The organism is Rhizobium sp. CAU 1783 (genome assembly GCF_054551725.1).
This window is the reverse complement of record NZ_JBTOLM010000002.1, coordinates 1-115343: the sequence shown is the minus strand read 5'-3', so window position 1 is coordinate 115343 and position 115343 is coordinate 1. Positions and strand designations below refer to the sequence as shown.

The following is a 115343-nucleotide window of genomic DNA, read 5'->3' as shown; positions in this document are numbered from 1 at the left end:
TCGCGGCCAGAATGTCCGCCTCGCCTCGCAGCTGACCGGCTGGGACATCGACATCATGACGGAGCAGGAAGAGTCCGAGCGCCGCCAGAAGGAATTCAACGAGCGCACCAACCTCTTCATGAACGCCCTCGACGTCGATGAGATGGTCGGTCAGGTGCTCGCCTCCGAAGGCTTTGCCCAGGTCGAGGAAGTCGCCTATGTCGACCTCGACGAAATCGCCTCGATCGACGGCTTCGACGAAGACACCGCTCAGGAAATCCAGACCCGCGCCCGCGAGTACCTGGAGAAGATCGAAGCGGAAATGGACGCCAAGCGCCGCGAACTCGGCGTGTCCGACGAGCTGCGGCAGATCGACGGCCTGACCTCGCAGATGATGGTCGCGCTGGGCGAAGACGGCATCAAGACGGTCGAGGACTTCGCCGGCTGCGCCGCCGACGATCTCGTCGGCTGGTCCGAACGCAAGGACGGCGAAACCAAGAAGTTCGAAGGCCTGTTCTCGAAGTTCGACGTGTCGCGCGCTGAAGCCGAGAACATGATCGTCCAGGCTCGCCTTGCTGCTGGCTGGATCACCGAGGAAGATCTCGCCGGCGAGGCTGTCGAAGAGGCCGAAGAAGCCGGAGAAGCCGAAGGCGAGCAGGAAGCGTGATGACCGAGCAGGCTCCGGACACTGCTCACGATGAAGACGACTTCGACGTGAGCGAAGTGAACGGACGCATGTGCATCGTCACCCGCGAAAGCGGCGATCCCGAAACGCTGATCCGCTTCGTCGCGGGCCCGGACGGCTCCATCGTTCCGGACCTGAAGCGAGCGCTTCCGGGCCGCGGCTGCTGGGTCAGCCCGAGCCGGGCGGCGATCGACAGGGCGGTGGCGAAGAAGCTCTTCGCCCGCGCCCTGAAACGGGACGTGAAGGCGAGTGCCGATCTCGGAGAAACCGTCGACCGGCTGCTTTCGCAGCAGCTCGCCGGGATGATGAACCTGGCGCGCAAAGCGGGCCAGTTCGTCACCGGGTCGGCCAAGGTCGAGGCGGCCGTACGCAGCGGTGAGGCCGTTGCCGTCTTCCATGCCACGGACGCGGCGGCGGACGGCGTGCGAAAAATAGACCAGGCCCGCAAGGCCTGGCACCTCGGAATGGAGACGGAGGCGGAAATTCCCTCCTACCGGCTCCTCTCCGGGGCCGAAATGGACGAACTGATGGGCCAGAATGCGTTTATCCATGCCGCAGCGCTTGCAGGGCAGGCCGGTGAGGGTGTAGTGAAGCGCGCAAACCTGCTCGAACAGTACCGCAATGGCGGCCTGTCCCAGAAAAAGGATGTCTCTGACATGCCGAAGCAATGACGCGGCTACCGGTATCAGCCGGACGCTTTATCGGAATGATGAATTGAACGACGAGGTCTGATGCGCCGCATCCGTCCTTGTCCAAGGAACGGAACGGAATGACCGACAACAAAGACGACAAGACACTCAGCGTTACGGGCAAGAAAACCCTCACCCTGAAGCCGTCAGGAGTGACCCAGGGTACCGTGCGCCAGGATATGGGTCGCGGTCGAACCAAGGCCGTTGTGGTGGAGACGCGCAAGCGCCGCCCGACCCGTCCCGAGGACGAAAAGATCGTGACCCCGGTGGCAGCGCCGGTCCGTGCGCCCGAGCCGCCGGCGGCACCCGCCGTCCAGGCCCGTCCGGTCGCGCCGGCGCCGCAGCAGCCACAGCGCGTACACCAGCCCGCCGCTCCGCAGGCACAGCGCCCGGCGCCTCAGCAGCCTGCTCGCCAGGATCGCCCGCGCGGCAATGTGCTCCACGACCTGTCTGCCGGCGAAATGGAAGCTCGCCGCCGTGCCTTGGTCGAAGCCCAGGCCCGCGACGTCGAGGAAGCCAAACAGCGCGCCATCGACGAAGCCCGCCGCCAGGCGGAAGCCGAAGAACGCGCGCGTCTCGCTGCCGAAGAAGCCGCTCGCCGTGCGGCCGAACCGCAGCCGGTCGAAGAAGCGCCCGTCGCCGCCCAGGCGGTCGAGCCGAAGGCCACTGAGACAGCGGCTGCAGAGGCCCGTCCGGCAGTCAAGCCGTCGACGCCCGCCGCTGCCCAACCCGCGGCACCTGCCGGCTTCGTACGCGGTCGCAAGGCCAGTGACGATGAAGAGGAAGAACGCGGAGCTCCGCGTGGCGCGCCGGTTCGCGGCAAGGTCGCTGCTCCGGCACCCGCCAAGGTTCCGGCACGCCCGAAGGCCGAAGAGGATCGCCGTCGCGGCAAGCTGACAGTCACCACCGCGAATGTCGACGAAGAGGGCAATGCCCGCGGCCGTTCGCTCGCCTCCATGCGTCGCCGGCAGGAGAAGTTCCGCCGCAGCCAGATGCAGGAGACGCGCGAAAAGGTCATGCGCGAGGTGATCCTGCCGGAAACCATTACCATTCAGGAACTGTCGCAGCGCATGTCCGAACGCGCCGTCGACGTCATCAAGTACCTGATGAAGGAAGGTCAGATGATGAAGCCGGGCGACGTCATCGACGCCGACCTCGCCGAACTCATTGCGACCGAATTCGGTCATACGGTGAAGCGCGTCTCTGAATCCGACGTCGAAGAAGGCATCTTCAACGTCAAGGACGACGAAGGCGAGCTGGTCTCGCGTCCGCCGGTCGTGACCATCATGGGTCACGTCGACCACGGCAAGACCTCGCTGCTCGACGCCATCCGCAAGACCTCGGTCGTCTCGGGCGAAGCCGGTGGCATCACCCAGCATATCGGCGCCTATCAGGTCGAACAGAACGGCCAGAAGATCACCTTCATCGACACCCCCGGCCACGCCGCCTTTACCGCGATGCGTGCCCGTGGCGCCCAGGCGACGGATATCGCGATCCTCGTGGTTGCCGCCGACGACAGCGTGATGCCGCAGACGATCGAATCGATCAACCACGCCAAGGCGGCCGGCGTGCCGATCATCGTGGCGATCAACAAGATCGACAAGCACGAGGCAAACCCGGAAAGGGTTCGCCAGCAGCTTCTGCAACACGAAGTCTTCGTGGAATCCATGGGCGGTGAAGTGCTCGACGTCGAGGTTTCGGCGAAGAACAAGATCAATCTCGACAAGCTGCTCGAAGCCGTGCTGCTGCAGGCGGAAATCCTGGATCTGAAGGCCGACCCGACGCGGACCGCCGAAGGCACCGTCATCGAAGCCCAGCTCGACCGTGGTCGTGGTGCGGTTGCGACGGTTCTCGTCCAGAAGGGTACGCTGAAGCCCGGCCAGATCATCGTGGCTGGCGACCAGTGGGGCCGCGTTCGCGCACTGGTCAACGATCAGGGTGCTCACGTCAAGGAAGCCGGTCCGGCCATGCCGGTCGAAATCCTCGGCCTGTCCGGGACACCGGCAGCCGGCGACAAGTTTGCCGTCGTCGAGAACGAAGCCCGCGCCCGCGAAATCTCCGAATATCGCCAGCGTCTGGCTCGCGACAAGGCGGCTGCACGCCAGTCGGGCCAGCGTGGTTCGCTCGAGCAGATGATGAGCAAGCTGCAGGACACCGGCTTCAAGGAATTCCCGCTGGTCATCAAGGCCGACGTACAGGGTTCCGTCGAAGCGATCGTGGCCGCCCTCGACAAGCTTGGCACCGACGAAGTTCGGGCCCGCATCGTCCATTCGGGCGCCGGTGCCATCACGGAATCGGATATCTCGCTCGCCGAGGCCTCCAATGCCGCGATCATCGGCTTCAACGTCCGCGCAAATGCCCAGGCCCGCACGGCCTCGGAACGCTCGGGCATCGAGATCCGCTACTACAACATCATCTACGATCTGGTGGATGACGTGAAGGCGGCCATGTCGGGCCTGCTGTCGCCGGAGCGCCGCGAAACCTTCCTCGGCAATGCCGAGATCCTCGAAGTCTTCAACATCACCAAGGTCGGCAAGGTCGCCGGCTGCCGTGTCGTCGAAGGCAAGGTCGAGCGTGGTGCAGGCGTCCGCCTGGTTCGCGACAACGTCGTCATCCACGAAGGCAAGCTCAAGACGCTCAAGCGCTTCAAGGACGAAGTCTCGGAAGTGCCGATGGGTCAGGAATGCGGTATGGCCTTCGAGAACTACGAAGACATCCGCGCCGGCGACACGATCGAGTGCTTCCGCGTGGAGCACGTCACGCGCACGCTCTAAGGCCGATCGACCTTCGATTGTCAGTATGGACGGGCGCCGGACAATCCGGCGCTCGCTTCTTTTGAGGCAGAAACGATGAACAGACCAACATCTTCCGCACCGTCGCAGCGCATGCTGCGCGTCGGCGAACAGGTCCGCGCCGCGATCACACAGGTCCTGCAGCGCGGCGAAGTACGCGACCCGCTCATCGAAAAGACGGTGATTTCGATCTCGGAAGTGCGCATGTCGCCCGATCTCAAGATCGCCACCGCCTATGTGACGCCGCTCGGCGTTGCAGACCACCAGGCCGTCATCGACGCGCTCAACCATCACGCCAAGTATATTCGCGGCCGACTCGGACCCCAGCTCCGGCAGATGAAGTACATGCCCGAGGTGCGGTTCCGCGACGACACAAGCTTCGACAATTACAAGAAGATCGACGAACTGCTGCGCTCCCCGGAAGTCAGCCGCGACCTCGACCACAGCGATGACGAACAAGAATAGAGTTTGATGTCCAAACCACGCAAACCCAAGGGCCGCCCGATTTCCGGATGGCTGATCCTCGACAAGCCGGTCGATTTCGGATCGACGGAGGCCGTTTCCAAGATCAAATGGCTGTTCGACGCCCAGAAGGCCGGCCATGCCGGTACGCTCGACCCGCTCGCCTCCGGCATGCTGCCGATTGCGCTCGGCGATGCGACCAAGACGGTTCCCTACGTGATGGACGGCCGCAAGATCTACGAATTCACGGTCACATGGGGTGAAGAGCGGTCGACCGATGACCTCGAAGGCGACGTCACCCAATCCTCCGATGCGCGTCCGACCGAAGAACAGATCCGTGCCCTTCTGCCGCGCTATACCGGCGTGATCAGCCAGGTGCCACCGCAGTTCTCCGCCATCAAGATCGCCGGCGAGCGCGCCTACGATCTGGCGCGCGACGGCGAGACGGTCGAGATCCCGTCACGCGAGGTCGAGATCTTCCGCCTCACACTGGTCGGCTGCCCGGACGCCAATCGCGCCGAGTTCGAAGTCGAATGCGGCAAGGGCACCTATGTCCGCTCGCTGGCGCGCGACTTCGGGCGCGAGCTCGGTTGTTTCGGCCATATTTCCTCGCTGCGCCGCAGCTTCGTCGCGCCCTTCGCCGAGGAGACGATGGTTCCCCTTGCCGAGCTCAAGGCTCTCGAGGCGATCGAGGACAGGCAGGAACGGCTGGCAGCGCTCGATGCCTTTCTGATCGATACCGGCGAGGCGCTTTCCGGACTGCCGCATGTCGCCGTCACCGACGAACAGGCGCACCGCCTGCGGATGGGCAACCCTATCCTCCTGCGCGGTCGCAATGCGCCCGTCGCCGAAGCGGACGCCTTTGCCACCTGCACCGGCAAACTGGTCGCGATCGGCGAGATCGGCGAAGGCGAATTCCGCCCGCGCCGGGTTTTTGCCTGACCGAGCCTCGAACAAACAACGCTTTCATTTCGCGGCGGGATGAGCTATAGGCACGCCAGCACGGCGGCTTGCCGCCTGCTTTCACGGCCTTTGCTGGACGACATCCCGGCATATGGCGACATGATCCTCCTGACATAAGAAAGGAATTCCCGATGTCGATCACTGCAGAGCGCAAGGCTGCCCTCATCAAGGAATATGCGACCGTCGAAGGCGACACCGGTTCTCCGGAAGTCCAGGTTGCGATCCTGACCGAGCGGATCAACAACCTCACCGAGCACTTCAAGGACCACAAGAAGGATAACCATTCCCGCCGTGGCCTGCTGACGATGGTTTCGAGCCGCCGCTCGCTTCTTGATTACCTCAAGAAGAAGGACGAAGGCCGTTACACGAAGCTCATCACGAGCCTCGGCATCCGCCGCTAACAAGCTCTTCCGGCGGACCATCCTCGCGACGGTCCGCCGGTTTTCATTTCGGGACCGATGTTCCACTCCGTCGCGAAAGGCCGGAACGCCTCGCGACCCGCATGAACGGCAGACCGGATGGGCCGGCGCTGCCAGAACCAACCGATGACCTGTCATGGGGCAGGATTGCCGGATGCTTTCGCCGAAGACCTCGGCCAACCGATAGAGCGACATTCTCCGACCGGGAATGCCCTCGACCCACGAAAGCCTCCCGCTGTCTTGCCCGTGATGCGTCAGCATTCCCGTGGATGCGCACGGCTCGCTCAGAGACCAGGCCCAAGGGTCCGCGACCACGGCAGAAGGACAAGAAACATGTTTGATATCCATAGCGTGGAAATCGAGTGGGCCGGCCGCCCGCTCAAACTTGAAACCGGCAAGGTCGCCCGTCAGGCCGACGGCGCCGTCATCGCCACCTACGGCGAAACCGTCGTTCTCGCGACCGTCGTCTCCGCCAAGGCTCCGAAGCCCGGCCAGGACTTCTTCCCGCTCACCGTCAACTACCAGGAAAAGACCTATGCCGCCGGCAAGATCCCGGGTGGCTATTTCAAGCGCGAAGGTCGTCCGTCGGAAAACGAAACCCTGGTTTCACGCCTGATCGACCGCCCGATCCGCCCGCTCTTCCCGGAAGGCTACAAGAACGACACGCAGGTCGTCGTCACCGTCATCCAGCATGACCTGGAAAACAACCCGGACATCCTGTCGATGGTCGCCACCTCCGCAGCGCTGACCCTTTCCGGCGTTCCCTTCATGGGCCCGATCGGCGGCGCCCGCGTCGGCTACATCAACGGCGAATACGTTCTGAACCCGCATCTCGACGAGATGGACGAGTCGAGCCTCGACCTCGTCGTCGCCGGCACGCAGGACGCCGTCCTGATGGTCGAGTCGGAAGCCAAGGAACTCAACGAAGAGATCATGCTTGGCGCCGTCATGTTCGGCCACAAGGGCTTCCAGCCCGTCATCGACGCGATCATCAAGCTCGCTGAAGTCGCTGCCAAGGAACCGCGCGAATTCGAGCCGGAAGATCATTCGGCCCTCGAAAACGAAATGCTTTCGATTGCCGAAGGTGAACTGCGCGCCGCCTACAAGATCACCCAGAAGGCTGACCGCTACGCAGCCGTCGATGCCGTGAAGGCCAAGGTCAAGGCGCACTTCACGCCGGCAGAGGGCGAAGAAGCCAAATACACGGCCGAGGAAATCGGCGCTGTCTTCAAGCACCTGCAGGCGAAGATCGTCCGCTGGAACATTCTCGACACCAAGAGCCGCATCGACGGCCGCGATCTCGAAACCGTTCGTCCGATCGTTTCGGAAGTCGGCATCCTGCCGCGCACGCATGGTTCGGCGCTGTTCACCCGTGGCGAAACCCAGGCGATCGTCGTCGCCACCCTCGGCACCGGCGAAGACGAGCAGTATGTCGACAGCCTGACCGGCATGTACAAGGAGCGCTTCCTGCTCCATTACAACTTCCCGCCCTACTCCGTCGGTGAAACCGGTCGCATGGGTTCCCCGGGCCGCCGCGAAATCGGCCATGGCAAGCTCGCATGGCGCGCCATCCGTCCGATGCTGCCGTCGGCCGAGCAGTTCCCCTATACGCTGCGCGTGGTCTCCGAGATCACCGAGTCGAATGGCTCGTCCTCGATGGCAACCGTCTGCGGCACCTCGCTCGCGCTGATGGATGCCGGCGTTCCGTTGGCAAAGCCGGTTGCCGGTATCGCCATGGGCCTGATCCTCGAAGGTGAACGCTTCGCCGTTCTCTCCGATATCCTCGGCGACGAAGACCACCTCGGCGACATGGACTTCAAGGTTGCCGGTACTGCCGACGGCATCACCTCGCTGCAGATGGACATCAAGATCGCCGGTATCACCGAGGAGATCATGAAGGTCGCCCTCGGCCAGGCACAGGGTGGCCGCAAGCACATCCTCGGTGAAATGGCCAATGCCATCACCGAAAGCCGTGGCCAGCTCGGCGAATTCGCTCCGCGCATCGAAGTGATGAACATCCCGGTCGACAAGATCCGCGAAGTCATCGGCTCGGGCGGCAAGGTCATCCGCGAAATCGTCGAGAAGACCGGCGCCAAGATCAACATCGAGGACGATGGCACCGTGAAGATCGCCTCTTCTTCGGGCAAGGAAATCGAAGCGGCCCGCAAGTGGATCCACTCGATCGTTGCCGAGCCGGAAGTCGGCGTCGTCTACGAAGGCACCGTTGTGAAGACCGCCGATTTCGGCGCCTTCGTCAACTTCTTCGGTTCGCGTGACGGCCTCGTGCACATCTCGCAGCTCGCTTCCGAGCGTGTCGCCAAGACCTCGGACGTCGTCAAGGAAGGCGACAAGGTCTGGGTCAAGCTGATGGGCTTCGACGAGCGCGGCAAGGTTCGCCTCTCGATGAAGGCCGTCGACCAGGCGACCGGCAAGGAAATCGTCGCCGACAAGAAGAAGGACGAGGGCGAAGCCGCCGAGTAAGCGGCTCCCCACCCTTTTATCAAGGCGCGGATGCCATTCCGCGCCTTTTTTATTCGCCCGGAGAACACTGGCATGAGCCGCGAAACGCTGAAAACACTGTTCCACCCCTTCGCCAGCGGCACCGTCGCCGCGCCTGTCGCCGGCGAGCGATTTCTTTTCCTCGGCGCCGAGGCCGGCTTCGCCACGCCGGAAGAGTTCGGCGCAACCATCGTGCCCGTGCAAGGACACAGGGGCGAGTATCTGCGCCTGCAAGCCGCCAGGCTCGAACCCCTGCCGGAAGTCGAGGGAGAGGGCTATGACGGCGCGCTGGTGCTGCTTGGCAAGCATCGCGGCGAGAACGACAATCGCGTCGCAGAAGCCCTCAAACGGGTCAAGGCGGGCGGCCTCGTCGTCATCGCGGGCGGCAAGGAGGACGGCGTCCAGCCGATGCGCAAGCGCCTCGCCAATCTCGGGATCGCGGTCGACCACATGCCGAAATATCACGGCGTCGCGCTCTGGTTCATGGCGCCGGAAGACAACGCGGCTGCAGTCAACCATCTCGCATCGCCAGAGACGCTGGCCGCCGGTCGCTATCGTACGCGTCCCGGCATGTTCTCGCACGATCGGGTCGACGACGGTTCGGAACTGCTCGCCGGCCGCCTGCCGGACAATTTCGACGGCAACGCTGCCGACTTCGGCGCCGGCTGGGGTTATCTCTCGACCATGCTCGCCGAGCGCTCGCCGCGAACCGCACGCATCGACCTGTTCGAGGCCGACCATGAGGCGCTGGAATGCGCGAAGGCCAATCTGGCCGCCCTCTGCCCCAAGCTGACCGCGCGCTTCTTCTGGCAGGACCTCACGCGTGAACCTGCCAAGGAAAAATACGATCTCGTCATCATGAACCCGCCGTTCCATCAGGGGCATGCCGCGGAGCCGAGCCTGGGTCAGGCCATGATCAAGGCGGCCAGCCAGGCACTGCGCGGCGGGGGTATCCTGATGCTGGTGGCCAACCGAGGCCTGCCCTATGAGGCGAACCTCGCCGAAGATTTCCGTGAATATGGCGAGACCTGCCGGAACGCACGGTTCAAGGTTCTCTGGGCCAAGAAATAGGACGAGGATCGCCTAAGCGGTGGCGAAGGTTCACGTCTCTGCATCCGGCTTTGACGGTTGCAGAGACCCTCGACTTTGCGCGAAAAGCCGCTTACCTTGAGGCGTCATTTGCTTATCATTGGACGCCAGATCTTAAATGCCTAATAGATCTATAGCCGATGAACTGACAGCGGTTGCGGGAATCGCCTCGGCGGTTTCCGACCATGCGCGCACCTATGGCGTCGACATTGCGCCGATTTGCAGCGCTCTGAAGATCGATCCGGAAATCTTCCAGAGCCTCACCGGCCGCATCAGCCTGGACAAGCTCTGCAGACTGCTGGAAGCCTGCGCGCTACTGACGGACGACGAGGCATTCGGGCTGAAATGCGTCGACCGCTTCATTGCCGGCTCCACCGGCCCCTTCGGATATGGCCTGATGACGGCGCCCACGGTGCGTGACTTCGCCCGTTTCTTCGCCGCTCACACGCAATATGCCACCTATGCCAGCAATCTGCGCTTCCGCATCGACGACCAAGGCGCTTCCTTTTCGTGGACCTTCGCGCCGGCGATCGTCAAACGAGACCAGTATGTCGACATGGCTCTGGCAATCGCCATGCAACGGCTGCGCAACATCGTCGGCATCAGCATCGACCTGGTGGAACTCGATCTCGAGCGTCCCAAGCCCAGATCCTCGCAGGTCTTCAGAGACTACCTGACCAGGAAACTGCGTTCTGGTTGCCGCGAGAACGCGATGCGCATCCCCGCAGAGCTTCTCGACATGAAGAATCCGAAGGCAGATGCCAAGCTTTTCATGCTGATGGATATCCAGTGCCGTTCGATGGGGCCTGACGCCGATTACGAGGAAGGCGAGTTCGTCGATCAGGTGCGCAAGTTCCTGCTGCTGCGGATGGCGGAACCGAGTTCCACACTACAGGACATAGCGCCGCATTTCGGCATATCCGAGCGCACGTTCCAGCGACGCCTGGCCGAGGAGAACACAAGTCTCGCCCAGATCCGCGACGACCTCAGGCGGGAGGTGAGCCTCAACCTGCTGACCGAAAGCGACCTTCCCATATCCGAGATCTGTTATCGACTGGGATATTCGGCGCCGAGCGCCTTCACGCGGTCCGTGACCCGCTGGTTCGGCCGCACGCCAAGCGACCTGCGGGACCGCAAGAGCGCCTGATCCGATCATTGCCAAGGCGCGATTAAAGAGTGCCCAACTATTGACATTTGCCTCGTAGAGGGCAGGAATAGACGTCATTCGCGGTTCGGGAACGCGCAGCACAAGTTCTGTTGCGTGTAATGTAAACTGTTTGGCGCCCGGCGAGAATTACTTTTCCGATCTTCAAGATTATATAGCGCTCGATGCAGCCGTTGCGGTCCACGACCAGCGACCGGGCCAAGATTACTCCTGAAGATCCAGAACATCATGATGACCAGCAAGGCCCTCACGGGTGACACAGCTCGTTCCATCGGGTTGAACGAGCAGGAAATGCAGTGCCTGACCATGGTGGCCGAAGGCAAGCGGACACTCGATATCTGTAACCTGATGCTCCTGTCGGAGATAGAGGTCGAGCGTCACCTGTCCGCAGCAGAGGAAAAGCTTGGTGCGCGCAATCGAATGCACGCTGTCAGCATGGCACTGCTGTTGGGCACGATCGGCGAAAATACGACATCATAACCGGAGTAAAGCCGGGGACTCCCACTCGGCTGGCGGACCACTCCGTTTCAAGCCTGGCGCGATATGAGGTCGCGTCAGGCTTTTTCCATTGAGGTAGGCCGCCAAGCCTACTCGTCGTCCGAGCTGCGCAGGAAATCCAGCGTCGGCATCGACGTGATGTTGTAGCCGGAATCGACGTAGTGGATTTCGCCGGTCACGCCGCGCGACAGATCCGACAGCAGATAAAGCGCCGAATTGCCGACATCCTCGATCGTGACCGTGCGACGAAGCGGTGCGTTCTTCTGCTGCCATGACAGCATGGCGCGCGCATCGGAGATCCCTGCCCCGGCCAGCGTGCGGATCGGGCCGGCGGAGATCGCGTTCACACGAATGCCGCGCGGACCGTAGTCGCCTGCCAGATAACGCACCGATGCCTCGAGTGCTGCCTTGGCGACGCCCATGACATTGTAGTTCGGCATCAGACGCACCGAGCCGCCATAGGTCAGGGTCAGCATGGAGCCGCCCTCGGTCATCAGTTCGGCGGCGCGCTTGGCGATCTCGGTGAAGGAGAAGCAGGAGATCACCATGGTCCGCGTGAAGTTGTTACGCGTGGTGTCGGCATAGAGCCCCTTCAACTCGTTCTTGTCGGAAAAGCCGATGGCATGGACGATGAAATCGATCTTGCCCCAACGTTCCTTAAGCGCTGCAATCACGGCATCGACGGACGCGATGTCTTCCACGTCGCACGGCAACAGGAAGTCAGAGCCAAGTTCAGCCGCCAGAGGCTTCACGCGCTTGCCGAGGGCATCCCCCTGATAGGTGAAGGCCAGTTCGGCACCCGCGGCGCCGAGCGCCTTGGCGATGCCCCAGGCAATCGAGTGACTGTTCGCGACACCCATGATGAGGCCGCGCTTTCCCTGCATAGAGGCGATCATGCCGTTATCCATTGTGACGCTGGAAGACGAGGGTGGCGTTGGTGCCACCGAAGCCGAAGGAGTTCGACAGGACCGTGTCGATCTTCGCGTTGTCGATGCGCTTGCGCACGATCGGCACGCCGTCGAATTCCGGATCGAGTTCGGTGATGTGCGCGCTTTCGCCGATGAAGCGTTCCTGCATCATCAGCAGGCCGTAGATCGATTCCTGCACGCCGGCTGCGCCAAGCGAATGGCCGGTCAGCGACTTGGTGGACTGGATGTGCGGAATCTTCGAGCCGAAGACTTCGCGGATCGCACCGATCTCCTTGCTGTCGCCTACGGGTGTCGAGGTGCCATGTGTGTTGATGTAGTCGACTTCGCCGGTCACCGTGGAGAGCGCCTGGCGCATGCACCGAATGGCGCCTTCGCCGGACGGGGCAACCATGTCATAGCCGTCCGAGGTGGCACCGTAGCCGACGATTTCGGCATAGATCTTAGCGCCACGTGCCTTGGCGTGTTCCAGTTCCTCGAGCACCAGCACGCCGGCACCGCCGGCGATGACGAAACCGTCGCGCGTCGCGTCATAGGCACGCGAGGCCGTTGCCGGGTTGTCGTTGTACTTCGAGGACATGGCGCCCATGGCGTCGAACAGGTCGGACATCGTCCAGTCGAGGTCTTCGTGACCACCGGCGAACACCATGTCCTGCTTGCCCCACTGGATCATCTCATAGGCATTGCCGATGCAGTGGGCAGAGGTCGAGCAGGCCGACGAGATCGAGTAGTTGACGCCGTGCAGCTTGAACCATGTGGCAAGGGTCGCCGAGGCCGTGGACGACATCGCCTTCGGGACAGCGAACGGACCGATGCGCTTCGGGCTGTTGTTCTGGCGGACGATGTCAGCCGCTTCGACGATCTGACGGGTCGACGGGCCGCCGGACCCCATGATGATGCCGACGCGCTCGTTCTGGGCGTAATCGGCTTCTTCCAGGCCGGCATCGGCGATCGCCTGTTTCATGGCGACGTGGTTCCAGGCGCCGCCCTGGGACAGGAAACGCATGGCACGACGGTCGACGAGCTCGGTCGGGTCGAGGCTGGGCTTGCCCCACACCTGGCACTTGAAGCCATGCTCGGCAAAATCGGGAGAAAAGGAGATGCCCGACTTTGCCTCACGCAGCGATGCGGTCACTTCAGCCGCATCGGCTCCGATCGACGACACGATGCCAAGTCCCGTAACAACTACCCGTCTCATAATTCAGACCTTCTTCTTGCTGTGATCAGACAGGCCCGTTCAGGCCGTCTTATCCTTGGACAGACCGACGCGCAGGTCGGTTGCCTGATAGATGGTTTCACCATCAGCCTTCAGCCAGCCATCGGCGGTGCCGAGGACCAGGCGACCGCGCATGACGCGCTTGAAATCGATACCGTATTCCAGAAGCTTGGTGTCCGGGCGGACCATGCCCTTGAACTTCACTTCGCCGGTGGACAGAGCCATGCCGCGGCCCGGCTCGCCGAGCCAACCGAGGAAGAAGCCGGTCAGCTGCCACATGCCGTCGAGGCCGAGGCAGCCGGGCATGATGGGGTTGCCCTGGAAATGGCAGGGAAAATACCAGTCGTCCGGGCGAACGTCGTATTCAGCGCGAATGTAACCCTTGTCGAAGGCGCCACCCGTCTCCGAGATATCCGTGATGCGGTGGACCATCAGCATCGGCGGCAGGGGAAGCTGCGCATTGCCGGGGCCGAACAGCTCGCCGCGACCGCAAGCGAGGATCTCTTCATAGTTATAACTGGATTGTCTCGATGCCATTTTCTTCTTCTTCCCCCCTAGGCGTCTCGTTAACGGACCCTTAGAGCAAGATAGGGACAAAATGAAGTCCCACAATAGGCGACCTCAAACCGGCACGAACTTCCGCCGGACCGACGCCATTTGCTGACTTCTGCCCGTCGCATACAGGAAGCCCCCTCGCAGGACCAGTCCCAAAACGGCCAAATTACAGGTTTTACGGCACTTTATGCCTGTCCGCCGAGGGGGAAACTATTGAAAGGCCGGCGCTTAAAAGTTATATCGTCAAGCTAAGTCTGTGAAAGACAGAGAGGCAGAGCGGAGAGCGTCTTGATGGCGGCTGAAGACCGTATGAGCACGGAAATGAAATTGCGCCGCTCGGGCCTGCGTCCGACGCGCCAGCGCATCGCGCTCGCCAGCCTGCTTTTCGCCAAGGGTGACCGCCACCTGACGGTGGAGGAACTGCACGAGGAAGCCCTCGGCGCAAATGTTCCGGTGTCGCTTGCCACGGTGTACAACACGCTCCATCAGTTCACCGAAGCCGGCCTGATCCGCGTGCTCGCAGTCGAAAGCACAAAGACCTATTTCGACACCAATACTTCCGACCACCATCACTTCTTTGTCGAAGGACAGAACGAGGTGCTGGACATTCCGGTCAACAATATCGCCATCGACAACCTTCCGGAACCGCCGGAGGGCATGGAAATCTCCCATGTCGACGTGGTGATCCGCCTGCGCCCCAAGCAGCGCTGAAGCGCAGACATCCCCACAACTGTCACTTCATGACGTCTTCGGGCGCACGGCCTGGGCGTGAATTGTAGGCCGGAAAACTCCAGCCGAAGCGCAGGGCGCCGCCGCGGATGGCAAAGGCCGTCAGCGCGCCGAAGGCTGACGCCACCGGAAGCGCCAGGCCGAACACCGTGGCCGCGGTAAAGACGCAGGCGCCGGCAAGCGCCGCCGTCACGTAGATTTCTGGACGTAGCAGCACGGAGGGTTCTCCGGCGATGATATCGCGCAGGATGCCGCCGCAGGCCGCCGTAAGCGTGCCGGTGACGATCGCGACCGTCGGAGAACCGGTCGCCACGAACCCCTTGGCCGCCCCCATCACGCAATAGGCCGAAAGACCGATCGCATCGAGCCAGAGCAAGAGGCGGTAGCGCGATTCGACAAGGTGGGCCGTGAAGAAAACCAGGATCCCGACCGTTGCGCAGACCAGCACATAACCGGGGTCACGCACCCAGAAGACCGGGAGATTGCCGAGAACTACGTCTCTGAGCGTCCCCCCGCCGATCCCGGTAACGGCCGCGAGAAAGAGGAAGCCGATCACGTCGAGCTGTTTTCGGGAGGCCGAGAGCGCGCCCGTCGCAGCGAAGACGGCCACCCCCGCATAGTCGAGAAATCCGAGCAAAGTCATCCACGCCTCCCAGCGAAATCGTTTGGAAACCGTACGGGCGTCAGGGCCGCACAAGCAGTCAGGTTCATGATAAAGGAGACCGATCACATCTCCTTGGGACGATTGCCTTGAAGTATCTGCTGCTCGCCTTTCTGCAAACCGCATTTCTGCTCGTCGCGGCGCTTCCCTCCTTCAGCCAGCAGGAGCTCCTCGGCGATCCGGAAATATACGAGAAATCGCATTTTCAAAAGCGCTGCAAGATCGTTCAGTTCGGACCGAACTTCATCAGCCGGCTCGACATCAACAATGACGGCATCACGGATGCAGTGGTCAATGAGGGAGAAGTGGTCTGCGACGGCATGCGCGGCCCCGACTGCACCGACGACGGCTGTCCGTACAACTTCTACCTCCAGGTCAAGGAGGGCGGCTACTTCATGATCGCGACCGCCCAGATGTACGGCTACGAGTTCATCAAGCGCTTCGGCAACATGGTGTTCGTCATGCAGATGCATCCGCGCTTCTGCGAACGGACCGACGAGAACCCCTGCGAGATTACGGTGCGCGTGCGCGGCACGAAATTCCTGACGATCTCGAAAAAGTAGGCAGCGTCACGGGGCCGGATAGAGCTCGCCGATGCGACCGGCTAGGTAGTAGCCAACCAGCCCCAACCATTCCCGCATCGCCGTCGAGGACTGCTGGGCGTTGACGGTCGGCTGGGTCAGGTCGATGCCGAGGCTCGCCTGCCCGCTGGTGCGGTAGTCCGTCGGCCAGGGCGTCACGGCAATGCCGGCCTTCCGCATCAGGCCCATGGATCGCGACATGTGGAACGCTGAGGTGACGAGCAGGCAGTTTTCGAGCCCGTTACCGGCAAGGGCGGACTTGCTGTTCTCGACGTTCTCGAACGTAGTGCGGGAGGTCGTCTCGCGAACGAGCCTGTCAGACGGGACACCGAAGGCAGCGAAGAAGCGCTCCGAGGCGGATGCATCGCCTTCGAAGGCCCCACTCAGGGAGCCGTCCCCGCCTGAAACCAGGATGCGCGCTTCCGGATGGCGAAGTGCAAGCCGCAAGGCTTCGACGAAGCGATCGGCACCCTGATTGAACTCGATGCCGCCACGGGTCGTGGTGACCTCGGTCTCGAAGGCGCCTCCCAGCACGATCATGCAGGACAGCGACTGCGGCTCCGCCACAGGCCGCGGAAACCGCGCCTCGAGGGCCTGGAGGACGACCGAACCGGCCGTCGTGTAAAGCGTCACGAAAAGCACCGCCGCGGCAGCCACATTAAGGAAAAGCCCGAGACGACGCCAACCGACGACAATCGCCACCACGCCGAGAAGGATCCCGAGGAAGGCCAGAGACAGCGGCTGGGCGACGATCCAGACCAGTTTCGACAGCACAAACATCTTCGCCTTTCACCGCCAAGTCATCGACCGCTGCGCCGGTCCCGGTAGCCGGTCATGACGCGAACATGAGTGGGGCTCATATGAAGCCAGTTTCGCTCAAGGCAGCGCCCTTAAGCCTTCCACTCACAAAATTTCAATTTCAGATGCAAATACCGGTGAGCCCATGCGCTTCGCAATCGATATTCTGGACGAGGCAGGCAATAGTCGCATCTATATCGGCGTTCCACTCGGCCGATGCGGTGACAAGCTGCGTGTCCAGTTGCGCAACGGCGAGGCCGAACTCGACATCGATCGCATCACCGACTGGTTCCAGATTGACCAGCCGTCCAGCAGCGACCGCGGTCAACTCTTCTACTGAAACAGGCAAAGCCTCGCTCCCGAAAGAGAACGAGGCTTCGGCATTGCGAGCCGTCAGTCAGGCTGCCGAACTGGCAGCCGGGACCGAACGCCGGCGGAGCCAGACGACGGCGACGGCAACGAGGGCGCCCGCCGCAAGAAGGCCCAGAGACAAAAGCGGGCGATAGGCGAACCAGCCAATGGCGATCACCAGCGGACCAATCACCGCGGTCAGCGCGAAGGCCACGAGCCCGGTCCCGAAACGGACCAGAGACCCCGCCAGCGGAACGAAATCGGCAATCACGCCGAGGATCGAGAAGATCAGGCTGAAGCCGATCATGAGCCCGACAAGCCCCCCGAACCTGACAAGCCAGGTGATCAGCGTGTTTTCCGCCTGGGCGGTGTCGAACATCTCCGCCGCGCTCGCCTTGCCGGAAGCATTGAGGAAGATCTCGCGACCGTTGGACGTGGTGAAAGGCTGCAGGCCTTCGGCATGCTGCTCTGCGACGAAGCTCGCTTCCGAGAGGTCGGAACGCGTGTAGCGGATGCGCAGATCGCCCACCTGCGGCGCGGACTTGCTGGAGCCGACATAGAAGCCGCCACGGTCGAGAAGCACCGTGCCGGACAAGTATTCCTGAACGCGGGCGAGATCGGCTGCGGAAACCGCCAGATCGTTCCTGTCGCCGAGACCGGCGACGTCTTCACCCGATACCGTGAAGGCACCGACCGTCGCCGTGCCGATCGTGAAAGACTGGCTCTCGACCTGCATCTCGGGATTTTCATGTCCCTCCGGCTGACGGAAGTCGCTGGAATCCTGCCGGTCCGGGCGCCATTCTTTCGCGTAAGTGTAGGTGGTCACCGTCTCTTCGCCGCCACCGAGCTTAGTCTCGCTCTTCGATTCGCTCTTCTCGACCCATTGATACATCTCGACGTCACGGCGAAGCGCCACGGCGCCATCAGCCGCGATCCCAAACTCGGAATCGGTCGGCACGTCGGAGGTCTCAACCTTCCCGCTGATGTGAATGAGCTTGCCTTCGTTGGCAGGATCGATCGTGTCGGCACTCACGGACTGCACCAGCCCAGCGCCCTCGACGAGCGCCCGGTAGGATTTTATCGAGCGCCCCTCATTCCAGACCAGCGCCCAGATCGCTACCACCACCAGGACAATCCCGATGACCGCACCCACCAGCGCATTCTTCATTCGCGCGAACCACGATGTCCGCGTCGTTTCCGTAAAACTCATGCCCCACCCGCCTCTGCGTCGATTTGACTGTCGACAAGAGGGATAACCGATCTTTCGTCTTGGAACGGTTAAAATGCTCCGGAAATGGCACGGGAACCACCGCCGTTTCCTCAAGAAAAGAACGTCGCGACATAGTCTCCTTGAAGGAAACCCGAGCTTGGATGATAAGCTACAAATAAATCAGGAAAATTTTGGTGGAGCTAAGCGGGATCGAACCGCTGACCTCTTGCATGCCATGCAAGCGCTCTCCCAGCTGAGCTATAGCCCCATCAAGGGTCCGGCGATGCCGGTTCCGGGATCCCGGTGAAGCAGTGCTTCCGTCGGGGTGGCGGCTTATTACTTCCGGGTTACGGAGATGGCAAGCCGAAAATTGCAGGCTCGGAAATTTTTTCGATTTTCCCGAGCCCAAGCCTTTGATTGTCGATCAGACTTCGTCGTCGTCGCCGGTCACGCCGATGATGCCGGTCATGTCGTCGTCGTCGTCCTCGTCGTCAGCCTCGAGGAAGGTGTCGTCGTCATCGTCATCGAGTTCGACGTCGTCGTCGCCGATATCCGGAAGATCATCGTTGCCGCCGTTGTCGTCCGCGTCATCGAGCGATACGAGCTCGATTTCCGTGTTTTCGGTATCGACTTCCGCAACGTCCTCCTCTTCAGCCTTTTCCATGATGGAAGCGACCGAAGTCTCTTCGAAGTAGGAGAGCGGCCAGGATTTGCCGGTGTAAGGCGATACGATCGGATCCTTGTTCAGATCGTAGAATTTTTTCCCCGTGTCCGGGCAAGTGCGTTTGGTGCCAAGTTCTGCTTTCGCCACTGTCAAAGCCTCTTGAAGTCCTGAAGAACAAACCGCCGCGCGCGGTTATCCGGTCCATGCCCGGTCAAACTGTTAGCGGGTCCCCATAATCGTTGCAATCTCTTCTGTCAAAGGCAAACTTCGCAGCCGGCGGCCGGGGTTTTTGGCTGCCGAGGGATGACCGTTCCATTGCTCTGTGTTAACGAGCGCGAAAATGGCGCCCTCGGGATCCGGCCCCTCGCCCCGACCATCGACGACGCCTTGCCCAGAGGAAACCGTGCATGTCGCATGCCAGCCCGCCGAAACCGGCCATCGCTCGCAGATCGCCCGCGCTTTCCGGCAGTATCCGTATCCCCGGCGACACGTCCATTTCGTACCGTTCCCTCATACTCGGCGGCCTTGCAGCCGGCGAGACGCGCATCACCGGCCTGAGCGAGGACGAAGACGTCGTCAATACCGGCAGGGCGATGCAGGCCATGGGCGCTGCGATCCGCAAGGACGGCGACACCTGGATCATCAACGGCGTCGGCAATGGTTGCCTCATTGCGCCGGAAGCGCCGCTCGATTTCGGTAATGTCGGAACCGGAGGCGGGCTGATCATGGGCCTCGTCGGCGTCTACGACTTCGACAGCACCTTCGTCGGCGACGCCTCGCTCGCCAGGCAACCGATGGGCCGCGTGCTTGATCCGCTGCGCGACATGGGCGTGCAGGTCAGATCCGCCGAAGGCGACCGCCTGCCGGTCACGCTACGCGGACCAAGAACGGCGACGCCGATCACCTATCGCGTACCGATGCCGTCCACCCGGGTGAAATCGGCGGTCCTGCTGGCCGGCCTCAATGCGCCGGGCATCACCACAGCCATCGAACCGGTGACGACGCGCGATCACACCGAGAAGATGCTGAAGGGCTTCGGCGCAAATCTGGCGGTCGAGACGGATGCGCGCGGCGGCCGGACCATTCGCCTCGAAGGCCGCGGCAGGCTGACCGGACAGGCGATCGACGTCCCCGGCGATCCGTCTTCCGCGGCATTCCCGTTGATCGCGGCGCTGCTGGTCCCGGACTCCGACGTCACCCTCGTCAACGTGCTGATGAACCCGACCCGCACGGGCCTGATCCTGACGCTGCAGGAGATGGGCGCCAGGATCGAGGTCATCAATCCACGGCTCGCGGGCGGAGAGGACGTCGCGGACCTGCGCGTGCGGTCCTCCAGACTGAAGGGCGTCACCGTGCCGGAAGAACGCGCGCCGTCGATGATCGACGAATATCCGATGCTTGCGGTCGCCGCGGCTTTTGCCGAGGGCACAACGACGATGCCCGGCCTTGACGATCTGCGCGGGAAGGAGTCCGATCGCCTGGCTGCCGTCGCCGCCGGCCTCAGGCTCAACGGCGTCGACTGCGACGAAGGACAGTCGAGCCTCATCGTTCGTGGCCGGCCGGACGGCAAGGGCCTCGGCAATGCCGCCGGCGATGCGGTCGCCACCCATCTCGACCACCGCATCGCCATGAGCTTCCTCGTCATGGGTCTTGTTTCGCAGCATCCGGTGACCATCGACGACACCACGATGATCGCGACCAGCTTCCCCACGTTCATGGACCTGATGACGGGGCTTGGTGCCAGAATAGAACCCATCGAAGGGAAAGCCGCATGACCCCGTCCTTCATCATCGCCATTGACGGTCCCGCTGCAGCGGGCAAGGGCACGCTGTCGCGGCTCATCGCTGCCGAATACGGGTTCCATCACCTCGACACGGGCCTGACCTACCGCGCCGTCGCGAAGGCGCTGCTCGACGCTGGCCTGCCGCTCGATGACGAAGCGGTGGCGGAGAAGACCGCGCTGGAGCTCGACTTGGCCGGCCTCGATCGTTCGGTCCTGGCCCAACATCACATCGGCGAGGCCGCCTCGAAGATCGCCGTTATGCCGGCCGTACGCCGCGCACTGGTCGAGGCGCAGCGCCGGTTCTCCGCAAAGCTGCCCGGGACAGTGCTCGATGGCCGGGACATCGGCACTGTGGTCTGCCCCACCGCGCCGGTGAAGCTCTTCGTCACCGCCTCCCCGGAGGTGCGCGCCCGGCGCCGCTACGACGAGATCGTCGTCGGCGGCGGCAAAGCGGTGTTCGACGAGATTTTCGCCGATGTGAAGAAGCGCGACGAGCGCGACATGGGGCGCGCCGACAGCCCGCTTAAACCCGCGGATGATGCGCACTTGCTTGATACGTCGGAAATGAGTATAGAGGCGGCGTTCCGGGCGGCCCGAGAGTTGATCGACGCTGCCCGGAAGAGAATTTGACTTCCGGAATAAGGCTTGCCGACATCCGGTAGAAGAACCAGCCGATACGACCGTCCCCGCGCCGGACAGCCCTTCAGGGGCGGACGATCGATCAGGCTTTGTGCAACGCGAACCCCCGGCGCATACCGCGTCCCCGACTGGATGCGATTAGGAGATTTCATGTCTGTTTCTACCCCCACGCGCGATGATTTCGCAGCAATGCTCGAAGAGTCCTTTGCCAAGACCGATCTGGCAGAAGGCTATGTAACCAAGGGCATCGTGACCGCGATCGAGAAGGACGTCGCCATCGTCGACGTCGGCCTCAAGGTCGAAGGCCGCATCGCGCTCAAGGAGTTCGGCGCCAAGGCCAAGGACGGTTCGCTGAAGGTCGGCGACGAAGTCGAGGTCTATGTCGAGCGCATCGAAAACGCTCTCGGCGAAGCCGTTCTGTCGCGCGAGAAGGCTCGCCGCGAAGAAAGCTGGATCAAGCTCGAAGCCAAGTTCGAAGCTGGCGAGCGCGTCGAAGGCGTCATCTTCAACCAGGTCAAGGGTGGTTTCACCGTCGATCTGGACGGCGCCGTAGCGTTCCTGCCGCGTTCGCAGGTCGACATCCGTCCAATCCGCGATGTTACCCCGCTGATGCACAACCCGCAGCCCTTCGAAATCCTCAAGATGGACAAGCGTCGCGGCAATATCGTGGTTTCGCGTCGTACGGTTCTGGAAGAGTCGCGCGCCGAGCAGCGTTCTGAAATCGTTCAGAACCTCGAAGAAGGCCAGGTTGTTGACGGCGTCGTCAAGAACATCACCGACTACGGTGCGTTCGTTGACCTCGGCGGCATCGACGGCCTGCTGCACGTGACCGACATGGCATGGCGCCGCGTCAACCATCCGTCGGAAATCCTGTCCATCGGCCAGCAGGTCAAGGTTCAGATCATTCGCATCAACCAGGAAACCCACCGCATCTCGCTCGGCATGAAGCAGCTCGAGTCGGATCCGTGGGATGGCATCGCCGCCAAGTACCCGGTCGGCAAGAAGATCTCCGGTACCGTCACGAACATCACCGACTACGGTGCATTCGTCGAACTGGAACCGGGCATCGAAGGTCTGATCCACATCTCGGAAATGTCCTGGACGAAGAAGAACGTTCATCCCGGCAAGATCCTTTCGACCACGCAGGACGTCGACGTCGTCGTTCTCGAAGTCGATCCGTCCAAGCGCCGTATCTCGCTCGGCCTCAAGCAGACCCTCGAGAACCCGTGGCAGGCATTTGCCTACAGCCATCCGGCCGGCACTGAAGTCGAAGGTGAAGTCAAGAACAAGACCGAATTCGGCCTGTTCATCGGCCTCGAAGGCGACGTCGACGGCATGGTTCACCTCTCCGACCTCGACTGGAACCGTCCGGGCGAACAGGTCATCGAGGAGTTCAACAAGGGTGACGTGGTCAAGGCTGTCGTTCTCGACGTCGACGTCGAGAAGGAACGCATCTCGCTTGGCATCAAGCAGCTCGGCCGCGACTCGGTTGGCGAAGCTGCCGCTTCCGGCGACCTGCGCAAGAACGCCGTCGTTTCCTGCGAAGTCATCGGCATCAACGATGGCGGCATCGAAGTGAAGCTCGTCAACCACGAGGACATCACTTCCTTCATCCGTCGCGCCGATCTGTCCCGCGACCGCGACGAACAGCGTCCGGAGCGTTTCTCGGTTGGTCAGGTTGTCGACGCTCGCGTCACCAACTTCTCCAAGAAGGATCGCAAGGTCATGCTGTCGATCAAGGCCCTGGAAATCGCTGAAGAGAAGGAAGCCGTCGCACAGTTCGGTTCGTCCGACTCGGGCGCTTCGCTCGGCGACATCCTCGGCGCGGCTCTGAAGAACCGCGGCGGCGAATAAGCCTCCTGACGACTGAAATAAAAGAGCCCGCCGATCACCGATCGGCGGGCTCTTCTTTTTGCGGATACGCTCCCCGAGCTGCGGTCGACGATGCTCAGGACCAGCCGGCCATGCGCCAATAAAGATCGTTCGGGCTTTCGCTTTCACCCAGGCTCGCGGACTGCTCCGATGCCATCGCCTCGAGGGCGGCGGTATCCCCCTCGTCAGCAACCACGCCTGTCTCGTCCGCTGCCTGCTCGTCGCCGGCCTCGCCCGAGTCGTCTCCGTCCGCCTCGCCCTCTCCGGCACCCTCACCCTGACCGCCGCCGAAGCGATGGTTCAACAGTTCGGGCCGCTCGGTGAAGTCATCGTCGGCGAAGAGATAGTTGACCACGGGCAGAGGCACTCCTTCACGCAGGATCGCCGACAGGCGCGTCGCCGCCTCTTCGGCACGCGGCAAGTCCAACGGGACGTCACGGGCAGCCGCGGACCTTGCATCCATTGCTCCGTCCGTCGAAGGAGGTTCCGACGACTGTTCGAGGAGAGCTGCATCGTCTTTCGCTGCGCTTGGCGACGCTTCGGAGGTGGCGTCCCTCGGGCGCCCAAAGTCGGCGGGGTTGTCGGATTTCGCTTCGTCGGCCTGGGTTAAATCCAAGAGTTCGGCCGGATCGGGGAAGATCTCCTCCTCCGTCGGCAGAACCGCAGCATTCCCATTTTCGTCCGGTGCCACGACCGTCTTCCATTCCTCGCGATCGAGAAGGGACAGGGCACGTTCGCCCGGCTGGGACACCGGCCGCTCCGTCCCTGCGCGGGCATCAGCAGTTGTACCCGTCCCATGCTCATACTCGATGGCTGGCCGCGGTCGGTTATCATCCGGCCGCATCAGGGGGAGCTCTTCGTCTACGGCTTGGACATCTGGCGGCTGGAAGGCCCCGTCGGTCGATGACGCGGTCCGAATCTCGGACGACACCGGGTCGTCACCGGATTGCCCGGAAGCCTGCGGAAGCCGTGCGTGATGCTCATGAAGACCTGAATCGGCGCGCTCGGAATCTGAAGCCTCAGGGGCTGCGAACAGTCCTCGCAAGAACTCGGCGCCATCCTGAGCGGCCCGTTCCATTGCGCGCAGTGCTGCCGCGGCAAGCGATCCGTTGGCTGTTTCGTTCGTTCCCGAGAAGATCCGGCCCTTGGCGACCGCGTCCAGGGGATCGTTCGACGGATCGGCCCGGCTGCCTTTCGGCGCGGTCACCCCTGGAACAGGATTGCCGGTTGCAACCGCCGCCGCACCATTCCGCCCGGCAGCCGTGACCGTCGACGGCAAGGGGACCGGCCGGACTTCCCCACCATTCTGCCGATAAGAGGTCACCACGGTGCGTGCCGCGAGATCGCCCCGGTCCTTTGCCCGGTAGAACTCGAGATAGATCGCGAGCGTCGCCGCTTCCGGCCCGGCTGGATTGCGAAAGGCTCCCATCAGGGTGCGCAGCTGCAGGCCGTTGAACATCTGGGCAAGCTGGCGCTGTAGCGCCTGTCGGGCCTGCGGCGGCAAATCGGCGAGCGCCTGGACGAGGCGGCCGGCGTAGCTGCTGATGGTTTCGCCAGGAGCACGCTCCAGGCGGAGCTGCTTGCCAAGAAAGGTCACGAGGGTCGCAAAGTTCTCCGACATCCGTTCCTGACCGGACAGGAGAAGAATGTTCAAGCGGCCGGCGATCGCATTGTTCGGCTCCACGCCGATGGCGGCCTGCAAAGGCATGCCCTGCGTCTTCGCAGCCGCGCGACCCGCATCCTCCTGCGAGGCACGGTGATCCTGATAGGAGATAGACGCGTTTACGACGGCGTTGACTGGTGGCAGCATGGCCGCTCCCCATCGGGCAACAAGGCTGAAAGATCATTGGCAACAGCGCGCCGCTCATGCGGCTCATAACCTCCGTCGACATGGCGACGGCGCCTGCAGAAGACATTGCCTCACTAATGATTCCGTATGCTGCGTCACAATGGTTAACAAATCACTAAGCCATATTAGGAAATCCTGCGCATTGCCGCCCCGCCCGGATTACCCTACAGCTTGGAGCAAGCGTTTTTGCGTAGAGGCAAGTTCCCATTCCTTCGCGCCGGAAGCTGCACGATGAACCAACAGAATCTCATTCTGAACACCGACAGCTACAAGCTCGGCCACTTTCTGCAGTATCCGGGAGGCGTGCGGGCAGTCTCCGGATATGTCACGACGCGGGGGCACTCCTACAAGCCCGAGGTCATGTTCTTCGGTCTGCAGATGTTCCTGAAGGAATACCTGGGCAAACCGATCACCACCGCTGACATCGACGAGGCGGAAGAGGTGGCCACGCTGAACGGCCAGCCTTTTGATCGCGCCGGATGGGTCCATATCCTGAAAGTGCACGGCGGATACCTGCCGATTCGCATCGAAGCCCTGCCGGAGGGCCTCGCCGTGCGCCGCGATGTTCCTCTGGTGCAGATCTCGAACACCGATCCCCATCTGCCGTGGCTCACCTCCTACATGGAAACGGCGCTTCTTCGGGCGGTCTGGTATCCCTCAACGGTGACGACCATGGCTTGGCGGCTGCGCCAGATGATTGCGCCGTTCCTGGAGCGGACCAGCGACCGGGCCGAAGAACTCATCCCGCGCATGATCAGCGATTTCGGCGGGCGCAGCACGACGAGCCTCGAACAGACAGGACTTGGCGGTGCGGCCCACCTCGTCCATTTCCACATTTCGGACTCGCTTGCGGGTGTCCGGCACGCACGGCGCTACTACGGCGCGCTGATGGCCGGGCGCTCCATTCCCGCCTCCGAACACACGACGATGACGGCTTGGGGCCAGAGCCGGGAGACCGATGCCTTCTCCAACATGATCGACCGTTTCGCACGCTTCGGCGCCTATTCGGTGGTGTCGGACAGCTACGACCTCAACAACGCCGTCGCCGAAGTCTGGGGCAAGACGCTACAGACCAAGGTCCGCGCGGCCGGGGCGACACTGGTCGTGCGCCCGGACAGCGGCGATCCGATCGACACGCCGGTGCAGGTGGTCGCGCAGCTCGCCTATGCCTACGGTACTCATCTCAACGGCAAGGGCTTCAAGGTGCTGGATGACAATGTCCGGGTGATCCAGTCCGACGGGGTGACGCATCAGGATATCCAGATGATCCTCGGTCGGCTCGAGGCAATGGGCTTTTCGGCGGAGAACATCTCGTTCGGCATAGGCTCGACGCTGCTACAGAAGGTGAGCCGCGATACGCTCTCCTTCACTTTTCGCACCAGCGCCATGCTAGCGTCCGACGGAAACTGGCAGACGATCGGCCGGCGTCCGGCCAATCCGCGCGAAAAGGTGCCGAGCGGAGGCCGGCAGGCTGTCTATCGCGACGAGGGGGAAATTGCCGGCGTTCCGCTGGAAGAGCTCGGACTCCGGGAAAACCTTCTGGTGCCGGTTTGGGAAAACGGCCGTCTTCTCAAGGAATGGAGTTTCGAGGACGTGCGCAGGCATGCCTTCGACGCCATGCCGCACTGAGTTTCAGGGCGAGATGTTCCTGAACATCCGGTAGAGGCCGTTATCGTCGGAATTGACGGCCGAAATCATGTCGACGGGCGGGACATAGCTTTCGGTGTGTTCCAGCGCCACCGCATCGAGCCAGGTCGCCGGCACATAGGCGGCTTTTGGCTCCTCGGGTGCGGCATACTCTTCCTCGTCACTCCATTGCTCCGCCGCCCCCGCAAATGCCGGGGTGTCGGCCTGGTCGAGCCATTCGCCAAAGATATCGCCGGCCGGGCCGTCTGCGGAGAACCTGCCTTCAGGCGGGGCCGTTCCGCTACGCAACACGCTGTCCAAAAGTATGCTCGATGCTTCCATCGTGGCCGCATTCACATCGCTAGTTCGAGGCTGACGAAGACACGGAAAATCTACCCTCCGTGTCCGCGCGAACATCATGCGACGAAGTGCTTAAGAAAGCTTAATTGACGATCGGCAAATTGAAGGCCTCTTGAACCCGTCGAGGATGACGGCCATCCTGGGAGCGTTGCCTCAGGAAAACCGAATGAGCCTTCGCCCGCCCTCCTCTCTGTCACCTGGCCGATCCGGAACGCTCTCCGCGCTGGACTACGAGCTTGCGGTGGAAAAGGCGGACGCGCTGGCCCGTGCCGGCCGCAGGGTGGAGGCGGAACTTGAGGCGCTAGAGAAAGCGAGATCGCAGGCCCTCGACATCGGTGGCCTCCTGAACGAAGCGGCCGATGCCGTGTTTGCACTGTTCATCCAGCGCGAGCTTTGCGGCATGCGCGATCAGGCCGATGCGATCCGCCGCTACGCCATTCCCAAGGATGTGGTCGCCCGGCTCGGGGTCGTTCGCTGATAGGAGAGGGTTCCGAACAGGCGGTCAGCTATGGGCGAAGATGTCCGTTTCTTCCCAACCGAGCAGGTCAAGCTTGGACCGGGTCGGAAGGAACTCGAAACAGGCGTTGGCGTGATCCATGCGGCCGTCGCGAACGAGGCGTGCCGTCAGCTTGTCCCGCAGCGCATGGAGATAGAGGACGTCGGAGGCGGCATATTCCAGCTGGGCCGGGGTCAGCATCTCGGCCGCCCAGTCGGACGACTGCTGCGCCTTCGAGATGTCGACCTCCAGCATCTCCTTCAGATTGTCCTTGAGCCCGTGGCGGTCGGTATAGGTCCGGCTGAGCCGCGAGGCGATCTTGGTACAGAAGACGGGCGTCGTGGTGACGCCGAAGGTGTGGAAAAGCACCGCAATGTCGAAGCGGCCGAAATGGAAGATCTTCTCGCGCTTCGGATCCGCCAGCATGGCGACGAGGTTTGGCGCCTCCTTCTGTCCCGCGGCGATGCGGATGACGTCGGCCGTGCCGTCGCCCGGCGAGAGCTGCACGACGCAGAGCCGGTCGCGGCGCGGCACCAGGCCGAGGGTCTCGGTGTCGATGGCGATCGCGCCGGTATAGCGCGCCGCATCGGCTGCGGAAATGTCACCCTCGTGATAGCGGATCGTCGCGGCCATCCAAATCTCCAGATCGCGGATAATGTCTTGGCGCTGGCTATAGCCCAAAGCAGCGCCAAGCACTACCGCTTTCACCGCAAAGGTGGAGACGTCCTTGCCCGACAATGCGTCTCAGACGGTCGGTCGGCTGACCGGGCCTTCCGGGGTAAGCTCTGTATAGGCGAGCGTCTGATCAAGATGCGCGGCCCTGAGCGACAGGAGCTTCTCGGCATAGCGCAAGCGGGTCATCGCGTAGGCCGGGTCCTCGGCGACATTGACGAGTTCGTTGGGATCCTTCTCCAGGTCGAAGAGCAAGGGCGGCAAGCCGGCGAAATGCACATATTTGAACGCTTTGTCGCGGACGACCGAGAGGTTGCACTGGTTGGAGTGCAGGTCGAAATGCGCTTCCCGCTCGCCGTCGACCACGTCGCGGAAGTCGAACTCGAAGAATGCCGCATCTCTCCAGCCGTCAGGTGCGCCGCCCTGCGTGAACGGCAGTAGGGACTTGCCGTCCTGGTGATTGCGCGGGCGAAGCCCGAGGCGTTCGCAGAGCGTCGGCATGATGTCCGCGGCACTGGTGAATGCATCGACCTGGCGCCCGGCAACATCCGAGGCGGACGGATCACGGATCACCAGCGGGATGTGATAGCTGCCGTCCTGATAGCCGCCCTTTCCGAGGCTCCAGTGATCCCCCATCATCTCGGCGTGGTCGGAGGTGAAGACGACGAGCGTGTTCTCCCACTGGCCGCTTTCGCGCAAGGCGGCGGCGATCCGCCCGAACTGCGCGTCAACCTCCGCGATCATCCCGTAGTAGACGGCGCGAATGCGATCGAAATCCTCCGCAGTCCAGTCGGAGACCGGACCTTCGGCCCCATGGACGAAGCTGGATTTGGTCTGCTGGGACATGGCGTAGCGGGTGAAGGGATGAACCGCCATTTCCTCGGCACGGCTGGCGGCGCGGGCATAGGCCGGTCCGTCGCCGGGGGCGAACATGCTGTTGTAAGGCTCCGGCACGCAGAAGGGAGGATGAGGCCGCAGATAGGAAATGTGGGCGAACCAGGGGCGATCCTGGATTTCGCGCCAGGCGAGAAAGGCGTCGGTGAGGAATGCCGTCTGCGTCTCGTCGGCGCCATAGGCAGGAGCGGCTCCCAATTCGCCGCTGCCATGCACGTCGCGCGTCCAGGCATCTTCGTGACCTCTGGAGCGCAGCCAGCTCAGCCACTGGCGCTCGTGCTCGAGCAGGATCTGGCCGACGGTGAAGCCCGCGAGCACGCCTTCATAGGTGGTCAGGACCGGATCCTGCGCATCAACGGCACGGGGATCGGGCGAAACGTCGGTATAGCCGAAGAGGGTGGGATCGTAGCCGGCGCGGCGGCCGGCAAGCGCCACGTTGTCGAAGCGCGCGTCGAGCGGCGAACCGTTCTGGCAGACGCGATGATTCATCTGATAGAGGCCGGTATAAAGCGTAGCGCGCGCCGGCGAGCAGGGTGCCGCTCCGGCATAATGGCGCCGAAAGAGCACGCCCTCGGCTGCGAGCGCATCGACGTTGGGCGTTTTCACCGCCGGATGTCCGACCGCGGAAAGGCAATCCCCGCGCCATTGGTCAGCGGTGATCAGCAAAATATTCGGCTTCATGAAAATGCTCCGAGGGGAAAAAACGGTACGGGCACAAGATACCGCCCGGCGACGGCGCAGTCTCATCGCCTTCGATCAATATGCAAATGAAAATACGATGACAGCGACGTAAAATTCCGTCCACCGCGTATCACGGCCGACCCCAGCGCCGAACAGAGTACTGGCACGCTCGTGAACCGTCACATTCCCTTTATGAACAGAGACCATAGGCAGGATCGAATCTTTCGGGGTTCCGGCGCGCGATGCGCCGGTTCGGTGCAGCCTTCGGACAGACGGGGAAACGTCATGGCCACTTATGATCTTGCCGTCATCGGCGCCGGCATTGTCGGCCTCGCCCATGCGCTGGCTGCCGCGCGCCGCGGCAAGAAGGTGGTCGTGATCGACCGCGATGCCCAGGCGAACGGCGCCTCGGTGCGCAATTTCGGATTCGTGACGGTCACCGGCCAGGGCGCAGGCGACTGCTGGACCAAGGCGCGGCGCGCCCGCGAGATCTGGGCCGGCCTTGTCGGAGATGCCGGCATCGCCGTCCTGCAGCGGGGCATGATCCTTGCAGCGCGGCTCGAGGAATCGGAAGCCGTCATCGACGCCTTCCTGCGCACGGAGATGGGGGAAGGCTGCCGAAGGATGGGACATGAGGAAGCCAGCGGCTTCGTTCCGGCACTTCGCGCCCCGGCAAGCCGATGGGTTCTCCACAGTCCGCACGAGGTACGCGTCGAATCGCGAACCGCCATTCCGCTGCTGACCCGCTATCTTGCAGAGAGGCATGGCGTCGAGTTTCGCTGGGGTACCACTGTCACCGCCGTCGAGCCGCCTCATATCGCCACCTCGCAGGGTCTCGTCGAAGCCGAGGCGGCGGTGGTTTGTCCCGGTGACGACTTCACGGCACTCTTTCCCGAACGAGTTGCCGCCTACGGCGCGACACGGTGCAAGCTGCAAATGCTCCGCGTCCAGCCGACTGCACCGCTCGACTTCAAGACAGCCGTGATGTCGGATCTCGGGCTCGGCCGCTATCTCGGCTATTCAGAACTGCCGGAGGCGGAACGGCTGAAAGCCCGCCTCGACAGCGACCTTGCGGCGGAGCGGGAGAATGGCATCCATCTGATCGTCACACAGTCGGCTGACGGATCGCTGGTCGTCGGCGACAGCCATCATTACGCCGCGACACCCGATCCTTTCGCATCCGAGGCGGTTGACGATCTGATCCTCGGCGAACTCGACCGCGTGCTCAATCTTCCAGGACGCCGTATCCGTGAACGCTGGGTCGGCACCTATGCCTCGGCGAAGAACTGGCGCTTCACCGACAAACCATCTGATTCTGTTCGCATCGCCGTGGTCACCAGCGGGTGCGGTGCCTCAACCGCTTTCGGGATCGGCGAGGAAACCATTGAGGATCTTTACGGGAGGACAGCATGAGCAAGTTCAAGGCAGTGATCTTCGACTGGGCCGGGACGATGATCGACTTCGGCTCCTTTGCACCCATGGGTGCCTTCGTCGAAACCTTCGCCAAGTTCGGCGTGGAGGTGACCATTGCCGATGCGCGGAAACCGATGGGGCTGCCGAAGCGGGCGCACATCGCCGCAATGCTCAACGAACCCCACATCGCCGCCCGCTGGCAGGCGGCCCGGGGTCATGCACCGGACGACGCCGCCATCGATGAAGTCTACGCACTTTTCGTGCCGCTCAACGAAGAGGTGGTCGTCGACTATTGCGAACTCATACCGGGCGCGCTCGAGGCCTGCGCCTATCTTCGAGCCCGCGGCATCAAGATCGGCTCGACGACCGGCTACACGCGCTCGATCATGAAGCGGGTCCTGCCGATCGCCGCGAAGCAGGGCTACGAGCCCGACAATCTGATCTGTGCGGACGACCTGCCACTCGGCCGGCCGACTCCAATCGGCATGTATCAGTGTTTCGTGGACCTGCTGGTCTATCCGCCGCAGGCTGTGATCAAGGTGGACGACACCGTACCCGGCATCGCGGAAGGCGTTGCCGCTGGATGCGTAACGGTCGGCCTCACGCTCTCGGGTAACGAAGCCGGGCTGACGCCTGCCGACCTTGCCGCTCTCGACCCCGCGGAACGTCAGGCCTTGCACGAACGCATCGGTACGATGTTGAAGGAGGCTGGGGCGGACCACGTCATCGAAACGGTCGCCGATTTGCCTCGACTCCTCGACACACTGGGCGCGTGAAACCTCGCATCGCCTGCCGGCAGTGGCCATCGCTGCGCAACCGCGCAAATTAAGACGGATTCAGCCCAAGTGTGATGAAAATTCAGGCAGAGAGTGTTATCTTCTCGCCAGAATATGTTGGCTCCAGCCGATCCCGATCCTTGTGACGAGCGGAGCCATGCACAAATCGCACTGCTGCATTGCAGCAACGAAGATAGCAATCCGCCAGCGATGCCGCTATATTTCAATCATCGAAGCGGTGCACTCCTCCTCCCAGCGCCGCTAGATAGGATCGGCAATACTCCTCCTCCCAATTGCCGATCAAGTTTAAGAGCCTGGCGCACCTCCTCCCGCGCCGGGCTCTTTTCATTTCCGGACCCGATATCCCAGCCACATCATTCATGTAATCTATGATCGCCATTGCAGCGATCTATTTGAAAAATGTCCTCGCCTGAAGGATGCTCTGTGAAACCGCGCCAAGTGCGATGGATGCGTCGCCCGCGACGTTCCCTTCCGGAGACCGACCGATGGCATTGCCCAAGACATTTCCCGATTACGGCCTGGATGCCGCGCAGAGGCACAAGGCGGTCCGCACCCACTACTACGAGTATCCGGGCATGGACGGCGAACGAGGCGAGATCTGGTGCTACTCGGATCGCTTTTCCTATGCGCCGGGCGAGACGGTCACCCTCTTCGTCAGTTCCACCGCTCCTGCTTATGACCTCCTGGTGGCCCGGGACGGAGCCACGGATACCCTCGTCCTCACGCGGCAAAATCTCTCGTCCCACTGGCAGGAGACCCCTGAACACTGCTCCGTCGATGGCTGCGGCTGGCAGGACAGCTTCTCCTTCGCCATCCCGGAAGACTGGCCATCAGGCGCCTATCGCCTGACGCTGACGGCCGAAGGGCGCGATGGCGCGCCCATCCGCTGCCACCACCTTTTCATCCTTCGCCCGCCGGTGGCGCGCCGGCCGGGACGGATACTGCAGATCGCGGCGACAGGCACCTGGACGGCCTACAACACCTGGGGCGGTTCCAATCATTACGAAGGCATCACCGGGCCTGACCGCAACCAGTATTCCGTGCGTGTCAGCACACAACGGCCATGGTGCCGGGGCTTCGTCGTGTTGCCGCCCGAGGCGCCTCGCGTGCCGCTCGAAGTCGACATGCCGCCCGGCACCGTGCCGCGCTATCCGCATATGGAATGGGCCTATGCGACGGGGCATTCCAAGAAATATGCCTCGGCGGGCTGGGCAAGTTATGACAGCCACTTCTTCCGCTGGGCGGAGAGGGCCGGCTATGGCGTGGATCTCGCCACCCAGCACGAGTTGCATTTCCATCCGGAACTGCTGGAGGGCTATGATTGCGCCGTCTTCGTCGGGCATGACGAATACTGGACGTGGGAAATGCGTGACGCGGTCGACCGTTTTGTCGAGCGCGGCGGGCATGCCGCCCGGTTCGCCGGCAACTTCATGTGGCAAACGCGCCTCGAGAACGAGGGTACGCAACAGGTCTGCTACAAATATCGCGCCCGTTCCGAGGATCCCGTCTACCAGACCGGCGACACCAGCCGGGCGACGAATTGCTGGGAAGCACCGGAAATCGGCAGGCCGGGATCGGCGACCTTCGGGCTCAACTCCTCGAACGGCGTCTATGCGGGCTGGGGCGGATGCGCGCCGCGCGGCGCGTGCGGCTTTCCGATCTACCGACCCAAACACTGGGCCTTTGCCGGAACCGGCCTGTTCTACGGCGACCTGCTCGGGGCAAACAGTCATATCTACGGCTATGAAGTCGACGGACTGGATTACGAGATCCGTCACGGCAGGCCCTATCCGAGCCCGACAAGCGGCGCACCGCAGGGGCTCGAAATCCTCGCTCTCGGCATGGCAAGCCAGGTGGAGGAAGCCGACTTCCTGTCGATCGAGGACCAGTTCTTCGGCGACGAGGACGGCCGCTTCATCGCGGAAACCCTTTACGGTGAGGCGAGCGACGAGAACCTCGAAAAGGTTCGCTATTCCAACGGAATGATCGTCAACTTCCCGAAGGGCAAGGGCGAGGTCTTCCACGCCGGTACCTGCGAATGGGTTGCCGGGCTTCTGCGACGCGATGCCATGGTCGAGAAGGTGACACACAACGTGCTCGAGCGAGCCATCAACCCCTCCAGGCGATAGCGGGACACCATGAAATCGAAAAAGGTCATCATAAGCTGCGCGGTCACCGGCTCGGTCCACACGCCGTCGATGTCGCCCTATCTTCCGGTCACCCCGGAACAGATCGCCAGCGATGCGATCGCAGCCGCCCAAGCCGGCGCCGCGATCCTGCATCTGCACGCCCGCGACCCCGAGAACGGGCGACCATCGGCCGATCCCGCCGTCTTCATGCAATTCCTGCCTGTCATCAAGCAGGCCTGCGGCGCGGTCATCAACATCACCACCGGCGGCTCCTCCCTGATGACGCTCGACGATCGGCTGGCCGCCGCGCTACGCGCAGAGCCGGAAATGTGCTCGCTCAACATGGGATCGATGAATTTCGGGCTTTACCCGGCACTCGACCGGCCGCGCACGTGGCAACACGAGTGGGAACCGCAATTGCTGGAAGCGACACGCGGGACGATCTTCAAGAACACGTTTTCCGATATCGAAGCGATTCTCAAACGGCTCGGCGAAGGCTGCGGAACCCGTTTCGAGTTCGAATGCTACGACGTTGGCCATCTCTACACGCTCGCGCATTTCCGTGATCGCGGACTGATCTCCGGAACACTGTTCATCCAGTTCGTCTTCGGCGTGCTGGGCGGGATCGGCACCGATCCGGACAATCTAGCCCATATGCGACGCATCGCCGACAAGCTGTTCGGGGACGACTACCGCTTTTCCGTCCTGGCGGCCGGCCGCCAACAGATGCCGATGACCACCATGGCGGCCACCATGGGCGGCCATGTCCGCGTCGGGCTCGAGGACAGCCTCTATGACGGGCGGGAACTCGCCCGATCGAATGCCGACCAGGTCCGCCGTATCGTGCGCATTCTCGACGAGCTGTCGCTCGAACCCGCGACACCGGACGAGGCACGTGCCATGCTCGGCCTCAAGGGCGCCGACCGGGTCGCCTTCTAGGAGAAAGCATGGTCGACGATATATCGCTGACGATCCGCCAGGCACTGGCTGGCGACGTGGAGACGCTGCACGCGGCCCTGCTCGCGCTTGCCCGCCACACCGGCGACGAAGGGAAGATGGAGAGCACGCCGGTCGACCTCCTGAAGCACGGTTTCGGCGAACGGCCGGATTTCGAGGCGCTGATCGCAGAAGTCGACGGCCGGTTCGCCGGCATGTGCCTGTCGTTCTGGAGCTTTTCCACCTGGCGAGGACAGCTCGGCATCTATGTTCAGGACCTTTACGTGGATGATGCCTTTCGCGGACGCAAGATCGGCGAGCGATTGCTGAAAGCGGCTGCCGCCCGTGGCCATCAACGCGGCGCCCGCTATCTCCGACTGTCGGTCGACACGGCCAACCTGTCAGCCCAGGCCTTCTACGAACGCGTCGGCATTCGCCATTCGCGCGACGAACAGATCCACATGATGCGCGGCGAGGCGTTCGAAGCCTTCGCCCGGGAGGGAATGAACGAATGAAAGTCTTCTTCGCTGACGAGCAGAAGCGCCATGACCCGAAGTTCTTCCTGTCGAGCGGGGGGCGCCAGCCCAACCCGGAACAGCCGGAGCGAACCGAGCGCCTGCTCGACGGCGCCCGAGCAGCCGGGCTCGGACAGGTGCGCCCAGACAATCACGGGCTCGGCCCGATCTCGGCGATCCACACACCTGAATATCTCGACTTCCTGCAACGTATCTATCAGCGCTGGCAGCATATCGAGGGCGCTTCGGAAGAGGTGATCCCCAATATCCATCCGATCGCCCGCACCGGAAGCTATCCGGCATCGGCGGTAGGACAGGCCGGCTATCACATGGCCGACACCTCGTGCCCGATCTCCGCGGAGACCTTCGACAGCGCATGCTGGAGTGCCTGGAGCGCCGTCTCGGCCGCCGATGCCGTGATGGCGGGAGAAAGTGCCGCCTACGCGCTCTGCCGGCCGCCGGGCCATCACGCCTTCCGCGACGTTGCCGGCGGCTTCTGCTTCTTAAACAATTCGGCGATCGCCGCACAGCGCCTGCGCCGCACGGCCGAACGCGTCGCGATCATCGATGTCGACCTGCATCACGGCAACGGGACGCAAGGCGTCTTCTACGAGCGTTCGGACGTGTTGACCGTCTCGATCCATGCCGATCCGGTGCGCTTCTACCCCTTCTTCTGGGGCCATGCAGACGAACGGGGCGAAGGCCTAGGGCTGGGTTACAATTACAACGTGCCGCTGCCGCGCAAATCGGACGACGCGGCCTATCTCGACGCGCTCAAGGCGGCGCTGCGACGTGTCGAGGCCTTCAGCCCCGATGCCATCGTCATCGCGCTCGGGCTCGACGCCTTCGAGAAGGATCCGTTCGGCGGCCTTGCCGTGACGACGCCAGGCTTCGCACGGATCGGCGAGGCGCTGGCGCGGCTCGGTCGTCCCGCCGTCATCGTGCAGGAAGGCGGCTATCTGTGCGACGAACTCGGCGACAATCTCACGTCATTCCTGTCGGGCTACGGCACCAAGTCAGTCTGACGCCCTCCTCGCTCAGGCTCGCGGATAAGTGCGGGCTTCGAGCGGCGTCTCATCGAGGGCATTGCCTAGCGCTTCGAGCAGCAAGGTCTCGGGCCGAGATCGCCGCGCGGCCGGATCGTGGATGAGATGCACGTCGACGGCGGGCGGTTCGCTGAACGGCGGCAGGCGCCAGAGGCGGCCTGCGTCGACGTCCCCTTCCACGGCGTGGATCGGCAAGGGGCCGAAACCGAAGCCAGCGACGATCAGCCGCTTGACCTCTTCCAGATGGGACGACGTGCCCATGATCTTGCCGGACAGCCCCTGCTGCTGGCGGAGCAGCGCCACCGGCCATAGGGCATCGGCCATCTGGTCCGTCTTGAACGATACATAGGGCTCGTCCCGCAGATCCGCGAGTTGCACGTCGCTTCGGCCGAACAGACGGTGGCGCGGCCCGCAGAAATAGCCGAAATGCTCGCGGTAGAGCGGTCGTGCTTCGAGTTTCGCGTTGCGTTCGGGGAGCAGGCAGATGCCGAGCGCGACCTCCCGGGCGAGAACGGCCCCGATGATCTCCCGGCTCGGCGCGACGGTGAGCGACAGGGTAACGCCGGCAAAGGTCCGGTGGAAGGTCGACAAAACGTCGTCGAGGAACGGACAGACCACGTGGCTTGCGAGCGCGATGTCGATGTGTCCCGCGACTTCATCCGGCGACTCGTCGATCCGACCCGGCAGGCCGGAGACGATGTCGAAGAGCGACACGCATTCGCCATAGAGACGCTGACCGGCCGGCGTCACGGAAAAATGGCCGGCCTTTCGCTCGATCAGGCGGCAGCCCATATGGGTCTCCAACCGCCGAAGGGCATTGCTGACGCTGGGCTGGGTAAGCGACAGCCGCTCGCCGGCGGCGGTCAATCCCCGCTCCTGCACGATCACCATGAAAGTACGCAGCAGGTTCCAATCGATTTCCCAGACAAACCTGCGCCGCTGACCACTCATCATCATCCCCTTCGCATCACCTGATGGTCGTAACATCCACACCGACGAGATCAAGACGCCCTTCGCCCAGCATTGCCTAAAGCGCCCGCCCGCTCTACCTATGCGACCGACGGTCAATCGCGAGGAGACGAGCAAGATGGCAGTGAAATTCGGAACGAGCGGCCTCAGAGGTCTTTCGACGGAGCTGGCCGGAAGCGTCTCGGCTCTCTATGCAACCGCGTTCGCCCGTTTCCTTCTCACCGAAAAGCTCGCCGCACTCGGCAGCCCAGTGGTCGTCGCCCAGGATTTCCGCCCTTCGAGCCCCGAAATCGCCGCGACCGTCATGGCGGCGCTGCGTCGCGCAGGCCTTGAGCCCATCGCTTGCGGCACCATTCCGACGCCGGCGCTCGCACTATACGGCGGCAAGATCAACGCCGCCGGCATCATGGTGACCGGCTCGCACATTCCCGCGGACCGCAACGGCATCAAGTTCTACCGTCCAGGCGAAGAGATCACCAAGGCGGACGAGACAGCGATCACCACGCTTGCCGACACGCTTTCCGGCGATGCAGCGGCCAACCTGGTCGAGGCGGGCTCCGGAGAGAACCATGAACAGGTTGCCACGAACCTCTTTCTGGAGCGCAACATGGCCGTCTTGCCGGCGGGTGCACTGACCGGACTTCGCGTCGGCGTCTACCAGCACAGCACGGTCGCACGCGACATGATGGTGAAGGTGTTCGAGCACTACGGCGCAACCGTCTTCCCGCTCGGGCGGTCGGATGACTTCATTCCGGTCGACACCGAAGCGGTTTCCGACGACACGATCCGGCTGATGGCCGACTGGACGGACAAGCTCTCGCTCGACGCAATCGTCTCGACGGACGGCGACGGCGACCGCCCACTGGTGGCCGACGAACACGGACGGCCTTTGCGCGGCGATTTTCTCGGGCTGGTCGCCACCCGGTTCCTCGAGGCCAAGGTCGTTGCGACGCCGGTGACCTCGAACTCCGGACTGGAGGCAGCCGGCGGTTTCGAGGTGGTGCGCACGCGGGTCGGCTCACCCTTCGTGATCGCCGCGATGGAAGAAGCGCTGGCCGACGGCAAGGACGGCGTGATCGGCTTCGAAGCCAACGGCGGACTGATGGTCGGCTCGGACTTCCCGCTCGGCACAACCGTGCTGAAGGCTCTGCCGACACGTGACAGCTTTCTGCCGGCGCTTGCGGTACTGGGCATGGCGGCAGGGGCCGGACAGTCGCTCTCGGCGCTTGCCGTAGCCTACAGCCTGCCAATTGCGCTCAGCGACCGGCTGGAGAATTTTGCCGTCGAACGCAGCGCGGCGCTGATGGCCCATCTCAGGGCAAATCCTGACAACCTTGCTGCCTTTGTGGCTCCACTCGGCCAGGTCAAATCGGTGAGCGACATCGACGGACTGCGGGTCACGCTTGCCGACGACAGCGTCGTCCACTTTCGCCCCTCAGGCAATGCCCCTGAAATGCGCTGTTATGTCGAGGCCACGGACCAGGCGGCAGCCGAAGCGCTGCTGGCCAAGGGACTTGCTACACTGGCCGCGTGGATGCCGGCTGCCTAGTCGTCCGTCACCAGCATTGCGCGGAAATCGTTGACATTGGTGCCGGTCGGCCCTGGAACAAACAGGCTCTCGGCGAGCGCGAAGGCCGACCAGGCGTCGTGACCCGCAAGCAGCGCGCGCGGGTCGCCGCCGGCGGAGCGAATGCGTGCCACGGTCGTGCCATCGGCGAAGGCGCCGGCATTGTTTTCCGAACCGTCGATGCCATCGGTATCGGCCGCCAGAGCATGGATGCCGGCGGTCCCGTCGATATCGAGGGCCAGCGACAGCAGGAGTTCGCTGTTTCTCCCGCCCTTGCCGTAGCGGTCATTGGAAATCGTCACCGTCGTCTCGCCGCCGGAGAGGATCACCACCGGTCGGGCGAAGGGGCGGTTCCGCTCCTTAACCTCCCGCGCGACCGCGGCATGCATGCGGCCGATGTCGCGGGCCTCGCCCTCGATGGCGTCGGAGAGGATGACGGCCGGGATGCCGAGTTCTTCCGCCTTGTGCGCCGCCGCCTCCAGCGAGACACGGGCGGAAGCGATGACATGGACCTCGTTACGGGCAAAGATCGGGTCGGCCGGATCCGGCGAGTCGGCAGCTTCCGTTTTCAGATGGGCCATGACGGCGGCGGGGAGTTGCATCCCATATTCGGTAATGATCGCCAGTGCCTCCGCGGGGGAGGATTGAGACGGCACGGTCGGCCCCGAGGCGACGAAGGCTGGGTTGTCGCCCGGGACATCGGAAACGATCAGGCTGACGACACGGGCCGGCGCACAGGCTGCGGCCAGGCGTCCACCCTTGATGCGCGAGACATGTTTTCTCACCACGTTCATCGCCGAGATCGGCGCGCCGGAGGCGAGCAACGCCTTGTTGATGGCAATCTCGTCGCCAAGCGTCAGCCCGTTCGGCGGGGCGGGCAGCAGCGCCGAGCCGCCGCCGGAGATCAGCGCCACGACGAGATCATCCTCGGTGAGACCTTCGACCCTCTTCAACAGGGCGTCCGACGCCCGCAATCCGGCCTCGTCGGGAACCGGGTGCGCCGATTGCAGGACCGCGATGCGCTGGCACGGTTCGACTGGACCGTGGCGCGCGACCACCAGTCCTTCGAGCGGACCATCCCACAGCTTCTCGAAGGCGGCCGCCATCTGGCTCGCCGCCTTGCCGGCGCCGATGACGATGGTGCGACCCTTGGGTCTTTCCGGAAGATGCGCCCTGATCGCCGCATAGGGGTCGGCGGCAAGGACTGCCGCCTCGAAAAGCGATGTCAGGAAGGCGCGTGGGTCGGTCAGGGTCACGAATTCTGGTCCGCTATCTCGATGTCATAGACCAGAATGCCGTCGAGGCCGCCGACGGCGTTGTCGACGATCCTGGCGCCGGTCTTCTGGTGTTCCGGATCGGCAAGATAGGCGTCCCGCGCCGCCGGTCCATCGAAATCGACGACAAAGCCCTCACCATAGCCCTTGTCCATGCCGACCTCCGGGCTGACATTGTCGCCGATATGGGCAGCCAGAAAGCCGGGCAGTCGCGACTTCAGCGCGGCGATCTCGGCATAGATTGCCGCCTTGGTTTCCTTCGTCGTTTCGGGCTTGAAGCGGATGAAGACGCAGTGCCGGATCATGGAAGGCCCTATCGGATGTTCGCCCGCGCCCGGGGGCGCTGGTCGTTGCGTTCATGGGTGAAGACCGCCGGCGGCAGGGGTGCCCGATCGCGGATGATGTCGGCACCCTTTTCGCCCACCATGATGGTCGGCGCATTGGTATTGCAGGAGGGAACCCGCGGCATGACCGAACTGTCGCAGACGCGAAGACCCTCCAGTCCCCGCACCTTGAGGTCCAGCCCGACCACCGCCATGGAGTCGCTGCCCATCTTGCACGTGCCGACCGGATGGTGATCGGTCTTGGCATTGGCGCAACCGTAGTCGAACAGCTCCTCGTCGGTCATGACCTTGGGACCGGGCAGGCGCTCGGCCATGATGTAAGGCTTCAGCGCCGCCTGCTGGAAGATCTCGCGGGCGATCTTCAACCCCTCAAGCGACATCTTGCGATCGTGCGGGTCCTCCCAGTAGTTGGGGTCGATCAGCGGCGCTGCCGCCGGGTCGGACGAGGAGAGACGCACCGTGCCGCGCGAGCGCGGATGGAGATAGGCGGAATTGAGCGTCACGCCGGCATTCTTCAGCTTCTCGACGCCGGCCTCGATGCCGGAACCGAGACCCAGATGGAACTGGATGTCCGGGGAGCGCGCCTCAGGGTCCGCATACCAGAAGCCGCCCGTCTCGAAGAGCGAGGAGGCGACCGGCCCGGTGCGGAACAGCACATATTCGATGCCGGCCCATAGTGTGCGATGGAGCTTCGCCACGCCGTCATAGGTGTGGTCGCCGGTGCATTCGGAAATGACGAACAGGTCCAGATGGTCCTGCATGTTGGACCCGACGCCCGGCAGGTCATGCCGGACATCGACGCCCACCGACTTCAGGTGATCGGCCGGGCCGATACCCGACTGTTGGAGCAGCTTTGGCGAGCCGATCGCGCCGGAGGAAACCAGCACCTCCCGCTCGGCGCGGATCGTCTCGACACCCCGGCCGGTGACCACCTCGACGCCGACGGCGCGCGTGCCTTCCAGCACGATGCGGGCGACGCGGGCGCCGGTGCGGATCGTCAGGTTCTTGCGATCCTTGATCGGCGACAGATAGGCAAGCGATGCGGAAGAGCGGCGGCGATTGCGCTGGGTCAGCTGGTAGAAGCCGACGCCGGCCTGCTGCTTTCCATTGAAGTCGTGATTGTAGGGAATGCCGAGTTCCTGGCCGGCGCGGATATAGGCGTCGCAGATCGGCAGGGCCGAGACCGGCATGGAGACGCCGAGCGGGCCACCATAGGAATGGTAGTCGTCGGCGAAGCGCTGGTTGTCCTCGGCCCGCTTGAAATAAGGCAGGACGGAGCGATAGTCCCAGCCGTCGCAGCCATCCTCCGCGGCCCAGAGATCGTAGTCGGCGGCATTGCCGCGGGTATAGAGCTGCGCATTGATCGAGGAGCCGCCGCCTATCACCTTGGCCTGGGTGTAACGCAGCACGCGGCCCTTCATGTGCTTCTGGGGCACGGTTTCCCAGCCCCAACTGGCGACGCCCTTGGTCATCTTGGCAAAGCCTGCCGGCATGTGGAACAGGGGGTTCCAGTCCCCGCCGCCCGCTTCCAAGAGCAGTACCCTGACCGTCGGATCTTCCGACAGGCGATTGGCGAGCACGCAGCCCGCCGGGCCGGCGCCCGTGATGATGTAGTCGTAGGTCATAGCGTCTTCCCCAACCAATTCCTTTGTGACGTGCCCCTCATCCGCCTGCCTGCACCTTCTCCCCGCAAACGGGGAGAAGGAAACTTGCCGCAGCGTCTCCATCCCCTCGCCCCGCTTGCGGGAGAGGGTCAGAGTGAGGGACAATCAAGTTCACAGCCTTCCGATCGAAAGGCCGCCATCCAGATCGATCACCGAACCGGTGGCGAAGGCGAAGCGGCCGGAGGCGAGTGCCGACACCACTCCGCCGATGTCGTCGGGCTCACCCCAGCGCCGCATCGGAACCAGGCCCTCGGCGATCAGTGCGTCGTATTTTCCGGCAACACCGGCTGTCATGTCAGTGCGAATGATGCCGGGGCGGATCTCGAAGACGCCGATGCCCTTTTCCGCGAGATAGAGGGCAAGCCCCTTGCTGAAGGCCGAAAGCCCGGCCTTGCTCATGCAGTAGTCGAGGCGTTCCGGAGAACTGAGTTCCGCCGAGACGGAGGTGATGTTGACGATCGACCGGGCCTCTTCCGATGCGCCCGATGCGAGCATGGCCTTCAGCACCGCCTGGGTGAAGAACACCGTGCCGCGAAGGTTGGTCGCGACCACGCGATCGAAGTTCTCCGGCGTCAGGTCGAGGAAATCACCGCGCACGACCGAGCCCATGCCGGCATTGTTGACGAGGCAATCGATCCGCCCGAAGCGGGCCATGATCTTCTCGACGGTCGCGGCATGACCGCCGACATCGGACAGGTCCGCATCGAAATAGGCGGCAGCAACGCCTCGCCTTTCGAGCTCGGCGAGAACGCCATCGTCCTGAGCGAGCGGACCGAGGCCGGTCACGGCGATATCGAAGCCGTCGCCGGCGAGCGCGCGGGCGATGCCGAGGCCGATGCCGCGCCGGCCTCCGGTTATGATCGCGAGAGGACGTGGGCCGGTCATGCTGCAAGGTCCTCCCGGACGATATGATCCGCGACGCGCAGCGCCTGAGCCGCGACCGTCAGCGCCGGATTGACGGCAGCGGAGGTGGGCAGGCAGGCGGCATCGACCACGAAGAGGTTCGGGTGATCGTACGACCGGCACCAGACATCGAGGGGTGATGTTGCCGGGTCATTGCCGATGCGAACCGTACCGCACTGATGCGACGGCGTGCGCTTGTCGAACGGACGCGAGAGCACGATCGGGAAGCCCGCGGCCTTCAGGACCCGCTTCAGATGCGCCACCAGGTCGAGATGAGCGTCCCAGTTGGTGCGATGCCATTTGAGCACGATCCGCTCACCGTCGACCATGATGCGGCTTTCCGGATGGGGAATGTCCTCGCTCATCGCATAGAAGTCGATCGCATGGCGCGAAACGCGCTCCAGCAGCCATTCGGGGACGGAAGGCATATTGGCCTTCAGGATCTTGCCCGACACGCGCCCGAGAAGTTGGACATTGCCGAGCGGCGGCCCGCCCTTTCCATCCGACAGATAGAAATCGTTGAAGCCGAAGGTCTTCTGGTAGATCGAGGTGTTGCGATAGAAGGGCGAGATCGCCAGAACGGCGCTCGAATTGTGGTTCATGAAATTGCGACCGACCTGGTCGGAAGAATTCGCAAGCCCCCGCGGATGACGGTCGTTCGCCGAGCGCAACAAGAGGACCGCCGATTGCACGGCACCGGCAGAAAGGATGACCATGCGCGGAGCGATCCGTTCGCTGGTTCCGTCGCGAAGCACATGGACGGCTGTTATCCGGCGGCCATCCTCGGAGGTTTCCAGCCTGGTGACGCGGGAGCGGGTCTGGAGCGTGACGTTCGGGTAGCCGAGCGCCAACGCGAGCGCCGTCGTCTCGGCGTCCATTTTGCCGTCGTGGCAGTTCGGGTGCGCGTCCCAGGGGGTCTTCGCCTTGGCGAGCCAGCGATCGAGGTCCAGACCGAGCGGCAGGGAATAGGGATGCATACCATTCGCCTTCAGCCTTTGTCGAACGGAGGCAACGGCCGGCTCATCCGGCACGGGCGGAAAGGCATAGGGTCGCGAATGGGCCGGCTCGGTCGGGTCCTCACCGAGGCTGCCACGCACCTGATAAAGCCGCTCGGCCTCGGAGTACCAGGGCTCCAGTTCCTCATAGGGAAACGGCCAGGCCGGAGAGACACCCTCGCGGTGTTTCATCTCGGCAAAATCCTCGGCGCGATAGCGGACGAGCACGGCGCCGTAGAATTTCGAATTGCCCCCGACATTGTAGTAGTTGCCGGGATTGAAGGGTGTGCCGTCGGCCTCGTACCACATCTCCTTCGGGCGGAAGTGACCACGCTGGAAGATCGCGCGCTGATCGCGATTTTCGGGCAGGTCCGCGATGTGATCGCCGGCCTCGAGGATCAGGATATTCGCGCCGCTCGGCGCAAGGCCGGCAGCGACGGTCGCGCCGCCGATCCCCGAGCCGATGATGACGATGTCTGGCGTGCTCGTCATGGCGGTTCTCAGGCGATCCGGCTTTGCGTCTTCGGATCGAAGAACACCGCCTTGTCGAGATTGAAGGCAAGCTTGGCCGTCTGGCCGGCAGCGATGCGGGCATCGGCCCTGAGGCGCGCGACGACTTCCTTGCCGCCGAGCTTGGTGACGGCAAATGTGTCGGAGCCGGCGGGTTCCACCACCTCGATCAGGCACTCGCCCTCGACCAGGGTACGGGCATTGCGGTCGGATCCGTCGGGATCGGTCAGCGCTTCCGGGCGAATGCCGAAGACGACCTCGCGCCCGGCATGGGCCGACAGGGCGGCCTTGTCCGTCGCAAGCGGCAGGGACAGCGGCGTGCTGCCCGGGCGGTCGAGCGTGATGGCGAGGCCGCCTGACCCGTTCTCGACCCTGGCCGTCAGCAGGTTCATCGCGGGCGAGCCCATGAAATCGGCGACGAACATGTTGGCAGGGTTGTTGTAGATTTCGGCCGGCGAGCCGAATTGCTGCAACACACCGTCCTTCAGCACCGCGATCTTGGTGGCGAGCGTCATTGCCTCGATCTGGTCGTGGGTCACGTATACGATCGTGGTCTTCATGCGGTTGTGGAGCCGCTTGATCTCGGTGCGCATATCGACGCGCAACTTCGCGTCGAGGTTGGAGAGCGGCTCGTCGAACAGGAAGACCTGTGGATTGCGCACCAGGGCCCGGCCCATCGCGACGCGCTGGCGCTGGCCGCCGGACAGTTGGCTCGGCTTGCGATCGAGAAGGTGGCCGATCTGCAGCATCTCGGCCACACCGGCGATCGCCCGGTCACGTTCTTCCTTCGGCACGCCGCGGATTTCCATGCCGAAGGCGATGTTCCCGGCCACCGTCATGTTCGGATAGAGCGCATAGGACTGGAACACCATGGCGATGTCGCGCTTGGACGGCGGCAGGCCGGCGACGTTTCGGCCGTTGATGGCGATTTCGCCAGAAGTGATCGGCTCGAGCCCAGCGATCGTGTTGAGCAGGGTCGACTTGCCGCAACCGGAAGGACCGACCAGAACCAGGAAGCCGCCTTCCTCGATCTCGAGATTGATGTCCTTCAGGATTTCGAGGGCGCCGTAGGATTTGCGCAGGTGTGAGATCTTGAGAAACGACATGGGCCTTATCCTTTCACTGCGCCGGACATCAGGCCACGCACGAAGTAACGGCCGGAGACGATGTAGACGATGAGGGTGGGCAGGGCGGCGAGGATCGCGCCCGCGAAGTGGACATTGTATTCCTTGACGCCGGTCGAGGACGACACGAGGTTGTTGAGCGCAACCGTCATCGGCGTCGACGATGCGCCGGAGAACGAAGCCCCAAACAGGAAGTCGTTCCAGATGTTGGTGAACTGCCAGATGACGGAGACGACGATGATCGGCCCGGAGGACGGCAGGAGAATGCGGTAGAAGATCTGGAAGAAGCTCGCGCCGTCGATCTGCGCCGCCCGCACCAGTTCGGTGGGGAAGTTCTCATAGTAATTGCGGAAATAGAGCGTCGTGAAGCCGAGGCCGTAGACCACGTGCACCAGGATCAGGCCCCAGATCGAGCCGGCCAGTCCCAGCAAGCCCAGAATGCGCGCCATCGGGATCAGCACGATCTGGAAGGGAATGAAGCAGGACAAGAGCAGCAGGCCGAAGAAGACGTTCGAGCCTGGGAAACGCCACTTCGTCAGCACATAGCCGTTGAGGGCACCGATGATCGTCGAGATGGCGACGGCCGGGACGACCATCAGGATCGAATTGATGAAGAACGGCTTCAGCCCGGTCGGCTGGACGCCGATCTGCGCGGTCGACCATGCCGAGAGCCAGGGCTCGACGGTCCATACCTTCGGCAGGTTCAGCATGCCGCCCTGGCGGATCTCTTCCAGGGGCTTCAGGGAGTTCACCACCATCACGTAGAGCGGCAGCAGATAGTAGACGGCGAAGAGGATCAGCGCCGAGTAGATAAGCGCGCGGACCAGGCGGCCGTGGGAGATGACATTGTCGGGGCTCGACGCACTCATCAGCGTTTTCCTCCGCGGATCTCGGAATAGAGGTAGGGCACTATGATCGAGAAGATCATGATCAGCATGATGATTGCGGACGATGCGCCGATGCCCATCTGGTTGCGGGTGAAGGTGTAGGAATACATGAAGGTGGCCGGGACCTCGGTCGCCTGGCCGGGGCCGCCGCCCGTCAGTGCCACGACGAGGTCGTAGGCCTTGATGGCGAGGTGGGCGAGCACGACGAAGGCCGAGAGGAAGACCGGGCGCATCAGCGGAATGATGATGCGGCGATAGACGGTGGCGGTGGAGGCGCCGTCGATCTGCGCGGCCTTGATGATCTCGTTGTCGACGCCGCGCAGGCCGGCGAGGAACATCGCCATGACGAAGCCGGAGGATTGCCAGACGGCTGCGATCACGACGCAATAGATGGCGTAGTTGCGGTCCTTGATCCAGTCGAAGGCGAAGCTCTCCCAGCCCCAGAGGTGCATGGTGTTCTCGAGCCCGATGCCCGGATCGAGGAACCATTTCCAGGCCGTTCCCGTGACGATGAACGACAGTGCCATCGGATAGAGATAGATCGGCCGGAGCAGCCCCTCGGCGCGGATCTTCTGGTCGAGCAGGATCGCAAGGGCCAATCCGAGAACCGAGCAAATGACGATGTAGAGCGAAGCGAAAATGCCGAGATTGGTCAGCGCCCGCCACCAGTGCGGCAGGTTCCAGAGCTTGGCATAGTTGGCGAACCCGACGAAGTTGTAGGAGGGCAGCATCTTGCTGTCGGTCATCGACAGGAACCCCGTATAGGCGATGAAGCCGTAAACGAAGACGAGTACGATGAGGAAACTGGGTGCCAGCACGAGCTTTGGCAAAAGCTCCTGCAGCCGGCTGCGACTGTCCATGGTCGGTACCACCGTTTTCTTGTGTATTTTCAATTTTCTGGCGAGGGGTGACGCCCCTCATCCGCCTGCCGGCACCTTCTCCCCGCGAGCGGGGAGAAGGCAGATGCGGCACCGCGTTGGCCGTCCCCTCTCCCCGCGTGCGGGGGTCCGAAGGACGGGTCGAGACACGCGGCTCGACCCCGGTCGGGTCAGGGTGGGGGGGCAGATACCCCCGTCCCGTGGCTTTACTTTGCGCCCTCGACAGCCGCCGCCAGTTCCTTGACGGCTTCGTCGGAGTTGAGTTCGCCGTTGAACGCGCGGGTGACCACGTCGTAGATGGCGTTCTTCACGGCTGCCGGATTGGCGTGGCCGTGTGCCATGGAGCCGAACAGCGTGCCGCTGGTATTGGCTTCCGCCAGGTCCTTGATCGCCTTCTTGCCGCAATCGTCGAAGGCTTCGTCGGAAACATCCGTACGCGCCGGTGCCGAGCCCTTGACGACGTTGAAGGCCGACTGGAAGGCCGGGCTCTCGATGGCGGAGGCCATCTGCAGCTGGGCCGGAACCTTGTCGTCCGAAACCTTGAACATGGCGAACTGGTCGGAGTTGAAGGTTACCGAGCCCTGCGTTCCGGGGAAGCGCATGCAGACGAAGTCGGAGCCCGGCTTCTTGCCGGCCTTGATGAACTCGCCCTTGGCCCAGTCGCCCATGAACTGCACGCCGGCCTTGCCCTCGATGACCATGGCGGACGCGAGGTTCCAGTCGCGGCCGGAGAAGTTGTCGTCGACATAGGTGCGGAGCTTCGCCATGCGGTCGAAGGCTTCCTTCATCTTGTCGCCGGAAAGCGCTGCCGGATCGAGATCGATAAAGGCCTGCTTGTAGAAGTCGTTACCGAGCGACAGCACGACGGCGTCAAAGATCGTCGCGTCCTGCCACGGCTGGCCGCCATGGGCGACCGGGGTGATGCCCTGGGCCTTGAAGTTGTCGAGCAGAGCGACCAGCTCGTCCCAGTTCGTCGGCTCCTTGCCGCCGGCCTTTTCGAGGGCCGCCTTGTTGATCCACAGCCAGTTGGTCGAGTGAACATTGACCGGCGCGGCGATCCAATGACCGTCATACTTCGAGAACTGTTGCAGGGCGGTCGGGATCACCTTGTCCCAGCCTTCCTTGGCGGCGATATCGTCGAGATTGCCGAGCGCGCCTTCCTTGGCCCAGTCGAGAATGTCGAAGCCGAGCATCTGAACCGCGGTCGGCGCATTGCCGGCGGTGACGCGGGCGCGCAGAACGGTCATGGCTTCGGTGCCGCCACCGCCTGCGACCGGCATGTCGGTCCAGGAAATTCCCTTGCCTTCGAGGTCCTTCTTCAGGACGTCGAGCGCGGCCGCTTCGCCGCCGGACGTCCACCAGTGCAGCACTTCAACGTTCTCGGCGGCCTGGGCGAGGCCGGCCATCATCGTCAGCGTTACAGCAGTCGTAGTCAAAAACTTGCGCATCGTATTCCTCCCGTTTGCAAGTCGTGCCGGCGGAACTCCTCCCCGCCGTTTGGGTGGGTCCGCTGCTCCTCGCATCGGACCCGATATTTCACGCGGTCTCCCACCGCGAGGGTATTAAAGAATTCATAATTTGACCAAGGTCAAGAACGTCGGCGCATAATTTTAAATCGATTGAAGCATATGTATTCCGGGCTTCTTTTCATCGCGGCATCCACCATCCGGTGCGGGCGCCGATATGCATGTTGAGCGTCTTGGTCTCGGTGTAGTCCTCGACAGCATGGCGGCCGAGTTCCCGGCCAAGGCCCGACTGGCGATAGCCCCCAAAGGGCAGTTCGGCCGCGCCATCCATGAAGGTGTTCATCCAGACCGTACCCGCCCGCACCTTGCGACCGACGGTCAGGCAGGTGTCGAAATCACGGCTCCAGACCCCGGCGGACAGGCCGTAGTCGATGGCATTGGCGATGCGGATCGCCTCTTCCGTCGTTTCGAAGGTCAGCACCGACAGGACCGGACCGAAGACTTCCTCGCGGGCGACCGCCATGTCCGGGGTGACCTTGTCGAGGATGGTGGGGGCCATGAACTGGCCCATGCCGAAATCGATCGCCGAACCGCCATAGGCGATGTTGGCGCCACCGGCCGCGGCGCCCGATACATAGCCGGAGATCTTTTCGAGATGCTGCGGCGTGATGATCGCGCCGACCTGTGTCGTCGGATCAAGCGGATCGCCGACCTTCACCGCGCTCGACAGCTGGGCGACACGGGCGACCACATCGTCGGCTATGCTCTTGTGCAAAATCAGCCGCGAGCCGGCATTGCAGCATTCGCCGGCATTGAACCAGGCACCGAAGACGGCCGCATCGACGAATTCGTCGATGTTGGCATCGGGGAAAACGATCTGTGGATTCTTGCCGCCGAGTTCCAGTGACACCTTCTTGAGGGTCTGGGCGGCGTTCGCCATCGTCAGCTTGCCGACTCCCGTGGAGCCAGTGAACGAGATCATGTCGACCGCCGGATGCGTCGTCATCGGCGCGCCGACCTCCGGGCCGGTGCCGACCAGGATGTTGACGACGCCGGCGGGCACACCCGCCTCGATCAGGATCTCGCCGAGAACAAGCGTCGAACCGGAGGTCAGTTCCGACGGCTTGACGACACAGGTGCAGCCGGCGGCAAGCGCGAACGGCAGCTTCTGGCTGACGATCAGGAAGGGGAAGTTCCAGGGCGTGATGATCGAGACGACACCGATCGCTTCCCGCAGCACGACGCCAAGGGTACCGTCGCCGAGCGTATTGTAGCTCTCGCCATGCAGGTCGCGGGCCAACGCCGCAGCATAGCGCCAGATGTCGGCTGCACCGGCGATTTCACCCTTGACCTGGGTGATCGGCTTGCCGGCCTCGACTGCGTCGAGATAGGAGATTTCGTCGAGGCGTTCTTCGATGAGCGTGGCTGCCTTCAGTAGAATCCCGGACCGCTCGGAGGCCGTCATGCGCGGCCATGCTCCCTCGTCGAAGGCCTTGCGGGCAGCGCGAATGGCACGCTCGGCATCTGCCGCGCCGGCCTGCTGGTAGCGGCTGACGACCACGCCGTGTCCGGGCGCCACGCGCTCGAGCGTGCGACCTTCGGCACCTCCGACCCACTCACCGTCGATCAGCATGGAGAATTCGCGAACCGTCGTATCTTCGATCTTCCGCGGCGTTACGAGTACCGGCATTACCATTCTCCCTTGAATTCGGCGGTGCGCTTTTCCCTGAAGGCGGACACGCCCTCCCTCAGGTCGCCGGTCTTGGCGACCAGGATCGAACCCAGTGCCTCGACGGCTGCGCCATTGTCCTCGCCGCTGGCGATGGACAGCATGAGTTTCGAGATTTCGACGGCCGCTGGACCGCGCCGGGCGATCCGCGCGGCATAGTCCCGCGCGGCCTTGAGCACTTCACCGGTCTCCACGACGAGGTCGACCAGACCGTTCGCATGGGCTTCTTCCGCGCTGAACATCTCGCCACCCAGCACCATGCGCCGGACGATCTGCGCGCCGAACCGGCGAACCAACCGCTGTGTGCCAGACCAGCCCGGCACCATGCCGAGCGAGGTTTCCGGCAGGCCGATCTTCGCCTGACGCTCGGCAATGCGGATGTCGGCCGCCCCGGCAAGCTCCAGCCCGCCGCCCAAGGCATGGCCATTCATCGCGGCGATGACCGGCATCCGGAGCGTCGCCAGCCGATCGAAGATGCGGTGGCCGTAGCGGACCCACTGGTGGCCGAACTCGGCAGGCTGCATGCCGCCCCAAGCGGCAATGTCGCCACCGGCGGAAAAAGCCTTGCCCTCACCGATCAGGATCAAAACCCGGACCGTGCCGTCGGCCTCGACCCTGTCGAGGACCGCGGAGAGTTCCGCGAGCATGTCGAGATCGAGCGCGTTGAGCTTGTCGGCTCGCGCCAGCGTGATGGTGGCAACGGAGGCTTCCACGGACATCCGGATGCGGTTTTCAGCCATGGGAGGCCTCCAGCACGCGCTTCGGCTTTTGCGGAAGCACCAGGCCGATCGTCGCGTCGCGGAACAGCTCGTGATCCATGCCCTTGAGATCCGGCGAGATGAGCAGCGGGAATTCGCACTGTGCGAGGATCTGGCTCTCAAGGTCGATGCCCGGCGCAATCTCGGTGAGCATGATGCCGTCGGGCGTCAGCTCCATGACGCATCGTTCGGTCACATAGGTGATGTCCTGACCCTGCTCCACGGCGCGGCGGCCAGAGAAGGTGACGTGCTCGACCTCGTTGACCAGCTTCTTCAGCTTACCCTCCTTTTCGACGACCAGACGGCCGTCCTCGATGGAAAGCTTTGCCCCCGCGTTGAACATGCCGGAGAAGACGATCTTTTTGGCACGGGCGGTGATGTCGACGAAACCGCCGGCACCGGCCGTCACGTGCGGCCGGAAGGCTAGCTTGGACACATTGACCGAGCCGTCCCGCCCGATCTCGAGGAAAGACAGGAGCGAGGCATCGAAACCGCCGCCCTGGAAATAAGTGAACTGATACGGCGACGGCATGTAGCCGTCCGCGTTCGACGCGCAGCCGAAGGCGAAATCGAGAAGCGGCACGCCACCGACGGCACCCTGCTCGATCACCCAGATGACAGCACCGTGTAGGCCCTCTTCGAGGAGGATGCGCGGGACATTGGCGGAAATGCCGAAACCGAGATTGACGCAGCTGCCAGCCTCAAGCTCCTGCGCCACGCGGCGGGCGATCACCTTCTGGATGCCGAATTCCGGCAGGTGGAAACTGTCGAGCGGCCGGAAGATCTCGCCCGAGATCGCCGGATCGTAGGGTGTCTGGGTCGTCTGTTTCTGGTCGGGATCGACGATGACATAGTCGACCAGCATGCCGGGCACGCGCACGTCATGCGGCTTCAGCGAGCCATCCTTGGTCAAACGCTTGACCTGGGCAATGACGATGCCGCCGTTGTTGCGGGCGGCGAGCGCCTGGTCTAGGCCGCCGAGATAGGCGCCCTCGTGCTCATAGGTGAGGTTGCCGCGCTCGTCAGCCGTGGTGGCGCGAATGATGGCGACCTGCGGAACGATGGCAGGGAAATAGAGCCATTCCTCTCCCTCGAACGCGATCTTCCTGACGACCGGTTCGGCCGCAGCGGAGGCGTTCATCGCGCAGCCCTGCCGATCCGGATCGACGAAGGTTTCCAGGCCGACCTTGGTGATCACGCCGGGGCGCTTCGCAGCCGCCTCGCGATGCATGTCGAAGAGGATGCCAGAGGGGATGTTGTAGGCGAGGATCTCGTCTCCGGTCACCATCTGCCAGATGAGCGGCGGCTCGGACGTCGACGGACCGGACGGATAGGAGCCGCCGATGATGCGCGCCAGCAGTCCCTTACGGGCGATATGGTCGATGCCCTTGATACCACTCATGTCGCCGGCGGCGATCGGATGCAGCGTGGTCAGGTTCCGCGGATGGCCGGTCGCCTCGAAGCGTTCACCGATCGCCTTCAACATCAGGTCGGGGCAGCCGAGGCCGCTCGACGACGAGACGGAAACAACGGCTCCGTCGGGAATGAGGGCGGCAGCTTCGGCCGGGGTAATCAGCTTGCTCATGATCCTGCTCAGAGTCCGGTTACAATCTTGACGGCCGCGCCGGACGCTGCCGACTTGACGACCGCAATGCCGGTCGCCAGCGACCACAGGCCGTCCTCGCCGGTGGCCGACGGGCTGCCATTGCCAGCAATCGCCGCATGGAAACTGGCTATCGCGCGCTCGTAGAGACCCACCTGGTCGAGCGGCAGTTCGCGCTCACCCTCAGCATTCCGGAGCGTTACGGAGCCCACGGGACGCTGGGTCATCACGTTGCGGGCGATCAGCGAGCCTTCGGTGCCGTGGACCTCGAAACCGGTCTCGGCGAATTTCGCGGTGAAGGCGTCGTGGAACTGGGCGATCAGGCCCGAACGGAAGCGCATTACGCCCATCACGCCGTCTTCAAGCCCTGACTGCCCCATCCCGGCGGACTGGCTGAACGCCGTCACCTCGACCGGGTCGTCGTCGAGGACGAAGCGAAGCGTATCGGCATCGTGCACGGTGATGTCGAGGATGACGCCGCCGCCAGCTTCTGGTCGGTCGAGGCGCCAGCCCTGCAGATGCGGCGGCAGATAGACGGCGTGGAAGACACGCGCGGCCAGCGGCCGGCCGATCTTTCCGGCGGCAATGGCGGCACGCATCGCCCGATGGCTCGCGGCATTGCGCAGGTGATGGTTGGTCGCGAGGACGACACCGGCCTTTGCTGCCTCGGCGACCATGCCGCGCGCGTCATCGAGCGACAGCGCGAGCGGCTTTTCGCAGAGCACATGCTTGCCGGCCCGTGCGGCGGCAATCGCCTGGTCGCGATGCAGTTCGTTCGTCGTCGAGATGTAAACCGCATCGATGCCCGGATCGGCAACGAGTTCGTCGAGCGTCAGCGCAACCCGCGCTATGCCGTTCTCGGCGGCATAGGCCCGACCGCGCTCGGCATTGCTGCTCATGACAGACACGACCTCGCCACCATTGGCGCGGATCGCCTTGATCACCCATTCGCGCGCGATCGTGCTTGCGCCGATCAAGCCCCAGCGGACCATGTCATCCTCCTCCCGGGCAGACCGGACCGGCCGCCCCGACTTTTCAATTCCTCACAGCGCGGCGGCAGCCGCACCCTCCATTGCCAGGCCGCCAAGTTGGGCCTCTCCCAGGGCACCACTTGCACCGCAGCTCTTGCGAACGACCAGATGCGCCGGGCTGACCACGGCCTCCGGCTCGACCTTTCCGGCATTGATCTGCTTGAGGAGCAGTTGCGCCGCGCGGCGGCCCATGCCCTGCGGATCGATGGCGACCGTGGTCAACGCCGGAACGGCGGTCTTCGCCTCGATCACGTCGTCGAAGCCAACGACGGCGAAATCGGCACCCGGCTCCATCCGAGCCTTGCGCAAGCCATCGCAGACGCCGAAGGCAACGGCATCGTTGAAGCACAGGGCCGCCGTCGGACGGTCCGCGAGCGCCATACAGCGCTCGATCGCGACCATACCGCCGATGCGGGATGGGGCCGATGCCATCACCAGATCATCACCACAGGCAAGCTTAGCGGCACCGAGCGCCTCCCGATAACCAGCCAACCTCTCGGCATAAACGGTCGTATCGGGGAAGCCGCCGAGGAAAGCGATGCGATGATGCCCGAGCGCGATCAGATGCTCGACCGCCGCCTTGGCGCCGGCGGCATTGTCCGAGAGCAGCGAGGAGACCCGCGCGCCTGAGACATTGCGCACGACGGCAACCACCGGAATACCGGCGGCGGCAAGCGGCTTCAGATCGGCGGCGGGCGTTCCACGGGCGGGCGAAATGATGAGCCCCGAAATGCCGTGCTCGCGCATCGAGGCAACGACCTCACGCTGCCGGTCGGGGTTTTCGGCCGAGTTCGCCAGAAACTGCACATAGCCGGCAGCCTGGACGGTCATGTCGATGCCGACGGCAAGCTCGGCGAAGAAGCTGTTGGTCAGATCGTTGACGACGACGCCGATGATCTTCGACTTGGCATTCGACTGGCGCAGATTGGCAGCGCCGCGATTGTAGACATAACCAAGCTCGCGGATGGCCGCATTGACCTTGGCCCGCGTGCCTTCATTGACCAAAGGGCTGCCCTGAAGAACAAGAGACACGGTCGATTTCGACACGCCGGCAGCGCGTGCGATATCGACAACCGTCACCCTTTCTCCCATTGGCGCATCCTCCTGAATTTCTGATCTTTCGGACTCATAATTGGAACGATCCAAATCTGTCAAGACAAAAATGGGAAACTACAACAGGTCGCGATTCCGCAACTGAAATTTGGATAGACGGCCGCCACATCGGCTCTATTTCAGCGTTTGCACTAGTTTTTCACACCTCCAGAACATTCTTTCGCCCGTCAACAGAGCCCGCATCGGGCGAATAAAATGCTCTCGCCCAAAGCTTGCCATTTGGAACGATCTAAATTATTGAGCAATCAAACCATGGAGGAGGATGCCATGACCCACGCCATCACGCTGCCGAAGATGGACGGCACGATCGAGACCTATCGCTTGATCGGCACGCCGGTCGGCCGGCCCGACCGGCCGCCACGTTTCAACCGTATCGCCTACGCCGCCGCCCATGTCGTCTCGGATCCGCTGCGCGACAGCGATCCCTGGGGTTCGCCCGCCATCGACTGGGAGCGCACGATGGCCTTCCGGCACCATCTCTGGGGGCTCGGCTTCAAGATCGCCGAAGCGATGGACACCTCCCAGCGCGGCATGGGGCTCGACTGGGCCGGCGCGCAGGAACTGATCCGCCGCTCCCTCGCCGAAGCGCGGCACGTGCCGGGTGCCGACCTTGCCTGTGGCGCAGGCACCGATCATCTGCCAGCCGCAGATGCACGCTCACTGGACGATGTCGTTTGCGCCTACGAAACACAGATGGCGTTCGTCGAGGCCCATGGCGGGCGCACCATCATGATGGCCAGCCGCGCGTTGGCGCGCGTGGCGCGGTCCGCAGATGACTACCGCACCGTCTATCGCCGCATTCTCTCGCAGGCGAAGGACAAAGTCATCCTGCACTGGCTCGGCAGCATGTTCGACCCGCAACTCGCCGGCTATTGGGGCAGCGACGATTTCGACAAGGCGCTGGAGACGGTCCTGTCGATCATCGCGGAGAACAGCGGCAAGGTGGAAGGCATCAAGATCTCCCTTTTGGACAACACGAAGGAGATTGCTCTGCGCAGGCGCCTGCCCCCAGGCGTGCTCTGCTATACCGGTGACGATTTCAACTATGCCGACCTGATCGAGGACGGCCCCGACGGCTACAGCCACGCCCTGCTCGGCATCTTCGACGCCGTGGCTCCGCAGGCCTCGCTTGCGCTGTCAGCACTCGCAGACGGCAGGCAAGACGAATTCCGCAAGGTTCTGGCGCCGACAGTGCCCCTGTCCCGCAAGATCTTCGAGGCGCCGACGCAATTCTACAAGGCGGGTGTCGTCTTCCTCGCCTGGCTGAATGGTCACCAGAACCACTTCACCATGCCTGCCGGCATGCAATCCGCGCGCGGAATCCTGCACTACTGCGATGTCTTCCGCCTCGCCGACCAGGCAAACGTTCTCGATCAGCCCGACCTTGCCCTGTCCCGCATGGAAAGCTTCGTCGCGGTGAACGGCGGGCGCTGAACCATTCGCACCTTCTTGCCGTATTGCCTCAGATAGCGAAAAGGCAAGACGGGGTTCTGATGACCAACGACAGCAGATCGGTCGACAACGGCACGACGGCACCTTCACGGGTCGCCTGGGTTACCGGGGCAAGTTCCGGCATCGGCCGGGCTCTCGCCTTGCGACTTGCGCGAGACGGTTGGGACGTCGCCGCAAGTGCCCGCAGCGTCGTCGAGCTGGATCGGCTCTGTGCCGAGGCTCCGGACCGTATCGTCCGCTTCCCGCTCGACGTCACCGACGGGGCAGCCGTCCACGAAACGGCCAGCGAAATCACCGCTCGATCTGGTCCGATCGCACTCGCTGTCTTCGCGGCAGGAACCTATGCGCGGGACTACGCGTCCGACTTCGACTCCGAGCGTCTGAAAACGATGGTCGACCTCAACCTGATCGGCACCGCGCATTGCCTGGAAGCGGTCATGCCGGGCATGCTGGCCCGGAGAACCGGACAAATTGCGGTCGTTGCCTCGGTGTCCGGATATGTCGGCTTGCCCGGTGCGGCGAGCTATGGAGCGACGAAGGCCGCGCTCAACGTGATGTGCGAGGCACTTTATCCGGAACTGGCAGAAAAGGGCGTCCGCCTGTCGATCGTCAATCCAGGTTTCGTCGATACGCCGCTGACCCGGAAGAACGATTTTCCGATGCCCTTCCTCATTTCATCCGAAGCGGCTGCGGATGCCATCGCCAAAGGCCTCGCGGCAAACCACTACGAGATCGTCTTTCCCCGCAGGATGGCCGTCGCGATGAAGATCCTCCACGCACTGCCGGCGTCGCTCCGGTTCAAGCTGACGCGGCGAATGCTGAGATCCCCCGATTGACGAGCTATTCAGGGTTGTCGAGCCGGACCTGAAGCACATCGATCCGGCCCGTGCGGAAGCCGACGGCACAATAGTGGAGATAAAAACGCCACAGCCGATAGAATCGGCGATCAAAGCCGAGGGCCTCGATCTTTGGCCAATTCGCGACAAAAGCGTGGTCCCACGCAACCAGTGTCCGGTCATAATCGCGGCCGAAGGCCAGCAGAGAACCGATGGCCAGACCCGCTTTTCGAGCTCCGTCCTTGAACGCCGCCACGGAGGGGAGCATCCCGCCCGGGAAGATGTAGGTCTGAATGAAATCAGCCCGGCGTCGATAGGCTTCGAAACGGTTTTCGTCGATCGTGATGGACTGCACCATGGCGCTGCCGCCGGGCTTCAGGCGTTGACGCAGCGTCGCAAAATAGACCGGCCAGTTTTCCTCGCCGACTGCTTCGAACATCTCGATCGAGACGATCTTGTCGAAGCGGCCTTCACAGTGGCGGTAGTCCTCCAGACGAATGTCCGCGCGGTCGGACAAACCTGCCCGTTCCAGACGATCCCGCGCATATTTCGCCTGCTCGACCGAAAGCGTCAGGCAGGTGAGGCGGCATCCGGTGGCGCGGATCGCATGCTCGGCAAATCCGCCCCAGCCGCAGCCGATCTCCAACACATGGTCGTCCGGACCGATGTTCAGTTCTCTGACGATCCGCGCATACTTTGCCTCCTGCGCGTCGGACAGGCCTTGTCCGGGCGTCTCATAGAGGGCCGAGGAATAGGTCATCGTCCGATCAAGCCAGAGCGCGTAGAAACTGTTGCCCAGATCGTAGTGGAACGCGATGTTGCGGCGGCTGCCTTTCACCGTGTTGCGTCGAAGCGCGTGGCGAATGCGGGCGATAGCGCCGGTGATCAGGTTGGGTGCCATCAGGCGCGAAAACCGGTCTTCATTGGCAACCGCCAGCTCGAGAACCGCACCGATGTCGGGGCTATCGACGTCGCCATCAATCACCGCGCCGGCAAATCCCAGGGTACCGCCCGTCATGATCCGCAGCAGCGCACGGGGACGTCTTATCGTCAGCACGGCCGTCGGACCCGTTTCGACGCCGGTCACAACATGCTCGAAGCCGTTCTCAAACTGCAGGACCAGCCGTCCCTTGCGGAGCCTGTCCGCCCAACGGCACAGCATTTTCTGCCACACGGGTCGCGCAGGCGCGAGACCGGAGGTTTCCTGTTCGGCGTGGCTCATGGTTTCTCCATTTCATTCTGCAGGACAACCGTGCTGGCGACCGGTATCGCCGCCGGCGTATGGCGGTAGATCGGCGTGCGCTTCAACCAAAGCAGCAAGGCTTCCCAGTGGATTCCGACGACCACCTTCAGCGTCATCAGCGGATAGGTCAGCAGCATGCGCAGCAGCGCCGCATCGGAAATCTCGCGACGTTCCCCGACAAAGGACGCAAAGAGCAAGGCACCTTCTTCGTCACTCTCACCTATGTTGATCGCTACCGCCTCGCCCGGGGGCTTGATGTTGAAGCCGTAAGTGCAGTTCATCGGCATGAAGGGAGACACATACATCCGCTTGGCACATTCGTGTCGGACGGAATGGCCGCTACCCTCGACCGGGATGACATAGGTGTGCCGCTCCCCAAAGGTGTTGCAGACCTCGTAGAGAATGGCGACCAGTGCTCCGTCGCCCCGACTGCAGAAATAGACAGTCAGCGGATTGAAGACGAAACCGAAGATGCGGGGATAGCAGAGCATTGTGACCCGCAGGTCCTGCTCGGCGATGCCGGCATCGGCAAGATGTCCCGCGACCCAGCTCTTCAGCCCTTCCCGCCTTCCGTCGCCATGATCCGCATCATGGACGGAAAAGACGGCTCGACGGTTGTGGCCGAACAGTCTCAGGCTCCTGCCGAGCAGCGGCAGCTCATCGAGATCCACCAGCAGCGAAAAGACGCTGTAGCGCAGTCGATGGCGCTTCGGCCGGTGCCGGACATGAAGGACATGACCCGTGTAGAGGGCGGAGGCGAAGCTCATTCGACCGCCTCGTGTGTCCGGACATGGGCGATCCTTCCAGATTCGTCCGCGACCGTCCACGGACGGCGCACACCGCCAAGCGCCTCGGCCACCGCAAGGCCGGCCTGAAGACCGTCCTCGTGGAAACCGCTTCCGAAATAGGCCCCGCAGAACCAGGTGTTGCGCCGGCCCTGAAGCGACCAGAGACGATGCTGCGCGGCAATGGCCTTGAGGTCGAACAAGGGATGGGTGTAGTCGAACACGCTGATGATCTTCTTCTCATCGACTGTCCGGCACGGATTGAGCGTGACGAACAGCTGCGCCGCAGGATCAAGCGACTGCAGATGGTTCATCCAGTAGGTTACACAGAGAGCGCTTTTTCCCGAGCGATCCGCATCCGCTATGTAATTCCAGCTCGACCAGACTTTCCGACGCTTCGGCATCAGGCCGACATCGGAATGAAGAACGGCAACGTTGGGCGTGTATTCGAAGGCGCCCAGCACCTCTCGCTCGCCGTTGTCGGCATCGGAAAGCAACCCGAGCGCCTGATCGGCGTGGGTGGCGATCACGACATCGTCGAAACGATCCGCATTGCCGGCCGCATCAACGACCTCGACCCCGATTGTTAGACGACGGACCGAGATAACTGGGCTTTCGAGCCGCACCTCACCGCGAAAATCGGCGAGCAGACGCTTCACATATTCGCGGCTTCCGCCGGCGACCGTGCGCCAGCGCGGGCGATCCTTGAGTTGCAGGAGGCCGTGATTGGCAAAGAACCGGATGAAGGCATGCAGCGGATAACGTCGCATTTCGGACGCCGTGGTCGACCAGATCGCCGCACCCATTGGCAGAAGATGGTCTTCGACGAATGAGGCACCGTAGCCACTCCGGGCCAGATAGTCACCAAGGCTTACCGCCTCGAGTTCAGGGCGCCCAAGCAGTTCCGGCGCTTCCTTGTAGAAGCGCAGAATGTCGGAAACCATGCGCCAGAAGCGTGGGCGGACCGTATTGATTGGCTGACCCAGAAGTCCGCCCAGACCCGAACCGGAATACTCGAAGCGTCCACTATCGAGGGAAGCGGAAAAGGACATAGACGACGGCAGTGTCGGAACGGAGAGATGATCGAAAAGGGCGACCAGGTTGGGGTAGTTGCGATCGTTGTAGACAATGAAGCCCGTGTCCACGGCGATTTCGCGCCCGGCCGTGCGGGCAATAACCGTATTGGCATGCCCTCCAGCGCGCGAATCGGCTTCGAAGAGCACGACATCTGCGGTACGGCTCAGGAGCCATGCGGCAGACAGCCCGGATATACCCGATCCCACGACAGCGATCTTGCGCCTACCGTTGTGAGTCGAGCTTCTAAAGCCGCCGTCCATCGATCTACCTCGCCTTGCTGTTCATTTCACAGCATTACGCAGACCGAAGCGAAACGGATCGATGTCCGGTGAATAAATTCCGGTCGAGTGATCCGCTGTGGAAATTGCGCCGTAAATGCGGTCATGACGACAGAATTTTCAATAGCGGCGGATGCATGCCACAATGAACGAGGGCGATTTGCGCGGCAGCCCCGTTCCTTGCCGCAGGTTAGTGGGAAAAAAACGGCATCCATGCAGGCCAGCGACGATGAAAGTCCACAAGGAAACCTCGCCCAGCTTTTGACCGCCGTCGGGCAGAAGAAGGACGTCGAAGCCTTCGAAGCACTTTTCCGCCATTACGGTCCACGGGTGCGCGCCTACATGGCCAAGCTCGCCCGAGATGGACAGATATCCGAAGAACTGATGCAGGAGACCATGCTGGCGGTATGGAACAAAGCTCACCAGTTCGACCCTGCACGTGGCAACGTTTCGAGCTGGATCTTCACCATTGCGCGAAATCTCAGGATCGACGCCTACCGAAAAACGAAGCGTCCGGCATTCGACCCGAACGACCCCGCGTTCGTTCCCGACGACATGCCATCGGCCGACGTCGAGTTCGAACAACAGGAGGAAGCCGACCGGCTTCGGCGCGCCATGTCGACGCTACCCGCGGAACAGCTGGAGCTCTTGAAACTGTCCTTCTTCAATGAAGCGTCCCACAGCGCCATAGCCGCAAAGCTCGGCCTGCCCATGGGTACCGTCAAGTCTCGCATCCGGCTTGCCTTCGCAAAGCTGCGCGCCGCGATGGAGGACCGGTCATGACCATACAACATCACGTCAGCGACGAATTGTTGCTTGCCTATGCTTCCGGCAGCCTCGCGGAAGGCTGGAGCATTGCAGTTGCCACGCATCTCGCCCTTTGTCCGGCCTGCCGGCGGCGCCTCGACTTCATGGAACATGCAGGCGGCGAAATGCTGGAAATGGCCTGTGACGAGGTGGCGGACGACACCAGCTGGGACGCCATGAAAGCAAGGATCGAGGCGACCAAAGCGGCCGACCTTGAGGCAGACAGGACAAAGGCGCCGCCTCGGGCTGCAGGAGGGAAGGATGTGGTCCTTCCCGAACCGCTACGGTCCTATCTCGGAGGAGACTTGGCCGCCTTGAAATGGAAGGCACTGGGACGCGGTGCCTACCACATTCCGATCGCGACCGCCGATGGCGAAAGCATGGTGCGACTGCTCAAGATTCCGGCTGGAAAGCCGGTTCCGGAGCATTCGCATGGCGGGCGCGAACTGACGCTGGTCCTGAAGGGAAGTTTCCGTGACGGCGACGCCCTTTTCCGGCGCGGAGACCTGGAAGAGGCCGACGAGACCCTGCAGCATCAGCCCGTGGCGACGCCCGACGAGGATTGCGTATGCCTGGCAGTCACGGATGCGCCCCTGAAATTCCGCAGTCGTCTGTTGCGCCTCATTCAGCCCATGCTCGGCATCTGAGCGGAGGGATCGATGCGCGACGCCTTGCACGCCAGGATCACATCATGAGTAGCTATGTCATCGCCTACATGGCGAGCGCCATCGTTTTCTTCGGCCTCGACTATCTATGGCTCTCCCGCATTGCGATAGGCTTCTATCGCCGCCATCTCGGCGAACTGTTGCTCGCGACACCGAACTTTACCGCGGCGGGGCTCTTCTATCTCTTCTACATCGCCGGCATCGTCTATTTTGCTGTCCTTCCCGCTGTCTCGTCGGGCAGCCTGCTGACGGCCGCGATCGGTGGTGCCCTGCTCGGACTGCTCGCCTATGGGACCTATGACATGACCAATCTGGCGACGCTGAGGGGCTGGCCCATCCCGGTCGTGATCGTCGACATGGCCTGGGGCTGCTTTCTCACGGGGGCAGCCGCCGCAGCCGGCTATCTGGCTGTCACGCGTATCGCCGGCTAACCCTCTGGCATGCGACGGGCGCGCGCCCTATCTCTTTTGCCATGACGATAAGGCCCGAAGCCCTTCTCCACCCGACAGCCGAGGGGCTCTATTGCCCATTCGGGAAGTTTCACGTCGATCCGGTGCGACCGGTCGAGCGGGCCCTTATCACACACGGACATTCCGACCACGCACGCCCCGGCCATGGCCATGTGCTGGCGACGCGGCAGACACTCGACATCATGCGGCTCCGCTGCGGACCCGAGTTCGCCGGTAGCACACAGGCCGTCGCCTACGGGGAGACGATCGCGATCGAGGGAACCGATGTGTGTTTCCACCCGGCTGGGCATGTGCTGGGATCGGCTCAGATCTTAATCGAGCGAAACGGCATGCGGATCGTCGTCTCGGGCGATTACAAGCGCAGCGCCGACCCGACCTGCGCACCGTTCGAACCGGTCGGATGCGATGTGTTCATCACCGAGGCAACCTTCGGCCTGCCGGTCTTCCATCATCCCTCTCCGTCCACCGAGATCGGCAAGCTTCTCGCGTCGCTTCGGCAATTTCCAGAGCGAAGCCACCTGGTCGGCGCCTATGCACTCGGCAAGGCGCAGCGCGTGATATCGCTGCTGCGTCACGCCGGCTACGACCGGCCGATCTACATCCACGGCGCGCTTTCCCGGCTCTGCGACTATTATGAAAGCGAGGGCGTCATGCTCGGCGATCTACGGCCGGCGACAGGCGAAGATCCGGACGCGCGCGATTTTCGCGGCGCCGTCGTTGTCGGCCCGCCTTCAGCCTTCAACGATCGTTGGGCACGCCGTTTCTCCGAACCGCTCTCCGTCTTCGCGTCCGGCTGGATGATGGTCCGCCAGCGCGCCAAGCAACGCGGCGTCGAGCTGCCGCTGGTGATTTCCGATCATTGCGACTGGCCCGAACTGACGGCCACCATTTCCGAGCTTTCGCCCGGCCAGGTATGGGTCACGCATGGCAGGGAAGAGGCTCTGGTCCGCTGGTGCGAACTGCAGGGCATCGCCGCGCGGCCGCTCCATCTGGTCGGCTATGAGGACGAGGGGGACTGACGGCGCATGAAGGCCTTTTCCGACCTGCTCGATCGCCTCGTGCTCACGCCCAGCCGCAACGGCAAGCTGACCTTGCTCGTCGACTATTTCCGCACGACACCGGACCCCGATCGCGGCTACGGGCTAGCCGTGCTCGCCGATACGCTGGATATCGGCGTGGTGAAGCCGGCGATGCTGCGCGAACTCGCGCTGGAGCGGATGGACGAAGTTTTGTTCCGCTATTCCTACGACTATGTGGGCGACCTTGCGGAAACCATCTCGCTGGTCTGGGACGGCGATCGTGAACAGGCCGCCTCGGCACTCCCGCAACCAGGGCTTTCCGAGGTCGTGGAAAAGATGCAGTCGCTCGGGCGTACAGAGGTGCGCGGGGCCGTGCGGACACTGCTCGACCGGCTCGATCCCTCCGGTCGGTTCGCCTTCCTGAAACTCGTTACCGGCGGCTTGCGCATCGGGGTGTCGGCCCGGCTTGCCAAACAGGCTCTCTCCATTCTCGGCGAGAAGGAGATCACAGAAATCGAGACGCTGTGGCACGGCCTGTCGCCACCCTATGAGCCGCTCTTTGCCTGGCTCGAAGGGCGACAGGAGAAACCGATACTGGCGACGCCCGCCATCTTTCATTCGGTCATGCTGTCGACCCCGGTAGGCGACAACGATCTCGACAGCCTCGATCCGGCCGACTTTGCGGCTGAATGGAAATGGGACGGCATTCGCGTCCAGCTTTCCTCGTCGCCAAGCCGCACGAGGCTATACTCACGATCCGGCGACGATATTTCCGGCGCCTTTCCGGACATCGTCGAGGCGGCAAACTTCGAAGGGGTGATCGACGGCGAGTTGCTGATCGGCGGGACGATGCGCTCCAACGAGCCGACCCGCAGCTTCTCCGACTTGCAGCAGAGGCTGAACCGCAAGACCGTTTCGTTGCGCATGCTGGCCGATTATCCGGCGATCCTGCGGGCCTATGACATCCTGTTCGACAGCGTGGAGGACGTGCGGGGCGAAGCCTTTGTCGATCGGCGGGCACGGCTTAGCCGCCTGATCGACGACGCGCCGCCCTCGCGATTCGATCTTTCACCGCTCGTGCCCTTTTCCGAGTGGGGCGAACTCGACAGGCTGCGCCGCAATCCTCCCGACCCGGTGATCGAGGGGGTGATGATCAAGCGTCGGGACAGCAGCTACTTGGCGGGCCGCGCCAAAGGCCCGTGGTTCAAGTGGAAGCGGGATCCGCTCAATGCCGATGCAGTGCTGATGTATGCCCAGCGTGGCCATGGCAAGCGCTCGAGCTACTATTCCGACTTCACGTTCGGCGTCTGGACAAGCGTCGACGGCAGGGACGTCCTGGTTCCGGTCGGCAAGGCCTATTTCGGTTTCACCGACGCCGAACTCGAAATCCTCGACAAATTTGTCCGCAACAACACCGTGGATCGCTTTGGACCTGTGAGGGCGCTGAGAGCGGAACCCGACCATGGTTTCGTGGTCGAGGTCGCCTTCGAGGGTATCAGCCGCTCGAACCGCCACAAGTCCGGAGTCGCGATGCGCTTCCCGCGGATCGCCAGGCTTCGCCAGGACAAGCTTCCGCGCGAGGCCGATCGGCTCGAAACGCTGACCGCTCTCATTGACTGAAGGCGGCCGTCTGCAGTTCTGCAATTGTATAATTTGTGTGCATTTCATCCGCGGCACAATTTCTAGGCATAATGCTTGCCAAGCTTTTCGCACTGCGGCATCAATGATGCCATGTTGCACCCGGACCTCACCATTCTCGTGATCGATGAAAACGCCATACGTGCGTCCATCATCGAAGAGGGATTGCGGGATGCCGGACATACCCACGTGACCGTGGTGCACGAGGTCTTCGGAATCGCCCGGATCATAGAAAACCTGAAGCCGGACGTCGTCATCATTGATATCGAGAACCCCAACCGGGACCAGATGGAGCATCTCTTCCAGCTGACCCGTTCGGTCAGCCGGCCGATCGCCATGTTCGTCGACCGCTCGGACACCGCCTCGATCGAGGCCGCGGTCGAGGCCGGCGTCTCGGCCTATATCGTCGACGGCCTGAAGAAGGAGCGGGTGAAGCCGATCCTCGACATGGCGGTCAGCCGGTTCAACGCCTTCAGTCGCCTGCAACGCGAACTGGCCGACGCCCGCAATGCGCTCGAGGAGCGAAAGGTGATCGAACGCGCCAAGGGTATCCTCATGAAAATGCGCGGCCTTTCGGAAGAAGAAGCGTTCGCGCTTCTGCGCCAGACGGCGATGAACGAGAAGAAAAAGCTGTCCGACATCGCCCAGAGCGTGGTGACGGCAGCAGGACTGCTGATGTGATGCGGACCGGAGGCAGGATCGCGTCCGGAGGAGCCGGAGTGAATGACATGACGCAACCGATTTCAGTCGGAGCGAACCTAGCCACGCCGGGACTGGGCAAGGGCGGCACGCCGAAGGTTCTGCGGACCGGCTTCATCCCGCTGATGGACGCCTCCGTCCTGATCGCCGCCGCCGAATTCGGTTTTGCGGCACGCGAGGGGCTGACGCTCGACCTCGTCCGCGACGTCTCCTGGGCCAATGTGCGCGACCGGCTTGCCTTTCGCCAGTTCGACATCGCCCACATGCTGTCGCCGATGCCGGTCGCCTCGATGCTCGGCCTGGGCTCCAACCCATCGCCGACGATCACGCCATTTTCCTTGGGTCGCGGCGGCAACGCCATCACCCTGTCCGTGCGGCTCTTCGACCGGATGCGGCAGGCGGCCGGTCTCGCAGAAACCGCAAGCGCATTGGACAATGCGCGGGCACTGGCGACGGTCCTCGCCGACATGAAGACGCGCGGCGAAGCGCCGCCGACCTTCGGAATGACCTATCCCTTTTCGTCGCACAACTACGAATTCCGCTATTGGCTGGCAGCTGGAGGGATCGATCCGGACCGCGACGTCAAGCTGGTGGTGGTGCCGCCGCCACTGACGTCCGATGCGCTGGCCGCCGGCGCCATCGATGGCTTCTGCGTGGGCGCACCGTGGAACATGGTCGCCTCGGAACGAGGTGTCGGCCGCATCGTCGCGGCGAAGCAGGACATCTGGCCATCCGCCCCGGAAAAGGTTCTCGGCATGCGGCCGGACTGGGCCGGTGACCATCCGGAAACCGTTTCCCGGCTGATCGTCGCCCTTGATGCCGCTGCGCGCTGGTGCGACGATCCCGCCAATCATGACGCACTGGCCGACGTGCTGGCCGATCCCCGCTACATTGCGGCACCGGTCGACATCATCCGCCACGTGCTCGCCGGCGAGTTCAACCTGGATGCCAGGGGCCACAAGCGCATCATTCCCGACTATTTCGTCTTCCACCGTCACGCGGCGAATTTCCCGCGGACCAGCCACGCGCTCTGGATCTACAGCCAGATGATACGCTGGGGACAGACCTCCTTCGGCCCGGCCGGCCAAAAGGCCGCGGCCTCCGCTTACCGGCCCGACCTCTACCGTCTTGCGCTTGGCGCGGACCGGGCGCCAGCCGATGATTTCGGCCTGGAAGGAACCACGGCTGAAGACCGCTTCATGGATGGACTCGTCTTCGATCCAAGCGCCATCGAAGATTATGTCGGACGCTTTCCCGTGCGGGCGCCGCGCCTCGAAATTGTACCCGACGAAGATGCCTGAACTGCCGCGCTGCACAATCCGGCAGCGCGACAAAGTCACGAGGCAGTGCAACCGCACAAAGTTTCACCACCAAAGCGATCGGCCGGTGAAGGCGGCGACATACGTCGAAGCGAATTTTAGTCCACCAAAATCAATGGGATAAAGATTCATTTCGAAACTGGCACACTGATTGCAAGGATTTATACGCCCCGGTCAACGGCGACCTGAAGGCAAATGAGCGCTCCGAGAGCGCACTTCATCACAGACATCGACGTCGCAAGGTTTTTGCTGTCCGGACACCTCCCGTCCGAGAGACACGAACTCCATGCGGCGTTTTTTTTCGTTTTCGGGTTCCGTCAATCGCAAGGGGTCACACTCATGACAAAGATCATCGAACAAGGCATCAGCCGCCGCAGCCTGCTCAAGACCACCGCAACCGCCGCCCTCGTCGGCGCCATCAAGACCGCCTTCCCGTCCGGTGCCTTTGCGGCATCCGAAGGCCCGGAGGTCACCGGCCTGAAGCTCGGCTTCATCGCGCTCACCGACGCGGCCCCGCTGATCATCGCCAAGGAAAAGGGCTTCTTCGAAAAACACGGGCTTCCCGAAGTCGAAGTGCTGAAGCAGGCATCCTGGGGCGCCACCCGCGACAATCTCGTGCTCGGCGGCGAAGCAAACGGCATCGACGGCGCGCATATCCTGACCCCGATGCCGTATCTGATGGAAACCGGCAAGGTGACGCAGAACAACGTGCCGGTGCCGATGTCGATCATCGCTCGCCTCAATCTCGACAGCCAGGGCATTTCGGTCGCCAAGGAATATGCCGAGACCGGCGTCCAGCTCGACGCCTCCAAGCTGAAGGACGCCTTCGCCGCCAAGAAGGCCGCCGGCAACGAGATCAAGGTCGCCATGACCTTCCCCGGCGGCACCCACGACCTGTGGATCCGCTACTGGCTGGCCGCCGGCGGCATCGACCCGGACAAGGATGTCTCCACCATCGTCGTGCCACCGCCGCAGATGGTCGCCAACATGAAGGTCGGCAACATGGACGCCTTCTGCGTCGGCGAACCGTGGAACGAGCAACTCGTCAACCAGGGCATCGGCTTTACCGCCTGCACCACCGGCGAGCTGTGGAAGGGCCATCCGGAAAAGGCGCTCGGCCTGCGCACCGAATGGATCGAGAAGAATCCGAATGCGGCCAAGGCCCTGATGATGGCCGTGATGGAGGCCCAGATCTGGGCCGACAGCATGGACAACAAGGAAGAGATGTCGGCGATCCTTGGCAAGCGCCAATGGTTCAACGTGCCGCCGAAGGACGTGGCCGGCCGCCTCAAGGGCACGATCAACTACGGCAATGACCGAGTCGTCGAGAATTCCGGTCTCGAGATGAAGTTCTGGAAGGACCACGCCTCCTATCCGTTCAAGAGCCACGATGCCTGGTTCCTGACCGAGAATGTCCGCTGGGGCAAGTTCGCTCCCGACACCGACATCAAGGCGCTGGTCGACAAGGTCAACCGCGAGGACATCTGGCGCGCCGCTGCCGCCGATCTCGGCATCGCCGCCGCCGACATTCCGGCTTCCACGTCGCGCGGACCGGAAACCTTCTTCGACGGCAAGGTCTTCGATCCGGAAAACCCGAAGGCCTATCTCGACAGCCTGTCGATCAAGGCCGGCGCGTAAGTTGCCTGCCCCCTCTTCCCCGCCTGCGGGGGTCTTCTCCCCGCAGGCGGGGACGAGGGCGGCGGCAGCCGGGTGAGGGGCAGGCCCCCGATGCGAACCGAACAACAAACGCCGAAGAGGACCACACCATGACCGCAACCGCCCGCAAGGCCGAAACCGAGGTGAAGGCCACCGTCGCCAACAAAGGCGGCACCGTCGTGCACATTGAAAGGCGTCCCGCGCCGAGCGTCGATCTTTCCCGTGCCGGTCGCGGCATGTTGCGCAATGTCGCCCCGCCCATGGTCGTTCTTCTGGCCCTGCTCGGCATCTGGCAGCTGGCCTGTTCCGGCCTGGGCGCGACCCTGCCGCCGCCGTCCCAGGTCTGGGTCGACAGCTTCGACCTGATCGCCTATCCCTTCTTCGACTATGGCTCGCAGGACATCGGCCTTGCTTGGCGCGTGCTGACCTCGTTGCAACGCGTCGCGATCGGCTTTGGCCTTGCCGCCGTGGTCGGCGTCTTCCTCGGCGCGGTGGTCGGCCAGTCGGTCTGGGCCATGCGTGGTCTCGACCCGATCTTCCAGATCCTGCGCACCGTGCCGCCGCTCGCTTGGCTGCCGCTGTCGCTCGCCGCCTTCCAGAATTCCAATCCGTCGGCGATCTTCGTTATCTTCATCACCTCGATCTGGCCGGTGATCATCAACACCGCCGTCGGCGTGCGCAACATCCCGGACGACTACCGCAACATCGCCCGCGTGCTGCGCCTCAATCCGCTGGAATTCTTCATCCGCATCATGGTGCCGGCCGCCGCCCCCTACATCTTCACCGGTCTCCGCATCGGCGTCGGCCTTTCCTGGCTCGCCATCGTGGCGGCGGAAATGCTGACCGGCGGCGTCGGCATCGGCTTCTTTATCTGGGATGCCTGGAACTCCTCGCGTCTATCCGACATCATCGTGGCACTCGCTTATATCGGCGTGACCGGCTTCGTCCTCGACAAGCTCGTCGCCCTCCTCGGCAGTGTCATCACACGCGGCACTGCGAAGAACTGAGGAGACGAGATCCATGAACGCCTATCTCAAGATCGACCACATCGATAAAAGCTTTGAACGCAGCGGCACGAAGACCGAAGTGCTGAAGGATGTCAGCCTGACCATCGACAAGGGCGAATTCGTCTCGATCATCGGTCATTCCGGCTGTGGCAAGTCCACGCTCCTCAACCTGATCGCCGGCCTCACTCGCGTTTCCTCCGGCGCCGTACTTTTGGAAAACCAGGAGGTCAATGAGCCGGGCCCGGAACGCGCCGTCGTTTTCCAGAACCACTCGCTGCTGCCCTGGCTGACCGTCTACGAAAACGTCAATCTGGCCGTGTCCAAGGTCTTCGCCAACAGGAAAACCAAGGCGGAAAAGCACGAATGGGTCATGCGCAATCTGGATCTGGTCCAGATGGGCCATGCCAAGGACAAGCGCCCGGCGGAGATTTCCGGCGGCATGAAGCAGCGCGTCGGCATTGCCCGGGCGCTCGCCATGGAGCCGAAGATCCTGCTGCTCGATGAGCCCTTCGGCGCGCTCGACGCGCTGACCCGCGCCCATCTGCAGGATGCGGTGATGGAGATCCATTCCCGCCTCGGCAACACAATGATCATGATCACCCATGACGTCGACGAGGCCGTGCTCTTGTCCGACCGCATCGTCATGATGACCAACGGCCCGGCCGCCCGCATCGGCGAAGTCCTCGAAGTGCCGATCCCGCGCCCGCGCGACCGTATCGCGCTCGCCGCCGACCGCACCTACCTCAAATCCCGCGAAGCCGTGCTGAAGTTCCTCTACGAACGTCACCGCTTCGTCGAAGCCGCGGAGTAACATCAATGGCTGAGAAACTCGTCATCATCGGCAATGGCATGGCCCCGGGCCGCATGCTGGAGGAACTGTTCGAAAAGGCCCCCGGCCTTTTCGACGTCACGATCTTCAACGCCGAGCCGCGCGTCAACTACGACCGCATCATGCTCTCGCCGGTCCTGTCCGGCGAAAAGTCCTATGAAGACATCGTCATCCACAATGACGACTGGTACGCCGCCCATGGCGTGACCCTGCACAAGGGCGCCAAGGTCACCGAGATCGACCGCCATGCCAGGACCGTCACCTCGGCCAACGGCATCACGGTACCTTACGACAAGCTGGTCATCGCCACCGGCTCGCTGCCCTTCATCATCCCGGTACCCGGCCATCAGCTGCCAGGCGTCCTGCCCTATCGCGACCTCGACGACGTCGACAAGATGCTCGAGATCTCCAGGGGCAAGGGCCGCGCGATCGTTATCGGCGCCGGCCTGCTCGGCCTGGAAGCGGCCTATGGCCTGAAGCGCCAAGGCATGGACGTCACCGTCATCCACCTGATGCCGACCATCATGGAGCGTCAGCTTGATCCGGCCGCCGCCTACCTTCTGGAAAAGGCGCTGACCGAACGCGGCATCGATATCATCACCAAGGCCAATACCAAGCAGATCCTCGGTACCGACAAGGTAGAGGGTATCGAGCTGGAAGACGGTCGTGTGATCGAGGGCGACATGGTGGTCATGGCCGTCGGCATCCGTCCGGCCTCGGCGCTCGCCAAGGAGGCCGGCCTTGCCGTCAATCGCGGCATCGTCGTCGATGATGGCATGATGACCTCGGACCCGAACGTGTTCGCGCTTGGCGAATGCGCCGAACATCGCGGCACCTGCTACGGCCTCGTCGCCCCGCTCTACGAAGCCGCCCGTGTTCTCGCCGACCGGCTGACGGGTGGCAATGCCGAGTATCATGGCTCGGTGGTCAATACGAAGCTCAAGGTCACCGGCATCAACCTGTTCTCCGCCGGCGATTTCGCCGAGGCGCCGGACCGGCAGGAAATCGTGCTGCGCGATGCCTCGGCCGGCGTCTACAAGCGTCTCGTGCTGAAGGACAACCGCATCATTGGCGCCGTGCTTTACGGCGAAACCGCCGATGGCTCGTGGTTCTTCGACCTGATGAAGAAGGGCACCGACATCGCCGAGATGCGCGACACGCTGATCTTCGGCCAGTCCTACCAGGGAGGGTCGCCGCTGGACCCTATGGCGGCCGTTGCAGCCTTGCCGGATGACGCGGAAATCTGTGGCTGCAACGGCGTCTGCAAGGGCAAGATCGTCTCGACCATAACGGGCAAGGGCCTAACCACGCTCGATGGCGTGCGCGCCCACACCAAGGCCTCGGCCTCCTGCGGCAATTGCACCGGCCTGGTCGAGCAGCTGATGTCGCTCACGCTCGGCGACGCCTACAATCCGGCCGCCGTCACGCCTATGTGCGCCTGCACCGAGCTTGGCCATGACGATGTGCGCCGCCTGATCAAGGCGAAGGGGCTGAAGACCATTCCCGCCGTCATGCAGGAACTGGAGTGGAAGACCTCCTGCGGCTGCGCCAAGTGCCGCCCGGCGCTCAACTACTACCTCGTCTGCGACTGGCCGGACGAATATGCCGACGACTACCAGTCGCGCTACATCAACGAGCGCGTGCACGCCAACATCCAGAAGGACGGCACCTATTCGGTCGTGCCGCGCATGTGGGGCGGCGTCACCAACGCGGCCGAACTGCGCGCCATCGCCGACGTGGTCGACAAGTTCGAGATCCCGATGGTCAAAGTCACGGGCGGCCAGCGCATCGACCTGCTCGGCATCGAGAAGGAAGACCTGCCCGCCGTCTGGGCCGATCTCGGCAAGGCCGGCTTCGTTTCTGGTCAAGCCTATGCCAAGGGCCTTCGCACCGTCAAAACCTGCGTCGGCCAGCAATGGTGCCGGTTCGGCACGCAGGATTCGACCGGTCTCGGCATCCGCATCGAAAAATTCATGTGGGGTTCGTGGACACCGGCCAAGCTGAAGCTCGCCGTTTCGGGCTGTCCGCGCAATTGCGCCGAGGCCACCTGCAAGGACATCGGAGTCATCTGCGTCGATTCCGGCTTCGAGATCCATTTCGCCGGTGCCGCCGGTCTCGACATCAAGGGCACGGAAGTGCTCGGCCTGGTCAAGACCGAGGACGAGGCGCTGGAGGTGATCGTCGCGCTGACCCAGATGTATCGCGAGCAGGCCCGTTATCTCGAGCGTATCTACAAATGGGCCAAACGCATCGGCAAGGACGAGATCCGCCGGCAGGTGCTCGACGATCTCGACAAGCGCAAGGGCTACTACGACCGCTTCGTCTTCAGCCAGTCCTTCGCCCAGGTCGACCCCTGGTCGGAGCGTGTTTCCGGCAAGGACAAACACGAGTTCAACCCCATGGCGACGGTCGGATATTCGGCCGCGGCGGAATAGTCCCTTCTCCCCGCTTGCGGGGAGAAGGGACAGGAACAACAAGGAGCATCCCCATGAACTGGATCGCCATCGGCCATATCGACGACATTCCGCTGCGCGGCGCGCGCTGCGTGAAAACGCCGGAAGGCAAGATCGCCGTGTTCCGCACGGCCGAAAACGAGGTCTTCGCCATCGAGGACCACTGCCCGCACAAGGGCGGGCCTCTCTCGCAGGGTATCGTGCATGGCAAGGCCGTCACCTGCCCGCTGCACAACTGGGTGATCTCGCTCGAAAGCGGCCGAGCGCTCGGCGCCGACGAGGGCGAGGTCCGCACCATCCCGGTCCGCAACATCGACGGCCAGCTGTCGATCGCATTGGAAAGCATGCTGGTCGCGGCGGAGTGAGGCGATGATGACCGCGGCCCGGATACCCCCCTCTGCCCCACAGGCATTCAGGAGGCCTTATGTCCATTGAAACAAAGACTACCTGTCCCTATTGCGGCGTCGGCTGCGGTGTGATCGCGAGCGTCGATGACGCCGGCAAGGTCGCCGTCAGGGGCGATCCGGACCATCCGGCCAATTTCGGACGCCTCTGCTCCAAGGGTTCGGCGCTGGCCGAAACACTCGATCTCGACGGCCGCGCGCTTTATCCGGAGGTCCATGGCAAAAGAGCCGGCTGGGGCGAGGCACTCGATCTTGTGGCTGCCACTTTCGCCGAAACGATAACGAAACACGGTCCCGATTCGGCCGCCTTCTATGTCTCCGGGCAATTGCTGACCGAGGATTATTACCTCGCCAACAAGCTGATGAAAGGCTTCATCGGTTCGGGCAACATCGACACCAATTCACGCCTGTGCATGTCGTCGTCGGTCGCGGGCCACCGCCGCGCCTTCGGATCAGACACCGTGCCAGGCCTCTACGAGGATCTGGAGCTTGCCGATCTCGTGGCGCTTGTCGGTTCCAACCTCGGCTGGTGCCATCCAGTCCTCTACCAGCGCCTTGCCGCCGCCAAGGCCGAAAATCCCGGCATGAAGGTGGTGGTGATCGATCCTCGGAAGACAGCAACCTCGGACATCGCAGACCTCCACCTCTCCGTTCGCCCGGATGGCGACGCTGCCCTCTTCAACGGCCTGCTGGCCTATCTGGCGGATCACGGCGCGATCAATCGCCGTTTCATAGCCGACCATACAAACGGTTTCGAGGAGGCGCTGGCCGCTGCACGCGCGACAAACCGACAGGAGACGCTGCGCCTTACAGGGCTGGCCGAAAGGGAGCTTAATGCCTTCTATGCGCTGTTCGCGGCGAGCGAGAAGGTCGTCACCTGCTACAGCCAGGGGGTCAATCAGTCGTCCATCGGCACCGACAAGGTAAACGCGATCATCAACTGCCATCTTGCCACCGGCCGGATCGGCCACCCCGGCATGGGTCCCTTTTCCCTCACCGGACAACCGAACGCCATGGGTGGGCGGGAAGTGGGCGGGCTTGCAAACATGCTGGCGGCCCACATGTCGATCGAGGATGCCGCAGATCGCGATCGCGTGCAGCGGTTCTGGACGTCGCCCACCATCGCGGCGAAGCCGGGGCTGAAGGCCGTCGACATGTTCCGTGCGGTGGCGGCAGGGCAGATCAAGGCACTGTGGATCATGTCGACCAACCCGGTCGTTTCGATGCCGGACGCCGATGCGGTCAGGGACGCCATCGCATCCTGTCCCTTCGTGGTGGTATCCGACATCCAGAAAGAAACCGACACGGCCCGGCTTGCACACGTGCTCCTTCCGGCAACGGGCTGGGGTGAGAAGTCAGGCACCGTCACCAATTCCGAGCGGCGCATTTCCCGCCAGCGAACCTTCCTGCCCGTACCTGGCGAGGCACGTCCCGACTGGTGGCAGATCGCCGAAGTCGCCCGGCGCATGGGTTTTTCCGGTTTCGACCATGCAGCGCCGGCGTCAATCTTCGCCGAACACGCGGCCCTTTCGGCCTTCGAGAACAGCGGACAGCGCGATTTCGACATCGGCGCCTGTGCCGAGATGAGCCCCGCCGACTACGATTGTCTGCAGCCGTTCCAGTGGCCGCGGCCGAAGGGTCGCGCCGTGTCCGAAACCCGCTTCTTCGCCGATGGCCACTTCTATCATCCGGATGGCAGAGCCCGCTTTATCGCGACGTCCGTCGCGGCACCCCGCCGCGTGTCCGCCAATTTCCCGCTGATCCTCAACACGGGACGGGTGCGTGACCACTGGCACACGATGACGCGGACGGCCAAGAGTGCGCGGCTTTCGGCCCATCTCGCGGAGCCTTTTGCCGAGATCAATCCCGACGATGCCCGGTCGCTCGGCATCCAGGACGCCGATCTCGTCAGGCTAGAAAGCGCGACCGGCGCCCATGTCATTGTCCGCGCGCTGCTGACGCGGCGCCAGGGTCCCGGCTCGGTCTTCGTTCCGATGCACTGGACCGATGAAACGGCGGCCTGCGCGCGCGTCGACGCGCTGGTGCCGGGCATCACCGATCCCGTTTCAGGCCAGCCCGCGTCGAAACATGTTGCGGTTGTCGCCCGCCGGTTCGAAGCCGACCGTCACGGCTATGTCGTCAGCGCGATGAAGCCCGACGCACTCGACGGCGCTTACTGGGCCGTGGCGAAAGCGGACGGCGGATGGCGGACGGAACTGGCCTTCGACAAGGCGCCCAAGGACTGGGAGGCATGGTGCCGGGCGCATTTCGACCTGCCTGGAGACGCAGAAAGCCTCGGCTACTCGGATGCGGTGAACGGTGACGCACGGCTTGCCTTTTTTGCCGGTGATCGGCTGCTTCTCGCCCTCTTCGCCGGCCGCGGACCGGTCGCGGTTTCCCGCAACTGGGCCGTTTCCCAGCTGACCGAAGCCCATGTGGACACCCGAACCCGATTTGCCGTGGTCGCCGGGCGGCCCGGCGCGGGACGGCCCGATCCGGGCGCGACCGTGTGCTCCTGTTTTTCCGTCGGGGCGAACCAGATCATCGCCGCGACCCGGGAAGGCTACCGGACGGTAGAGGCGATCGGGTCGACGCTGTCTGCGGGTACCAATTGCGGCTCGTGCCGCGCCGAGATCAGGAGGATCCTCGATGGATGCAATGCTGTCGCTGCCGAATGAGCCTCTTGAAGGTCGCCAAGCCGAACGCATGGCGCCGCTGGCCAAGCTGCCGGTATTCTGGGACCTGAAGGGCAAGCCTGTTCTCGTGGCCGGCGGCTCGGACGCCGCCGCCTGGAAGGCGGAGCTTCTTGCTGTCTGCGGCGCGGACGTGCACGTCTTCGCGCCGAGCGAGGATCTGGGCGAGGTGATGCGCGGGCTGCTGGACGGTTTGCCAGAGGCCGGTCACCAAGCCCGCTGTGCCCGTATCTTCCATCATCCCCACTCCTGGCACCCCACAATCTTCTCCGGCGCCGCGCTCGCGATTGGCGATTGCGAGACCGACGAGGAGGCGCGGGCCTTCTTCAGCGCGGCTCGCGCGGCCGGTGTCCCGGTCAACGTCATCGACAAGCCGGCCTTCTGCCAATTCCAGTTCGGTTCCATCGTCAACCGCTCGCCCGTCGTCGTGGCGATTTCCACCGATGGCGCGGCGCCGATCCTCGCCCAAGCGATCCGCCGCCGCATCGAAACGCTGCTGCCGCCGGCGCTTAAAGGTTGGGCGCAACTGGCCCAGGCGCTGCGCGACCGGGTCAATGAGCGCCTGGCGCCGGGGGCGCTTCGGCGGCGCTTCTGGGAAGGCTTCGTCGATCGCTGTTTTTCGGGCAACACTACGCCGGAGGAGGGCGTTGGGCGGGCGCTGCTGGACGAGGCGACCCGCCTGTCCGGCGCGCCCGCCACCGGTCGCGTCACGCTGGTCGGCGCCGGTCCGGGCGATGCCGAACTGCTGACGCTGAAGGCGGTGCGGGCGCTACAAGCGGCAGATGTCATCCTGTTCGACGACCTTGTATCCAACGAGGTTCTGGAACTCGCCCGCCGCGAAGCGAAGCGTATGCTGGTCGGCAAGCGGGGCGGTCGGCAAAGCTGCCGCCAGGAGGATATCAACGATACGATGGTGGCGCTGGCCAAGGCGGGCAAACGCGTCGTGCGGTTGAAATCCGGTGACCCAATGATCTTCGGCCGGGCCGGCGAGGAGATTTCCCGCCTTGCTCGGGAGGGCATTCCGGTCGATGTCGTGCCCGGCATAACGGCTGCTTCCGCCATGGCGGCAAATCTCGGTGTGTCGCTCACCCATCGCGACCACGCGCAGGCGGTTCGTTTCGTCACCGGGCATTCACGCGACGGCGGCCTCCCGGCTGGCACCGACTGGGCGAGCCTTGCCGATCCGCACACCACGACGGTCTTCTACATGGGTGGACGAATGGCGGCGAAGATCCAGGCGGCACTCACCGTCGCCGGCGCCAGGCCGGACCTGCCAACCGTCGTTGCCAGTGCCGTGACGCGCCCGAACGAACAGCGATGGATCGGCAGACTCGACGAAATGGCGGGCGCGGTGGCATCCATAGGTGTGGATGAACCCGTCCTGATCGGCATCGGAGCCGCATTTCGGGAGGCCGTCGCGACACAGGATGCGATCCCGGACTGCATGACGGACATGTTGGGCCCCCTTGCTTCAACCGGGTGACGACCCTCACCACAGCATTTCCACGGCATGCCGGTCTACACGCGTGGCTTGCCAACATTGTCACCGCAATTGTACCTTCCCATCGGAGGATGGTCGCCCGAGGAGGAACCTGGCGACCGAAGATTTGATGTTCGCAGGGCACGATCCAATTCTCGTGACGCTTTCGCTCGCCGTCGCGATCCTGGGAGGTTACACCGGTTTCGGGCTTGCCGCCCGGATCCGGACGGCGCCCCACGCCAATCCCCGCCTACTTCTGACCGGGGCGGCGGCCTTTCTCGCGATCGGCATCTGGACGATGCACTTCGTCGGCATGCTGGCGGCGCCCATTCCGGCCGATGCAAGTTACCTCGTGCTGCAGACGGTCATTTCCTTCCTGATCTGCGCGCTGGTGGTCGGCATCTCGCTGTTCTTCGTCAGCATCGGTGTTCCGTCAGATGTGCGGGTCGGTGCATCGGCCTTGCTGCTCGGCTTCGGCATCGCCTCGATGCACTATGTCGGCATTCACGGACTGGCTGGCAACTTCTCCATCGAGCACGACTACCCGATGGTGGCGCTTTCGCTGGCGATCGCGGTCGCCGCCGCCTATGGGGGCCTCAGGATCTATCTTGCACGGCAGGGCGGACTGCGTCTCGCTCTCAGCGCCGTCGCCTTCGGCGTCGCCGTATCCGGTATGCACTACACCGCCATGTACGGCATGCGCTTCGTCCCGGCGGCCATGGGTCACCAGCATGAGCTGGGCGGTCTCGTCGCCTCGCAGCAACTCCTTTCCCTTGTCGTCGCCTTGCTCTGTTTCGTCATTGCAGCCGGCTTCCTGCTGTTCCTCGTGCCGGAGCAACGGCAGCGTCTGGCGGCACTCGGTCCAGAAAACGACCGGCAGACGCGTGACCGACCCGATGAACTCGAAGGTCATCCCATCCAACCAGGTGAAGCGACAGGTTCTCGCGCCCTGCCGCTCGGCGGCATCGGGCACCCAAAACCGGTCATCGCGAGCCGTGTGCCGGTCGCCAGCGCCGACGGGACCCACCTGATCGACGTCTCAGAAATCCGCAGCATCAGGGCGGATGCCCACTACACCCTGATTCATGACGGCCAGCGTGAACGCATGTGTCCGTGGTCGATTTCCGAGGCCGAGGCGCGGCTCGATCCAGCCTTCTTCGTGCGTGTCCACCGCAGCCATATCGTGGCGCTGCCCCATGTCACCTTCATGCGGAAGGAAGGTGACGGCGCAATCATCGAACTCGGCGGCACCGTGCCGCAAATCGTACCGGTCAGCCGTTCCAAGATCGCCGAGGTCAAGGCCCGGCTCGGCCTTGCCCGCCACGCCGCCGCCCGCCCGTAGGTCAGAACGCCGGTAAGTCAGAAGGCTTGACGCAGTTCGTGCGCAACAGGCCGCAACTCGTGCGAAATGGCGGACTTCGTGACGGGATCATCCCCTGTCGCTTGCGCATCAACAAGAGCGCGAACACGCTTCCTCCATCGTTCGCGTCGACGCCAGACCGACGGATGGGAGGAGACCATGATTCCAGGCGAATTCGAGTACCATCGGCCAGCCACGCTCGCCGATGCAGTGAAACTGTTGTCCGAACTCGGCGACGAGGCACGACCGCTGGCCGGCGGGCATAGCCTGATCCCGATGATGAAACTGCGCTTCGCGACCCCCGAGCATCTCATCGACCTCGGCGCGATCGATCAGCTGAAGGGCATCTGTCGCGACGGCGACGCGCTGGTGATCGGCGCCATGACGACGCAGGCCGACATCATCAATTCCGCCGAGATCGCGTCCCTTCTGCCGATCATCCGCGAGACGGCGCTTTTGATCGCCGATCCGCAGGTCCGCTACATGGGCACCGTCGGCGGCAATGTGGCAAATGGCGACCCCGGCAATGACATGCCGGCGGTGATGATGGCGCTCGGGGCCAGCTATCGCCTCGAAGGTCCGGAGGGCGCGCGAGATGTGCCGGCCACCGAATTCTACCAGGGCGCCTATTTCACCGCGCTCGAGCCGGGAGAGATCCTGACCGCGATCTCCATTCCGGTGCAACAGGCTGGCCACGGCTATGCCTATGAGAAGCTGAAGCGCAAGATCGGCGATTATGCGACCGCGGCCGCAGCCGTGACCCTCACGATGGCGGACGGCAAGGTGACCGACTGTTCCATCGCGCTGACGAACCTCTCCGAAACCCCGGTCCTCGCCGAAGAGGCGGCCCAGGCGGTAATCGGGACAAGCCTCGACGACGCGGCGCTCAAGAGGGCCGCCGCTGCGGCGCGCACCGTGATGAGCCCGGCAACCGATGCCCGCGGCACCGCCGAATATCGCACCCATGTCGGCGGCATCATGGTCATGCGTGCGCTCCAGCGCGCCGCAGCCCGCGCGACGGCCTGAGGAGGACAAGAGAAATGGCAAAGACCCATGTGAAGATGGTGGTGAACGGGATCGAGGTCGAAGGCCTCGTCGAGCCGCGCACGCTTCTGATCCACTTCATCCGTGAACAGCTCATGCTGACCGGCGCGCATATCGGCTGCGAGACGACCCATTGCGGCGCCTGCACCGTCGACATCGACGGCAAGTCGGTGAAGAGCTGCACCTTGTTCGCCGTCCAAGCGAACGGGGCCGCCGTGACGACGATCGAGGGCATGGCCAATCCGGACGGCACCCTCTCGGCTCTGCAGGAAGGCTTCCGACAGATGCACGGCCTGCAATGCGGCTTCTGCACGCCGGGCATGATCATGCGGGCGCATCGCCTGTTGCAGGAAAACCCGAACCCCACCGAAGAGGAGATCCGCTTCGGCATCGCCGGCAACCTGTGTCGCTGCACGGGATACCAGAACATCGTCAAGGCGATCCAGTACGCCGCCGCCAAGATCAACGGCACCGATTTCCAGGAGGCAGCAGAATGAACGATATGACTCCCACGCGGGAACAGAGGGAAGCCCGCCTCGAAGGCATGGGCTGCAAGCGCAAACGCGTCGAGGATATCCGCTTCACCCAGGGCAAGGGCAACTACGTTGATGACGTGAAGCTGCCGGGCATGCTTCATGGCGATTTCGTCCGCTCGCCGCACGCGCACGCCCGTATCAAGTCGATCAACACGGAGAAGGCCCTGAAGGTGCCGGGCGTGCTCGCGGTCATCACCGCGGAGACGCTCAAGACCGTCAATCTCGCGTGGATGCCGACGCTCGCCGGTGACGTGCAGATGGTGTTGGCCGACGGCAAGGTTCTGTTCCAGAACCAGGAGGTCGCGTTCGTCGTCGCCACGGATCGCTACGCGGCCGATGACGGTATTGCAGCAGTCGAGGTCGAATACGAGGCGCTGCCGCCGCTGATTGATCCCTTCACCTCAATGGATGCCGATGCGCCGGTGCTGCGCGAGGATCTCGCCGGCAAGACGGAAGGGGCGCACGGCCCCCGCAAACATCACAACCATATCTTCGAGTGGACCGTCGGCAACCGCGAACTGACCGATCTTGCCTTCGACAAGGCGGAGGTGACGGTCAAGGAGATGATTTCCTATCACCGCACCCACCCGTCGCCGCTCGAAACCTGCCAGTGCGTCTGCTCCTTCGACAAGATCAGGGGCGAACTGACCATCTATGGCACGTTCCAGGCGCCGCACGTCATCCGCACCGTCGTCGCGCTGATCTCCAAGATCCCCGAACACAAGATCCATGTGATCGCACCTGATATCGGTGGCGGCTTCGGCAACAAGGTCGGTGCCTATCCAGGTTATATCTGTGCCGCGGTCGCCACCATCGTCACCGGCAAGCCGGTCAAATGGGTCGAGGACCGGATGGAGAACCTCACCACCACCTCCTTTGCCCGTGACTATCACATGACGACAGAAATCGCCGCCACCAAGGAAGGCAAGGTGACGGGTCTCCGCGTTCACGTGCTTGCCGATCACGGCGCCTTCGACGCCTGCGCCGATCCGTCGAAATGGCCGGCAGGATTCATGAACATCGTCACGGGGTCCTACGACTTCCCCTTCGCGCATCTGGCCGTGGATGGTGTCTACACCAACAAGGCGCCGGGCGGGGTTGCCTATCGTTGCTCTTTCCGGGTGACGGAGGCCGCCTATTGCATCGAGCGCGGCATGGACATCCTGGCGCAGAAGCTCGGCATGGATCCGGCCGAGCTTCGCCTGAAGAACTTCATCAAGGTGGAGCAGTTTCCCTATCACTCGGCGCTCGGCTGGGAATATGATTCGGGCGATTATCACACCGCCATGAAGAAGGGCATGGAGACCATCGACTACGCGGGTCTCCGGCGCGAGCAGGCAGCAAAGCGCGAAGCCTTCAAGCGTGGCGAAACCCGCGAGATCATGGGGATCGGCGTCTCCTTCTTCACAGAGATCGTCGGTGCGGGTCCGTCGAAGAACTGCGACATCCTCGGCATCGCGATGTTCGACAGTTGCGAGATCCGTCTGCACCCGACCGGCGCCGGCATCGCCCGCATGGGCACCAAGAGCCAGGGCCAGGGCCACGAGACGACCTGGGCGCAGATCATCGCCACCGAAATCGGCATCCCCGCCGACGACATCATGGTCGAGGAGGGCAACACCGATACTGCTCCTTATGGCCTCGGCACCTACGGCTCGCGTTCGACGCCGGTGGCAGGGGCCGCAATTGCCCTTGCCGCGCGCAAGATCCGCGCCAAGGCGCAGATGATCGCCGCCTACCTGCTCGAAGTGCATGAAGGCGATCTTGAATGGGACGTCGACGGCTTCAGGGTCAAGGGACTCCCCGAGAAGTACAAGTCGATGAAGGACATCTGCTGGGCGGCCTATAATTCGGTACCGCCGGGCATGGAACCGGGTCTCGAGGCGGTCAGCTATTACGACCCGCCGAACATGACCTATCCCTTCGGCGCCTATTTCTGCGTGATGGACATCGACGTTGATACCGGGGTCTACAAGATCCGCCGCTTCTACGCGCTGGACGATTGCGGTACCCGCATCAACCCGATGATCATCGAGGGCCAGGTGCATGGCGGGCTGACCGAAGCCTTCGCCATCGCGATGGGCCAGGAGATCCGCTACGACGCCACCGGCAACGTGCTCGGCGGCTCGTTCATGGACTTCTTCATCCCGACCGCGGTCGAGACCCCGCACTGGGAGACCGACTACACGGTCACCCCCTCGCCGCATCACCCGATCGGCGCCAAGGGTGTCGGCGAAAGCCCGAATGTCGGCGGCGTGCCGGCCTTTTCCAACGCCGTCAACGACGCCTTCTCTTTCCTCGGCTCGACCCATATCCAGATGCCACACGACTTCTGGCGCAACTGGGAAGCGGCCAAGCGGCTGGGTGTAACGGGGTAAGGAAAAGTGGAGGCCGCGGCCTTCTCACGGCTCACTGCATGCGGGCGGCGGATTCGAAACTCCCCACCCCAACCCCTCCCCACAAGGGGGAGGGGTTCAGCCGCGGTGAGGCGCTTGCGGCGAACATTCTCCCCCCTTGTGGGGGAGATGCCGGCAGGCAGAGGGGGTTGTGTTCGCGCAAACGCCCGAATGCTTGCGGGGAAGAGATGGCCATTTCCTGAGCGGCGGCCACAGTGATTACCAAGAGAGACAGCGCGCCCATGACCATGCTCAACCGCGACGACATCGCCTCCCGGCTTTCAGATGCCGGCTACATTGCCGACGGCGAACTGGCGACGGCGGTTTCGCTGATGGCGTTTCTCAAGAGGCCTTTGCTCCTGGAGGGGGAGGCGGGGGTCGGCAAGACGGCAGTGGCGGCTGCCCTTGCCGACCTCCACGACACCAGGCTCATCCGGCTGCAATGTTATGAGGGGCTCGACCAGTCGGCGGCGCTCTACGAATGGAACTACCAGCGGCAATTGCTGGCGATCCAGGCGCATCAGGGACGCGGGGCGGCCGAGATCGAAGACGAGATCTTTTCGGAGAAATATCTCCTGGAGCGCCCGCTGCTCGCCGCGATCCGGCAACCGGTGGCCCCGGTTCTGCTGATCGACGAAGTGGACCGGGCAGACGAGGAGTTCGAGGCCTTCCTTCTGGAGGTTCTGTCCGAATTCCAGGTCTCCATTCCCGAACTCGGCACGATACCGGCAACCACGGTGCCGCATGTAATTCTCACGTCCAACGGGACGCGCGAGCTTTCGGACGCCCTGCGCCGCCGCTGCCTCTATCACTATGTGGACTTTCCCGAACCGGACCGCGAAGCGCGCATCATCATGGCTCATCTTGCCGGCATCGGCGCATCGCTGTCTTTACAGATCGCCCGGATGGTCGAGGCGATCCGCAAGGAGGACCTTCGAAAGGTCCCGGGGGTTGCCGAAACGCTTGATTGGGCGGCCGCGCTGCTCGGGCTCAACCTGCGCGACCTGCACGACAATCCTGAGGCTGTGCACCAGACACTGCTCTGTCTGGTGAAGACACGGGAGGACCGGATGCGGATCGGTCGCGAGGTCACCGAACGACTGCTGGGGAGGGTCGCATGAGCTGCTGCGGCCAGCCGATGAACCAGGACGAAATGGACGCCGTCTCCGGGCTGGTCGCGGAAAAGCTCTCGGCCTTCCTGAGGACATTGCGCGACAATGCCTTCGCCGTCGGGCTCTCCGAGGGCAAGGACGCGGCAGCGTTGATGGCGGCAGGCTATGCCTCAAAACCCTCTCTGTTGCGGCAGGCCTTCAAGCAGCTGTTCTGCGCGCGCAAGAGCGAATGGCAACGCTTCGACGGCCTGTTCGACGCCTTCTGGCTTGGCAAGCACGTGCGTGGACGCTCCGCCATTTCCGGTTCGCCAATGCCGACGGCCAATCCCTCACTCAAGACGCTGCAGGACCGGGATGCAACAGCCTCAGGAAACGAGGCGACCGACCAGGTGCCTTCCTCCGGCGATGAGGGGATAGACCAGTCCGGCGAGGGCCGGATGGAGGGGGCCTCGGTGATCGACAACATCGCCGCGACCGATTTCCGCAAGCTTGCCAATCCGGACGAGGTCGAGCGCGCCCATGCGGTCGCGGCCCGGCTGGCGCGCTCCATGCAGGCCCGCCTGACGCGGCGCGATCTGGCCCGAAAGAGTGGCTATCGCATCGACATACGCCGTACCATCCATCGCAATGTCGGCCACGGCGGTGTGCCCGTTTCGCTGGTGATGCGCCGGCGCCGGCAGAAACCGCTGAGACTCGTGCTGCTGCTCGACGCTTCCGGCTCAATGAGCATGTATACCGGTGTCTTCCTGCGCTTTATCCACGGCGTGCTGGACAGTTTTCGCGAAGCCGAAGCATTCCTTTTCCACACTCATCTCGCCCATGTCTCGGACGCGATGAAGGAGCGCGACCCGGCCCGGGCGCTCGATCGACTGTCGATCATGGCGCGGGGGGCCGGCGGGGGGACGCGGATCGGCGACTGTCTCGCAGACTTCAACCGGCACCATGCGGCCCGCGTCATTCACTCGCGAACCTGCGTGATGATCGTCTCCGACGGCTATGAGACCGGGGATGCATCGAGGCTCGGCGAGGAGATGGCGGCACTCGGACGGCGCTGCCGGCGCATCGTCTGGCTGAACCCGATGATGGGCTGGGACGGTTATGCGCCGGAGGCCGCGGGGATCAAGGCTGCGCTGCCCCATGTCGATCTCCACGCCCCCGCCCATTCGCTGGAAAGCCTTGCGGCGCTCGAACCCTATCTGACGAAACTCTGAAGGAGCGACCATGACCATGCATGTCGACGTTATGGACCTCGTGGCCAAGCTCAAAACCTCGGAAGAGGCGTTCGTGCTGGCAACCGTTGTCAGAACCGTCTCGGTGACGGCGGCGAAGGCGGGGGCAAAGGCGATTATCAGGCCGGATGGCACGATCGCCGCCGGCTGGATCGGCGGCGGGTGTGCACGCGGAGCGGTGCTGCGCGCCGCCATCCAGTCGCTGCACGACGGCAAGGCGCGGCTCGTCTCGATCCAGCCCGGCGACCTGCTTGCCGATCTCGGCGTCAAGCCCGGCGAGGCGCGCGGGGGTGTGCAGTTCGCCCGCAACATGTGCCCGAGCCAGGGAACCATGGATGTGTTCGTCGAACCGGTCCTGCCAAGACCGACGCTCGTCGTGTTCGGCGCAAGCCCGGTTGCCCTGGCGCTCGTCTCGCAGGCGCACCCGCTCGGCTTCAACGTGACATTGGCCGCTCCGATGGACGACCTCCTCGAGACGACGGATGCCGATCATCTCATCGACGGCTTTGCGATCGAGCCCGAATGCCGGGGTGAGCGCTATCTCGTGGTCTCGACGCAGGGGCGGGGCGATGAGGCGGCGCTGAAGGCCGCCGTTGCGGCCAAGGCCGATTATGTCGGCTTCGTCGGCAGCCACCGGAAGATGGCTGCCCTGACGCACGAACTCACGGAAGCGGGCGTCGCGCCCTCCGTCTTGAATCGGGTCAAAGGTCCGGCTGGGCTCGATCTCGGAGCCATCACGCCGGAGGAGATCGCGCTGTCGATCCTGGCGGAAATCATCACATTGCGCCGCCGCGGCCAGCGGGGCGAGACCACACAACAGTCTTGAGGGAAGAGGAACGACATCATGGACATGAGTGGCAGCGAACGCATTGAGGCACCGGTCGAGACTGTGTGGCAGGCATTGAACGATCCGGAGATCCTTAGGCAGGCGATTCCCGGCTGCGAGAGCCTGGAGAAGACCTCGGACACGAACATGACCGCGAAGGTCGTCTTGAAAATCGGTCCGATCAAGGCGAAGTTCGAGGGCGCCGTCGAGCTGCAGAACCTCAATCCGCCGCATTCCTACACGATCGCCGGTGAAGGCAAGGGCGGTCTCGCCGGTTTTGCCAAGGGCGGTGCGGACGTCTCGCTTGCCGCCGACGGGGCGAATGCGACGATCCTGACCTATACGGTCAAGGCCGAGGTCGGCGGCAAGATCGCCCAACTCGGTTCGCGACTGATCGATTCGACCTCGAAGAAGCTCGCAGGCGAGTTCTTCTCGAAATTCGGTGAACTGGTCGGCAACTCGGTCGCCGCCGCCTGAGGACCGAAGCACGCCGTCATGACCCCACGGCTGGCGGGGAGCGTTCTTGTCAGCTGCGTTTGGTAAGGCAGCGCGATACGCAGTCGCGCCAACCGGCGATCGCTGTCCGGCGCTCGTCATCGGCCATGTCGGGTTCGAAACGGCGGTCACGCTTCCAATGCTCGGCAAAGCCTTGTCGATCCGGCCAGATGCCGGCGCGCGAGCCGGCGAGCCATGCCGCGCCGAGCACGGTCGTCTCGAGGATTTGCGGCCGGTCGACGGGGGCCGCCAGGATGTCGGCGAGGCGTTGCATCGTCCAGTCCGAGGCGACCATGCCGCCGTCGACGCGCAGCACGGTCCTCTCGCTTGCGCCGTGCCAATCCTTCTTCATCGCTTCCAGCAGGTCATGGGTCTGGTAAGCCACGCTTTCGAGCACCGCGCGGGCAAACTCGGCAGGCCCGGTGTTGCGGGTCATGCCGAACATGGCGCCGCGCGCCTCCGCATCCCAATAGGGGGCGCCGAGGCCGGTGAAGGCAGGCACGAGATAGACCCGCTGGTGCGGATCGGCCTTAGCGGCGAGCCCGTCCGTTTCGGCCGAACTGCCGATAAAACCGAGACTGTCGCGCAGCCATTGCACGGCGGCGCCGGCGATGAAGATCGAGCCTTCCAGCGCATAGGTGGTTTCGCCATTGAGGCGATAGGCAATGGTGGTCAACAGGCGGTTGGACGAGGCGACGCGGTCGGAACCGGTGTTGAGCAGAGCAAAGCAGCCGGTGCCGTAGGTCGACTTCATCATGCCCGGTTCAAAGCAGGCATTGCCGATCACGGCCGCCTGCTGGTCGCCGGCCACTCCGAGGATCGGGATTTCGGCGCCGAAGGCTTCCTGGTCGGTCACGCCGAAGTCGTCGGCGCAATCCTTGACCTCGGGCAGCATGGCGCGCGGAATGGCCAGGATTTCGAGGAGTTCGTCGTCGAATCGGTTTTCGCCGATATCATAGATCAGCGTGCGCGAGGCATTGGTGGCGTCCGTCGCATGCACCCGTCCGGCGGTCATCTTGAAGATCAGCCAGCTATCGACCGTGCCGAAGCAGACCTCGCCCTTTTCGGCGCGCTCGCGCAGCCCATCCACGGAATTGAGCACCCAGGCAAGCTTGGTCCCGGAGAAATAGGGGTCGAGCAGCAGGCCGGTCTTTTCGGTGAACAGCGGTTCGAGACCCCTGCCCTTCAGTTCCTCGCAGAAACGGGCGGTGCGGCGGTCTTGCCAGACGATCGCGCGGTGGAGTGGCTCGCCGGTCTTGCGGTCCCAGACGACGGCAGTTTCGCGCTGGTTGGTGATGCCGATCGCAGTGATGTCGCGCAGCGTGATCCCGGCCTTGGCGACCGCCATGCGGGTGGTCGACAGCACGCTTTGCCAGATCTCCTCGGCGTCGTGCTCGACCCAGCCTGAATCGGGAAAGAACTGGGTAAACTCCTGCTGTGCAACGCCTACGATGTGCATGTCCTGGTCGAACACCATGGACCGGGTCGATGTGGTTCCCTGGTCGATTGCCAGAATATATCCGCTCATCGGGCTTGGTCTCCTTGGATGAAGACCGGGGCGCGTGGTTCACGCCCCGGTCGTTTGTCATGCTAACGAGGGACGATTACTTCTGCCAGCTCTTGACCAGTTCGTCATAGTTGACGGTCATCGGCTTTTCCTTCTCGTTCTCGATCTTCAGCTGCGGAGCAAGGTTGCCCTTTGCGACCGCATCCTTGTTCCAGTACTCGAGGTCATGCTCCTCGGCGAGCTTCGGGCCGATATCGCCCTGAACGCCGGCGCGTTCGAGGCGCTGCAGGACCTTTTCCTGCTCGGCGCAAAGCGAGTCCATGGCTTCCTGCGCGGTTTTCGCACCCGAGGATGCGTCACCGATCGCCTGCCACCACAGCTGGGCCAGCTTCGGATAGTCCGGAACGTTCGTGCCGGTCGGAGACCACTGGACGCGAGCCGGTGAACGGTAGAACTCGATCAGGCCGCCGAGCTTCGGAGCGCGGTCGGTGAAGCTCTGATGCTGAATGGTCGATTCACGGGTCAGCGTGAGACCGACATGGCTCTTCTTGACGTCAACTGTCTTCGAGGTGACGAACTGGGCATAGAGCCAGGCCGCCTTCGCGCGATCGTCCGGAGTTGACTTCAGGAGCGTCCAGGAACCCACGTCCTGATAACCGAGCTTCATGCCGTCCTTCCAGTAGACGCCATGCGGCGACGGCGCGAAGCGCCACTTCGGCGTACCGTCGGCGTTGACCACCGGCAGGCCATCCTTGACGAGGTCGGCGGTAAACGCGGTGTACATGAACATCTGCTGGGCGATTTCGCCCTGCGACGGAACCGGACCAGATTCCGAGAAGGTCATGCCGTTGGCGGCGGCCGGAGCATAGGCCTTCAGCCAGTCGAGGTACTTCTGAATGGCGTAGACCGAGGCGGGGCCGTTGGTATCGCCGCCGCGGGCGACGCAGGAGCCGACCGGACGCGAGTTCTCGTCGACCTTGATGCCCCACTCGTCGACCGGAAGACCGTTCGGCAGGCCCTTGTCGCCGTTGCCGGCCATGGAGAGCCAAGCGTCGGTGAAGCGCCAGCCGAGTGACGGGTCCTTCTTGCCGTAGTCCATGTGACCATAGACCTTCTTGCCGTCGATCTCGCGGCCGGTGAAGAACTCGGCGATGTCCTCGTAAGCGGACCAGTTGACGGGCACGCCGAGGTCATAGCCGTACTTGGCCTTGAAGTCGGCCTTGTTCTTCTCGTCGTTGAACCAGTCGTAGCGGAACCAGTAGAGATTGGCGAACTGCTGGTCGGGCAGCTGGTAGAGGTCGCCGTCCGGAGCGGTGGTGAACTTCAGGCCGATGAAGTCGTTGAGGTCGAGGCCGGGATTGGTGACGTCCTTGCCTTCGTTTGCCATCCACTTGGTGAGCGAGCGGGCCTGCTGGTAACGCCAATGCGTGCCGATCAGGTCGGAGTCGTTGACATAGGCGTCATAGACGTTTTCGCCCGACTGCATCTGCGTCTGCAGCTTTTCGACGACGTCGCCTTCGCCGATCAGGTCGTGGGTGATCTTGATGCCGGTGATCGCGGTGAAGGCCGGAGCCAGAACCTTCGATTCATATTCATGGGTAGTGATGGTTTCAGAGACCACCTTGATTTCCATGCCGGCAAAAGGCTTCGCCGCATCGACGAACCACTGCATTTCCTTTTCCTGGTCGGCGCGCGTGAGCGTCGACATGTCGCCGACTTCCTTGTCCAGGAACTGTTTTGCTTCGTCCATACCGGCAAATGCGGAGCCGGTCATCGCCAGCAGCATGGCTGCAGTCGTCGTCAAAAGGTGCTTTCGCATGGTTTTCCTCCCAAGGGTTTGCGATTGCAGTCTCTTTGCACTGAAGGACGACGGGCGCGGCCCGCCATCCGTTTTTCTTGCCTTAGACGAAGCGGAATACGCCGATCGCGTACACCACCGACAAGGCGAGAGCCCACCACAGGCTAGGACCTCCCAGTCCCAGCCATGCGAGGTGAATGAAGGCCGATCCGAGCAGCGAGATGAACAGGCGGTCGCCTCGCGTCGTTTCGAACCGAAGGATGCCGATGCGGGGATTGCCGCCCGGCGAGAAGTATTCCCAGACCGCCATGCCGGCGATCAGGGTGAAGATGCCGCCGAAGAACAGCGCCGTCGGCAGCGTCCATGCCATCCACGAGAAGTCCATCTTGAGCCTCCCTCCCTCAGACGCGGCCCAGGGCAAAGCCCTTGGCGATGTAGTTGCGGACGAAATAGATGACCAAGGCGCCCGGAATAATGGTCAGCACGCCGGCTGCCGCCAGCACGCCCCAATCCATGCCGGAAGCCGAGACCGTTCGGGTCATGGTGGCGGCGATCGGCTTGGCGTCGGTCGTGGTCAGGGTGCGGGCAATGAGCAGCTCGACCCACGAGAACATGAAGCAGAAGAAGGCGGCAACGCCGATGCCTGAAGCGATCAGCGGCATGAAGATCTTCACGAAGAACTTCGGGAAGGAATAGCCGTCGATATAGGCCGTTTCGTCGATCTCCTTCGGCACGCCCGACATGAAGCCTTCCAGAATCCAGACCGCCAGCGGAACGTTGAACAGGCAGTGGGCAATGGCGACCGCGATGTGTGTGTCGATGAGGCCGAAGGCCGAGTAGAGCTGGAAGAAGGGCAGCGCGAAAACGGCCGGCGGCGCCATGCGGTTGGTCAGCAGCCAGAAGAACAGATGCTTGTCGCCGAGGAAGCGATAGCGCGAGAACGCGTAGGCTGCCGGCAGGGCTGCCGCCACCGAGATCACCGTGTTCAGCGCCACATAGATGATCGAATTGATGTAGCCGTTGTACCAGGACGGATCGGTGAAGATCACCGTGTAGTTCCGAAGCGTCGGGTTCTGCGGCCAGAGCGAGAAGGCGCCGAGGATCTCGTTGTTTTCCTTGAAGCTCATGTTGACCAGCCAATAGATCGGCAGGATGAGGAAAAGGATGTAGATCGTCGGGATCAGGAAGGAGAAGCGGCTCTTGTCGTGGTTCATCGTCTTTCTCCCTCACTTGGCCTGGGCGTCGTGGCTGGTCATGACGGTGTAGAACACCCAAGACAGCAACAGGATGATCAGGAAGTAGATGATCGACATCGCGGCCGCCGGACCAAGGTCGAACTGACCGACCGCCATCTTGACGAGGTCGATCGACAGGAAGGTGGTGGAATTGCCCGGCCCGCCGCCGGTGACGACGAAGGGCTCCGTGTAGATCATGAAACTGTCCATGAAGCGCAGCAGCACGGCGATCAGAAGCACGCGCTTCATCTTCGGCAGCTGGATGAAGCGGAACACCGACCAGCGCGAGGCGCCGTCGATCTTGGCGGCCTGATAATAGGCATCCGGGATCGAGACGAGGCCCGCATAGCACAGCAGCACGACGAGGCTGGTCCAGTGCCAGACGTCCATGACGATGACCGTCACCCAGGCATCGACGGGATCTTGCGTGTAGTTGTAGTCAACGCCGAGAACCGTCAGATAGTGGCCGAGAAAACCGATGTCGACGCGGCCGAAAACCTGCCAGATGGTGCCGACCACGTTCCACGGAATGAGCAGCGGCAGGGCCATAAGGACGAGGCAGACCGGCACGCCGAGGCCCGTCTTCGGCATGTTGAGAGCGATCAGGATGCCGAGCGGCACCTCGATGGCGAGGATCACCATCGAGAAGATCAGGTTCCGCACCAGCGCATCCCAGAAGCGGTCGGAATTGAGGATCTCGAGGAACCAGTCGGTGCCGGCCCAGAAGAACTCGTTGTTGCCGAAGGTATCCTGAACCGAATAGTTGACCACGGTCATCAGCGGAATGACCGCCGAAAAGGCGACCAGCAGCAGAACCGGCAGAACCAGGAACCAGGCCTTGTTGTTGAAGGTCTTTTCCATCGTCAGCCCTCCTGCCCGACGCGCCAGCTGTCGGCATAGATGCCGATCGCCTGGCTCTCGAAAGTGACATGCGCCTCGCCCGGGATCTCCGCATCCTCGGGCACGACGACCGAAAGCGGATGGCCGCAAAAGACGGTGCGAACAATCTTCTGGCGGCCGATGTCCTCGACCTTGGTGATCCGGACGGGCATGCCTTCGCGGCCGAGGCGGACGAATTCCGGCCGAATGCCGAGTTCAACCTTGGCGCCGGCAGCGATCTTCGGCGCTGTTGCAAGCGCAATCGACTGGTCGCCGACAACCGCGGCGGCCCCCTCGACGACGGCCGACATGAGGTTCATGCCCGGCGAGCCGATGAAGTAGCCGACGAAGGTGTGGCTCGGACGCTCGAACAGTTCCGCCGGCGTGCCGATCTGTACGATCTCGCCGTCATACATGACGACGACCTTGTCGGCGAAGGTGAGAGCTTCGGTCTGGTCGTGGGTGACGTAGACCATGGTGAAGCCCGACTGCCGATGCAGCCGCTTTAGCTGCGAGCGCAGAACCCACTTCATGTGCGGGTCGATGACGGTCAGCGGCTCGTCGAACAGGATCGCGTTGACGTCGGAACGGACGAGGCCGCGTCCAAGCGAGATCTTCTGCTTCTGGTCGGCGGTGAGCCCCTGCGCACGCCTTCCGGCCATGCCGGCGAGATCGGTCATCTCGAGGATTTCCTTGACCCGGCGGTCGACGTCCGCTTCCGGCACATGGCGGTTGCGCAACGGGAAGGCGAGATTATCGTAGACCGTCATGGTGTCGTAGACGACCGGGAACTGGAACACCTGGGCGATGTTGCGCGCCTCGGTCGAAAGAGCCGTGACATCGACGCCATCGAACAGGATGCGGCCGTCCGAGGGGTGAATGAGCCCGGAAATGATGTTGAGCAGCGTGGTCTTGCCGCAGCCGGATGGACCCAGCAGGGCATAGGCGCCGCCGTCGGCCCATTCGTGGTGGACTTCCTTCAGCGCGTAGTCGCCGGCGGCCTTGGCCTTGGGGCTGTAGGCGTGGCGGATATGATCGAGATTGATGCGTGCCATGGTCTCTCCCCCCTCACGCCGCGGCGACGTCGACGAGCGCGCGCCCGTCGGAGCCGAACGCCATCAGGTGGCGCGTATCGATGAAGACTTCGAGCTCGTGATCCGGATCGATGTCGTGAATGCCGTGGGCCAGCATGACCCAGCGTGCGCCGACAAAGTGCAGGTGGATGAAACTCTCCGAACCGGCGATTTCCGACACCAGCGTCGTGGCCGAAAGCGCGGTCGTCGCATGGTCGTTACGTTCGAGATAAAGGTGATGCGGCTGGAAGCCGATCGTCACCGGACCGTCGGCGATTGCGGCCAGATGCGCCGGCACCGGCAGGATCGGCCGGCCGGCGAGCAGGAACTGACCGCCGGACTTCACCAGCTCGATCGTGTTGAGCGGCGGATCGGCGAAGGTACGAGCGGTCAGCAGGTCGACCGGGTGGCGATAGACGCGAATGGTCTCGTCGAACTGAGTCACCGAACCTTCACTGAGCGTCGCGGTATTGCCGCCGAGGAGGAGCGCTTCGGAGGGCTCGGTGGTCGCGTAGACGAAGATCGCGCCCGACTGGGCGAAGATCTTCGGCAATTCCTCGCGCAGTTCCTCTCGAAGCTTGTAGTCGAGATTGGCGAGCGGTTCGTCGAGAAGAACGAGATTGGCGTTCTTGACGATGGCGCGCGCCAGCGCAGTGCGCTGCTGCTGGCCGCCGGAGAGGTTGAGCGGCGTGCGTTCGAGATAGGGCGTGAGCTTGAGGAGGTCGGCGGCCTTCTTGACTTCGCGATCGATGGTCGCGGCATCCTTGCCGGCAATCCGCATCGGCGAGGCAATGTTCTCGTAAACGGTCAATGCCGGGTAATTGATGAACTGCTGGTAGACCATCGCGACATTGCGCTTCTGGACAGGCATCCCGGTCACGTCAACGCCGTCGAAATGAATTGATCCGGCGGTCGGCTTGTCGAGGCCCGCCATCAGGCGCATCAGCGAGGTCTTGCCGGACAGCGTCGGCCCGAGCAGTACGTTCAGCGACCCTCGCTGCAAGACGAGATCGGTCGGACGAATATGATATTCGCCGGCAACCATCTTCGAGACATTGCGCAATTCAAGCATCTATTCCTTAGGCCTCCTCCGAACCTTCGGCTATTCTAAAGCGGCTGCGCGCTTCTCAGCGGGCGGCGGCTGCCATGTAGTTTTCAAGTTCCGCGGCCTCCCCGGCCGTCAGATACAAACCCTGTTTCGTGCGGCGCCAGAGCACGTCTTCGGCGCTGCGAGCCCATTCCCGCTCGATCAGCCAGCGCACCTCACACTCGAAGAGCGTTCCGCCAAAATGCCGCCCGAGGTCTTCGGCACGCTTCGCATTGCCGACGATCCTCTGCGCGTCCGTGCCATAGCAACGGACCAGCCGCTCGGCATGCCGCCGCTCCAGGAACGGGCAGACACGGATCAGCTTGTCGACTTCGGCGGGATAAGTCGTCGCGCCGAAGTCTCCCCCCGGCAGTCTGCTCGTCCCCGTCCAGGAAGTGCCCTTCACGCCGATCGCCTCGCCGATTTTCTCCAGCGCATGTTCGGCAAGACGCCGATAGGTGGTCAGTTTCCCGCCGAAGACATTGAGAAGCGGCGCATCCTCTGCGGGACGATCCAGCTTCAGAACGTAGTCACGGGTGGCTTCCTGGGCTTTCGATGCACCATCGTCGTAGAGCGGACGCACGGCCGAATAGCTCCACACGATATCTTCCCGTCGAACCGGCTCAGCGAAATATTCGCTGGCAGCATTGCACAAATACGCGATCTCTTCTTCGCTTATTTTCACATTTTTCGGATCCTCCGTATAGTCACGATCCGTCGTGCCAATGAGCGTGAAGTCCTTTTCGTAGGGAATCGCGAAAATGATCCGGTTGTCAGGGTTCTGGAAGAAATAGGCGCGCGGATCGGTGAATTTCTTCTTCACCACGATATGACTGCCCTGAACCAGACGCACATTGTGAACGTTGTTGCGGCCGAGAGTGCCCGCGAGAACCTGGTCGACCCACGGCCCCGCGGCGTTGACCAGCATGCGGGCCTTGTACGTCTGCATTTCGCCCGAAGCCTCGTCCGAGACGACCACTGTCCAGAGGCCATTTTCGCGACGGGCCGACGTCACACGCTTGCGGTCAAGGATCGTTGCCCCACGGTCGGCGGCATCGCGCGCATTCAGCACGACCATGCGCGCGTCATCGACCCAGCCGTCGGAATACTCGAAAGCCTTGGAAAACTCAGGCTTCAACGGCTTGCCGGCCGGATCGCGGCGCAGATCGAGGGTTTTCGTCGCAGGAAGCAGCTTGCGGCCACCTAGGTGATCATAAAGGAACAAGCCGAGGCGGATCAGCCAGGCGGGACGAATACCGCCCTTCTGATAGGGAAGGACGAACCGCAGCGGCCAGATGACGTGGGGCGCCATCGCCCAGAGCACTTCGCGTTCCATCAAAGCTTCGCGCACGAGACGGAACTCGTAGTATTCGAGATAACGCAGGCCGCCATGGATAAGCTTGGTCGCACCGGAGGACGTGCCGGCGGCGAAGTCCTTCATCTCGGCCAACGCAACGCTGTAGCCGCGGCCGACGGCGTCACGCGCGATGCCGCAGCCGTTGATGCCGCCCCCGATGACAAAGACGTCGAAAACCTGATCGACCTGCATTCGCTCTCGCTCCCCTTTTCGCATTGCACAATTTTACGCAATTGCGAAAGTTGGATCATCTAAATCGAAACAAAATCGAATGTCAAACGAAGATTCGGGAAGGCGCCTAACGATCGTCCCTGATGCCGCCATCGCCGTCACGCGTCTCCAGAAGATGCACGTCGTTTTCCGCACAGATCCGGCGGATGGATTCCAAGGGGCAATGGTCGGTGATGAAGGTATGGACCTGGGAAATATGGCCGATCCGTACCGGCGCGGTGCGCTCGAACTTCGATGCGTCAGACACCAGGATGACATGGCGCGCATTGGCGATGATCGCCTGGGCGACTTTCACTTCGCGGTAGTCGAAGTCGAGCAGCGCACCGTCCTCGTCGATTGCCGAAACACCGATCACGGCGAAATCCACCTTGAACTGCCGGATGAAATCGACGGCAGCTTCGCCGACGATACCGCCGTCGGAGCCGCGGACGACACCGCCTGCGATCACCACCTCGATCGACGGGAAGACGCGCAACCTGTTGGCAACATTTATGTTGTTCGTGATGACCATCAGCTCTTTATGGTCAGTCAGGGCTTCGCCCACGGCCTCGGTCGTCGTACCGATATTGATGAAGAGGGAGGAATTGTCGGGGATGAGGGCCGCCGCCGCCCGACCGATCGCCTGCTTTTCCGGGGCTGCCATGGACCGGCGCGCCTCATACTTGACGTTCTCGTTGCCGGTCGGAAAAATCGCGCCGCCATGAATACGCGTGAGAGCCTTGCCGTCGCACAGATCATTCAGGTCCTTGCGGATCGTCTGCGGCGTGACGGCGAAACGCGTGGCCAGTTCGTCGACGAGCACGCGTCCTTCCGCCTTGGCAAGCGCCATGATTTCGGCCTGACGGCTGGTAAACAGCATCTGGCTCCTCCCTTTTCTTTTCGTTTTTTTTCATCCTAGGCAAAAATGAAAACCGGGCAATAGGCACATTCTCGGGACCGCAAACGAAAACTCCCCGGGCCGCCGATCTGCGTCCCGGGGAGTGGCCCCCGCCAAAGCCTCTGCCGATCAGGTACCGGCAACCCGGACTACTTGCAGCCCTGATAGACTTCCCACTGCTCGATGTTGCTGACGCGGCGCTGCTCGCCCGGCGTCAGCTTGCCATAGGGCGGAAAGCAACCGCGGCCGAAAACGTTGCGCGCACGCTGCGTCTTGAAGCAGTAGCCCTTGGCCGCGTAAATCGCGTTGCGCTCATACCAAAGCTGCTCGCAGCTCATTCCGTCATAGTCCTGGGCATAAACTTCACCGAGCGACCCCATTCCCACCACCATCGGCACCACGACAAACATCGTCGCGGCAATCGTGCTCCTGTACCCCATCTCAGTGTCCTCTCCTGTTTAACTGTTGAAAGTCTATCACTTGCCGGATGACCGCAATTGACCTGCGTCAATATCCGGCTTGCACGATGGTCGCATGAACGTGGCTGCGCTCCACCCGGTCGCACGCCGAAAGACCAATGACATACTTGACGCAAGTCAATGCCGGTGAAGGCACCTGCGCTCTCTATTGAAGAGCCTGCGGGGAGGGTCTGATGGCGCAGTCTTCTGGAATTCGACTTTCGGTTTTCACTCTTGGCGCGGCACTGCTGATGCCGCTTCTCACAACCGCCATGGCCCAGGAGACCAGCGACCAGGCCGATCCGGATGCGGCGGTCCGCAAGCGTATCGAGGAACGACTCGCCCTCCTCAACAAGGCCAAGCTAGACGCCTTGCTCGAGCGGGCCGGACGACAGCCGCCCGTCGATTTCTACGCCTGTCTCTGTTCGACCATGTGGCGGGCCGGCCATGTGGGCGTCAGCTACCGTGACGGCAAATGCCATTTCTCAGGATTCGGCGAGTGGGACGAACCGCTGCCCAACGATCCGGCGACATGGTCGACCTGTATTGCCTCCCAGCGCTACGAGGACGGTTCATCGATCGTCGATGTTCTGATCGGCGAAGTGAAGACGATACGCGACAAGCAGAAGCAGGCGGAAGCCGCCAAGGCAATCGAGGCGGCCAAGGCACAGAAAGGGCCGGATTCGGCAATATCGGACTATGAAAAGCTGCTGGCCAAGAACCTGACGGCCCTTCGCTTGAAGGGCTATCCGATGAACAAGATCGAGCAGTTCAATGCGATGATGCGCAAGCGGATCATGCAGCTCGATCAACCGGGCGCGCTACCCGGATTCTGGGAATCCCTAGGGCTCGCAGCACCGCCGGCATCGGATGCGGCATCTCTCGATGCCTGGCGGAGATCCATGCTGGAAAAATGGGACGGGCGCTTCATAGGGTTGCTCGAGGGCGGAGATCCGAAAGCGATCTTCGAGGGCATCCGACAGATGTCCGGCGCGCTGGGCAAGTACGAGTCGGGACTTCAAATCGCGGCGGAAGGGGCTCTCGACGAGATTGCCGGGAACCAGAAAATGGTCGAGGACGTGCTGTCGGCCATCCCGATCGTCGGCGACACGATGGATCTCATCGCGGTGGCCGGTTACCTGGCCGGCAAGGGCGACTGGACGCTTTCCGGTGATCAAGTCACCGCCTTCGATGCGATGCTGCGGTTTGCGGCGATTGCCGGACCGCTCGGGCTCGAGAAGCTGATGGCCAGCTCCAGGGCCGCTTCGAAACTGGTCGATGATGTCGGCGAGGTCGCCGCGACGCTCGGCTCGGCGAAGGCGAAGGCCATGGCCGCCAAGGCGGTCGGCCGCAGCGGCAAGGCGATCGACGAGGCGGCGGAGGCGGCGGAGAAGGCGTTCATCCAGCAGAGAAAAGCCGCGACGGATGCCTTGAAGGCAAAGGCCGACGCCGCCGCCAGGAAGTTCGAGAACAGCGGTGCCGGAGCTCTCGACATCGCCGCCGTCGAGCGCGACCGCAAGCAGGCCGCCGCCCTGATCGACCGTCTCAAAAAAACCGAACCGGGGTCGGACGCCTATCAGCAGGCCCTGCGCGAGCTGCAAGCCAACAAGACTGCTCAGGCGCTGATCAACGACAAGGCGATACCGGACGATCTTCGCAAGCAGGCCAAGCAGGCGGTCGAAGGCTGGTACAAGTCGGCCGATGCCGGGGCGGGAAGCGATCTCAAGAAACTACTCGGCAGCTCCGGTGACACGAAGGTCGTCGCCCAGCAACTCGGCATCGATCCCAAGGCGGCGGAAAAGCTGCGCAATGACATGGCCGCCTATGCCAAGAACAACAACCTTTCGCTCGACGACTTCAAGATTGAGGTGAAGACCATCACCAACAAGCGGCCGGAAGACGGCCTCACCAGCTTCGGCCGGGACCGCGACGTGACCTTCGAGGTCGTCGCGCCGGACGGGCGCCGCTTCGACATCGACCACAAGGTCAGCGAGACAGCCTATGAGCAGAACTTCTGGAAGACGACCCGCAAGGAACCGCTGCCGCTGACCAAGGATGGTGTGCCGGACACCAAGGCGATCCACGACTATGCCCATGAAACGATGGACCAGACGGTGACATCGAAATGGCATGCGGAAGCCTACAATCCGGGAGAGGTGCAGCTCGGCGACTTCCTCGACAAGGGCATCAAACCGACCATTACCCGGGTCGAGGACGTCCGTGACACCGTGACCTACAAGTCCAAGGTCTGGTTCGATCGCGCGACGAACGCAACGGATCCCGCCGAGCAGGCGCGCAACATGGCCGAGGGCATGCGCCAGGCCAGCAAGCAGTATAACGACCTCATCCTCTCCCGCCTCGAACAGTATGGCATGAAGGGCGCGGCCGTTCCGCCGCAACTGCAGGCGGCGATGGACATCTTCCAGCAGGTCAAGGACATGAAGGTGACAGCCAAGCAGGCCGAATCCATGCTGGAGGCAATCGGCTCGTCGCCGCAGAAGGCGGTCGGCGACATGGCCTCGATGTTCGAAACCATGGAGAAGGTCGGCGGCGCGACCTATCGGGCGGAACAGGGGGCCAAGGTGCTTGCCGAGGTCAAGGCGCTCACCGGCAGCGGGCCGGGCTGGCAGGAAATGGCACTCGGCAAGCTGAATGACGGGCTGAAGAACGGCCGGCTTTCGGGCGACGATTTCCTCAAGAACCGGCAGGAAATCATCCGCAACGCGACGGCGGCAATGTCGAAGGAAAATATCGCGAGCTGGGCGGCGGAAGCGCGCGCCAAGGGTTTGATCAGCGCGGATGAATTCGCACAGCTGAAGGGGCAACCATGAGACGGCATCCGCGCTCCCTCCTTCACCGGTTCACCGCTGTCCTTCTGATCTTCCTCGGGATGCTGACGGCGAGCGGCGATGCCCTTGGCCAGGCCCCCACTCAGATTGTCGCCGTCGGCCCGCTCTCGCTCCGCGTTCCTGCGGACTGGACGCGCCGCGACGGTCCGGCAGATGACAATCCGCATTATGACGAGCCCGCCCCATCGCCCCGCCTCGGGGCAACGGTGGCCATCGCCGTCGAGGATACATCCTCCGGCGGCAGCGAGGAGAGCGGCGGGGCGCAGAAGCTCGCGCCGCGCAACTATTCCGGCCATCGGGCGTCAGTCGAGCAATGGCTCTGGGATGAGGACGGCGTGCAGGGCATCACCCTAACATTCGCCGACGTCATCCCCGGAAAGGTAGTCAAGGTCATCGGCTGGATGCCTCAAGCCGATTGGAAGGCACGCAAGCAACTGATCTGGGACATCTTCGCCTCCATCGAGATCGGCGACGGCGAGGCCGACGACCGGCTACAGTCGGACGTCCCCGCCCTCGGGCCGCCGCAGCGTTTCGAACTCGGCAACATCGATGCCGTGGCGAACGGCCCCCGGGTGCCGACAATGATCAACATCGCACGGCCGATCCAGCTTCTCAGACTGCGGACCTATCACTGGAACAACGGGCACGGCAAACAGCCGGGAACGATCTCCCTGATCAACGAGCAGGGCGAGCGGCTCGGCCCCTGGAAGGCAATCGGCGAGCCGGGACAGGGCGGAGTGCCGAACGCCTATTGGCTGGCGGAGATCAACACGCCAATCCCCACCGGCTCCTACCGGCTCCGGACATCGAGTGACAAGACGTGGTCCACCAATGAAGGTGTCGGCTGGCAGGGCTTCTTCTCGGTCGAATGGCAGGATTTCACAAGCGAAGACGTGTCCGGAACCAATGACGCATCCCCCGGCCCGGAGGCTTCCGAGGATCTCGTACCCGACGAGATGCCGAGCGTGGCTCTCGACAGCTGGCGCGCGCCGAGGGAACAGGTCCTGTTCGACGGAACCGAGAGCAAGCTCTTCATACCGCATCAGGCGCATGGCGGCGTGTTCGATCAACAGGCCACCTACAAGGACGGCGCCCTCGTCGTCGACGTGCCGGCGAACAGCGGTTGGGGCAAGGTGGGACTGCTCAGTTCCGACCCGTTGGTCTGGCTCGACCAGTTCCACGACGACGCGGAAGTCAGGGTCGATTTCACGCTTGACCCGGCACGGACCAGCGGCTTCGGCTTTGCACTCGCCGAGCCCGGCTGGGGTGGCGTCGCCGGCAACGAGCCGGGCAATCCCGATGCGCGCTTCTACTGGATCCGCCAGCCGGACGGTGCATCTGTGAGATCCGAATTCCACGTCGATCCGCATGGGGAGAACGATTTCTGGAAGGACGTGCTGAAGCCCGACGCGCCGGAAAAGGTCAGCTTCGTGCTGAAGCCGGGCAAGATCTCCGTCGTGATCGACGACAAGGTGCTGGTGGAACGGCCATGGTCACTGCTGGCAAGCGGCACGGGGTTCCGCGTCTATGCCTTTTCCCATGCCGCGGATATCAACTTGCCCACCCAGCTCGCGCTTCGATCGATCACGGTCACGCGTCACTATCCTGAAAGACCCGAACCGGAAGGTCCGCCGGCGGGCATCGAACCGCTTCCCGTCACGACGATCTTCGACGGCAAGCCGACCCCGCTCTTCGAACCTGCGGCAACTGGCGGCGGCAATTTCGACAGTTTTGCCTCTTATGCCGACGGTGCGCTGACGATCGATGTCCCGCCCGGCAACAGCTGGGGGAAGACGGGTCTGCTCTCCGCAGAACCGTTGGTGATCCTCGATCCACGGGCGCGGGAGACGCCGGTGAGGCTCGGCCTCACGGTCGATCCGAAGGCAACCCGAACCTTCGTCATTGCCCTGCAGAGCGACAAGGTGGTTGAGATGTGGCCCGGCCATCAGGCCTGGCTGGTCCTGTCGCGTCGTGACGATCTGGGCAGCTATCTGCTGCAGGTCCACGGTTCAGTGTACAATGACCGCGTCAGAAGCTTCCCGATCGCCTGGTTCGACCAGCATTGGGACGGTCGGTTGGACATCGACATCGCCGACAGACATGTCTGCCTGCGCATTCCCGATGGCCCCGTGCTTTGCTCCGAGATGCCGGTCGGCGTCGGCTACCAACTCTACGGTACGATACTGGCCCATGCCCCAAGCGAGGGCGAAGGCACGGCACTTTTCATCCGCAAGATCACCCGCGGGCTGGCGACACCGGCGAACATGAACGCTGAACGTCGCTGGTACCTGGTCGACGATGAGGCTTTCGATCCCGACCAGTTTATGACCGAGCTCGGCGCCCTGGCCGAGTGAAGCTTCCACATCCGTCCACTGATCCGGCCGCTCGCCCTGCGAGCGACAGGACAACTTTGGCCTTGTCAAAATCACCCATATGTGAAAGATGAATTTAAATAAGAATTCTCCGCCGCATCCATCATCCGATCGCGACCGGCGGAAGGGATGGATGCCGCCTCGGCGGTCATGGGAGGAGAATGACATGCAGGATGATGCCAGCCCGCTGCTCGCGGGTCTGACGGTCGTCGATATGAGCCAGTTCCTGTCGGGACCCTACTGTTCGCTCAGACTGCTGGATCTCGGCGCGCGCGTCATCAAGATTGAGCGCCCGGACGGCGGCGACCTTTCCCGCAGGCTCTATCTTTCGGACACCGAGGTCGGCGGCGACTCCACACTCTTCCATGCGATCAACCGCGGCAAGGAAAGCCTCGGCATCGACCTCAAGAACCCCGACGACCTAGTCTTCCTGCGCAAGCTCCTGGCTGAGGCCGACGTGATGATCCAGAATTTCCGCCCCGGCGTGATCGAACGCCTCGGCCTCGATTACGAGGCCGTGAAGGCGATCAATCCGCGGATCGTCTATGCCTCGATCTCCGGCTATGGCGAGGAAGGACCCTGGGTGATGCGCCCCGGCCAGGACCTGCTGGCGCAGGCCCGCTCCGGAGTCATGTGGCTGAACGGCGACGAAGACCAAGGACCGGTTCCGCTCGGCCTTTCGATCGCCGACATGCTCGCCGGCGCGAATACCTGCCAGGCAATCCTGGCGGCGCTGGTCCGCCGTGGCATGTCGGGCACAGGTGCCCATGTGCAGACCAGCCTGCTCGAGAGCCTCGTGGACCTCCAGTTCGAGCTCCTCACCACCCATCTCAATGACGGGAAACGGCTTCCCAAGCGCTCGTCGTTCCGCAATGCGAACGCCTATCTCTCGGCGCCTTACGGCGTCTATCCCGCAAAGAACGGTTATCTTGCAATCGCCATGACCCCGATCGGCCGGCTGCAGGACCTTCTCGGCATCGAGGCGCTTGCTCCTTTCCGCGACGACACGAAATCCTGGTTCACCCGGCGCGACGAGATCAAGACGATCATAGCCGATCACATCGCGACAGAAAGCGTCGAGCACTGGCTGTCGATCCTGGAGCCTGCCGACATCTGGTGCTCGAAGGTGCTGGAATGGCCCGAACTGCTAGAAAGCGAAGGTTTCCGTCTGCTGGACATGCTGCAGACCGTGACGCGCGAGGACGACGTGGCGATCGGCACCACCCGCTGCCCGGTCCGCATCGATGGCAAGCGTCCGCATGGCGGACGCGCGGCACCGCTTGTCGGTGAGCATACGGCAAAGATCAGAGCGGAGTTCGCGTGATGGGCAAGCTTCTCAAGGGCATGACCTGGAGCCACCCCCGGGGCTACGACCCTATGGTCGCCTGCTCAGCCGACTGGCTCAGGAAAACCGGCGTGACGGTCGAGTGGGACAAGCGCTCGCTGCAGGACTTCGAGAGCTTCCCGGTCGAGGAACTGGCTCGGCAATACGACCTGATCGTGATCGACCATCCGCATGTCGGCCAGATCACCGCCGAGGGTTGCCTCGCACCGCTTGACGTACCGGGGCGCGAGATCGCCTTTGCGGCCCTGGCCGCCGGAACAGTCGGCCTCTCCTTCCCGAGCTACAACTGGCAGGGTCGCCAATGGGCCTTCCCGATCGATGCCGCGACGCAGGTTCTTGCCTGGCGCCCCGATCTCATCGATGCAGCGCCGACACGCTGGGCAGAGGTTCTGGAGCTTGCACGCGAGGGCCGCGTCCTACTGCCGCTTCGGCCACCACATTCGCTGATGAGTTTCTTTACGCTGACGGGGAACCTCGGCCACCCCTGCTCGGTGACCGGTGAAGAGTCTTTCGCCGACCTCGAGATCGGTGCTAGCGCACTGGAGATGATCCGTGAACTGGCTCTCCTCATCGACCCCGCCTGCCTGACCATGGATCCGATCGCCGTGTTCGACCGGATGGGCGCCGCAGATTCGCCGATCGCCATCACCCCGCTGATCTATGGTTATGTGAGCTACGCACTGGCGGGTTTTCGAGACCGACGCATCAGCTTCACCGACATTGCGACGATCGGGGAACGCGGTCCCGTCGGCTCGGCGCTCGGCGGCACGGGCATTGCCGTCTCGGCCTTTTCGACGGAGCCCGACGCGGCGGTGGACTTTGCCTACTGGATCGCCAGCGGCCCCGTCCAGGCGGATCGCTACTGGCGCACGGGCGGTCAGCCCGGCCATGCGGCCGGCTGGGAGGACGACGGCGCCAATGCGGCAACGCTGGACTTCTACCGCGGCACACGGGCCACACTCGAAGGCGCCTGGCTTCGCCCGCGGCATAACGGTTACATGCCGTTCCAGGAAGAGGCCTCGCACATCATCAACGATGCCGTCACGGGATCGATCAGCGTAAAGGCCGCCATTGCGCGGCTCAACGAACGGTTCCGGCAAAGCCTCGAGGCCTGACGGCCAAGCCTGTCCACCGCTGGATCCGGCCGCCGATCGATGCCACCATGGGCGACCCTCAACATGGTGGCATTGATGCATCCCATATTCTCCACTGGCGCGATCTATGCGGCAGCAGCGTTCTGCGAAATCGCCGGTTGTTTTGCCTTCTGGGCCTGGCAGAAGCTCGACAAATCCGTGTTCTGGCTGGCGCCGGGGACTGCCCTGCTCGTTGCCTTCGCGACACTTCTGACGCTGGTGCCGAGCGAGGCCGCCGGCCGTGCCTACGCGGCCTACGGCGGCATCTACATTCTTGCTTCGCTGGTGTGGATGTGGCTGATCGAGGGCCAGATACCGGACCGCTGGGACGTGACAGGCTCAGGGCTTGCGCTTGCCGGCGCGGCCATCATCCTGTTCGCGCCCCGCGCAGCCTGATCAAAGCTATGAGGCCTGGCCGTCAGAGGCTCCAGAGCGCGCGCGCGTTGCCGGAGAGAACCCTCGCCTTCTCCTCGAGGCTCACGCCGGACAGCAGCGCATGGGTGGTCCCGACCCAGGTCGAGAGCCCGCCGCCGAGAGTGCAGACCGGCCAATCGCTGCCCCAGACCATCCGGTTGAAACCGAAGCTTTCCGCGACATGAGCGAAATAGGGCTTCAGGTCCTCCAGCGTCCAGTTCTCGGCACCATAGGCCGGCAGGCCCGAAAGCTTGACCGTCACATTCGGCCTGCGGGCAATCTCGGAAAGCGGTCCGCTCCAGGCGTCAAACCCGCCACCCTTGACGTCCGGTACCCCGCAGTGATCGAGAACGAAGGAGACATCGGGGGCGAGATCGCCAAGGACGGCCGCCTTTCCGATCTGGTGCGGCAGAACGCAGAGGTCGAAGGTCAGGCCGGAACCGCCAAGCCGCCGTATGTTTTCGCGGAAAAGCGCGCCCTCGGACAGGTCGTCCGGCATCACATGCAGCACGCGTCGGAAGCCCTTGACGAGGGGATTGGCAAGGGTCCGATCGAGATAGGCGGCAAAACCCGGCTCCTCCGGCCGGCAGGAGGCGATGGCGCCTCTCAGCAGGCTACCCGTTTCGGCGGCCAGTCCGGCGATGAGGTCGGTTTCGTTCTCGATCCGGTCGGGTGCCACATCGACTTCCATATGCAAGGTCGAAACGATCCCCAGGCGGCGGGCTTCCCGCTGGTAGGCGTCATAGGTGAAATCAGCGTCAAGCGGCGGCACGGACGACAGCCAGGGATAGGCCAGCCGGTCACGGTAGATCAGGTGCAGATGGGTATCGACGATCATGCGGGCCTCCTCCTCGAGCGGACGGAAACCTGCCACAGAAGAAGCGTCCATTCAAATACGAATTTTGGCGATCAAGACCCTTCGGACTTGAAGTCCGAGCCGGCCATTTCCGACAGCTTGCGCGTCGTCTCGACCACGAGGTGGATGCTGTTGGTGATATCCGGCGCGCCCGGCGTATTGATGAGCGTGATATAGGGTACGGTCAGCGCCGCGATCGCCTTGCCGTCGGCCCCGAGCACGGGCGCGGAAAGGTTGATCACACCCGCCGTCTGGGCGCTGGGCATCATTTCGTAGCCACGGTTGCGGATCTGGTCGAGGCGCGACAGGAATTCCGGCGTGACCTTGGCATGATCGCCACTGCTGCCGAGGTTTTCGGCGATCATCATCTCGCGTTCCTCCTTGGTGTGGAAGGCGAGCAGCACGTGGCCGGAGCCGGTGTCGAACAGGCTGATCCGCGACCCGACACGGATGGAGATGCCCCAGTATCCCGGCGCCTCCTGCTGGGCAATCACCACCGGATAGCCGCGATCGAACACGACGAGCTGGTTTGCCTGACGGGAGGCCTCGGCGAGCTCGCGCATCAGGGGAATGGCGAAGGATGCCAGCCGGCGCACTGGCGCGTGCAGCTGGGCGAGGCCGAACAGCTTGAGCGTCAGGGCGAAGCGGTCACCGTCGATGCGGGTCACGTAGCCGCGCTTCACCAGGCGGTCCAGCATGCGATAGAACTCGTTGGTGCTGCGATCGAGGCGCTTGGCGATTTCCGCCTGCGTAAGGCCACCATCGACCGCGGCCAGGAGTTCGAGAATGTCGAGTCCCTTGTCGAGCGCCGGCGCACGATAGCGGTCGTTGTCGTCTTCCGTCACGCTTAAGCCCCCTTCAGTAAAACAACCTGTTCATATACGCAGAATGGATGGCCTGCAATAGTTTGACCTTGACGATAGGCGAATAAATGGTTTGTATATGAATGAAGCTCTTATGGGTGAGGGCTGGGCGAAAGCCAAATGGGAGGAGAAAATGCCAAAGCTTTGGACCGGCGTTGCAGCCGGCGCATTGATGTGTGCTTGGGCGGGAGCGGTCGGCGCGGCCGATCTGCCGGGCAAGTTCGACGGCGTGACCATCGACGCCAAGTTGATCGGCGGCCAGCAGTATGAAGCGCTCTACGCGCGCATCGCCGAATGGGAGAAGGCAACCGGCGCCAAGGTCAACGTGATTTCGAAGAAGAACCACTTCGAACTCGACAAGGAGATCAAGTCGGACATCGCAACCGGGAGCATCTCTTGGTGCGTCGGTTCCAACCACTCCTCGTTCGCGCCGCAGTATCCGGACATCTACACCGACCTCTCGGCCCTGCTGCCGAAGGAAGAAATTGACGCCTTCGTGCCAGCAAACATCAAGGCCTCGACGCTCGACGGCAAGCTGGTGATGCTGCCGCGCGCGCAGTTCGACGTCTCCGCGCTCTATTACCAGAAGAGCCTCTATCAGGACGAAGCCAAGAAGAAGGCCTTCAAGGAAAAGTACGGCTATGAGCTGACGCCGCCGGATACCTGGCAGCAGGTGAGCGACCAGGCCACCTTCTTCTCCAGCCCGCCGGATTTCTACGGCACCCAGTTCGCCGGCAAGGAAGAAGCCATCAACGGCCGCTTCTATGAAATGGTGGTCGCCGAAGGCGGCGAATATCTCGATGCCGACGGCAAGCCCGCCTTCAACTCGGAAGCCGGCGTGCGCGCGCTAGACTGGTTCGTCAACATGTACAAGGCCAAGGCGGTCCCGGCCGGTACGACCAACTATCTGTGGGATGACCTCGGTCAGGGCTTCGCCTCCGGCACCATCGCCGTCAACCTCGACTGGCCTGGCTGGGCAACCTTCTTCAACGACCCGAAGTCTTCCAAGGTTGCCGGCAATGTCGGCGTGAAGGTGCAGCCGGCAGGCTCTTCCGGCAAGCGCACCGGTTGGTCCGGCCACCATGGCTTCTCGGTCACGGAAAGCTGCGCCAGTAAGGAAGCTGCCGCCTCGCTCGCCTGGTTCCTCACCAACGAGGACAGCCAGAAGCTCGAGGCTGCCGCCGGCCCGCTGCCGACCCGCACCGCCGTCTGGGACTGGGACATCAGCCAAGCCGAAAGCGATCCGTACAAGAAGGAAGTCCTGAGCGCCTTCCAGGAAGCGGCCAAGCATGCTTTCGCCGTTCCGCAGACGCCGTCCTGGATCGAAATCTCGAACGCCGTCTATCCGGAACTCCAGGCCGCCATCCTCGGCGACAAGACGTCGAAGCAGGCGCTTGACGATGCCGCCAAGAAGGCGACCGAAATCCTCGAGGACGCCGGCGAGCTGTAAGGCTTGCACGTAAGATGGAATTGCCCCTCACCCTAACCCTCTTCCCGCACGCGGGGAGAGGGGACGGACAGGTCGCCGCGAGTTCCTTCTCCCCGCTTGCGCGGAGAAGGTGCCGGCAGGCGGATGAGGGGCAAGACCAAATCAACAGACGGTCGGAACAAGGCGGGGATTTCGCACGATGCGAGGCTCCGCCGACCCGTCACCCCGACCATTTTTCATTAAAGCATACAGGAGAGGCATTTCATGAAAGGCTGGAGACCCCCGGCACCCGTCCTGCTTCTGCTGCCCGCATTCATCGTCCTGGCAGCCGTCGTCATCATTCCTCTTCTGCTCTCGCTGTATTCGAGCTTCACCGCCTTCCGGCTGACCCAGCCGGCATCGCTCTACACGCTGGTGGGGTTTCGCAATTACCAGCGCATCCTGACCGATTGGGAGTTTTGGACGGCGTTCGGACGCACCGTTCTCCTGTTGACCGTCGCGCTCAATGTCGAGATGCTGCTCGGCCTCGGCCTTGCCATGCTGGTAGAGAAGGCCTCGCGCGGACAGCGCATGCTCAGAACCATCATGATGTTCCCGATGATGTTCTCGCCGATCCTTGTGGGCTTCCAGTTCAAGTTCATGTTCAACGACAACATCGGCCTGATCAACAATGCGCTGCAGTCCCTCGGCCTGACCAACCAGGCGATCCCGTGGCTGATCGACGGGCAGCTCGCCTTCTGGGCGATCATCACCGCGGAAATCTGGTCGTCCACCTCGGTCTTTGCCATCCTGATCCTCGCCGGCCTGCTTGCCATGCCCAAGGAGCCGATCGAGGCCGCGCGCGTCGATGGCTGCACGCCCTTCCAGACCTTCCGTTATGTCACCTGGCCCTTCATCATGCCTTTCGCCTATATCGCCATGACGATCCGCTCGCTGGACGTCGCGCGCGCCTACGACATCGTCAAGATCATGACGGACGGCGGCCCGGCCAAGCGCACGGAGCTCCTCTGGACCCTGGTTTCACGCACCGCCTATTCCGACGCCCGCATGGGGCTCGCCAATGCCATGGCCTACTTCGCCATCCTGCTGTCGATCCTCTTCACCGTCTATTTCTACAAAAAGCTGGCGGCAGCCCGCACCCAGATCGCTGCGGAGTGGTGAGATGAACGAGAACGCTGAAGCCCGCCTGAAGTCGCTCGCCCTGTCGGTCGCCCACAAGATCGGCCTTTTCCTGGCCATGACCATCATCTGCCTGCCGGGCCTTTGGATCGTGCTCGCCTCGTTCCGGCCGACGGTCGAGATCATGGCGAAACCGCCGGTGTGGATTCCCCAGCACCTGTCGCTCGACGCCTATGTGGCGATGTTCTCCGGCATCGGCCAGGGCGGCATCCCGGTGATCGAGTACTTCCGCAACTCGCTGATCATCTCGGTTACGTCGACCGTGATTTCACTCGCCATCGGCATGGCCGGCGGCTATGCCTTCGCGCGCTACCGCTTCAAGGCCAAGTCGTCGATCTTCCTCGGCCTGATGCTGACCCGCACTGTTCCCGGCATCGCGTTGTCACTGCCGCTCTTCTTCGTCTATTCGAAGCTCGGCATCATCGACACGCATTTCGGCCTGATCCTCGCCTATGTCGCGCTCAACGTGCCCTTCACCATCTGGCTGATCGATGGCTTCTTTAGGCAGGTGCCGAAGGATCTTGCCGAGGCCGCCCAGATCGACGGCTGTACCCGCTGGCAGGCCTTCTGGCAGGTCGAGTTTCCGCTTGCCGGTCCCGGCATCGCATCTGCCGGCATCTTCGCCTTCCTCACCTCGTGGAACGAGTTCGCGCTCGCCTCGCAGCTCACCCGTTCCGTAAACTCCAAAACCCTGCCCGTCGGTCTCCTCGACTATACCGCCGAGTTCACCATCGACTGGCGCGGCATGTGTGCGCTCGCCGTCGTGATGATCATCCCGGCGCTCGTTCTGACCTTCATCGTGCAGAAGCATCTCGTTTCCGGCCTCACCTCCGGCGCAGTCAAAGGATAGACCATGGCAACCGTTTCCCTCGAAAAGCTGGTCAAGCGCTATGGCGCCCTCGAAGTGGTGCACGGCATCGACCTCGAAGTGGCCGACCGCGAATTCATCGCCCTTGTCGGCCCGTCCGGATGCGGCAAGTCGACGACGCTGCGGATGATCGCCGGGCTCGAGCCGATCTCCGGCGGAAACCTCAAGATCGGTGGCCGCGTCGTCAACGACCTGCCGCCGAGGGCCCGCAACCTCGCCATGGTGTTCCAGTCCTATGCGCTCTACCCGCACATGACCGTGCGCGAGAACATGGGCTTTTCGTTGAAGATCGCCGGCATGAAGCCGGAGGAAATCGGCCCCCGTGTCGAGGAGGCGGCCCGCACCCTTGACCTGACCGCCCTGCTGGAGCGCCGGCCTTCGCAACTTTCCGGCGGCCAGCGCCAGCGCGTCGCGATGGGCCGTGCCATCGTGCGCGATCCGGACGTCTTCCTATTCGACGAGCCGCTGTCGAACCTCGATGCGAAGCTCAGAACCCAGATGCGCACCGAGATCAAGAAACTGCACGCCAAGGTGCAGTCGACGGTGATCTACGTCACCCACGACCAGGTCGAGGCGATGACGCTCGCCGACCGTATCGTCATCATGCGCGACGGTCACATCGAGCAGGTCGGAACGCCCGAAGACGTCTTCCAGCGGCCGACATCCAAGTTCGTCGCCGGCTTCATCGGGTCGCCGCCGATGAATCTCAAGGATGCCGAAATCGCGGACGGCCGCATGGTCTTCGACAATGGCGAGAGCCTGCCGCTGCCGAAACAGTTCGCAAGCCGCGTCTCGGCCGGGCAGAAGGTTACCTTCGGCCTGCGTCCCGACGACCTCTATCCCGCCGGCCACGGCATTCATTCAGGCCACGAGGCGGATGTCCACGCTCAGGACCTCAAGGTCGCGATCACCGAGCCGCTCGGCAACGAAACCCTCGTCTTCTCCGAATTCGGTGGTGCCGAATGGGTCGGCCGCATGCTCAATCCGAGGCCGCTGAAGTCGGGAGAAAGCCTGCCCTTCTGCTTCGACCTCTCGCAGGCCCACCTCTTCGACCGCGACAGCGGCAAGACCCTGAGGGGCTGACATGGCGAAGATCGAACGCGTCGAACTTTCCATGGTCGACCTTCGTCCGAAGGTCGAGCGCACGGACGCCATCCAGAGCTTCGTCAGCCAGGAAACGCCGCTCGTCACGATCACGGACAGCGACGGCGCTATCGGCGCCGGCTACAGCTATACGATCGGCACCGGCGGCTCCTCAGTCATGCGGCTTCTTGCTGATCATCTGGCGCCGCGCCTGATCGGCCGCGACGCCGACCAGATCGAGGCGATCTGGCACGAGCTCGAATTTGCCACCCATGCAACGACGATCGGCGCGATCACCTCGATCGCGCTCGCCGCGATCGACACCGCGCTCTGGGACCTGCGCGCCCGCAAGCAAGGCCTGCCGCTCTGGAAACTCGCCGGCGGGGCCAAGGACAGATGCCCGCTCTACACAACCGAGGGCGGCTGGCTGCATCTGTCGGCCGAGGCGCTGGTCGAGGATGCGCTCGACGCCAAGGCCAAGGGATTTCGCGGCTCCAAGGTCAAGATCGGCAAACCGCACGGCGCGGAGGACTTCGCACGGCTTTCGGCCGTGCGGCAGGCCGTCGGCGACGCCTACGAGATCATGACCGACGCCAATCAGGGCTTTGCCGTGGACGAGGTGATCCGCCGGGCGGAACGGCTGCGCGAACTCGACCTTGCCTGGCTTGAAGAGCCGCTGCCAGCCGACGACATCGACGGCCATGTACGCCTTGCCCGCTCGACCGCCACGCCCGTCGCAGTCGGTGAATCCCTCTATTCGATCCGCCATTTCCGCGAATACATGGCACGCGGCGCGTGCTCGATCGTGCAAGTCGACGCCGGCCGGATCGGTGGCATCACGCCGTGGCTCAAGGTGGCGCATGCGGCGGAAGCGTTCGACATGCCGGTCTGCCCGCATTTCCTGATGGAACTGCATGTCAGCCTGACCTGCGCCGTGCCGAACGGCAAATATGTCGAATATATCCCGCAGCTCGACGACATCACCACGTCACGCCTGGTGATCGAGGATGGGATGGCGCTGGCTCCGTCGGCCCCCGGCCTCGGCATCGAGTGGGACTGGGACGCGATCCGCAGTCGTCGAATTGTCGAATTCGACCGCGAAATCCGCTGAGCGAGGAGAACATCATGGAACGCAAAGGAATGGTGATCGGCCTCAGGCCGGAGAAGATCGTCGAGTACAAGCGCCTGCATGCGGCGGTGTGGCCCGACGTGCTGGCGATGATCTCGGCCTGCAACATCAAGAACTATTCGATCTTCCTGAAGGAACCGGAGAACCTGCTGTTCTCGTTCTTCGAATATCATGGCAACGACTTTGCGGCCGACATGGCGAAGATGGCGGCCGATCCGACCACCCAGGAATGGTGGGCCGTCTGCATGCCGTGCCAGCAGCCGCTCGACACCCGGAAAGACGGCGAGTGGTGGGCCGAGATGGAGGAGGTCTTTTTCCATGCGTGATACAGCGCGGACGGCGAAGGAGACGTCACGATGAATTTTGATCCCAAATCCCTTTCCCAGTCCTGGCCGCCACCAGTGAAACCGCGCCCGATCGTGACTTTCGGTGCTGGGTCCATTGTCGGCGACGCGCATTTTCCGGCCTATGCCAAAGGCGGCTTTCCGATTGCGGGGCTCTATGACCCCGATCACGAGAAGGCAAAGGCGCTGGCCGACAAATGGGGCGTGAAGGCCTATGCGACGGTCGAGGAGGCGGCGGCCGTCGAAGGTGCGATCTTCGATCTGGCAACCCCGCCAGCCGCGCACGCGAAGGTTCTGTCCGCACTGCCCGCCGGTGCGCCGGTGCTGATCCAGAAGCCGATGGGGTCCGACCTCGCCGCCGCAACGGAAATTCTCGAAATATGCCGGGCGAAGAAGCTCAAGGCCGCCGTCAATTTTCAGCTGCGATTTGCGCCGATGATGCTCGCACTCAAGGATGCCATCGCCAAGGGTCTGCTCGGCGAGGTCGTCGACTTCGACGTCTATCTCGCGCTCGATACGCCGTGGCAGCTCTGGGCCTTCCTCGAAGGCCTGCCGCGCATCGAGATCGCCATGCATTCGATCCACTATCTGGATCTCATCCGCCAGATTCTCGGCGATCCGAAGGGTGTACATGCCAAATCGATCGGCCATCCCAATCACAAGATGGCACAGACACGCACGACCGCGATCCTCGACTATGGCGACCGCGTCCGTTGTGCCGTGTCAATCAACCATGACCACAAGTTCGGCCGCCGATACCAGGCCTGTGAGTTCCGCGTCTGCGGCACAGAGGGTGCGGCCTATGTGCAGCTCGGGGTCAACCTCGACTATCCGCGGGGCGAGCCCGACATTCTGGCGATCTATCCGAAGGGCGGGACCGACTGGGTCGAGGTTCCCCTGCAGGGCACCTGGTTCCCCGACGCCTTCGTCGGGCGCATGGCCAATCTGCAGCGCTACGCCGCAGGCGAGGATCAGGACCTTGTGTCCTCGGTCGAGGATGCCTGGATGACCATGGCACTCGTCGAGGCGCTCTATGCCTCGAACGCAGCCCCCGCCACCCCGCTCGCCGCAAAGCCCTGACAAGAAAGCCCACAATGGAACAGCTCAAATTCTACGAAGACTACCAGATCGGCGAGCAGCGCCAGACCACGGGCCGCACCATCACCGAGACGGATTTCATCGTCCATGCCGGGCATACCGGCGACTTCTTCCCGCATCACATGGACGCCGAGTTTGCCAAGACGACCCCGTTCGGCCAGCGCATCGCCCATGGCACCATGGTGTTCTCGATCGGCGTCGGGCTGACTGCGTCCGTTATCAACCCGGCCGCCTTCTCCTATGGCTACGACCGGCTGCGCTTCATTCGCCCGGTCTTCATCGGCGACACGATCCATACCCGGGTAACGATCCATTCGAAGGAGGACGATCCGAAGCGACCCGAGGTGGGCCGCGTGGTCGAGCGCACGGAAGTCATCAACCAGAAGGGCGAGGTCGTACTGGCCGCCGACCACATCCATATCGTCGAGCGTCGGCCTAAGGCCGCCTGATACGGCAAGCATCCAGAAAGGAAATACCGATGTCGCTTTCCCTCGAAAACAAACGAGTCGTCGTGACGGCCGCCGGCCAGGGGATCGGTCGTGCGAGCGCGCTTGCCTTTGCGGCGGCCGGTGCGCGGGTGCTGGCGACCGACATCAACGAGGCGGCGCTCGGAGAGC

104 protein-coding genes and 1 tRNA gene (1 of these 105 running past the window's edge) are annotated in these 115343 nt (G+C 63.1%); 63 read left to right on the top strand and 42 right to left on the bottom strand.

Features of this window, described 5'->3' with window-relative positions; translation table 11 throughout:
* The 10 genes from nusA to ACX93L_RS07235 all read left to right on the top strand — a co-directional run.
* Window positions 1-646 carry the 3' portion of a transcription termination factor NusA gene (nusA, locus tag ACX93L_RS07280; protein WP_459404241.1) on the top strand. It extends 971 nt beyond the left edge of the window, so 646 of the gene's 1617 nt are visible here — the last part of the coding sequence; the start codon falls outside the window, past its left edge; its stop codon occupies window positions 644-646.
* Window positions 646-1335: an RNA-binding protein gene (locus tag ACX93L_RS07275; RefSeq protein WP_459404240.1), complete on the top strand. Its 690-nt coding sequence runs from the start codon at window positions 646-648 to the stop codon at window positions 1333-1335. Before nusA ends, ACX93L_RS07275 begins: the two co-directional genes overlap by 1 nt.
* A gap of 98 nt (window positions 1336-1433) precedes the next feature.
* Window positions 1434-4127, top strand: coding sequence for a translation initiation factor IF-2 (gene infB / locus ACX93L_RS07270; RefSeq protein WP_459404239.1), 2694 nt, complete (start codon window positions 1434-1436; stop codon window positions 4125-4127).
* Window positions 4128-4202: 75 nt separating this feature from the next.
* Window positions 4203-4610, top strand: coding sequence for a 30S ribosome-binding factor RbfA (gene rbfA / locus ACX93L_RS07265; RefSeq protein WP_169592356.1), 408 nt, complete (start codon window positions 4203-4205; stop codon window positions 4608-4610).
* 6 nt (window positions 4611-4616) lie between these two features.
* Window positions 4617-5549 carry a tRNA pseudouridine(55) synthase TruB gene (gene truB / locus ACX93L_RS07260; RefSeq protein ID WP_459404238.1) on the top strand — a complete coding sequence of 311 codons (933 nt, stop codon included), beginning with the start codon at window positions 4617-4619 and terminating at the stop codon, window positions 5547-5549.
* Between the two features lie 152 nt (window positions 5550-5701).
* Window positions 5702-5971 (top strand): 30S ribosomal protein S15, encoded by a 270-nt coding sequence (gene rpsO / locus ACX93L_RS07255; RefSeq protein ID WP_015338271.1) that lies wholly within the window; start codon window positions 5702-5704, stop codon window positions 5969-5971.
* 351 nt (window positions 5972-6322) lie between these two features.
* Entirely contained in the window at window positions 6323-8470 is a 2148-nt protein-coding gene (gene pnp, locus ACX93L_RS07250) for a polyribonucleotide nucleotidyltransferase (protein ID WP_459404237.1), read from the top strand.
* A gap of 72 nt (window positions 8471-8542) precedes the next feature.
* Complete coding sequence (locus tag ACX93L_RS07245; protein WP_459404236.1) at window positions 8543-9559, top strand: class I SAM-dependent methyltransferase; 1017 nt, start codon at window positions 8543-8545, stop codon at window positions 9557-9559.
* Between the two features lie 136 nt (window positions 9560-9695).
* Window positions 9696-10724 carry an AraC family transcriptional regulator gene (locus tag ACX93L_RS07240; protein ID WP_459404235.1) on the top strand — a complete coding sequence of 343 codons (1029 nt, stop codon included), beginning with the start codon at window positions 9696-9698 and terminating at the stop codon, window positions 10722-10724.
* A gap of 246 nt (window positions 10725-10970) precedes the next feature.
* Entirely contained in the window at window positions 10971-11222 is a 252-nt protein-coding gene (locus ACX93L_RS07235; protein ID WP_459404234.1) for a helix-turn-helix domain-containing protein, read from the top strand.
* A 107-nt stretch (window positions 11223-11329) separates the two neighbouring features.
* Here the strand turns inward: ACX93L_RS07235 and fabI are convergent, their stop codons facing one another.
* The 3 genes from fabI to fabA are packed head-to-tail and all read right to left on the bottom strand — an operon-like array spanning window position 11330 to window position 13919.
* A complete protein-coding gene (gene fabI / locus ACX93L_RS07230) occupies window positions 11330-12136 on the bottom strand; it encodes an enoyl-ACP reductase FabI (protein WP_459404233.1) in 807 nt (268 codons plus the stop codon).
* 4 nt (window positions 12137-12140) lie between these two features.
* The gene (gene fabB / locus ACX93L_RS07225; protein ID WP_169592382.1) at window positions 12141-13364 is read right to left on the bottom strand and encodes a beta-ketoacyl-ACP synthase I; all 1224 of its coding nucleotides are present in this window, start codon (window positions 13362-13364) and stop codon (window positions 12141-12143) included.
* Window positions 13365-13403: 39 nt separating this feature from the next.
* Complete coding sequence (gene fabA / locus ACX93L_RS07220; protein WP_169592386.1) at window positions 13404-13919, bottom strand: 3-hydroxyacyl-[acyl-carrier-protein] dehydratase FabA; 516 nt, start codon at window positions 13917-13919, stop codon at window positions 13404-13406.
* Between the two features lie 309 nt (window positions 13920-14228).
* Here fabA and irrA point away from each other — a divergent pair, with 309 nt between their 5' ends.
* Window positions 14229-14648, top strand: coding sequence for an iron response transcriptional regulator IrrA (irrA, locus tag ACX93L_RS07215; RefSeq protein WP_459404232.1), 420 nt, complete (start codon window positions 14229-14231; stop codon window positions 14646-14648).
* A gap of 22 nt (window positions 14649-14670) precedes the next feature.
* Here the strand turns inward: irrA and ACX93L_RS07210 are convergent, their stop codons facing one another.
* On the bottom strand, window positions 14671-15309 hold the full coding sequence (locus ACX93L_RS07210) for a trimeric intracellular cation channel family protein (protein WP_459404231.1): 639 nt from the start codon (window positions 15307-15309) through the stop codon (window positions 14671-14673).
* Window positions 15310-15416: 107 nt separating this feature from the next.
* Here ACX93L_RS07210 and ACX93L_RS07205 point away from each other — a divergent pair, with 107 nt between their 5' ends.
* Window positions 15417-15890: a hypothetical protein gene (locus ACX93L_RS07205; protein ID WP_169592398.1), complete on the top strand. Its 474-nt coding sequence runs from the start codon at window positions 15417-15419 to the stop codon at window positions 15888-15890.
* A 6-nt stretch (window positions 15891-15896) separates the two neighbouring features.
* Here ACX93L_RS07205 and ACX93L_RS07200 read toward each other — a convergent pair whose 3' ends face one another.
* Window positions 15897-16688, bottom strand: coding sequence for a YdcF family protein (locus ACX93L_RS07200; protein WP_459404230.1), 792 nt, complete (start codon window positions 16686-16688; stop codon window positions 15897-15899).
* Window positions 16689-16851: 163 nt separating this feature from the next.
* Between ACX93L_RS07200 and ACX93L_RS07195 the strand changes: the two genes are divergently transcribed.
* On the top strand, window positions 16852-17046 hold the full coding sequence (locus ACX93L_RS07195) for a hypothetical protein (protein WP_169592407.1): 195 nt from the start codon (window positions 16852-16854) through the stop codon (window positions 17044-17046).
* Window positions 17047-17103: 57 nt separating this feature from the next.
* Here ACX93L_RS07195 and ACX93L_RS07190 read toward each other — a convergent pair whose 3' ends face one another.
* From ACX93L_RS07190 to ACX93L_RS07180, 3 genes are all read right to left on the bottom strand, one after another.
* A complete protein-coding gene (locus tag ACX93L_RS07190) occupies window positions 17104-18267 on the bottom strand; it encodes a TMEM43 family protein (RefSeq protein ID WP_459404229.1) in 1164 nt (387 codons plus the stop codon).
* Window positions 18268-18459: 192 nt separating this feature from the next.
* Window positions 18460-18535: transfer RNA gene (locus ACX93L_RS07185), tRNA-Ala, on the bottom strand.
* A 156-nt stretch (window positions 18536-18691) separates the two neighbouring features.
* Complete coding sequence (locus ACX93L_RS07180; protein WP_169592421.1) at window positions 18692-19078, bottom strand: TIGR02300 family protein; 387 nt, start codon at window positions 19076-19078, stop codon at window positions 18692-18694.
* A 260-nt stretch (window positions 19079-19338) separates the two neighbouring features.
* Here ACX93L_RS07180 and aroA point away from each other — a divergent pair, with 260 nt between their 5' ends.
* From aroA to rpsA, 3 genes are all read left to right on the top strand, one after another.
* Window positions 19339-20706 carry a 3-phosphoshikimate 1-carboxyvinyltransferase gene (gene aroA / locus ACX93L_RS07175; RefSeq protein ID WP_459404228.1) on the top strand — a complete coding sequence of 456 codons (1368 nt, stop codon included), beginning with the start codon at window positions 19339-19341 and terminating at the stop codon, window positions 20704-20706.
* The gene (cmk, locus tag ACX93L_RS07170; protein WP_459404227.1) at window positions 20703-21344 is read left to right on the top strand and encodes a (d)CMP kinase; all 642 of its coding nucleotides are present in this window, start codon (window positions 20703-20705) and stop codon (window positions 21342-21344) included. The genes aroA and cmk overlap by 4 nt, the downstream gene beginning before the upstream one ends.
* Before the next feature lie 159 nt (window positions 21345-21503).
* Complete coding sequence (rpsA, locus tag ACX93L_RS07165; RefSeq protein ID WP_169592433.1) at window positions 21504-23207, top strand: 30S ribosomal protein S1; 1704 nt, start codon at window positions 21504-21506, stop codon at window positions 23205-23207.
* 94 nt (window positions 23208-23301) lie between these two features.
* Here rpsA and ACX93L_RS07160 read toward each other — a convergent pair whose 3' ends face one another.
* Window positions 23302-25035 carry a hypothetical protein gene (locus ACX93L_RS07160; protein WP_459404226.1) on the bottom strand — a complete coding sequence of 578 codons (1734 nt, stop codon included), beginning with the start codon at window positions 25033-25035 and terminating at the stop codon, window positions 23302-23304.
* 270 nt (window positions 25036-25305) lie between these two features.
* Here ACX93L_RS07160 and ACX93L_RS07155 point away from each other — a divergent pair, with 270 nt between their 5' ends.
* Window positions 25306-26703, top strand: coding sequence for a nicotinate phosphoribosyltransferase (locus tag ACX93L_RS07155; protein ID WP_459404225.1), 1398 nt, complete (start codon window positions 25306-25308; stop codon window positions 26701-26703).
* A 3-nt stretch (window positions 26704-26706) separates the two neighbouring features.
* Here ACX93L_RS07155 and ACX93L_RS07150 read toward each other — a convergent pair whose 3' ends face one another.
* Window positions 26707-27009, bottom strand: coding sequence for a hypothetical protein (locus ACX93L_RS07150; protein WP_459404224.1), 303 nt, complete (start codon window positions 27007-27009; stop codon window positions 26707-26709).
* Between the two features lie 217 nt (window positions 27010-27226).
* Here ACX93L_RS07150 and ACX93L_RS07145 point away from each other — a divergent pair, with 217 nt between their 5' ends.
* Window positions 27227-27538 carry a DUF6665 family protein gene (locus tag ACX93L_RS07145; RefSeq protein ID WP_459404223.1) on the top strand — a complete coding sequence of 104 codons (312 nt, stop codon included), beginning with the start codon at window positions 27227-27229 and terminating at the stop codon, window positions 27536-27538.
* Between the two features lie 24 nt (window positions 27539-27562).
* Here the strand turns inward: ACX93L_RS07145 and ACX93L_RS07140 are convergent, their stop codons facing one another.
* Both ACX93L_RS07140 and ACX93L_RS07135 read right to left on the bottom strand, forming a co-directional pair.
* Window positions 27563-28189 (bottom strand): ribonuclease D, encoded by a 627-nt coding sequence (locus tag ACX93L_RS07140; RefSeq protein ID WP_459404222.1) that lies wholly within the window; start codon window positions 28187-28189, stop codon window positions 27563-27565.
* 111 nt (window positions 28190-28300) lie between these two features.
* Entirely contained in the window at window positions 28301-29803 is a 1503-nt protein-coding gene (locus tag ACX93L_RS07135) for an alkaline phosphatase family protein (RefSeq protein WP_459404221.1), read from the bottom strand.
* A 285-nt stretch (window positions 29804-30088) separates the two neighbouring features.
* Here ACX93L_RS07135 and ACX93L_RS07130 point away from each other — a divergent pair, with 285 nt between their 5' ends.
* From ACX93L_RS07130 to ACX93L_RS07105, 6 genes are all read left to right on the top strand, one after another.
* Window positions 30089-31216: a TIGR03364 family FAD-dependent oxidoreductase gene (locus ACX93L_RS07130; protein WP_459404220.1), complete on the top strand. Its 1128-nt coding sequence runs from the start codon at window positions 30089-30091 to the stop codon at window positions 31214-31216.
* Window positions 31213-31992, top strand: coding sequence for a phosphonoacetaldehyde hydrolase (phnX, locus tag ACX93L_RS07125; protein ID WP_459404219.1), 780 nt, complete (start codon window positions 31213-31215; stop codon window positions 31990-31992). The genes ACX93L_RS07130 and phnX overlap by 4 nt, the downstream gene beginning before the upstream one ends.
* 506 nt (window positions 31993-32498) lie before the next feature.
* On the top strand, window positions 32499-34142 hold the full coding sequence (locus ACX93L_RS07120) for a N,N-dimethylformamidase beta subunit family domain-containing protein (protein ID WP_459404218.1): 1644 nt from the start codon (window positions 32499-32501) through the stop codon (window positions 34140-34142).
* 9 nt (window positions 34143-34151) lie between these two features.
* The gene (locus ACX93L_RS07115) at window positions 34152-35081 is read left to right on the top strand and encodes a beta-keto acid cleavage family enzyme (protein ID WP_459404217.1); all 930 of its coding nucleotides are present in this window, start codon (window positions 34152-34154) and stop codon (window positions 35079-35081) included.
* Window positions 35082-35089: 8 nt separating this feature from the next.
* Entirely contained in the window at window positions 35090-35593 is a 504-nt protein-coding gene (locus ACX93L_RS07110; protein WP_459404216.1) for a GNAT family N-acetyltransferase, read from the top strand.
* On the top strand, window positions 35590-36618 hold the full coding sequence (locus ACX93L_RS07105) for a histone deacetylase family protein (RefSeq protein ID WP_459404215.1): 1029 nt from the start codon (window positions 35590-35592) through the stop codon (window positions 36616-36618). The genes ACX93L_RS07110 and ACX93L_RS07105 overlap by 4 nt, the downstream gene beginning before the upstream one ends.
* A gap of 12 nt (window positions 36619-36630) precedes the next feature.
* Here the strand turns inward: ACX93L_RS07105 and ACX93L_RS07100 are convergent, their stop codons facing one another.
* On the bottom strand, window positions 36631-37590 hold the full coding sequence (locus tag ACX93L_RS07100; RefSeq protein ID WP_459404214.1) for a LysR family transcriptional regulator: 960 nt from the start codon (window positions 37588-37590) through the stop codon (window positions 36631-36633).
* 136 nt (window positions 37591-37726) lie between these two features.
* Between ACX93L_RS07100 and ACX93L_RS07095 the strand changes: the two genes are divergently transcribed.
* Complete coding sequence (locus ACX93L_RS07095; protein WP_459404213.1) at window positions 37727-39157, top strand: phosphomannomutase; 1431 nt, start codon at window positions 37727-37729, stop codon at window positions 39155-39157.
* Here ACX93L_RS07095 and ACX93L_RS07090 read toward each other — a convergent pair.
* The 14 genes from ACX93L_RS07090 to ACX93L_RS07025 all read right to left on the bottom strand — a co-directional run bounded on the left by ACX93L_RS07090 (window position 39154) and on the right by ACX93L_RS07025 (window position 55433).
* Window positions 39154-40431, bottom strand: a complete 1278-nt coding sequence (locus ACX93L_RS07090) for a glycerate kinase type-2 family protein (protein ID WP_459404212.1) — start codon at window positions 40429-40431, stop codon at window positions 39154-39156. The genes ACX93L_RS07095 and ACX93L_RS07090 overlap by 4 nt on opposite strands.
* Window positions 40428-40754, bottom strand: a complete 327-nt coding sequence (locus tag ACX93L_RS07085) for a Dabb family protein (RefSeq protein WP_459404211.1) — start codon at window positions 40752-40754, stop codon at window positions 40428-40430. Before ACX93L_RS07085 ends, ACX93L_RS07090 begins: the two co-directional genes overlap by 4 nt.
* Window positions 40755-40762: 8 nt before the next feature.
* Window positions 40763-42418, bottom strand: coding sequence for a GMC family oxidoreductase (locus ACX93L_RS07080; protein WP_459404210.1), 1656 nt, complete (start codon window positions 42416-42418; stop codon window positions 40763-40765).
* Between the two features lie 150 nt (window positions 42419-42568).
* Complete coding sequence (locus tag ACX93L_RS07075; protein WP_459404209.1) at window positions 42569-43342, bottom strand: 3-ketoacyl-ACP reductase; 774 nt, start codon at window positions 43340-43342, stop codon at window positions 42569-42571.
* Window positions 43339-44847: an FAD-dependent oxidoreductase gene (locus tag ACX93L_RS07070; RefSeq protein WP_459404208.1), complete on the bottom strand. Its 1509-nt coding sequence runs from the start codon at window positions 44845-44847 to the stop codon at window positions 43339-43341. Before ACX93L_RS07070 ends, ACX93L_RS07075 begins: the two co-directional genes overlap by 4 nt.
* An 8-nt stretch (window positions 44848-44855) precedes the next feature.
* Window positions 44856-45971 (bottom strand): ABC transporter ATP-binding protein, encoded by a 1116-nt coding sequence (locus ACX93L_RS07065; RefSeq protein WP_459404207.1) that lies wholly within the window; start codon window positions 45969-45971, stop codon window positions 44856-44858.
* Between the two features lie 5 nt (window positions 45972-45976).
* Window positions 45977-46858, bottom strand: coding sequence for a carbohydrate ABC transporter permease (locus tag ACX93L_RS07060; RefSeq protein ID WP_459404206.1), 882 nt, complete (start codon window positions 46856-46858; stop codon window positions 45977-45979).
* Window positions 46858-47736 carry a carbohydrate ABC transporter permease gene (locus tag ACX93L_RS07055; RefSeq protein ID WP_169592522.1) on the bottom strand — a complete coding sequence of 293 codons (879 nt, stop codon included), beginning with the start codon at window positions 47734-47736 and terminating at the stop codon, window positions 46858-46860. Before ACX93L_RS07055 ends, ACX93L_RS07060 begins: the two co-directional genes overlap by 1 nt.
* 224 nt (window positions 47737-47960) lie before the next feature.
* Window positions 47961-49202: an ABC transporter substrate-binding protein gene (locus tag ACX93L_RS07050; RefSeq protein WP_169592526.1), complete on the bottom strand. Its 1242-nt coding sequence runs from the start codon at window positions 49200-49202 to the stop codon at window positions 47961-47963.
* 199 nt (window positions 49203-49401) lie between these two features.
* Window positions 49402-50910 (bottom strand): aldehyde dehydrogenase family protein, encoded by a 1509-nt coding sequence (locus tag ACX93L_RS07045; protein ID WP_459404205.1) that lies wholly within the window; start codon window positions 50908-50910, stop codon window positions 49402-49404.
* Window positions 50910-51689, bottom strand: a complete 780-nt coding sequence (locus tag ACX93L_RS07040) for an enoyl-CoA hydratase/isomerase family protein (protein WP_459404204.1) — start codon at window positions 51687-51689, stop codon at window positions 50910-50912. The genes ACX93L_RS07045 and ACX93L_RS07040 overlap by 1 nt, the downstream gene beginning before the upstream one ends.
* On the bottom strand, window positions 51682-53292 hold the full coding sequence (locus ACX93L_RS07035) for an acyl CoA:acetate/3-ketoacid CoA transferase (RefSeq protein ID WP_459404203.1): 1611 nt from the start codon (window positions 53290-53292) through the stop codon (window positions 51682-51684). The genes ACX93L_RS07040 and ACX93L_RS07035 overlap by 8 nt, the downstream gene beginning before the upstream one ends.
* Before the next feature lie 8 nt (window positions 53293-53300).
* Window positions 53301-54302, bottom strand: coding sequence for a Gfo/Idh/MocA family protein (locus ACX93L_RS07030; RefSeq protein ID WP_459404202.1), 1002 nt, complete (start codon window positions 54300-54302; stop codon window positions 53301-53303).
* Window positions 54303-54353: 51 nt separating this feature from the next.
* The gene (locus ACX93L_RS07025; protein ID WP_459404201.1) at window positions 54354-55433 is read right to left on the bottom strand and encodes a LacI family DNA-binding transcriptional regulator; all 1080 of its coding nucleotides are present in this window, start codon (window positions 55431-55433) and stop codon (window positions 54354-54356) included.
* Between the two features lie 288 nt (window positions 55434-55721).
* Here ACX93L_RS07025 and ACX93L_RS07020 point away from each other — a divergent pair, with 288 nt between their 5' ends.
* Both ACX93L_RS07020 and ACX93L_RS07015 read left to right on the top strand, forming a co-directional pair.
* On the top strand, window positions 55722-56888 hold the full coding sequence (locus ACX93L_RS07020) for a dihydrodipicolinate synthase family protein (RefSeq protein WP_459404200.1): 1167 nt from the start codon (window positions 55722-55724) through the stop codon (window positions 56886-56888).
* Window positions 56889-56947: 59 nt separating this feature from the next.
* Window positions 56948-57742, top strand: a complete 795-nt coding sequence (locus ACX93L_RS07015; protein WP_459404199.1) for an SDR family NAD(P)-dependent oxidoreductase — start codon at window positions 56948-56950, stop codon at window positions 57740-57742.
* 4 nt (window positions 57743-57746) lie between these two features.
* Here ACX93L_RS07015 and ACX93L_RS07010 read toward each other — a convergent pair whose 3' ends face one another.
* The 3 genes from ACX93L_RS07010 to ACX93L_RS07000 are packed head-to-tail and all read right to left on the bottom strand — an operon-like array spanning window position 57747 to window position 61107.
* On the bottom strand, window positions 57747-58964 hold the full coding sequence (locus ACX93L_RS07010) for a class I SAM-dependent methyltransferase (protein WP_459404198.1): 1218 nt from the start codon (window positions 58962-58964) through the stop codon (window positions 57747-57749).
* Entirely contained in the window at window positions 58961-59752 is a 792-nt protein-coding gene (locus ACX93L_RS07005) for a DUF1365 domain-containing protein (RefSeq protein WP_459404197.1), read from the bottom strand. The genes ACX93L_RS07010 and ACX93L_RS07005 overlap by 4 nt, the downstream gene beginning before the upstream one ends.
* The gene (locus tag ACX93L_RS07000) at window positions 59749-61107 is read right to left on the bottom strand and encodes an NAD(P)/FAD-dependent oxidoreductase (RefSeq protein ID WP_459404196.1); all 1359 of its coding nucleotides are present in this window, start codon (window positions 61105-61107) and stop codon (window positions 59749-59751) included. The genes ACX93L_RS07005 and ACX93L_RS07000 overlap by 4 nt, the downstream gene beginning before the upstream one ends.
* 231 nt (window positions 61108-61338) lie before the next feature.
* On the opposite strand from ACX93L_RS07000, the gene ACX93L_RS06995 reads away from it, so the two are divergent.
* From ACX93L_RS06995 to ACX93L_RS06890, 22 genes are all read left to right on the top strand, one after another.
* Complete coding sequence (locus ACX93L_RS06995; protein ID WP_459405344.1) at window positions 61339-61908, top strand: sigma-70 family RNA polymerase sigma factor; 570 nt, start codon at window positions 61339-61341, stop codon at window positions 61906-61908.
* On the top strand, window positions 61905-62579 hold the full coding sequence (locus tag ACX93L_RS06990) for a ChrR family anti-sigma-E factor (RefSeq protein ID WP_459404195.1): 675 nt from the start codon (window positions 61905-61907) through the stop codon (window positions 62577-62579). The genes ACX93L_RS06995 and ACX93L_RS06990 overlap by 4 nt, the downstream gene beginning before the upstream one ends.
* Before the next feature lie 44 nt (window positions 62580-62623).
* On the top strand, window positions 62624-63028 hold the full coding sequence (locus ACX93L_RS06985; RefSeq protein WP_459404194.1) for a DUF2177 family protein: 405 nt from the start codon (window positions 62624-62626) through the stop codon (window positions 63026-63028).
* Window positions 63029-63075: 47 nt separating this feature from the next.
* Window positions 63076-64086: a ligase-associated DNA damage response exonuclease gene (locus tag ACX93L_RS06980; RefSeq protein ID WP_459405343.1), complete on the top strand. Its 1011-nt coding sequence runs from the start codon at window positions 63076-63078 to the stop codon at window positions 64084-64086.
* A 6-nt stretch (window positions 64087-64092) separates the two neighbouring features.
* Entirely contained in the window at window positions 64093-65706 is a 1614-nt protein-coding gene (locus ACX93L_RS06975; protein WP_459404193.1) for a cisplatin damage response ATP-dependent DNA ligase, read from the top strand.
* Window positions 65707-65817: 111 nt separating this feature from the next.
* Window positions 65818-66405, top strand: coding sequence for an ANTAR domain-containing response regulator (locus tag ACX93L_RS06970; protein WP_459405342.1), 588 nt, complete (start codon window positions 65818-65820; stop codon window positions 66403-66405).
* A gap of 47 nt (window positions 66406-66452) precedes the next feature.
* Window positions 66453-67724 carry a CmpA/NrtA family ABC transporter substrate-binding protein gene (locus ACX93L_RS06965; RefSeq protein ID WP_459404192.1) on the top strand — a complete coding sequence of 424 codons (1272 nt, stop codon included), beginning with the start codon at window positions 66453-66455 and terminating at the stop codon, window positions 67722-67724.
* 357 nt (window positions 67725-68081) lie between these two features.
* Window positions 68082-69380, top strand: a complete 1299-nt coding sequence (locus tag ACX93L_RS06960) for an ABC transporter substrate-binding protein (protein WP_459404191.1) — start codon at window positions 68082-68084, stop codon at window positions 69378-69380.
* 128 nt (window positions 69381-69508) lie between these two features.
* On the top strand, window positions 69509-70405 hold the full coding sequence (ntrB, locus tag ACX93L_RS06955) for a nitrate ABC transporter permease (protein ID WP_459404190.1): 897 nt from the start codon (window positions 69509-69511) through the stop codon (window positions 70403-70405).
* Window positions 70406-70418: 13 nt separating this feature from the next.
* On the top strand, window positions 70419-71216 hold the full coding sequence (locus tag ACX93L_RS06950) for an ABC transporter ATP-binding protein (protein WP_459404189.1): 798 nt from the start codon (window positions 70419-70421) through the stop codon (window positions 71214-71216).
* A 5-nt stretch (window positions 71217-71221) separates the two neighbouring features.
* Window positions 71222-73669 carry a nitrite reductase large subunit NirB gene (gene nirB / locus ACX93L_RS06945; RefSeq protein ID WP_459404188.1) on the top strand — a complete coding sequence of 816 codons (2448 nt, stop codon included), beginning with the start codon at window positions 71222-71224 and terminating at the stop codon, window positions 73667-73669.
* 53 nt (window positions 73670-73722) lie between these two features.
* On the top strand, window positions 73723-74052 hold the full coding sequence (gene nirD / locus ACX93L_RS06940) for a nitrite reductase small subunit NirD (RefSeq protein WP_459404187.1): 330 nt from the start codon (window positions 73723-73725) through the stop codon (window positions 74050-74052).
* Window positions 74053-74111: 59 nt separating this feature from the next.
* Complete coding sequence (locus ACX93L_RS06935) at window positions 74112-76769, top strand: nitrate reductase (RefSeq protein WP_459404186.1); 2658 nt, start codon at window positions 74112-74114, stop codon at window positions 76767-76769.
* The gene (gene cysG / locus ACX93L_RS06930) at window positions 76741-78267 is read left to right on the top strand and encodes a siroheme synthase CysG (RefSeq protein WP_459404185.1); all 1527 of its coding nucleotides are present in this window, start codon (window positions 76741-76743) and stop codon (window positions 78265-78267) included. The genes ACX93L_RS06935 and cysG overlap by 29 nt, the downstream gene beginning before the upstream one ends.
* 127 nt (window positions 78268-78394) lie before the next feature.
* Complete coding sequence (locus ACX93L_RS06925) at window positions 78395-79606, top strand: MHYT domain-containing protein (RefSeq protein ID WP_459404184.1); 1212 nt, start codon at window positions 78395-78397, stop codon at window positions 79604-79606.
* Between the two features lie 177 nt (window positions 79607-79783).
* Window positions 79784-80650 (top strand): FAD binding domain-containing protein, encoded by an 867-nt coding sequence (locus ACX93L_RS06920; RefSeq protein ID WP_459404183.1) that lies wholly within the window; start codon window positions 79784-79786, stop codon window positions 80648-80650.
* A gap of 14 nt (window positions 80651-80664) precedes the next feature.
* Window positions 80665-81165: a (2Fe-2S)-binding protein gene (locus ACX93L_RS06915; protein WP_459404182.1), complete on the top strand. Its 501-nt coding sequence runs from the start codon at window positions 80665-80667 to the stop codon at window positions 81163-81165.
* Window positions 81162-83582 carry an aerobic carbon-monoxide dehydrogenase large subunit gene (locus tag ACX93L_RS06910; protein ID WP_459404181.1) on the top strand — a complete coding sequence of 807 codons (2421 nt, stop codon included), beginning with the start codon at window positions 81162-81164 and terminating at the stop codon, window positions 83580-83582. Before ACX93L_RS06915 ends, ACX93L_RS06910 begins: the two co-directional genes overlap by 4 nt.
* A gap of 266 nt (window positions 83583-83848) precedes the next feature.
* Complete coding sequence (locus tag ACX93L_RS06905; RefSeq protein WP_459405341.1) at window positions 83849-84721, top strand: AAA family ATPase; 873 nt, start codon at window positions 83849-83851, stop codon at window positions 84719-84721.
* Complete coding sequence (locus ACX93L_RS06900) at window positions 84718-85923, top strand: vWA domain-containing protein (protein WP_459404180.1); 1206 nt, start codon at window positions 84718-84720, stop codon at window positions 85921-85923. The genes ACX93L_RS06905 and ACX93L_RS06900 overlap by 4 nt, the downstream gene beginning before the upstream one ends.
* 10 nt (window positions 85924-85933) lie before the next feature.
* Entirely contained in the window at window positions 85934-86767 is an 834-nt protein-coding gene (locus tag ACX93L_RS06895; protein ID WP_459404179.1) for an XdhC family protein, read from the top strand.
* 18 nt (window positions 86768-86785) lie between these two features.
* The gene (locus tag ACX93L_RS06890) at window positions 86786-87244 is read left to right on the top strand and encodes an SRPBCC family protein (protein ID WP_459404178.1); all 459 of its coding nucleotides are present in this window, start codon (window positions 86786-86788) and stop codon (window positions 87242-87244) included.
* A 49-nt stretch (window positions 87245-87293) separates the two neighbouring features.
* On the opposite strand, the gene glpK is transcribed toward ACX93L_RS06890, so the two are convergent.
* From glpK to ACX93L_RS06840, 10 genes are all read right to left on the bottom strand, one after another.
* A complete protein-coding gene (gene glpK, locus ACX93L_RS06885; RefSeq protein WP_459404177.1) occupies window positions 87294-88790 on the bottom strand; it encodes a glycerol kinase GlpK in 1497 nt (498 codons plus the stop codon).
* Between the two features lie 76 nt (window positions 88791-88866).
* On the bottom strand, window positions 88867-90588 hold the full coding sequence (locus ACX93L_RS06880) for an ABC transporter substrate-binding protein (RefSeq protein ID WP_459404176.1): 1722 nt from the start codon (window positions 90586-90588) through the stop codon (window positions 88867-88869).
* A gap of 82 nt (window positions 90589-90670) precedes the next feature.
* Window positions 90671-90952 carry a DUF2160 domain-containing protein gene (locus ACX93L_RS06875; protein ID WP_169592641.1) on the bottom strand — a complete coding sequence of 94 codons (282 nt, stop codon included), beginning with the start codon at window positions 90950-90952 and terminating at the stop codon, window positions 90671-90673.
* Window positions 90953-90968: 16 nt separating this feature from the next.
* Window positions 90969-91781 carry a carbohydrate ABC transporter permease gene (locus ACX93L_RS06870; RefSeq protein ID WP_459404175.1) on the bottom strand — a complete coding sequence of 271 codons (813 nt, stop codon included), beginning with the start codon at window positions 91779-91781 and terminating at the stop codon, window positions 90969-90971.
* Window positions 91782-91793: 12 nt separating this feature from the next.
* Window positions 91794-92663, bottom strand: coding sequence for a carbohydrate ABC transporter permease (locus ACX93L_RS06865; RefSeq protein WP_169592649.1), 870 nt, complete (start codon window positions 92661-92663; stop codon window positions 91794-91796).
* Window positions 92664-92665: 2 nt separating this feature from the next.
* On the bottom strand, window positions 92666-93736 hold the full coding sequence (locus ACX93L_RS06860) for an ABC transporter ATP-binding protein (RefSeq protein ID WP_459404174.1): 1071 nt from the start codon (window positions 93734-93736) through the stop codon (window positions 92666-92668).
* A gap of 13 nt (window positions 93737-93749) precedes the next feature.
* Window positions 93750-94826: an ABC transporter ATP-binding protein gene (locus ACX93L_RS06855; RefSeq protein WP_459404173.1), complete on the bottom strand. Its 1077-nt coding sequence runs from the start codon at window positions 94824-94826 to the stop codon at window positions 93750-93752.
* A gap of 55 nt (window positions 94827-94881) precedes the next feature.
* Window positions 94882-96390: a glycerol-3-phosphate dehydrogenase gene (gene glpD, locus ACX93L_RS06850; protein WP_459404172.1), complete on the bottom strand. Its 1509-nt coding sequence runs from the start codon at window positions 96388-96390 to the stop codon at window positions 94882-94884.
* Between the two features lie 106 nt (window positions 96391-96496).
* On the bottom strand, window positions 96497-97288 hold the full coding sequence (locus ACX93L_RS06845) for a DeoR/GlpR family DNA-binding transcription regulator (protein ID WP_459404171.1): 792 nt from the start codon (window positions 97286-97288) through the stop codon (window positions 96497-96499).
* Between the two features lie 167 nt (window positions 97289-97455).
* A complete protein-coding gene (locus ACX93L_RS06840; protein WP_459404170.1) occupies window positions 97456-97746 on the bottom strand; it encodes a YARHG domain-containing protein in 291 nt (96 codons plus the stop codon).
* Window positions 97747-97958: 212 nt separating this feature from the next.
* Between ACX93L_RS06840 and ACX93L_RS06835 the strand changes: the two genes are divergently transcribed.
* The 5 genes from ACX93L_RS06835 to ACX93L_RS06815 all read left to right on the top strand — a co-directional run bounded on the left by ACX93L_RS06835 (window position 97959) and on the right by ACX93L_RS06815 (window position 105859).
* Window positions 97959-100595, top strand: a complete 2637-nt coding sequence (locus tag ACX93L_RS06835; protein ID WP_459404169.1) for a hypothetical protein — start codon at window positions 97959-97961, stop codon at window positions 100593-100595.
* Entirely contained in the window at window positions 100592-102967 is a 2376-nt protein-coding gene (locus ACX93L_RS06830; protein WP_459404168.1) for a hypothetical protein, read from the top strand. The genes ACX93L_RS06835 and ACX93L_RS06830 overlap by 4 nt, the downstream gene beginning before the upstream one ends.
* A 184-nt stretch (window positions 102968-103151) precedes the next feature.
* On the top strand, window positions 103152-104309 hold the full coding sequence (locus ACX93L_RS06825; protein ID WP_459404167.1) for a CaiB/BaiF CoA transferase family protein: 1158 nt from the start codon (window positions 103152-103154) through the stop codon (window positions 104307-104309).
* A complete protein-coding gene (locus ACX93L_RS06820; protein ID WP_459404166.1) occupies window positions 104309-105445 on the top strand; it encodes an extracellular solute-binding protein in 1137 nt (378 codons plus the stop codon). Before ACX93L_RS06825 ends, ACX93L_RS06820 begins: the two co-directional genes overlap by 1 nt.
* A 63-nt stretch (window positions 105446-105508) precedes the next feature.
* Entirely contained in the window at window positions 105509-105859 is a 351-nt protein-coding gene (locus ACX93L_RS06815; RefSeq protein WP_459404165.1) for a YnfA family protein, read from the top strand.
* 22 nt (window positions 105860-105881) lie between these two features.
* On the opposite strand, the gene ACX93L_RS06810 is transcribed toward ACX93L_RS06815, so the two are convergent.
* Together ACX93L_RS06810 and ACX93L_RS06805 are read right to left on the bottom strand one after the other, a co-directional pair.
* Window positions 105882-106715, bottom strand: coding sequence for an amidohydrolase family protein (locus ACX93L_RS06810; protein WP_459404164.1), 834 nt, complete (start codon window positions 106713-106715; stop codon window positions 105882-105884).
* 71 nt (window positions 106716-106786) lie between these two features.
* Window positions 106787-107578 (bottom strand): IclR family transcriptional regulator, encoded by a 792-nt coding sequence (locus ACX93L_RS06805; protein WP_169592684.1) that lies wholly within the window; start codon window positions 107576-107578, stop codon window positions 106787-106789.
* Window positions 107579-107729: 151 nt separating this feature from the next.
* On the opposite strand from ACX93L_RS06805, the gene ACX93L_RS06800 reads away from it, so the two are divergent.
* From ACX93L_RS06800 to ACX93L_RS06760, 9 genes are all read left to right on the top strand, one after another.
* Entirely contained in the window at window positions 107730-109046 is a 1317-nt protein-coding gene (locus ACX93L_RS06800) for a type 2 periplasmic-binding domain-containing protein (RefSeq protein ID WP_459404163.1), read from the top strand.
* Between the two features lie 243 nt (window positions 109047-109289).
* Window positions 109290-110186: a carbohydrate ABC transporter permease gene (locus tag ACX93L_RS06795; protein WP_459404162.1), complete on the top strand. Its 897-nt coding sequence runs from the start codon at window positions 109290-109292 to the stop codon at window positions 110184-110186.
* Between the two features lies 1 nt (window position 110187).
* Entirely contained in the window at window positions 110188-111054 is an 867-nt protein-coding gene (locus ACX93L_RS06790) for a carbohydrate ABC transporter permease (RefSeq protein WP_459404161.1), read from the top strand.
* Window positions 111055-111057: 3 nt separating this feature from the next.
* A complete protein-coding gene (locus tag ACX93L_RS06785) occupies window positions 111058-112155 on the top strand; it encodes an ABC transporter ATP-binding protein (RefSeq protein WP_459404160.1) in 1098 nt (365 codons plus the stop codon).
* A gap of 1 nt (window position 112156) precedes the next feature.
* A complete protein-coding gene (locus ACX93L_RS06780) occupies window positions 112157-113266 on the top strand; it encodes a mandelate racemase/muconate lactonizing enzyme family protein (RefSeq protein ID WP_459404159.1) in 1110 nt (369 codons plus the stop codon).
* 14 nt (window positions 113267-113280) lie between these two features.
* Window positions 113281-113610 (top strand): L-rhamnose mutarotase, encoded by a 330-nt coding sequence (locus tag ACX93L_RS06775; RefSeq protein ID WP_459404158.1) that lies wholly within the window; start codon window positions 113281-113283, stop codon window positions 113608-113610.
* 30 nt (window positions 113611-113640) lie between these two features.
* On the top strand, window positions 113641-114708 hold the full coding sequence (locus ACX93L_RS06770; RefSeq protein ID WP_459404157.1) for a Gfo/Idh/MocA family protein: 1068 nt from the start codon (window positions 113641-113643) through the stop codon (window positions 114706-114708).
* A 14-nt stretch (window positions 114709-114722) separates the two neighbouring features.
* Window positions 114723-115175 (top strand): MaoC family dehydratase, encoded by a 453-nt coding sequence (locus tag ACX93L_RS06765; protein WP_459404156.1) that lies wholly within the window; start codon window positions 114723-114725, stop codon window positions 115173-115175.
* Window positions 115176-115204: 29 nt separating this feature from the next.
* The coding region (locus ACX93L_RS06760) for an SDR family NAD(P)-dependent oxidoreductase (protein WP_459405340.1) at window positions 115205-115343 on the top strand (139 nt) is incomplete at its 3' end.

Excerpts from the sequence above, each read along its gene's own strand:
- ACX93L_RS06800 (WP_459404163.1), top strand. The coding sequence starts at position 107,730 with ATGCCAAAGCTTTGGACCGGCGTTGCAGCCGGCGCATTGATGTGTGCT.
- truB (WP_459404238.1), top strand. The coding sequence starts at position 4,617 with ATGTCCAAACCACGCAAACCCAAGGGCCGCCCGATTTCCGGATGGCTG.
- ACX93L_RS07055 (WP_169592522.1), bottom strand. The coding sequence starts at position 47,736 with ATGGACAGTCGCAGCCGGCTGCAGGAGCTTTTGCCAAAGCTCGTGCTG.
- infB (WP_459404239.1), top strand. The coding sequence starts at position 1,434 with ATGACCGACAACAAAGACGACAAGACACTCAGCGTTACGGGCAAGAAA.
- ACX93L_RS07020 (WP_459404200.1), top strand. The coding sequence starts at position 55,722 with ATGACCCACGCCATCACGCTGCCGAAGATGGACGGCACGATCGAGACC.
- ACX93L_RS07015 (WP_459404199.1), top strand. The coding sequence starts at position 56,948 with ATGACCAACGACAGCAGATCGGTCGACAACGGCACGACGGCACCTTCA.
- ACX93L_RS06770 (WP_459404157.1), top strand. The coding sequence starts at position 113,641 with ATGAATTTTGATCCCAAATCCCTTTCCCAGTCCTGGCCGCCACCAGTG.
- ACX93L_RS06810 (WP_459404164.1), bottom strand. The coding sequence starts at position 106,715 with ATGATCGTCGATACCCATCTGCACCTGATCTACCGTGACCGGCTGGCC.
- ACX93L_RS07210 (WP_459404231.1), bottom strand. The coding sequence starts at position 15,309 with ATGACTTTGCTCGGATTTCTCGACTATGCGGGGGTGGCCGTCTTCGCT.
- ACX93L_RS07010 (WP_459404198.1), bottom strand. The coding sequence starts at position 58,964 with ATGAGCCACGCCGAACAGGAAACCTCCGGTCTCGCGCCTGCGCGACCC.
- ACX93L_RS06820 (WP_459404166.1), top strand. The coding sequence starts at position 104,309 with ATGGGCAAGCTTCTCAAGGGCATGACCTGGAGCCACCCCCGGGGCTAC.
- fabB (WP_169592382.1), bottom strand. The coding sequence starts at position 13,364 with ATGAGACGGGTAGTTGTTACGGGACTTGGCATCGTGTCGTCGATCGGA.
- ACX93L_RS07110 (WP_459404216.1), top strand. The coding sequence starts at position 35,090 with ATGGTCGACGATATATCGCTGACGATCCGCCAGGCACTGGCTGGCGAC.
- ACX93L_RS06840 (WP_459404170.1), bottom strand. The coding sequence starts at position 97,746 with ATGGGGTACAGGAGCACGATTGCCGCGACGATGTTTGTCGTGGTGCCG.
- ACX93L_RS06895 (WP_459404179.1), top strand. The coding sequence starts at position 85,934 with ATGACCATGCATGTCGACGTTATGGACCTCGTGGCCAAGCTCAAAACC.
- ACX93L_RS06830 (WP_459404168.1), top strand. The coding sequence starts at position 100,592 with ATGAGACGGCATCCGCGCTCCCTCCTTCACCGGTTCACCGCTGTCCTT.
- ACX93L_RS07130 (WP_459404220.1), top strand. The coding sequence starts at position 30,089 with ATGGCCACTTATGATCTTGCCGTCATCGGCGCCGGCATTGTCGGCCTC.
- ACX93L_RS07190 (WP_459404229.1), bottom strand. The coding sequence starts at position 18,267 with ATGAGTTTTACGGAAACGACGCGGACATCGTGGTTCGCGCGAATGAAG.
- ACX93L_RS07060 (WP_459404206.1), bottom strand. The coding sequence starts at position 46,858 with ATGAGTGCGTCGAGCCCCGACAATGTCATCTCCCACGGCCGCCTGGTC.
- ACX93L_RS07100 (WP_459404214.1), bottom strand. The coding sequence starts at position 37,590 with ATGAGTGGTCAGCGGCGCAGGTTTGTCTGGGAAATCGATTGGAACCTG.
- ACX93L_RS06785 (WP_459404160.1), top strand. The coding sequence starts at position 111,058 with ATGGCAACCGTTTCCCTCGAAAAGCTGGTCAAGCGCTATGGCGCCCTC.
- ACX93L_RS06860 (WP_459404174.1), bottom strand. The coding sequence starts at position 93,736 with ATGGCACGCATCAATCTCGATCATATCCGCCACGCCTACAGCCCCAAG.
- ACX93L_RS06870 (WP_459404175.1), bottom strand. The coding sequence starts at position 91,781 with ATGAACCACGACAAGAGCCGCTTCTCCTTCCTGATCCCGACGATCTAC.
- ACX93L_RS07275 (WP_459404240.1), top strand. The coding sequence starts at position 646 with ATGACCGAGCAGGCTCCGGACACTGCTCACGATGAAGACGACTTCGAC.
- ACX93L_RS07145 (WP_459404223.1), top strand. The coding sequence starts at position 27,227 with ATGAGCCTTCGCCCGCCCTCCTCTCTGTCACCTGGCCGATCCGGAACG.
- ACX93L_RS07235 (WP_459404234.1), top strand. The coding sequence starts at position 10,971 with ATGATGACCAGCAAGGCCCTCACGGGTGACACAGCTCGTTCCATCGGG.
- ACX93L_RS06825 (WP_459404167.1), top strand. The coding sequence starts at position 103,152 with ATGCAGGATGATGCCAGCCCGCTGCTCGCGGGTCTGACGGTCGTCGAT.
- ACX93L_RS07140 (WP_459404222.1), bottom strand. The coding sequence starts at position 28,189 with ATGGCCGCGACGATCCGCTATCACGAGGGTGACATTTCCGCAGCCGAT.
- fabA (WP_169592386.1), bottom strand. The coding sequence starts at position 13,919 with ATGGCATCGAGACAATCCAGTTATAACTATGAAGAGATCCTCGCTTGC.
- phnX (WP_459404219.1), top strand. The coding sequence starts at position 31,213 with ATGAGCAAGTTCAAGGCAGTGATCTTCGACTGGGCCGGGACGATGATC.
- ACX93L_RS07035 (WP_459404203.1), bottom strand. The coding sequence starts at position 53,292 with ATGAGCAAGCTGATTACCCCGGCCGAAGCTGCCGCCCTCATTCCCGAC.
- ACX93L_RS07050 (WP_169592526.1), bottom strand. The coding sequence starts at position 49,202 with ATGCGCAAGTTTTTGACTACGACTGCTGTAACGCTGACGATGATGGCC.
- nirB (WP_459404188.1), top strand. The coding sequence starts at position 71,222 with ATGGCTGAGAAACTCGTCATCATCGGCAATGGCATGGCCCCGGGCCGC.
- glpD (WP_459404172.1), bottom strand. The coding sequence starts at position 96,390 with ATGCAGGTCGATCAGGTTTTCGACGTCTTTGTCATCGGGGGCGGCATC.
- ACX93L_RS06880 (WP_459404176.1), bottom strand. The coding sequence starts at position 90,588 with ATGCGAAAGCACCTTTTGACGACGACTGCAGCCATGCTGCTGGCGATG.
- ACX93L_RS06900 (WP_459404180.1), top strand. The coding sequence starts at position 84,718 with ATGAGCTGCTGCGGCCAGCCGATGAACCAGGACGAAATGGACGCCGTC.
- ACX93L_RS07115 (WP_459404217.1), top strand. The coding sequence starts at position 34,152 with ATGAAATCGAAAAAGGTCATCATAAGCTGCGCGGTCACCGGCTCGGTC.
- ntrB (WP_459404190.1), top strand. The coding sequence starts at position 69,509 with ATGACCGCAACCGCCCGCAAGGCCGAAACCGAGGTGAAGGCCACCGTC.
- ACX93L_RS06790 (WP_459404161.1), top strand. The coding sequence starts at position 110,188 with ATGAACGAGAACGCTGAAGCCCGCCTGAAGTCGCTCGCCCTGTCGGTC.
- ACX93L_RS06890 (WP_459404178.1), top strand. The coding sequence starts at position 86,786 with ATGGACATGAGTGGCAGCGAACGCATTGAGGCACCGGTCGAGACTGTG.
- ACX93L_RS06970 (WP_459405342.1), top strand. The coding sequence starts at position 65,818 with ATGTTGCACCCGGACCTCACCATTCTCGTGATCGATGAAAACGCCATA.
- ACX93L_RS06865 (WP_169592649.1), bottom strand. The coding sequence starts at position 92,663 with ATGGAAAAGACCTTCAACAACAAGGCCTGGTTCCTGGTTCTGCCGGTT.
- ACX93L_RS06920 (WP_459404183.1), top strand. The coding sequence starts at position 79,784 with ATGATTCCAGGCGAATTCGAGTACCATCGGCCAGCCACGCTCGCCGAT.
- ACX93L_RS06845 (WP_459404171.1), bottom strand. The coding sequence starts at position 97,288 with ATGCTGTTTACCAGCCGTCAGGCCGAAATCATGGCGCTTGCCAAGGCG.
- ACX93L_RS06990 (WP_459404195.1), top strand. The coding sequence starts at position 61,905 with ATGACCATACAACATCACGTCAGCGACGAATTGTTGCTTGCCTATGCT.
- nirD (WP_459404187.1), top strand. The coding sequence starts at position 73,723 with ATGAACTGGATCGCCATCGGCCATATCGACGACATTCCGCTGCGCGGC.
- pnp (WP_459404237.1), top strand. The coding sequence starts at position 6,323 with ATGTTTGATATCCATAGCGTGGAAATCGAGTGGGCCGGCCGCCCGCTC.
- ACX93L_RS06935 (WP_459404186.1), top strand. The coding sequence starts at position 74,112 with ATGTCCATTGAAACAAAGACTACCTGTCCCTATTGCGGCGTCGGCTGC.
- rbfA (WP_169592356.1), top strand. The coding sequence starts at position 4,203 with ATGAACAGACCAACATCTTCCGCACCGTCGCAGCGCATGCTGCGCGTC.
- ACX93L_RS07195 (WP_169592407.1), top strand. The coding sequence starts at position 16,852 with ATGCGCTTCGCAATCGATATTCTGGACGAGGCAGGCAATAGTCGCATC.
- ACX93L_RS06815 (WP_459404165.1), top strand. The coding sequence starts at position 105,509 with ATGGTGGCATTGATGCATCCCATATTCTCCACTGGCGCGATCTATGCG.
- ACX93L_RS07160 (WP_459404226.1), bottom strand. The coding sequence starts at position 25,035 with ATGCTGCCACCAGTCAACGCCGTCGTAAACGCGTCTATCTCCTATCAG.
- ACX93L_RS06950 (WP_459404189.1), top strand. The coding sequence starts at position 70,419 with ATGAACGCCTATCTCAAGATCGACCACATCGATAAAAGCTTTGAACGC.
- ACX93L_RS07075 (WP_459404209.1), bottom strand. The coding sequence starts at position 43,342 with ATGACCGGCCCACGTCCTCTCGCGATCATAACCGGAGGCCGGCGCGGC.
- ACX93L_RS07045 (WP_459404205.1), bottom strand. The coding sequence starts at position 50,910 with ATGCCGGTACTCGTAACGCCGCGGAAGATCGAAGATACGACGGTTCGC.
- ACX93L_RS07085 (WP_459404211.1), bottom strand. The coding sequence starts at position 40,754 with ATGATCCGGCACTGCGTCTTCATCCGCTTCAAGCCCGAAACGACGAAG.
- ACX93L_RS07105 (WP_459404215.1), top strand. The coding sequence starts at position 35,590 with ATGAAAGTCTTCTTCGCTGACGAGCAGAAGCGCCATGACCCGAAGTTC.
- ACX93L_RS06795 (WP_459404162.1), top strand. The coding sequence starts at position 109,290 with ATGAAAGGCTGGAGACCCCCGGCACCCGTCCTGCTTCTGCTGCCCGCA.
- ACX93L_RS06975 (WP_459404193.1), top strand. The coding sequence starts at position 64,093 with ATGAAGGCCTTTTCCGACCTGCTCGATCGCCTCGTGCTCACGCCCAGC.
- ACX93L_RS07240 (WP_459404235.1), top strand. The coding sequence starts at position 9,696 with ATGCCTAATAGATCTATAGCCGATGAACTGACAGCGGTTGCGGGAATC.
- ACX93L_RS06915 (WP_459404182.1), top strand. The coding sequence starts at position 80,665 with ATGGCAAAGACCCATGTGAAGATGGTGGTGAACGGGATCGAGGTCGAA.
- rpsO (WP_015338271.1), top strand. The coding sequence starts at position 5,702 with ATGTCGATCACTGCAGAGCGCAAGGCTGCCCTCATCAAGGAATATGCG.
- ACX93L_RS06855 (WP_459404173.1), bottom strand. The coding sequence starts at position 94,826 with ATGCTTGAATTGCGCAATGTCTCGAAGATGGTTGCCGGCGAATATCAT.
- ACX93L_RS06925 (WP_459404184.1), top strand. The coding sequence starts at position 78,395 with ATGTTCGCAGGGCACGATCCAATTCTCGTGACGCTTTCGCTCGCCGTC.
- glpK (WP_459404177.1), bottom strand. The coding sequence starts at position 88,790 with ATGAGCGGATATATTCTGGCAATCGACCAGGGAACCACATCGACCCGG.
- ACX93L_RS07080 (WP_459404210.1), bottom strand. The coding sequence starts at position 42,418 with ATGACCTACGACTACATCATCACGGGCGCCGGCCCGGCGGGCTGCGTG.
- ACX93L_RS06875 (WP_169592641.1), bottom strand. The coding sequence starts at position 90,952 with ATGGACTTCTCGTGGATGGCATGGACGCTGCCGACGGCGCTGTTCTTC.
- ACX93L_RS06965 (WP_459404192.1), top strand. The coding sequence starts at position 66,453 with ATGACGCAACCGATTTCAGTCGGAGCGAACCTAGCCACGCCGGGACTG.
- ACX93L_RS06780 (WP_459404159.1), top strand. The coding sequence starts at position 112,157 with ATGGCGAAGATCGAACGCGTCGAACTTTCCATGGTCGACCTTCGTCCG.
- cysG (WP_459404185.1), top strand. The coding sequence starts at position 76,741 with ATGGATGCAATGCTGTCGCTGCCGAATGAGCCTCTTGAAGGTCGCCAA.
- ACX93L_RS07245 (WP_459404236.1), top strand. The coding sequence starts at position 8,543 with ATGAGCCGCGAAACGCTGAAAACACTGTTCCACCCCTTCGCCAGCGGC.
- ACX93L_RS06910 (WP_459404181.1), top strand. The coding sequence starts at position 81,162 with ATGAACGATATGACTCCCACGCGGGAACAGAGGGAAGCCCGCCTCGAA.
- ACX93L_RS07065 (WP_459404207.1), bottom strand. The coding sequence starts at position 45,971 with ATGTCGTTTCTCAAGATCTCACACCTGCGCAAATCCTACGGCGCCCTC.
- ACX93L_RS07030 (WP_459404202.1), bottom strand. The coding sequence starts at position 54,302 with ATGGTCCGCTGGGGCTTGATCGGCGCAAGCACGATCGCGCGCGAATGG.
- ACX93L_RS06905 (WP_459405341.1), top strand. The coding sequence starts at position 83,849 with ATGCTCAACCGCGACGACATCGCCTCCCGGCTTTCAGATGCCGGCTAC.
- ACX93L_RS07155 (WP_459404225.1), top strand. The coding sequence starts at position 25,306 with ATGAACCAACAGAATCTCATTCTGAACACCGACAGCTACAAGCTCGGC.
- rpsA (WP_169592433.1), top strand. The coding sequence starts at position 21,504 with ATGTCTGTTTCTACCCCCACGCGCGATGATTTCGCAGCAATGCTCGAA.
- ACX93L_RS07040 (WP_459404204.1), bottom strand. The coding sequence starts at position 51,689 with ATGGCTGAAAACCGCATCCGGATGTCCGTGGAAGCCTCCGTTGCCACC.
- aroA (WP_459404228.1), top strand. The coding sequence starts at position 19,339 with ATGTCGCATGCCAGCCCGCCGAAACCGGCCATCGCTCGCAGATCGCCC.
- ACX93L_RS07120 (WP_459404218.1), top strand. The coding sequence starts at position 32,499 with ATGGCATTGCCCAAGACATTTCCCGATTACGGCCTGGATGCCGCGCAG.
- ACX93L_RS06775 (WP_459404158.1), top strand. The coding sequence starts at position 113,281 with ATGGAACGCAAAGGAATGGTGATCGGCCTCAGGCCGGAGAAGATCGTC.
- ACX93L_RS07070 (WP_459404208.1), bottom strand. The coding sequence starts at position 44,847 with ATGACGAGCACGCCAGACATCGTCATCATCGGCTCGGGGATCGGCGGC.
- ACX93L_RS06835 (WP_459404169.1), top strand. The coding sequence starts at position 97,959 with ATGGCGCAGTCTTCTGGAATTCGACTTTCGGTTTTCACTCTTGGCGCG.
- ACX93L_RS06985 (WP_459404194.1), top strand. The coding sequence starts at position 62,624 with ATGAGTAGCTATGTCATCGCCTACATGGCGAGCGCCATCGTTTTCTTC.
- ACX93L_RS06995 (WP_459405344.1), top strand. The coding sequence starts at position 61,339 with ATGCAGGCCAGCGACGATGAAAGTCCACAAGGAAACCTCGCCCAGCTT.
- ACX93L_RS07025 (WP_459404201.1), bottom strand. The coding sequence starts at position 55,433 with ATGGGAGAAAGGGTGACGGTTGTCGATATCGCACGCGCTGCCGGCGTG.
- cmk (WP_459404227.1), top strand. The coding sequence starts at position 20,703 with ATGACCCCGTCCTTCATCATCGCCATTGACGGTCCCGCTGCAGCGGGC.
- ACX93L_RS07005 (WP_459404197.1), bottom strand. The coding sequence starts at position 59,752 with ATGAGCTTCGCCTCCGCCCTCTACACGGGTCATGTCCTTCATGTCCGG.
- ACX93L_RS07000 (WP_459404196.1), bottom strand. The coding sequence starts at position 61,107 with ATGGACGGCGGCTTTAGAAGCTCGACTCACAACGGTAGGCGCAAGATC.
- ACX93L_RS07200 (WP_459404230.1), bottom strand. The coding sequence starts at position 16,688 with ATGTTTGTGCTGTCGAAACTGGTCTGGATCGTCGCCCAGCCGCTGTCT.
- ACX93L_RS07135 (WP_459404221.1), bottom strand. The coding sequence starts at position 29,803 with ATGAAGCCGAATATTTTGCTGATCACCGCTGACCAATGGCGCGGGGAT.
- ACX93L_RS06960 (WP_459404191.1), top strand. The coding sequence starts at position 68,082 with ATGACAAAGATCATCGAACAAGGCATCAGCCGCCGCAGCCTGCTCAAG.
- ACX93L_RS06765 (WP_459404156.1), top strand. The coding sequence starts at position 114,723 with ATGGAACAGCTCAAATTCTACGAAGACTACCAGATCGGCGAGCAGCGC.
- irrA (WP_459404232.1), top strand. The coding sequence starts at position 14,229 with ATGGCGGCTGAAGACCGTATGAGCACGGAAATGAAATTGCGCCGCTCG.
- fabI (WP_459404233.1), bottom strand. The coding sequence starts at position 12,136 with ATGATCGCCTCTATGCAGGGAAAGCGCGGCCTCATCATGGGTGTCGCG.
- ACX93L_RS07095 (WP_459404213.1), top strand. The coding sequence starts at position 37,727 with ATGGCAGTGAAATTCGGAACGAGCGGCCTCAGAGGTCTTTCGACGGAG.